We start from the raw sequence: 111,777 nt of genomic DNA, 5'->3' as shown, positions 1-111,777 counted from the left end.
GAGCTGCTCGAACGTCTGCTCGCCAGCGGGCAGGGCGCGGAGGAGCTGGCGCGCCAGCTCGGCCGCCTGGACATCGAACTGGTGCTCACCGCCCACCCCACCGAGGTGGCGCGGCGCACCCTGATCCAGAAGTACGACGCCATCGCCGCGCAGCTGACGGCGCTGGATCACAGCGATCTGCTGCCGGCGGAGCGCCAGGCTATCGTCGAGCGCCTGCAGCGGCTGATCGCCGAGGCCTGGCATACCGAGGAGATTCGCCGCAGCCGCCCCAGCCCGGTGGATGAAGCCAAGTGGGGCTTCGCCGTGATCGAGCATTCGCTGTGGCAGGCGGTACCGCAGTTTCTGCGACGCGCCGACAACAGCCTGCGCGCCGCGACCGGCCTGCGCCTGCCGCTGGAGGCCGCGCCGGTTCGCTTCGCGTCCTGGATGGGCGGTGACCGCGACGGCAACCCCAATGTCACCGCGCGGGTAACGCGCGAGGTGCTGCTGCTGGCGCGCTGGATGGCCGCTGACCTGTACCTGCGCGATATCGACCAGCTGGCCGCCGAGTTGTCCATGCAGCAGGCCAGCGCCGAGCTGCGTGCTCAGGTCGGCGACAGCGCCGAGCCGTATCGCGCGTTGCTCAAGCAGTTGCGCGAGCGCCTGCGCGAGACACGCCGCTGGGCGCAGCAGGCGCTCGACGCCGACATCGCGCCGAACAGCGCAGTGCTGCGCGACAATCATGATCTGCTGGCGCCGCTGCAACTGTGCTACCAGTCGCTGCATGCCTGTGGCATGGGCGTGATCGCCGACGGACCGTTGCTCGATTGCCTGCGCCGGGCGGCGACCTTCGGCCTGTTCCTGGTGCGCCTGGACGTGCGCCAGGATGCCGCGCGCCACGCTGCGGCGCTATCGGAGATCACCGACTACCTGGGGCTGGGCAAGTACGCCGAATGGGACGAGGAGGCGCGCCTGGCGTTCCTCCAGCGCGAGCTGGAAAACCGCCGGCCGTTGCTGCCCGTCGACTATCGCCCGGCGGCGGACACCGCCGAGGTGCTCGCCACCTGCCGCGAGGTGGCGGCCGCACCGGCGGCATCGCTGGGCTCCTACGTGATCTCCATGGCCGGTGCGGCTTCCGATGTCCTCGCCGTGCAGTTGCTGCTCAAGGAGGCCGGGTTGCGCCGGCCGATGCGTGTGGTGCCACTTTTCGAAACCCTGGCCGACCTCGATCACGCCGGCCCGGCGATCGACCGCCTGCTGGGCCTGCCAGGCTACCGGGCGCGCCTGCACGGGCCGCAGGAGGTGATGATCGGCTATTCCGACTCGGCCAAGGATGCCGGTACTACCGCGGCGGCCTGGGCGCAGTACCGCGCCCAGGAAGAACTGGTGCGCCTGTGCCAGGCGCATCAGGTCGAGTTGCTGCTGTTCCATGGTCGCGGTGGCACCGTGGGTCGTGGCGGTGGCCCTGCGCATGCGGCGATCCTGTCGCAACCGCCGGGCTCGGTGGCCGGGCGTTTCCGCACCACCGAACAGGGCGAGATGATTCGTTTCAAGTTCGGCCTGCCGGACATCGCCGAGCAGAACCTCAACCTTTACCTGGCGGCGGTGCTGGAAGCCACGCTGCTGCCGCCGCCGGCGCCCGAGCCCAGCTGGCGGGCGATGATGGAGCGTCTCGCCAGTGCCGGTGTGCAGGCTTACCGTGGTGTGGTGCGCGAGCACCCGCAGTTCGTCGAGTACTTCCGCCAGGCCACGCCGGAGCAGGAGCTGGGCCGGTTGCCGCTGGGCAGCCGGCCGGCCAAGCGGCGCGCGGGCGGCGTGGAGAGCCTGCGGGCGATTCCGTGGATCTTCGCCTGGACCCAGACGCGCCTGATGCTGCCGGCCTGGCTGGGCTGGGAGCAGGCGCTGGGGCAGGCCCTGGCGGGGGGCGATGGCGAGCTGCTCAAGCACATGCGCGAGCACTGGCCGTTCTTCCGCACGCGCATCGACATGCTGGAGATGGTCCTGAGCAAGGCCGACGCCAGCATCGCGGCACTGTACGACGAGCGGCTGGTCGAGCCGGCCTTGCAGCCGCTGGGTGGGCAATTACGCGACCTATTGTCGCAGGCGTGCTCCGCCGTGCTGGAACTGACCGGCCAGTCTCGCCTGCTCGCGCACAGTCCCGAGACGCTGGAGTCGATCAGCGTGCGCAATACCTATCTCGATCCGCTGCACCTGTTGCAGGCCGAGTTGCTGGCCCGCTGCCGGCTCCGCGAGCAGGCGCCGGAGAGCCCTCTCGAGCAGGCGTTGCTGGTCAGCGTGGCGGGTATCGCGGCGGGTCTGCGCAACACCGGCTGAGGCCGTCGCAGGGGCATGAGGCGCGTGTCGCGCCGCCCCTGCCGGCTGTCGGCACTGCATCGGGCGGAGGGTTTTTATCCGACTTTAGGCGGCTTGTGCGCCTGGGGAGTGCTGTGTATCTTGAGCAGCCTTTTGGCCGCTACAGCTGCCGCACACCATTCAAGAGATTGGCCCCACGAGGCGAGTCCGACCGATTACTAGATAAATCTTGAGGAGCACATCGATGCGCGTGATTCTGCTGGGGGCGCCCGGTGCCGGCAAAGGTACCCAGGCTCGCTACATCACCGAGAAGTTCGGTATTCCGCAAATCTCCACTGGCGACATGCTGCGTGCTGCGGTCAAGGCCGGCACCGAGCTCGGCCTGAAGGCCAAGAGTGTGATGGACGCCGGCGGTCTGGTCTCCGACGACCTGATCATCAACCTGGTCAAGGAGCGCATCGCTCAGGCCGATTGCGCCAACGGCTTCCTGTTCGACGGCTTCCCGCGCACCATTCCGCAGGCCGAAGCCCTGCGTGATGCCGGCGTAGCGCTGGACCACGTGGTGGAAATCGCTGTGGACGACGAGGAAATCGTCAAGCGTCTGTCCGGTCGTCGCGTACACCCGGCTTCCGGCCGCGTCTACCACACCGAATACAACCCGCCGAAAGAGGCCGGCAAGGACGACCTCACCGGTGAGGAGCTGGTGCAGCGCGAAGACGACAAGGAAGAGACCGTGCGTCATCGCCTGTCCGTCTACCATTCGCAGACCAAGCCGCTGGTGGACTTCTACCAGAACCTCTCTGCCGAGACCGGCACGCCGAAGTACACCCACATTCCGGGTGTCGGCAGCGTCGAGCAGATCACCGCGAAGACCCTGGCCGCGCTGGACTGAGTCCACCCCGCCAGTCGTCCTCCTGCCAAGGCCCCGAAAGGGGCCTTGGTCGTTTCTGCAACATGGTATGTTCGGGTCGCTCTCAAGCATGGCCCGCACTACAGGGCCGACTAGTATCGACCGTGCAAGCCTCGGGCGGGCGCCTGGGGCGTGTCGACAGGTGAACCAATAAGGAAGAGGGTATTCAATGACCGATAAACGTATCTGGCTGGGCCTTGCCGCATCGCTGCTGGCCGCTCCGCTGGCATTCGCCGATTCCGCAGCACCGAGCAAGACCGAATGTTCCGTTGCCGAGTTCCGCATGGGCCTGCGCTTCCAGCAGCAGTCGGCGGAAATCCAGGCGCTGCAGTTGCAGGCCTACAACATCGCCACGGAGAAACTCGACAAGGCCGTGGCTGCTGCGAAAGACCCCGCCAAGCTGGCCATCGTCACCGACCTCGACGAAACGGTGATCGACAACAGCGCGCTGCTGGCGCGGGACCTGGCCAACTGTCATCAGTACGACGCCTGGGACACCTGGCTGCCCTGGGAGCGTGACGGCACACCGGCGCTGATCCCTGGCGCGAAGAAATTCCTCGAACACGCCGACAAGCTCGGGGTGACCATTCGCTACGTGTCCGACCGCTCCGAGGAGCAGAAGAAGTACACCCTGGCCACCCTGAGCAAGCTGGGGCTGCCGCAGGTCTCGGCGGACAGCGTGCTGCTGCTGGGGCCGCCCAAGGTCGAGCGTCGCGCCATCGTCAGCGCCGATCACCAGATCGTGCTGCTGCTCGGCGATACCCTGCATGACTTCGATGCCCGTTTCCGCAAGACCCCGCTCGATGCGCAACGCAAGACCGTCGCCGAAGAGGCGGGCAAGTGGGGCACCGAGTGGATCGTCTTCCCCAACGCCGGTTACGGCACCTGGTCCAAGGCGCCGCTCCAGGGGTGGGACGCCGAGACAGTCATCGAGCCCTGGTAAGGCTCCCGTCGGTCGCCCGGCGCAGGCCGGGCACCGTCATGAAACTGGAAAAAAAATCCTCGAGCCGGTCTAATGCCGGCTCTTTTTCTTCAGCCGTCCGAACCCAATGACCACTCTCCTGGCCCTGGATACCGCCACCGAAGCCTGTTCCGTCGCGCTGCTGCACGACGGTCGCGTGCTCAGCCACTACGAAGTCGCTCCGCGCCTGCATGCCCAGCGCCTGCTGCCGATGATCCAGCAACTGCTGGGAGACGCCGGCATCAGCGCCGCGGCACTGGATGCCATTGCCTTCGGTCGTGGCCCCGGCGCCTTCACCGGCGTGCGTATCGCCATCGGCGTGGTGCAGGGGCTGGCCTTCGCGCTCGAGCGCCCGGTCGTACCGGTGTCCAACCTGGCCGTGCTGGCTCAGCGCGCCCTGCGTGAGCGTGGGGTGACACAGGTCGCGGCGGCCATCGATGCGCGGATGGACGAGGTCTACTGGGGCTGCTACCAGGCGCAGGAAGGCGAGATGCGTCTGCTTGGCCAGGAAGCCGTGCTACCGCCGGAGCAGGCCGAGGCGCCGCGTGGCAGCGCTGGCGAGTGGTTCGGCGCCGGCACCGGCTGGGGCACCTTCGCCGCGCGCATCGCGCTGCAACCGAGTGGCATGGATGGCAGCCTGTTGCCGCATGCCGAGGACCTGCTCGCGCTGGCCCGCTTTGCCTGGAGTCGTGGCGAGGCGCTGCCTGCCGATCAGGCGCAGCCGGTGTACCTGCGCGACCAGGTCGCCACACCCAAGGCGCCGCCGGCGTGACAGCCGGTCGGATGCGCGGCGTCGACGGGCGGATGGTATTTGCCAAGGTCGATACACGCCGCTACATTGCCAACACAATGCCTTGTTCAGCCGAGCCTACCGAGCAGTCCTAGATGCGGATCGACGGTTACCTACCTTCCTACTCGCCAGATCGCGGCCCCCGTTCGGGGACTGCGGTCACGCCCTATCGCGAGGCGCAGCGGGAAGTCGAGGCTCAGCGCGAGCAGCCGGCTGCTCCGGCCAGCAGCCAGGGGCTGGAGCAGACCCCGCAGATTCGCCGGGTCCAGGCCAGCAGCAGCAACGGCGACAGCTTGCCCGTGCGCTCCCAGGACCTGGGTTATCAACAACCTGCGCTGAGTGGTCGTGCCGCTCAGGCGCTGGCCAGCTACAGCACCACCGCCGCCTACGCGAGCGAGTCCGATGCGCAGGAAGTACTCGGTCTCGACCTCTACGCGTAACTCCGTTTCACCGCGTTTCCGCGCCTCTGCCAGGTGGCTTGCATCGACTGATGACTGCTGCGCTTCCTTACTACCTCGGTTGCCCGTCCTGGAGCGAAGCGTCCTGGCGCGCCACGCTCTATCCTGACGACACGCGGCCGGCCGAGTTTCTCGCGCGCTATGTCCAGGTGTTCAATGCGGTGGAGGGCAATACCACCTTCTATGCCCGGCCCAGTGAGCAGACGGTGGCGCGTTGGGCGCAGCAGATGCCGGAGCATTTCCGCTTCTGTGCCAAGCTGCCGCGAGAGATCAGCCACAGCGACGACCTCTGCCAGCAGCTGGATGAGGTGGCGCAGTTTCGCCAATTGCTGGCGCCGCTCGGCGCACGGGTGCAGCCCTACTGGCTGCAGCTGCCAGCCAGCTTTGCTCCTTCGCGACTGGCGGAGCTGGCGTCGTTCATCGAGCACTGGGGGGACCTGCCGCTGGCGATCGAGGTGCGTCACCCGGAGTTCTTCGCCAAGGGCGATGCCGAACGGCTGCTCAATCGCCTGCTGCACGAGCGTGGCATCGAGCGCGTCTGCCTGGATTCGCGTGCGCTGTTCAGCTGTGAGTCGCAGGCGCCTGCGGTGTTGCATGCCCAGGCCAAGAAGCCGCGCCTGCCCACTCGACCGACGGCCTTCAGCCAGAGCCCGCAGCTGCGTTTCATCGGCCACCCCGAGCTGCTGGCCAATGATCCTTTCATGACTCCCTGGCTGGACAAGGTCGCCGGCTGGATCGAACAGGGGCTGCGCCCCTACGTGTTCGCGCATACGTCGGACAACCGCCTGGCCCCCGAACTGGCCCGGCGTTTCCACCAGCAGTTGATGCAGCGCCTGCCCGGGTTGCCCGAACTGCCGGTGTTGCAGGTGGAGCCGGAGCTGGAACAGCTCGGCCTGCTCTGACGGAGAATGTCGATGCTGATACGCAAGGTTGGCTGGCTGTCGCTCGTGTTCGTGCTGCTGGGCGCGGCGCTGCTGCTTGCCCTGTGGCGCGGCTGGCTGGATGTCGCGCCGCGTTTCAACCCCTGGGCACCGCTGGATGTGCGGGACGCGCCGAACCTGCTGACCGCTTTCAAGGTCTGGCGTCTGAGTGAGGATCGCGCGCTGTGCGATCTGGCCCTGGCGACCGCCGACCTGCGTTTCACCCGCCTGCCTGACAGCACGCCGCAACCCGGTTGTCCGCTACGCAATGCCGTGCGCGTCCAGGGCGGCCGCGTCGGCCTGAGCAGCAGCTTCATGGCCACCTGTCCGCTGGCGGTGAGCTTCGCGCTGTTCGAGCGCCATGGTCTGCAGCCAGCGGCGCAACGCGTGTTCGGCCAGCCGGTAAGCCGTGTCGAGCATGTCGGCAGCTTCGCCTGTCGCAGCATCGCCGGCAGCCAGCGACCGAGCCAGCATTCCTATGCCAATGCCCTGGACCTGGTCGGTTTTCGTCTGCGCGATGGCCGGCGCATCAGTGTGCTGCACGACTGGTCGGGGGAGGGCGACAACGCGCGTTTCCTGCGCCTGGTACAGGACGCCGCCTGCGAGCGCTTCAACATCACCCTGGGGCCGGACTACAACGCGGCGCACCGTGACCACTTCCACCTGGACATGGGCATGTGGCGGATGTGCCGCTAGGGCGTCGCGTCTGGCTGCTGCAGGGCTGGGTCTACACCGTTAGCGCTTGGCCAGCAGCAGGTCGGCCGCCTGCCCGTTGCGTCCGTCGCTGAACTCGAACCGTCCCAGCTGGGCGATCTGGTCGTAGGCACCCAGGGCGATGCTGACGTCGCGCGCCTGCAGGTCGATGGCGCTGACGCCCGCTTCGTCGAGTGTCTGCAGGTGCTGGCGGCCCTGGGCGTCGAAGCGCAGCAGGCGCAACTGGTCGAACACGGCATCGGCCGCGTCGATACGGCCATCGCCGTTATCGTCGAAGCGCGCCAGCTCGGCGAAACCGTTGGCGGCGCCATGCTGGTCGCCGAACAGTTCGCGGCCGTCGTCGATGCGGCCATTGCCGTTGCGATCCAGCGCCAGCAGCGCATCGTCGCCGCTGGGCATGCTGACCGAGTCCGTGCGGCCATCGGCATCCAGGTCGAAGCGTGTCGGGCGGAGCAGGCCACTGGTGGAGAAGCCGTTGCCGGCCAGGTCCAGCACCAGGGGATCGACCTGCTGAGGCGTCTGTTCGAGCGTGACGTCGAGTTCCAGCGAGCGCTGGTCGACCACCGCCTGGCTGACGGAGGCGGCGCTGGCGGATACCGCCGGCGGCTCGACGGTGTCGTTCAGCTCGCGGGCGATCTCGCCGGGCTTCTGTTTGTCCTCGATGCCCAGGGTACGGCGCAGAATCTGGTAATCGAGGGATTCGCGCGCCGCCTTGTCCAGGTCATCGTCGTGCGGGCGTGGGCTCGCCGGACTGCTGAGCGGGCGTGGAGCGGATAGAGCGTCGAACATGATCACACTCGATGCGGCTGTCGGCGGCCGGGTCTGGCAGAATGCCGCTTCTTCGCTATCGGCCTGCGGGTCGAAGACTTGAGTGATTTCTGAGCAGACAGAACCAATGACCGACGAGCGGCACAACGCCAGTATCCACATGCAAGCCTTGCATCCCCAGTACGCCGAAGCGGCCGCCCGGTGGGCCGCGCGCCTTGGCCTGGCGCAGCAGGGGGACACCGAGTTCGCCCTGCAGCTTGGCGATGACGGGCTGCAGCTGGTCGAGCTGGGCGACAAGGCGCCCGGGCCGGTGCGGGTGGACTTCGTCGAGGGGGCGGCGGCGCATCGGCGCCAGTTCGGGGGTGGCAGCGGGCAGATGATCGCCAAGGCGGTGGGCGTGCAGTCGGGAATTCGCCCGCGAATCCTCGATGCAACCGCTGGCCTGGGGCGCGACGCCTTCGTGCTGGCCAGCCTGGGCTGCGAGATGACGCTGATCGAGCGTCAGCCGCTGGTCGCCGCGTTGCTGGAAGACGGCCTGCAGCGCGCCGCGCTGAATCTGGATGTCGCCCCTATCGCCGCGCGGATGCGCCTGCTCAACGGCAATGCCATCGAGCTGATGCAGCACTGGCAGGGCGAGGCCCCGCAGGTGATCTACCTCGACCCGATGTTCCCGCATCGCGACAAGAGCGCGCTGGTGAAGAAGGAGATGCGGCTGTTCCGCCCCTTCGTCGGCGACGACCTGGACGCACCGGCGTTGCTGCAGGCGGCGCTGGCGCTGGCCAGTCACCGGGTGGTGGTCAAGCGACCGCGCAAGGCGCCAGCGATCGAGGGCAGCAAGCCCGGCTACGTGCTCGAGGGCAAGTCCAGCCGCTACGACATCTACCCGAAGAAGAAGCTGGAAGCCTGAGCCCCGGACCTGTCTAGCGGTCGGCGCGATAGGCGCGCAGGAACAGCTGAACCGAGTCCTGCACGTGGTGCTCTGCCGCTGCCCCCTGCAGCGGGTCGCCACAGCCGATAAGCAGACGGAAGTGCGCGCCGCCCTTGAGCAGGCTGAAGAAGTGATCGGCGGCCCGGTGCGGGTCGTCCAGCTGCAGCAGGCCGCGCTCGGAGGCCTTGCGCAGCAGCAGCTCCATCTCCTCCTGGACCCGCTGCGGTCCGGCTTCGTAGAACATCCGCGACAGCTTCGAGCCCTGGCTGGCCAGGCTGACCATCATGCGGTGCATCTCGACGGACTCGCTGCTGTTGATCAGGGCCAGGAAGCCACGGGCGATGCCCAGCAACTGGCTTTCCAGCGGCACGTCATCCGGGAGTTCGAACAGCAGCTCGGGCAACTGCTCCTCGCACTTGGCCTTGATCGCGGCAGAGAACAGCGTCTCCTTGTCGGTGAAGTGGCTGTACACCGTGAGCTTGGACACGCCGGCCTCGGCGGCGATGGTGTCCATGCTGCTGCCATCGTAGCCGTTGCGCAGGAACAGGTTCTTCGCCGCGTCGAGAATGGCGCGGCGTTTGGCGGGATCCTTGGGTCGACCGGGACCGGAAGGTTGTAACAACTTGTCAGGCATTGGCTGATTTTAATACTGGACCGGCGAGTTTGCTATTTTTACTATACCCGGCAGTACAAATATTCCAAAGGACTCCTCCTGGCGCGTCGACGAGGCGATCAGGGCGGGGCGAGGGCAGATGACGCCGCGGCGCTGAACGCGCTTCCAGTCTGCCACCGCGTCGCACTGGCGCTGCTGGCCACTCCAGGGGGGCAGCCCTCAAACCTTCTCCGAAAGGTCTTGCACATGTCCCGCCACGTCGTTCCTCTCGTTTCGTCTCTGGGTCTGGTCTTGCTGTTGTCTGCCTGTGGCAATGGTCAGCAGGTCGAACAGCCCATTCGTCCTGCCATGGTCGTTCAGCCGCAGCCAGCGACTGCCCTGGTCGACAGCTACCCGGGCGAGGTGCGGGCGCGCTACGAACCGGAACTGGCCTTCCGCATCGCCGGCAAGGTGGCCAAGCGCATGGTCGACGTCGGCGACCGGGTGAAGAAGGACCAGCCCCTGGCCGAGCTCGACCCACAGGACGTCCGCCTGCAGCTGGAGGCCACGCGCGCCCAGGTGGCGGCGGCCGAGGCCAACCTGCAGACCGTGCGTGCCGAGCGCGAGCGCTACAAGGCGTTGCTCGAGCGCAACCTGGTCAGCCGTTCGCAGTTCGACAGCGTCGAGAACCAGTACCGCGCCGGTGCCGCGCGGCTGAATCAGGTCAAGGCCGAATATGACGTGGCCCGCAACCAGACCGACTACGCCGTGCTGCGTGCCTCGCAGGACGGCGTGATCGCGCGTCGTTCGGTCGAGGTCGGGCAGGTGGTCGCAGCCGGCCAGACGGTCTTCACCCTGGCTGCCGACGGTGAACGCGAGGTGTCGATCAGCCTGCCGGAACAGAGCTTCGGCCGTTTCGCGATCGGCCAGGCGGTGGAAGTGGAGCTGTGGTCGCAGCCCGATCAGCGTTTCCCGGGGCGTATCCGTGAGATGGCGCCGGCCGCCGATCCGCAGTCGCGGACCTTCGCCGCGCGCGTCGCCTTCGTCGAGGGCAAGGTGCCGGCCGAGCTGGGCCAGAGTGCGCGGGTGTTCATCGCCAGCAACGGCGTAGTGCCGCTGTCGGTGCCGCTGTCGGCGCTCAGTGCCGAGCAGGACCAGCCCTTCGTCTGGGTCGTCGATCCCAAGGAGCACAAGCTGCAGCGTCGCCCGGTGCGGATCGGCGCCTATGGCGACGAGCGCGTGCCGGTGCTGGAGGGGCTGAACGCTTCCGATTGGATCGTGGCCGCCGGTGTTCAGGTTCTGCGCGAGGGGCTCAGGGTGCGCCCGGTGGACCGTGACAATCGCAACGTCGAACTGGCCGCCAAGGAGTAAGCCGCATGAGCTTCAACCTGTCGGCCTGGGCGCTGCGTCATCGTCAGATCGTCCTCTACATCATGTTGCTGTTCGCCATCGTCGGGGCGATTTCCTACACCAAGCTGGGGCAGAGCGAGGACCCGCCGTTCACCTTCAAGGCCATGGTGATCCGCACCATCTGGCCGGGTGCCACGGCGGAAGAGGTTTCCCGTCAGGTCACCGAACGCATCGAAAAGAAGCTGATGGAGACCGGCGAGTACGAGCGCATCACCAGCTTCTCCCGTCCGGGGGAGTCCCAGGTCACCTTCATGGCGCGTGACTCCATGCACAGCGCGGAGATTCCGGACCTCTGGTACCAGGTGCGCAAGAAGGTCAGCGATATCCGCCACACGCTGCCGCCAGGCATCCAGGGGCCGTTCTTCAACGATGAGTTCGGTACCACCTTCGGCAATATCTATGCCCTGACCGGCAGCGGGTTCGACTACGCCGTGCTCAAGGACTATGCCGACCGCATCCAGCTGCAACTGCAGCGGGTCAAGGATGTCGGCAAGGTCGAACTGGTCGGCCTGCAGGACGAGAAGATCTGGATCGAGCTGTCCAACACCAAGCTGGCGACGCTGGGCCTGCCGCTGTCCGCCGTGCAGCAGGCCCTCGAGGCGCAGAACGCGGTGACGGCCGCCGGTTTCTTCGAAACCGCCAGCGAGCGCATCCAGCTGCGCGTGACCGGGCGCTTCGAGTCGGTGCAGGAGATCCGCGACTTCCCCATTCGCGTCGCTGACCGTACCTTCCGCATCTCCGATGTGGCCGAGGTCAAGCGCGGTTTCAACGACCCACCCGCACCGCGCATGCGTTTCATGGGCGAGGACGCCATCGGCATCGCCGTGTCGATGAAGGACGGCGGCGACATCCTGGTCCTCGGCAAGGCGCTGGAAACCGAGTTCGCCCGCCTGCAGCAGACCCTGCCGCTGGGCATGGAGCTGAGCAAGGTGTCGGACCAGCCGGCCGCGGTGAAGACCGGCGTGGGCGAGTTCGTCAAGGTGCTGGTGGAAGCGCTGGTGATCGTGCTGGCGGTCAGCTTCTTCTCGCTGGGCCTGCGCACCGGTCTGGTGGTGGCGCTGGTGATTCCGCTGGTGCTGGCGATGACCTTCGCCGCCATGTACTACCTGGGCATCGGCCTGCACAAGATTTCCCTGGGGGCGCTGGTGCTGGGCCTCGGTCTGCTGGTGGACGATGCGATCATCGCCGTGGAGATGATGGCGATCAAGATGGAGCAGGGCTTCGACCGGCTCAAGGCGGCCAGTTTCGCCTGGACCAGCACGGCGTTCCCGATGCTGACCGGCACTCTGATCACCGCTGCCGGCTTCCTGCCCATCGCCACTGCCCAGTCCGGCACCGGCGAGTACACCCGCTCGATCTTCCAGGTGGTGGCCATCTCGCTGATCGCCTCGTGGATCGCCGCCGTGATGTTCGTGCCCTACCTGGGTGACAAGCTGCTGCCCGACCTGGCCAAGCTGCATGCGGCGAAGCATGGCGGCAGCGCTGCCGGCCACGATCCCTACGCGACGCCGTTCTATCGTCGCGTACGGGCCACGGTGCAGTGGTGCGTGCGTCACCGCATCACGGTGATCATGCTGACCATCGCCCTGTTCGTCGGCTCGGTGGTGATATTCCGCTTCGTGCCGCAGCAGTTCTTCCCGGCGTCCGGTCGCCTGGAGCTGATGGTCGACATCAAGCTGGAGGAGGGGGCGTCTCTCAGCGCCACCGAGGCCGAGGTGCACCGCCTGGAGAAACTGCTCAAGCAGCAGACCGGCATCGACAACTACGTCGCCTATGTCGGCACCGGTTCCCCGCGCTTCTACCTGCCGCTGGACCAGCAGTTGCCGGCCGCCAGCTTCGCCCAGTTCGTGGTGCTGGCATCGAGCATCGAGGAGCGCGAGCGCCTGCGCACCTGGCTGATCCAGGTGATGAACGACGAGTTCCCGACCCTGCGCAGCCGGGTCAGCCGCCTGGAGAACGGCCCGCCGGTCGGCTATCCGATCCAGTTCCGCGTCAGTGGCGAGCACATCGACGAGGTACGCGCCCTGGCCCGTCAGGTCGCGGACAAGGTGCGCGAGAACCCGCATGTGGTCAACGTGCACCTGGATTGGGAAGAGCCGAGCAAGGTGGTGATCCTCAACATCGACCAGGACCGCGCTCGGGCGCTGGGGGTCAACACTGCCGAGCTGTCGCGTTTCCTGCAGGGCTCGCTGTCGGGTACCAGCGTCAGCCAGTACCGTGAGGACAATGAGCTGATCGAGATTCTCCAGCGTGGCACGCCGCAGGAGCGCAAGGCCCTGAGCCTGCTGCCGAGCCTGGCGGTTCCCACCGACAGTGGCCGCAGCGTGGCCCTGTCGCAGGTCGCCACCCTGGAGTATGGCTTCGAGGAAGGCATCATCTGGCACCGCAACCGCCTGCCCAACGTCACCGTGCGCGCCGACATCTATGGCAAGCAGCAACCGGCGACCCTGACCCAGCAGATTCTGCCGACCCTGGAGCCGATCCGCGCCGAGCTGCCCGACGGCTACCTGCTGGAGGTCGGCGGAACGGTGGAGGATTCGCAGCGTGGGCAGAAGTCGGTGAACGCCGGCGTGCCGCTGTTCATCGTGGTGGTGCTGACCCTGCTGATGCTGCAGCTGAAGAGCTTCTCGCGCTCGGCGATGGTGTTCCTCACTGCGCCGCTGGGGCTGATCGGGGTGACCCTGTTCCTGCTGATCTTCCAGCAGCCGTTCGGCTTCGTCGCCATGCTCGGCACCATTGCCCTGGCCGGGATGATCATGCGCAACTCGGTGATTCTGGTGGATCAGATCGAGCAGGACGTCGAGCATGGCCTGGATCGCTGGCACGCCATCATCGAGGCGACGGTGAGGCGCTTCCGCCCCATCGTGCTGACGGCCCTGGCGGCGGTGTTGGCGATGATCCCGCTGTCGCGCAGCGTGTTCTTCGGGCCGATGGCCGTGGCCATCATGGGCGGTCTGGTGGTGGCCACCGCGCTGACCCTGCTGTTTCTGCCGGCACTCTACGCGGCCTGGTTCCGGGTCAAGGAAAGCGAGGCGCGCTGATCTTCGGGCAGCGCTGCCGCGCCCCCTGCGAGACCGTTCTATCACGGGCGAGCGGCCACAAAAAACGGGAGCCTTGGCTCCCGTTTCTGTCTTGCCGATGAGGCTTATTCGTCCATCTGCGATTGCAGGTAGTTCTGCAGACCGACTGCGTCGATCAGGCTGAGCTGGGTTTCCAGCCAGTCGATGTGATCTTCCTCGGAGCAGAGAATCTCTTCCAGCAGTTCACGGCTGGCGTAGTCGCCGATGCTCTCGCAGTAGGCGATGGCGGCCTTGAGGTCACCGTGCGCCTTGTGCTCGATCTTCAGGTCGCATTCGAGCATTTCCTTGGTGTTCTCGCCGATCAGGATCTTACCCAGGTCCTGCAGGTTGGGAATGCCCTCGAGGAACAGGATGCGCTTGATCAGCTTGTCGGCGTGCTTCATCTCGTCGATGGACTCGTGATACTCGTGCTCGCCGAGCTTCTTCAAGCCCCAATCCTCATACATGCGGGCATGCAGGAAGTACTGGTTGATGGCGACCAGTTCGTTACCGAGAATCTTGTTCAGGTGTTGAATGACCTTCTTGTCGCCTTTCATGTTCGCTCCTGCTGTTTCAATGACCGTGACAGCCTCGAATTTTCTGCCGCGTTTCCATGTCTGTCAAACCTAAGTTCTTGAAACATAAGTAAAAATAAAACTGAATACGAATGTTTTCATTCCGCATCATGGCGCCAAGTTATTGAATTAACGCAATAAAAAAGTTGCGCCAAGTTGTCGCGTTGTTAGTACACCGGGTAACGAGCGGAAGATATTTTTTCTCGCCCAATAAAAAGCCCCGCGGAGCGGGGCATGAGGCACGCAGAATCTCAGGCGGCGTTGGCCGAATGCGGGTCGTGGCTGTGCAGGTACTCCTGCAGGCGGGTCTGTTGCGCCGGGGTCATGAACAGGCCGAGCTTGCTGCGGCGCCAGAGAATGTCGGCACTGCTGCGTGCCCACTCTTCGCGGCGCAGGTAATCCACTTCGCGGGTGTAGAGCCCGGCGCCGAGGTGGTCACCGAGATCGGTCAGGTTGTGCACGCCGTCGAGCAGGCGCCAGGTGCGGCTGCCGTAGCTGCAGGCCCAGCGTCGCGCCAGGCTGGTGGGGAGCCAGCCATAGCGGGCGCATAGCGCGTCGACCAGGGCCTCGAGGTTGTCCATGTCTTCACCACCGGGCAGTGGCGCGTTCGCGGTCCAGGCGCTGCCGAGGTTGGCGAAGAAGGGGGCCAGTTGCTGCATGGCGGATTCCGCCAGTTTGCGATAGGTGGTCAGCTTGCCGCCGAACACCGAGAGCAGCGGCGCCTCGCCTGGCGCGCCGGACAACGACAGGGTGTAGTCGCGGGTGATCGCCGACGGCTCGTCGGATTCGTCATCGCACAGCGGGCGCACGCCCGCGAAGCTGTGCAGCACGTCGCTGCGGCTCAGCGGCTGCTTGAAGTGATCGTTGACCACCTTGAGCAGGTAATCGGTTTCCTCGGCGCTGATCGCGACCTGGGCGGGGTCGCCCTGGTATTCGCGGTCGGTGGTGCCGATCAGGGTGAAACGCTCCAGGTAGGGGATGGCGAAGACGATGCGGCGGTCTTCGTTCTGCAGGATATAGGCCTGCTCGCCGTCATAGAGCCTTGGCACGACGATATGGCTGCCCTGGATCAGGCGGATGCCATAGGGCGACTGCTGCTTGAGGTCCTCGCGGATGAAGCGCGCGACCCAGGGGCCGGCGGCGTTGACCAGGCCACGGGCGCGAATCGAGAACAGGCTGCCATCGGCCCGTTCCAGGTGGATGTGCCACAGTCCCTTGCTGCGCCGGGCGCTGACGCAGCGGGTGCGCGGATGAACGTGCGCGCCGTTCTCCCGTGCAGCCATGGCGTTGAGCACCACCAGGCGGGCATCGTCCACCCAGCAGTCGGAGTATTCGAAACCGCGGGTGATTTCCTGTTTGAGCGGGCTGCCGGCGCCGAAGCGCAGGCCACGCGACGCCGGCAGGCGCTCGCGCTTGCCCAGGTGGTCATAGAGGAACAGGCCGGCACGGATCATCCAGGCCGGGCGCAGGTGCGGGCGATGCGGCAGGACGAAGCGCATCGGTTTGACGATGTGCGGGGCCTTGGCCAGCAGCACTTCGCGCTCGGCCAGGGCTTCGCGCACCAGGCGAAATTCGTAGTGCTCCAGGTAGCGCAGGCCGCCGTGGATGAGCTTGCTGCTGGCCGAGGAGGTGTGGCTGGCCAGGTCGTCCTTTTCGCAAAGGAACACGGACAGGCCTCGACCGGCGGCATCGGCGGCGATGCCTACACCATTGATACCACCGCCAACGATGGCGAGGTCATAGACTTCCGCTACGGGGCTGGCGAACTGGTCGTGGGGCATCTGGCACGCTCGGCTACTGGATTCGAATGTGTGAATGTTCACTTTCGAAAATATGCTAGACGAAGATGTGCAGTTCCGCTACCCCGGCGCGCGATCACGCGCCGAGTGGTCATGCAGGATCCACCAGGTGGCCGGGCGGGCAGGTCAACGCCGGGGCGTGGCCATCAGACCAGGTCGAGCTGGACCTTGTGGCTGTGCAGCAGGCGGGTGATGGCGGCCGAGGGCGCGCTGTCGGTGAAGACGCGGTCGACCAGGGCGATCGAGCCCAGGCGCACCACGGCGTTACGCCCGAACTTGCTGGAGTCGACGGCGAGCAGGACCTGCCGCGCGTTGTCGATGATGGCCTGGGAGACGCGGACTTCCTGGTAGTCGAAGTCGAGCAGGCTGCCGTCGTCGTCGATGCCGCTGATGCCGACGATGGCGTAGTCGACCTTGAACTGCTGGATGAAATCCACCGCCGCCTGGCCGACGATGCCGCCGTCGCTGCGTACCGTGCCGCCGGTCACCAGCACCTCGAAGTCGGCCTTGGCGCTGAGCAGGGTGGCGACATGCAGGTTGTTGGTGATGATCTTCAGGCCCTTGTGGTTCTGCAGTTCACGGGCGATGGCTTCGGTGGTGGTGCCGATGTTGATGAACAGCGAGGCGTGGTCCGGGATCTGCGCTGCCACGGCTTCGGCGATGCGTTGCTTCTCGTCGCGCATCTGCCCGGCGCGCATGCCGTAGGCGGTGTTCTGGATGCTCGAGGACTCGCAGGCCGCGCCGCCATGCGTGCGACGCAACAGGCCATGCTCGGCCAGCTGGTTGATATCGCGGCGAATGGTCTGCGGGGTGACGGCGAACGCCTGGGCCAGTTCGTCGATGCTGACGTAGCCGCGTTCGCGGGCGAGGTTGAGGATGTCGTGCTGGCGGGGAGCGAGATTCATGAGCGCTTCCTTTGAGGGTCACTCATTATAGGCTGTAGCTATGGGGGTTTTGGGCCTGTTAATGTAGGGCATCTTCACATTGCGTTTTCACATTCGAACATGACTCCAGCAATCGACCTGTTGAAAAAAGCCAAGGCCGAGCACCAGGTGCACAGCTATCAGCATGATCCCAAGGCGCCGTCCTACGGCCTGGAGGCGGCAGAGAAGCTTGGCCTGGCCCCGGCGCGGGTGTTCAAGACGCTGCTCGCCGCCACCGAGAAGGGTGAGTTGCTGGTCGCCGTGGTGCCAGTGGCTGGCAGCCTGGATCTCAAGGCGCTGGCCGCTGCGGCGGGGGCGAAGAAGGCCGACATGGCCGACCCGGCTGCCGCGCAGCGCGCCACGGGCTACCTGGTGGGCGGGATCAGCCCGCTGGGACAGAAGAAGCGCCTGCGCACCTTCATCGACGAGTCGGCCCGGCAGCACGCCACCGTTCACGTCAGCGCCGGTCGGCGCGGGCTGGAGCTGGAGCTATCGGCTGATACCCTGGCACAGCACACGCAAGGGCAGTTCGCGGTCATCGGCAAGGCTTGAGCGCGCCGGACGCCCCCGCTGTGGTCAACAGCGACACCATTCACGATAACAACAAGGAATCTTGCATGCCCCAGTACCTGCTAGCCATCGACCAGGGTACCACCAGCTCTCGCGCCATCATCTTCCGTGCCGAGGGGTTGCCGGTTGCGCGTGCCCAGCAGGAGTTCAGGCAGTACTTTCCGCAGGACGGCTGGGTCGAGCATGACGGCGAGGAAATCTGGTCGTCCACCCTCGACGTCTGCCGCAAGGCCATCGCCGAAAGTGGTCTGGACAGTGCGGAGATCGCCGCCATCGGCATCACCAACCAGCGCGAGACCACCCTGGTGTGGGAGGCCGAGACCGGCAAGCCGATCCATCCGGCCATCGTCTGGCAGGACCGGCGCACCGCCGACTACTGTGCGGGGCTCAAGGGCGAGGGGCATGAGGCGATGGTCGCGGCCAAGACCGGCCTGTTGATCGATCCGTATTTCTCGGCCACCAAGTTGCGCTGGATTCTGCACAACGTGCCCGGCGCCCGTGAGCGGGCACAGCGCGGCGAACTGCGCTTCGGCACCGTCGACAGCTACCTGCTGTGGCACCTGACTGGCGGCAAGGTGCACCGTACCGACGCCAGCAACGCCTCGCGCACGCTGATGTTCAACATTCACCAGCAGTGCTGGGACGAGGAACTGCTCGCGCTGTTCGATATCCCCGCCAGCCTGCTGCCGGAAGTGCTCGACTGCGCCGCTGACTTTGGCCACACCGACAGCCAGCTGCTCGGTGCCAGCATTCCGGTACTGGGCATGGCCGGCGACCAGCAGGCGGCGTTGATCGGCCAGGCCTGCTTCGAGCCCGGTATGGTCAAGAGCACCTATGGCACCGGCTGCTTCATGATCCAGAACACCGGCGAGCAGCCGGTCAGCTCGAAGAATCGCCTGCTCACCACGGTGGGCTACCGCCTCGATGGCAAGGTGACCTACGCGGTGGAGGGCAGCATCTTCGTCGCGGGGGCCGCCGTGCAGTGGCTGCGCGATGGCATCAAGCTGATCAGCCATGCGCGCGACAGCGAGGCTCTCGCCGAGGCCACCGGCGATGCCTGCGGCGTCTATCTGGTGCCGGCGTTCACCGGCCTGGGCGCGCCTTACTGGGACCCGAAGGCGCGTGGTGCCATCTTCGGCCTGACCCGCGATACCGGGATCAAGGAGATCGTCACCGCCGGCCTGCAGTCGGTGTGCTATCAAACCTGCGACCTGCTCGAAGCCATGCGCCAGGACGGTGCTGCGGCGCCCAGTGCGCTGCGCGTCGACGGGGGCATGGTGGAGAACAACTGGGTCATGCAGTTCCTTGCCGACATCCTCGGGGTCAGCGTCGAGCGTCCCGAAGTGACCGAGACCACGGCGCTGGGGGTGGCCTACCTGGCCGGCCTGAAACTGGGTATCTACAGCGACCTGCAGGCCATCGCCAGTCACTGGCACCGTCAGCAGCGCTTCGAGCCGCGCATGAGCGAGGAGCAGCGTGCACGCCTCTATGCCGGCTGGCTGGATGCGGTGAAGCGGGTGCGCAGCGAGGGCTGAACGTCGAGCCAGATTGGTAGGGGCGGCTTCAGCCGCAACTCACTCAGGCTTCGCGGCTGAAGCCGCTCCTGCCGGCAGGGAATGAGCATCTGGAAAACGCCAACTGTACCTGTTGCGCAGCGTGGCATGCAGGCATGCTGGCCGCTCCCGTACGGTCAGGAAGATCCTCATGCCCCTCGCGTTTCATCAGGTCGACGCCTTTACCGACCAACCCTTCGCCGGCAATCCGGCCATGGTCTATCGCCTCGATGCCTGGCTCGACGACGGCCTGATGCAGCGCATCGCCGCCGAGCACAACCTGGCGGAAACCGCCTTCATGGTGAGGCAGGGGAGTGCCTGGCACATCCGCTGGTTCACGCCTGCCAGCGAGGTGCCGCTTTGTGGCCACGCCACGCTGGCCGCCGCCAAGGTGCTGTTCGATATCTACCAGGAACCCGCCGAGGTGTTGCACTTCACCTGCCTGTCCGGCGACCTGCAGGTGGCGAGGCGGGGCGGGCGCCTGGAGCTGGATTTCCCGGTGCGTCGTGCCGAGTCCGTCATGCCGGTGCTGCGCGACGAGGCTGCGCGGGCCCTGGGGCTCGAGGTGGAGCAGGTGCTGGCCTTGTTCAACGCCGACGGCAGTGTGCAGGAGCTGATGGTGGTGCTGGCCTCGGAGGCCGATGTGCGTGCGTTGCAGCCGGATCTGCGGGCCCTGGCCACGCTGCCGGGGCTTGGCGTGCTGGTCACCGCCGGTGGGCAGCAGCATGATTTCGTCTCGCGCTACTTCGCGCCGAGCATCGGTATCGACGAGGACCCGGTGACCGGTTCGACGCACTGCATCCTCATGCCCTACTGGGTCGAACGCCTGGGGCGCACGACGCTGAACGCCTTCCAGTGTTCGGCGCGGGGCGGAGAGCTGCTCTGTCGCCTGGACGGCGAGCGGGTGAAGATCGCCGGCCACGCCCGGCACATCGCCAGCGGTCAGCTGCTGCTCTGACTCAGTCGCTGCTGACCCGGCGCACGCCCGGCGAGTCGCTCAGCTGCAACTGCGCCGCGACACTGCCCAGAGCGGGGAAGGCCACCAGGTGGTCGGCGGCGATGCGGATACCCACCTCGTCGCCCTGCTGGTGATCGGCGTGGCTGGGGAATATCGACTCCAGCTGGCTGCCGGTCGGCAGTTGCAGGCGATACAGGGTGGCGGCGCCGAGGAAGGTCTTGCCGACGATGCGCGCCTTCAGCTCGCTGCCCTCGTCCGGCACGATGTCGTCGGGACGCAGCAGCACATCCACCGCGCTGCCCTTGGCCCAGGTATAGGCACGATTGCCACGGATCAGGCCCAGTTCGGTCTGCACCGCCTCGGGGCTGAGCAACTGGCCACGGATGAAGTAACCCTGACCGATGAAGCTGGCCACGAAGGGGGTCAGCGGCTCGTGGTAGAGGTTGAAGGGCGTATCCCACTGTTCCAGGCGGCCATCCTTGAACACGCCGACGTGGTCGCTGACGGCGAAGGCTTCCTCCTGATCGTGGGTCACCAGAATCGCGCTGGTACCACGGGCCTTGAGAATCTCGCGGACCTCATGGCTGAGGCGCCGGCGCAGTTCACCGTCGAGGTTGGAGAAGGGTTCGTCGAGTAGCAGCAGCTGCGGCTCCGGCGCCAGGGCGCGGGCCAGTGCGACGCGTTGCTGCTGGCCGCCGGACAGCTCGTGCGGGTAGCGCCTGGCCAGGTGGCCGAGCTTGACCAGTTCCAGCAGCTCGTGCGTCACGCGCTCGGCGTCGGGTTGCTTGCGGATGCCGAAGGCGATGTTCTCCGCGACGCTCAGGTGCGGGAACAAGGCGTAGTCCTGGAACACCATGCCGATGCGGCGTTTTTCCGGTGCCAGGGTAAAGCCGGCGCGCGAGATCACGGTGCCGGCCAGCTCGATCTCACCTTCGAGCACCGGTTCGAATCCGGCGATGGCGCGCAGGGTGGTGGTCTTGCCGCAGCCGGAGGGGCCTAGCAGGCAGCCGATGTCACCGGCATTGAGATGCAGGTCGAGGTCCTGCACCACCTTGTGGGCGTGGTAGCCGCAGTTCAGCCCGCGCAGCTGCAGCAGAGGCTGGCTCATGCGTGGTGATAGGCCGGTTCGACCAGCATTTCCAGCAGCGCCTTCTGCGCATGCAGGCGGTTCTCGGCCTGGTCCCAGGCGACCGAACGCTTGTCGTCGAGCATGTCGATGCTGATTTCCTCGCCGCGGTGCGCCGGCAGGCAGTGCATGAACAGCACGTTGTCGGCCGCGCCGTCGAGCAGGGCAGGGGTGACCTGGAAGGGGCGGAACAGCGCCATGCGCTGCTCGGCCTCGTCTTCCTGGCCCATCGAGGCCCACACGTCGGTGCTGACCAGGTGAGCGCCGGCCACGGCTTCATGCGGGTCACGCACGACCTGCACGCGGTCGCCGGCCAGGGCGAGGAAGCGGGCCTCCGGTTCGTAGCCCTGCGGGCAGGCGACCCGCAACTGGAAGTCGAACTGGATCGCCGCCTCGATATAGGAGTTGCACATGTTGTTGCCGTCGCCGATCCAGGCCACCGTCTTGCCGGCGATGCTGCCGCGATGCTCGAGGTAGGTCTGCATGTCGGCGAGCAGCTGGCAGGGGTGCAGGTCATCGGACAGGCCGTTGATCACCGGCACCTTCGACTTGGCGGCGAATTCGATCAGGTTGCTGTGGGCGAAGGTGCGGATCATCACCGCGTCGAGCATGCTCGACATGACGATGGCGGCATCGCCGATCGGCTCGCCACGGCCCAGCTGGGTGTCGCGCGGGGAGAGGAAGATGGCCTGGCCGCCGAGCTGGATCATGCCGGCTTCGAACGAGAGGCGGGTACGGGTCGAGGCCTTCTCGAAGATCATGCCCAGTACGCGATTCTTCAGCGGCTCGAAGAGTACGCCGCGATTGCGCAGGTCCTTCAGCTCGATGCCTCGGCGGACCAGCCCCACCAGTTCGTCCGGTGTGTAATCCATCATCGAGATAAAGTGTCTGACGCTCATCGTTAACTACCTTTTCACTACAGTTCGCAAGCCCGCTGCCGGTACTGATTCCGGCAAAAACAGCAGTGCTTGCGGCAGGAGGCCGCAGGGTGCGACGAAACAGGGGGAAGGCGCGATCTTATAAGGAAATGACGAGCAGGCGCAAATTGCGCCCGGATAACTGACAAATTCATGTTTTGTAAGCCTTTTCCCAAAGCTACGTGCGAGATGTCACAAAACTGACATCGGCGCTTGCGCCGCTCTAGATCGGGGACCTAGGATGCCGCCGCCTTTCCAAGGCAATGCATTGCCCCCGTAATTGGGGTACCCATGGAAAATTGTGCAAAGGAGTTTTGCATGAAACACGTAGCCTACGCCGCAGCCTTCTCCGCTCTCGCCCTGCTGACTGGCTGTGCCAGCCAGAACGTTAGCCAACCGACTCTGCCACTGGGTGGTGGTGTCGAGACTAACCTGAAGGCAGACGTCAAGGTCGGCGAGTCCATCTCGGGTCAATCTTCGGTGAACATCCTGTTCGGTGTTCTGAAGCTGGGTGGTGACACTCAGTTCGCCGACGGCGTGACCTACGGTGGTGGCGAAGGTGGTTTCGCACTGGGCCTGGACCCGGTCGCTTCCGCCAAGTCCGCAGCTGCTTACAAAGCAGTCAAGGCCTCGGGTGCTGACGTGATCGTCGCCCCGCGTTACGAAGTGAACGTTCAGGATTACTTCGTATTCAAGACCGTTAACGTCAGCGTTACCGGCAAGAAAGGCACCGTTACCTCCATCCGTTAATCGGATCGGTACGCGCCTGAATCGGCAGGCTTGATGCCTGCCGATTCATGAGACGAACGCTGCTGGCGTCGTCCTCCCTCCCGGCCCATAGTTCCCTCCTGCGACCTGACCGGTCGTCTCGGATCAGAACAAGAGGCCAGGCCATGACCAAGTCCCTCCATTACCGTGCATGCCACCTGTGCGAAGCCATCTGTGGTCTCGCCATCGAAACCGAAACCCAGCCCGACGGCAGCACGCAGATTCGCTCGATCAAGGGCGACGCCCAGGACAGCTTCAGCCGTGGCCATATCTGCCCCAAGGCCGTGGCGCTGCAGGACATCCAGAACGACCCCGACCGCATTCGTCAGCCCATGCGCCGTATCGGCGAGCAGTGGCAGGCCATTGCCTGGGACGAAGCGTTCGAGCTGGTGGCCGAACGCCTGAGCGCGATCCAGGCTGCCCACGGGCAGAATGCCGTGGCCGTGTACCAGGGCAATCCCAGCGTGCACAACTACGGGTTGATGACGCACAGCAATTACTTCCTCGGTCTGCTGAAGACCCGCAACCGCTTCTCCGCCACCTCGGTGGACCAGTTGCCGCATCACCTGACCAGCCACCTGATGTACGGCCATGGTCTGCTGATCCCGATTCCCGATATCGATCACACCGACTTCATGCTGATTCTCGGCGGCAACCCGCTGGCGTCCAACGGCAGCATCATGACCGTGCCGGATGTGGAGAAGCGCCTCAAGGCCATCCAGGCGCGTGGCGGCAGGCTGGTGGTAGTCGACCCACGGCGCAGTGAAACCGCGGCGATTGCCGACCAGCACCTGTTCGTGCGTCCGGGCAGTGACGCGGCGCTGCTGCTGGCACTGCTCAACACCCTGTTCGAGGAGGGCCTGACCCGCACCAGCCACCTGGCGGTCGAGGGGCTGGAGCCGGTGCGTGCCGCCATTGCCGGTTTCGATGCCGAGCGCATGAGCGCCCGCTGCGGTGTGCCGGCGCCGACCATTCGCCAGCTGGCGCGGGACTTCGCCGCAGCCGACACGGCGGTGTGCTACGGCCGCATGGGCGTGTCCACCCAGGCATTCGGCACCCTGTGTCAGTGGCTGGTGCAGCTGATCAATCTGGTTACCGGCAATCTCGATCGCAGCGGTGGCGTGCTCTGCACCACGCCTGCGGTGGACCTGGTGGCGAGCACCTCGGGCGGCCATTTCGACCGCTGGCAGAGTCGGGTGTCCGGGCTGCCGGAGTACGGCGGCGAGCTGCCGGTCTCGGCCCTGGCGGAGGAGATGCTTACTCCGGGCGAAGGCCAGGTGCGTGCGCTGGTGACCGTGGCCGGCAACCCGGTGTTGTCCACGCCCAATGGCCGGCAGCTGGAGCAGGCGCTGGAAGGCCTGGACTTCATGCTCGCGGTGGATTTCTACATCAACGAGACCACCCGTTACGCTGACCTCATCCTGCCGCCCACGGCGCCGCTGGAGCACGATCACTACGACACCACCTTCAACGTCTTCGCCGTGCGCAACGTCACGCGCTTCAACGAGGCGATCCTGGCCAAGCCGGAAGGCGCGCTGCACGACTGGGAAATCTTCGTTGGCCTGGCCAAGGCGTTCGCGGCGCGCAACGGCCTGGAGCTGAAGCCGAGCATGGCGCCGGAGCAGATGATCGACATGGGCCTGCGCTTCGGCCCCTACGGCGATCGCAGCGAGCGCAAGCTCAGCCTGGCGGCGCTGCGCGACCAGCCGCACGGTATCGACCTGGGGCCGCTGCAGCCGAACCTGGCGGCGCGCCTGAAGACCCCGGACAAGACAGTGCAGGCCGCACCTGCGCAACTGCTGGCGGATCTGACGCGCTTCGCCGAGCAGGCGCAACCGGCGGACCAGTTGCTGCTGATCGGCCGGCGCCATGTGCGCAGCAACAATTCCTGGATGCACAACTACCACCGCCTGGTGAAGGGCAAGCCGCGTCACCAGCTGCTGATGAACCCGCAGGACCTGGCCAGTCGTGGCCTGGCCGACGGTCAGCGGGTGCAGGTACGCTCGCGCGTCGGCAGCATCGAAGTGGAGGTGGCGGCCAGCGACGAGGTCATGGCCGGCGTGGTCAGCCTGCCGCACGGCTGGGGGCATGCTCGCCCCGGTGTGCAGATGGACATTGCCCGTGCCCAGCCCGGGGCCAGTGCCAACGACCTGACCGACGAGCGCCAGCTCGATGCGCTGTCAGGCAATGCCGTGCTCAATGGTGTGCCGGTGGAGGTGGTGGCCGCGTAGCGCGGATGCGACGCGGGGTCGTACCGAATGCGCCGCCGAATGGCCTGCTGGCCAGGCGGTGATGGCAAGGCCGAGCATTGTGCTCGGCTTTTCGCTACAATCGCGCCACCGTGGCGACCGTCGGGTCGCGAAGTCTATGCTGAGGTGCCCCATGGATATCATCGAAACCATCAAAGAGCAGATCGCCAACAACACCGTTCTGCTGTACATGAAAGGCTCGCCCAACGCCCCGCAGTGTGGCTTCTCCGCCCGTGCTGCCCAGGTCGTGATGGGCTGCGGCGAGAAGTTCGCCTACGTCGACATCCTGCAGAATCCGGAAATCCGCGCGAACCTGCCGAAGTACGCCAACTGGCCGACTTTCCCGCAGCTGTGGGTCGGTGGCGAGCTGGTCGGCGGCAGCGACATCCTCACCGAGATGTTCGAGAAGGGCGAGCTGCAGACCCTGATCAAGGATGCCGTGGGCAAAGCCGACGCCTGATCGCTGCTCCGGCAGACAAAAAAGAACCCGCCTCGGCGGGTTCTTTGCTTTTCGGCGTGCGGCAGGCGCCTCTACTTCTTCACCCACTGTCCGCCAAGCTGGATGAACTGGCCTGCGGGCGTGCGATCGATGGCCTTCTTGCCGGCGATCGCTTCCACGTCGCTCAGGCTGATGCCGTTGTCCTGCGCCACCTTCTGGTATTCGGCGCGGCGCGCCTGGTTGATCAGGCGGGCGATCTCGTCGGCCTGGCCGCCGGGTTGGACCACGCCCAGGTAGCCGTTGGGTTGCTCGCCCAGCTGGCCGCTGGCCTTGGCGTCACCCAGGGCGCTCATCGCCTGGTTCAGGGTCAGGGCATAGGCCGGCAGGCTCAGGGTCAACGCCAGCAGCAGGGTCGAAAGGTATCGGATCATCATGTTTCTCCTTGAGGAAACGCTGCGCTATCGGGTTTCCGTCATTTCCGCTCGGGCGGCTATCCCGGTGTCTCGGGTACGCGTGGACAGCCTCAGAACAGGCCGCTGTCTTCGTTGAAGACGTTGTCCAGTGCCTTGTCCACCTTGATATAGATTTCGTGCTCGACCTTGACGTTCAGGTTGATGTTGATCGGCTCGTTGGGCATGGCCAGCTGCACCGTCGGCGTGCAGGCCTGGCACAACAGCCCCAGGCTCAGGACTGCGAGGAGGCGGTATAGGGGCATGGCGCTACTCCTTGGGCTCTTGAGGGACACGCTGGCGCATCCATCGCTGAATTCGTTGCTGGATGATGTCGTTGACCTTGTCGGTCAGCTGCAAGCTGGCCAGCAGGCTGGGAACGTCTTCCTGCAGGTTGATGTTGAAATTGATCGGCCGGCCCTGCTCGATGGCCGGGTTCTGCCCGTGCAGACGCAGACCCAGCTGCAGTGTGCCGGAGGTCGTGTAGTCGACGCTACCGTCGAGCAGATCGTAGTGGAAGTCTTCCAGCGCGTCGGTGACCAGCTTCATGCCCGGGTTGGCCTGCCCCATGGCGCGGATGCGCGGCGAGTGAAAGCGTAGCTGCCCGCCCGGCGCGCGCGCCTCGATCCTGCCTTGCTCCACGCTGATGCCCTGGCCAATGCGCAACGGCAGGCTGCCGTCGATCAGGCCGTTGCCCTCCAGGCCCTCCGCCGGGTACACGCGAAACAGCGCCTGCAGGTCCAGGCCTTCGAGGCGCAGCGGCAGCAGCTGGCTTGGCTTGTCCAGCGCCCAGCTCGCCGGCGCCAGGCTCAGGCTGCCGCCAAGAATGCCCAGTTCGGCGCGGCGATGTTCCAGGGTGCCGGCCAGCGGCTGGCGGAGGCTGGCCTGGTAGCTGGCTTGCAGGTGCAGCGGGCCGAGAGGGATGCCAGGGTCGATCTGTTTGGCGCTGAGGTTGGCCAGCTCCAGCCTCAGGCGGTCGCCGTTCACGCGCAGCTGCACCTGTGCATCGACGCCGCCGAACGTGCTGCGGTCATAGATGCCGGCCAGGTTGCGGCCGTTCAGATTGGCCAGCAGCGCCAGCGGCTTGCCCTTGGCCAGGCGCAGTGTGGCGTCGCCCTGGATACGACCGTTGTCGAGCGTCAGCAGGCCCGGCCAGTTGGCCAGGGTCTGGGCCAGCGGATTGCCGGCGCGCAGGAAGAGTTCATCGAGTTTGGCCGCGAGGCTCAGTTCATCGGCCAGGTTGCGCAGGTTCAGCGCCATGCTCAGGCCCGAGTCCGCCAGCAGCGCACCGTCGAGCGCCTGGCTCGCCTCGCTGGCGTCGAGGCGGCCTTGCCACTGCCAACCCTGCGCCTGCAGTGGCGGGTATTGCAGGCGTCGTGCGCGCAGTGCCAGCGGCCCGGACAGGCGTGTGGAGCCTGGCGTGCCACTCAGGTCGATGCCGTCGAGCGTGGCCTGGACGTGCTGCAGGTCGAGTTCGTCCACGCGCAGGCGCTGGATAGCCAGCCCCGTGTTCCTGCCGAGGGTGAACTGCCATTGCTGCGCCGTGGCATGGCCGCTCAGGTTCAGCTGCAGGTGCAGGTCATCGAGGCGGCTGCCGGTCAGCGTCAGGCGCTTGCTGCGCGCATCGAGCTGCAGCTGGCCGACGTCGAGCGCCCAGTCCTCTGCGGCCTGGCGCAGGCCGAGCGTGGCGTCGGCCTGCAGTTCGAGGGGCCCCTGGGCGGCGAGCGTCAGACGCAGCGCCAGTTCATCGTCCGTGGCGCTGTTCATGGGCGCTATCCCCAGCTGTAGCTGCTCGGGGCGCAGGCCGGCCGGGACGTTCTGCAGCCAGGCCGCGTCGCGGCTGTCCAGCTGCAGCTCGCCGTGCGCCTGATACGCCTGCCAGCGGCCGCCGGTATTGCGCAGGTCGAGCGCCAGCGTACCGCTGATCAGGCCCACGCCGGGGAGCGGCCAGGGCTGCGGCAGGCGCGCATCGATCCGCAGCCAGCCGGGGGCTGTCAGCAGTGCGTCGAGCTGCCGGGCCTCGTCAGGCAACTGCAGTTGCCATTGCGCGCTGACGCCGGCCTGCTGTGGCGTGCTCGGCAGCTGCGGGCTGGCGGCTGGCAGCCACTCGCTCAGCCAGGTGCTGACCCAGGCCAGGTCGGGCAGGGGCGCGACCTCCAGGTCGCCGCTCCAGCGCATGGCGGCATCGGCCTGGGGCCTGAGGTCGCTGCGCAGATCCAGTTGCGGCTGATCGTCCAGGCGCATGCTCATCTGCAGTTGGCGGCTGCTGTCCGGCGCGCTGCCCAGCCCCTGCAACTGTGCCAGCAGCGTGGCGCTGTGGCCTGCCCGCAGCAGTTGCAGTTGCACCTGTAGCGCATCGTCCAGCCGTTGCAGGGTGAGATGCCCGTTCAGGGTGCAGCGACCGCTTGCGCAGGGCAGCTGCGCCGTCATCTCGCGCACGCTGATCTGGCGCGGTAGCCAGGGCAGGGCGTCGAGCAGGTCGCGCAGCGGGCGGGCGGGGTCGTCAGTGTCCGGGCTGTCCTGCTGCGCCTGTGGCGCCTGCCAGTCGGCCTGCAGCCCCTGCACCAGCAGGCGGTAGCGCGGCGCCTCGCTGGCCAGCCAGTCGAGCTGCACCTGATCGGCCAGCAGCTGGAGTTCGCTGTCCTGGCGCCGGGTCAGGCTGACGTCGCTGAAGCGTACCCCGCGCCAGGACAGGCTCAGGCGCTGCCAGTCGAGCTCGACGTGCTGCTCCGCGAGCAGTTGCTGCACGCGGTAGCCGGCGTAGCAGGCCAGTAGCGACAGCAGCGCCAGTATCGCTGCGCAGGTGCTCGCCCAGAAACGCCGGCGGCTCATGAGTTCTCCTTGCTCGATGCACTGTCGCCGACGTTACCCGATGCTCCCCTGGGTGCCAAGCCGCTTTCCGTGCTATGGTGTGTTCATGGCTTTTCACATATGTTTTGTTGAAAACAAGCTGAAGGGAGGATGTGATGAGTGCATTGATTCGCAGCCAGCCTGATGCCGATGCGGTGCTGGCCAAGGCGTTGCTCAATACCCGTGAGCAGCTGGGCCTGACCCAGCAGGAGCTGGCCGATATCGTCGGTGTGCACCGCAGCGCCATCAGTCGCTGGGGGGAGCAGGGCGGCTTGCGTCCGCAGAGCAAGACCGGTGAGCTGGCGTTGTTGCTGATCCGCGCCTACCGTGCGTTGTTCGCCCTGTTTGGCGGCAACCTGCAGGACATGCGGCACTTCCTGCGTACCGAGAACCGTCACCTGGCTGGCGTGCCACTGCAGCAGATGGGGCAGGTACAGGGCCTGGTGCGTGTCGTCGAGTACCTGGACGCCATTCGCGGCAAGGTCTGAGCCGCCACTCGCAGCCTGCTGCGCGCCGGCCGTGCCGCGTCGAGTACAGGCTCTACTCTCGGGAGTGATCGCCATGGACATCTGGCAACAATGCGCGGGCGAACGGCAGGTTCGCCCGCTACGCGGCAAGCTGCTGCGCATGGTGGAAAGCCAGGCGCAGGTGGCCACCTCGCAACTGGTGGACAACCTGGCGGAGCAGGCGCTGCTCGAAGACCTGTTGGAGAACAGCAAGCCGCCGCTGCCCGAGGCTGCCGAGCCGCTGCACTATCTGCTCAAGACGCCGTTCCGTTATCCGCCGCTGCGCTGGGGCTCGCGCTTCGGCACGGTGCACGAGCCGAGTCTGTTCTACGCCGCGCAGCACCTGCAGACGGCGATGGCCGAGGCGGCGTACTACCGTTTCGTGTTGTGGAACGGCATGCTCAGCCCGCCGCCCAGTGGGCGCATCCTCTCCGAGCACTCGACCTTCGAGGCGCGTTATCGCGTCGAGCGCGGTATCCAGTTGCAGTTGCCGCCCTTCGATGCGCATGCCGCGCAGCTCGCACATCCCAGCGACTACAGCGTCGCCCAGCGGCTGGGCGCGGCGATGCGCGCGGCGGATATCCAGGCGTTCGAGTACCGCTCGGCGCGTTGCCCCGCAGGTGGCAGCAATGTCGCGCTCTATGTGCCGCAGGCGTTCGCCGAGAAACGGCCACGCAACCTCACGGCCTGGTTGTGCGAAACCACGGGTGATTACGTGGCGTTCAAGCCCGCTCAGGTTCCCGGACAGCCGCGACTGTTTCGCTGGGAGCAGTTTCTGGTGCAAGGGCAGTTGCCACACCCCGCATGAATGCTGCCGCAGCGCTGGCGATGCCCCGAAACAGAGCGCTGCGCGGATATGTCGCACGGAGTTGTGCACAATGCTGAGGCAGCCTGTCATCTCACTGTCAGAACCGCCGCTAAACGTTTGATTTTTCGTAGTTGATTTTTAAGTCAATGAAAAATATGCATTTTTTTCATTGGTGAAAAAATCGTCAGTTTGACCGGAGCGCCCATGGCATCGGGCCTGACGGCGCTTTCTCCCAAGTTGTGCACGGAGTTATCCACAGGTTCTGTGGATTGTGTGGCGGGGCTGGCAGAGTCGCCCGAAACAATCGCCTGGCGGGACTTTACCTTGGCAAAAAAAGGAGTAGAGTGGCGCGCCCCGGCAGTTACCCCCGTTTTTCTTATGCCTCGCGCTTTACCGTCGTCATCCTCCGCAGCCCGTCCAAGCTCTTCTCGTCTGCCCATGCGCGTCGCGCTGTGGCTGCTCGACAATCCGCGTCTGGGCAAGACGCCCAGCGTCAAGCGCATCGCCGGCAACCTGCTCAAGCAGCCTGCTCGCAAAGGCTGCGTGCAGGCGCAGAGTCGCCTGGGTCAGCTGCTCTGCCGTGACTGCGGCAACACCCGTGACCGCCGCATCGGCTACGAGCTGCTGCGCCAGGCCGCCCGCGCGGGTGATCGCGGTGCCCAGCAGGAACTGCAGCGTCTGTCGCGCTGACCGCGTACTGGCCCCGTGTGAATCGTCCGCTGGGTATACTGCTCGGCGGTCAAACATGGAGCGTCTATGCCAATCGATCCCCTCTCTCTTGCCATCGGTGCCGTCGCGGCGCTGGTGCCGCTCCTGGCCGGCATCTGGTCACTGCAACGCCGGCTGGCCCGCGAACAGAGTGAACAGGCGCTGTTGCAGGAGCGCCTGGAACACGCACAACTCGGCCAGGCCGGTGTGCTCGCGCAGCTCGATGCCTGCCGGGCCGAGCTGGCCGAGGTCAGTGAGATCAAGGTCGACCAGCAGACCGAACTGGCTGGCCTGCGTCGCGAGAACGAGTTGCTGCAGCAGGAGCGGCAGATCTCGCGCGAGGCCGCACAATCCTGGAACCAGCAACGTGAGCGCAACGAAGCCGAACTGCGCCGGCTGACCGCCGAGTGCGCGGCGCTGGCCGCCGAGCTGCAGGAGAATCGCGACAACCAGCAGCAGCGGCTCGATGACCTGCAGGGCGCACGCAACGAGCTGCGCGCGCAGTTCGCCGAGCTGGCCACGGCGATCTTCGACGAGCGTGAGCAGCGCTTTGCCGAGACTAGCCAGCAACGCCTCGGGCAGTTGCTCGATCCGCTCAAGGAGCGCATCCAGGCGTTCGAGAAGCGTGTCGACGAGAGCTATCAGCAGGAGGCGCGCGAGCGCTTCTCCCTGGGCAAGGAGCTGGAGCGCCTGCAGCAGCTCAACCAGCGCCTGGGCGACGAGGCGACCAACCTGACGCGAGCGCTGAAAGGGCAGAAGACCCAGGGCAACTGGGGCGAGCTGGTGCTCGAACGTGTGCTGGAGCATGCCGGCCTGGAGAAGGGCCGCGAGTACCAGACCCAGGTCAGCCTCAAGGGCGCCGGTGGCGAGCGTTTCCAGCCCGATGTGCTGATTCGCCTGCCGGGCGACAGGCAGGTGGTGGTCGATGCCAAGGTCAGCCTCAGCGCCTACCAGCACTATGTCGCAGCCGCTGACGAGGCGGTACGCCAGCAGGCGCTCAAGCAGCATCTCGTCTCTTTGCGCAGTCACCTGAAGGGCCTTTCCGGCAAGGACTACCAGCGTCTCGAAGGCCTGCACAGCCTGGACTTCGTCCTGCTCTTCGTGCCGATCGAGGCGGCCTTCGCGGCTGCCTTGCAGGCCGAGCCGGACCTGTTTCAGGAGGCGTTCGAGCAACAGGTGGTGATCGTCAGCCCGACCACCCTGCTGGCCACCCTGCGGGTCATCGACAGCCTCTGGCGCCAGGAGCGCCAGGGCCAGAACGCCCGCGAGATCGCCGAGCGCGCCGGCCAGCTGTACGACAAGTTCGTGGCCTTCGTCGCCGATCTGGACGAGATGGGCAGTCGCCTCCAGCAGTTGGACAAGGCCTACGCCAGCGCCCGCAACAAGCTGGTCGAAGGGCGTGGCAACCTGGTTGGCCGGGTGGAGAACCTCAAGCTGCTGGGCGCACGCGCCAGCAAGAGCCTGCCGGGCGAACTGCTCGAGCGTTCCGCCGATCTGCCGGCGCTGGATGAGCTGGGCGAGTGAGCGGCGTTCGGCGCTGATCCAGGCCGCCGCACCGTTGCACTCGCACTGCCCAGGCGTTCACGCGGCGTCTTTCTCCGCAGCTGCGCGCAGGGCCGCCGGCGAGCTGGCCAGATAGTCCAGCGCGGCCTGCAGGTCGCCCTCGATGCGCGGGTGAAAGCGCGGATCGAAGTAGCGCAGCACGGAACGTCCGACGCTGGCGGTGCTCGGCAGCAGGCCGCGCTTGCCCAGGTCGTGCCACATGCGCAGGAACCCCGGGCGATAACGCGTGGCCGGGTCCTGGCGCATCATCACCTTCATCGCATCGCTGAACAGGTAGAGCAGCGCCGGAGAGGCGATCAGCATGAACAGCCAGCGCATCGCCAGGCTGCCGCCCAGGTGGACGTGCAGGTCGTGGGCGACGCAGCGGTGCTCCACTTCCTCGGCGCCGTGCCAGCGCAGCAGGTCGAGCATCACCGGGTCGGCATGATCGAGCCCACGGCTGTTGACCACCCAGTCTCCCAGCACGCAGGTGAAGTGTTCCACCGCCGCGATCAGGCCGACGCGCTGGCGCAACCACCAGGTTTGCAGGCGCCGGCTCAGGCGGTTTTCTCCCAGGGGGTAGTCGCACAGCAGCTTGTCGAACAGCCAGTCGACCTTGCGTGTGAAGGGGCGCGGATCGATGCCGTGGCGGCGCAGGTAAGGGGTCAGCGCGCTGCCGTGGGCACGGGCGTGCTGCGCCTCCTGCAGCACGAACCCGCGCACGTCCTCGCGCAGCCCGGGGTCGCTGACCTGCGGCAGCGCCTTGTTGTACACCTTGCAGAACCAGAACTCGCCGGCCGGCAGCAACAGGTGCAGGCCGTTCATGATGTGCGAGGCCTCCGGCTCGTTCGGCACCCAGTGCAGGGGCGTGTCGCTGAAATCGAAGCGCACCTTGCGCTGTTGCAGGGCAGGTTGCTTGCCTGGGCTCATGGTTGCGCTCGTTCCAGTTCGTTGACGTAATCGCGCAGCCAGCCGGCTAGCCTGGCCGGTTTGGCCAGCAGCTGCCAGTGGCCGGCGCGCACTTCGCGGCGCGTCAGCAACGGCGCCCAGTGCTGCAGGTCGTCGAACAGCTGCGGGCGCACGAAGCGGTCGTTCAGCGCCACGATCAGCTGCAGGGGCACCCGGGTACTGCGCGTACGCGGATGCAGCAGGCTGCGGATGAAGTTGGCGCGATACAGCTGCACGCCGCGCATGCCGTCGGCGCGTTGCGTGCTGCTGGGGGGCAGCTCGCTGACGCCCTCCAGGCGGCTCAGCAACCAGGGCCAGGCGCGATCCAGACCCAGGCGCCAGCACAGCTCCGGCAGCAGCGGGGTGTGGAAGAAGGCGATGTACCAGGAGCTGAGCAGCTGACCCAGCGCCTGCAGCAGTGCCCTGGGGCGGCGCAGGCTCAGGCGTTCGCGCAGCCAGTGGCCGACATGGTCGAGGCACGGTCCGGAGAGGCTGGTGTAGGACGTCAGCAGCGGCTGGATGCGCGGTTCGGTCACCGCTTCCCAGCTCTGGATCGAGCCCCAGTCGTGGGCGACCAGGTGCACCCGGCGACCTGCGCTGGTGGCGTGGATGACCGCTTCGAGGTCGCGCGCCAGCTGTGGCAGGCGGTAGTCCTGCACGCGTCGCGGCACCTGCGACGCGCCGCAGCCACGCACGTCGTAGGCGACGATGCGGTAGTCGTTGGCCAGCTCGTGGATCAGCGGCAGCCAGACCTCGTGGTTGTCCGGATAGCCATGCACCAGCAGCAGGGTCGGGGCATCGGCCTTGTCCCAGATGTAACTGCGCAGGCGCAGGCCGTCGCTGTGAACGTCCAGTTGCTGCGGCGGCAGGTCGTGGCGTTGCAGGGGCGCGTTCATCGGCTAGGACCGACGAGCAGGGTGAGCGGGAACATGGCAGGCTCCGGGCAATGACAATTACATTGTTTGATGTAACTGTCATTGTTGAGCGCCAGGTGGCCTTTGCCTAGTCGTTGCGCCAGCGTTCGAGCGCAAGCGTTACGGCGTTACCGGCGTGTGTCGAAGCGCTCTGCAACGGGGGACAGCGCCAGCAACGGCGGTTTTCGGCCGGGGCAATGGTGAGCAAGTCCAGCCCTTGGTTGGGGCGCCGGCAACGGTTGGCGACGGCCTCGGCGCCAGACTATGATCGGCGCATGACTGAGGTTTCCCTGTTCTTTCAGCGCCTGCTCGGCAGCGCCGCGCCTGCGTCGGCGGCGGTCGTCGCCGAATACACGGTCGACGAGCTGGCCCAGGCCGCGCAGACCACCGTGCGCAACGTGCGCGCCTATCAGGATCGCGGGCTGCTGTCGCCGCCGGAGCGGCGTGGGCGTGTCGGCATCTACAGTGGCGAGCACCTGGCGCGGCTGCGCCTGATCGGCCAGTTGCTGGAGCGCGGCTACAGCATCGCCAGCATTCGCGAGCTGTTCGACGCCTGGTCCCAGGGGCGCGATCTGGCCCACGTGCTGGGGCTCGAGCAGGCCATCCGTGGCCCAGGGGAACCGGAGCAGCCGGGGCGGCTGGAGTTCGCCGAGTTGCAGGCGATCTTCGCTGACGACCTGGATGACGCGCTGATCGAGCGGGCGCAGGCCATGGGCCTGCTGCAGTTCGCCGGCGATCACCTCAGCGTGCCGAGCCCGCGATTGTTCTCGGCCGGGGTGCAGCTGTATCGCGCCGGCATTCCCCTGCCGGCGCTGCTCGATGAGCTGGAGTCGATCCGGCGGCATGTCGAGCAGGTCTCCACCGGCATCGTGCAGATGATCGCCGGTCATCTGGTCAACCCGCTGTTGCAGACCTCGCTGCCGCATGCCGACCAGCTCGAGGGCCTCAGCGCCCAGCTGCTGCAGCTGCGTCCGCTCGTCGAGCAGGTGGTCGAGGCCGAGCTGGCGCGTGGTCTGCCGGTGGCCGCCAACCGCGAACTCAGCGAGCGCGTGCATCAGCTGCTGCAGGGCTTCCTGCAGCGCAGCTAGTCGTCCGCCGCCCGCCCGATCAGCCGCGCAGGACCAGATGACGGCTGAGCAGGGCGCGCAGGGCGGCGGGCTTGACCGGCTTGGGCAGGTAGTCGAGGCCCGCGGCATGCACGGCGGCGACCAGCTCGGCGCGGCCGTCGGCACTGATCACCACGCCGGGCACCGGCTCGCCCAGGCGGGTGCGCAGCCAGGCCATCAGTTCGGTGCCGGTCTCTCCCTCGTCCAGGTGGTAGTCGACCAGGGCCAGCTGCGGATGCACTTCCTCGCTGAGCAGGTGCTCGCACTCCAGGCGGTTGCGCGCCGTCCACACCTGGCAGCCCCAGCGCGACAGCAGGCTGTACATGCCGGTGAGGATGCTGTCCTCGTTGTCGATGCAGATCACCTGGATGCCCTGCAGCGGCTGGCCGTCCGTCGCGGACACGGCGGGGCCCTGGGGCTTCGCTGCGGGTTTTCTGGCCAGTGGCACGCTGACGCTGAACACGCTGCCCTTGCCCGGCCAGGAGCGCACTTCGAGGCGGTGTGATAGCACCCGGCAGAGCCCGTCGGCAATCGCCAGGCCCAGGCCCAGGCCTTTCTCGGCGCGCGTCTGGTGGCTGTCCAGGCGCTTGAACTCCTCGAAGATCACCTTGCGCTTGTCCTCGGGAATCCCCGCGCCCCGGTCCCAGACCTCCAGGCGCAGCTGCCCACCCTCGCGGCGCACGCCGAGCACGACACGGCCCTTGGCGTAGCGGAAAGCGTTGGTGAGGAAGTTCTGCAGTACCCGGCGCAGCAGCTTGATGTCGCTGTCGACCCATTCGCGACTACCGTGCACGCGCAGGTCGATGCCCTGTTCCGCGGCCAGTACGCCGAATTCGGCGGCGAGGGTATCGAACAGGTTGGAGAGGGCGAACGGATGGCGATCCGGGGTGATGCGGCCGTTCTCCAGGCGCGAGATGTCCAGCAGGTCGGTGATCAGGTCCTCGGCCGAGCGCAGCGAGCTGTCCAGGTGCCTGACCAGCTCCTGGGCCTCGCCGGGCAGTGCATCGTCCTGGTGGGCCAGCGCCGCGGAGAACAGGCGCGCGGCATTCAGCGGCTGCATCAGGTCATGGCTGACCGCCGCGAGGAAGCGCGTCTTCGACTGGTTGGCGGCCTCGGCGTGCGCCTTGGCCTCGGTCAGCGCCTGGTTCAGTTTCGACAGCTCGTGGGTACGTTCGGCGACACGCCGCTCCAGGCTCTCGTTGGCATCCTTGAGGGCGCGCTCGGCTTCGCGGAATTCGGTGATGTCGGTGAAGCTCATGACGAAGCCGCCGCCGGGCATGGGGTTGCCGATCAGCTCGATCACCCGGCCGTTGGGGAACACCCGTTCGTAGCTGTGCGCGGTGCCCTGGCGCATCCAGTACAGGCGCTTGGCCACGTTCTCCTCGACATCGCCGCCGCCGAGCATGCCGCGCTGGGCGTTGAAGCGGATGATCTCGGCAATCGGTCGGCCGACGTAGATCAGCCCTTCGGGGTACTCGAACAGTTCCAGGTAGCGATGGTTCCAGGCCACCAGGCGCAGGTTCTGGTCGACCACGCTGATGCCCTGGGTGATGTTCTCGATCGCCCCCTGCAGCAGGGCGCGGTTGAACTGCAGCACCTCGCTGGCCTCGTCGACGATGCGCACCACGTCCTCGACCTGCATTTCCCGGCCTTCGATCGCGGCCTTGACCACGGCGCGGGTCGAGGAGGCCCCCAGGACCCCGGCGAGCAGGCGCTCGGTATGCGCGATCCATTCGCTGTTGGCCGGCTGGTTGGGATCGAAGTCCTTGCCTTTGCCCTGGCGCAGGGCGAAGCGGGTGAAGCTCTGCCGCGCCCGCTCTTCGCCGACGAAGCGGCTGGACAGCATCAGCAGGTCCGCTACCTGCACGGCCAGCAGGCTGCGCCCGCTCGGCTTGGTGCCCAGGTCATGGCCGATGAAGCGACCGGCTTGCCAGTGCTCGGAAACGCGCGTGCGGGAGAACCAGGAGACCCAGGCGAACAGCAGCATGTTGCCGGCCAGCGACAGCACCACGCCACGGGTCAGCGGGTCGACGTGCAGGCCGATGGGGGCGTACAGCAGGGTGGTCAGCCCGGGGAAACCGTGCAGCGACCAGCCCATGCCACGGGCGGCCAACGGCAGCACCAGGGTGTAGAACCACAGCAGCGCGCCGACGATCAGGCCGGCGAAGACGCCGCGACGGTTGGCCTGTTTCCACACCAGGGCGCCGAACATGGCCGGGGCCAGCTGGCCGATGGCGGCGAAGGACACCTGGCCGATGGTGGCCAGGCTGGTGCCTTCACCGAGCAGGCGATAGCAGACGTAGGCCAGCAGCAGGATCAGCACGATGCTGACCCGGCGGGCAGTGAGCATCCAGTGGCGGAAGGCCTCGAACGGGCGCTCGGTGCTCTGCCGGCGCAGCAGCCAGGGCAGCAGCATGTCGTTGGAGATCATGGTCGACAGCGCCACCGAGGCGACGATCACCATGCCGGTGGCGGCCGAGGCCCCACCAATGAAGGCCAGCACCGCCAGGCCCGGATGCGCTTCGGCCAGGGGCAGGCTGATGACGAAGGAGTCGGGGGTGACGCCGGCCGGCAGCAGCATCTGCCCGGCCAGGGCGATGGGCACGACGAACAGCACGGCCAGCACCAGGTAGGCCGGAAACACCCAGCGTGCCAGGCGCAGGTCCTTGGGCTCGATGTTCTCGACCACGGTGACGTGGAACTGCCGTGGCAGGCAGACGATGGCGATCATCGCCATGCCGGTCTGTACCAGCATGGCTGGCCAGTTCACCGCCTCGTTCCAGAAGCTGTCCAGCTCGGGGGTGCTGTGGGCCTGGGCGAGCAGGTCGTTGAAGCCGTTGTACAGGCCGAAGGTGACGAAGGCGCCCACGGCGAGGAAGGCCAGCAGCTTGACCAGCGACTCGAAGGCAATCGCCAGCACCATGCCCCGGTGGTGTTCGGTGACGTCGAGGTTGCGCGTGCCGAACAGGATGGTGAACAGGGCCAGTACCAGGGACACGATCAGCGCGGTGTCCTGCGCGCTGGTGCCGGTGTCCAGCGCATGCTCGCCGATCAGCAGGTTGACCCCGAGCACGATGCCCTTGAGCTGCAGGGCGATGTAGGGCAGCACGCCGACCAGGCAGATCAGCGCCACGACGATGGCCAGCGACTGCGACTTGCCGTAGCGCGCGGCGATGAAGTCGGCGATGGAGGTGATGTTCTCCTGCTTGCTGATCATCACCATCTTCTGCAGCACCCAGGGCATGCTCAGCATGAGGATGATCGGCCCGAGGTAGATGGGCAGGAACGACCACAGCTGCTCGGCGGCCTGGCCCACGGCGCCGAAGAAGGTCCAGCTGGTGCAGTACACGGCCAGCGACAGCGAGTAGACCCAGGCGCGAATCTTCGGCGGCATGGGCGTGCTGCGGCGGTCTCCATAGAAGGCGATGGAGAACAGGATGGCCATGTAGAGGAGGGCGACCGCGGCGATCAGCCCGGGGGACAGCGACATGCAGGCTCCGGAACGCAGGGTGGAATGAGGTGAGCCTGGCACCCGAGGCGAGGCTGATGATGATCAGTGTTGCACAAAGCGGCAGTTCGTCGGCTGCGACCAAGGTCGCAGGCTGCCCGGCGCACTTTGCGACAGGACTTGATTGTGCCGCAGGCATTGGCCTGATAGCGTGCCGGGTTTGCGACTCTGTCCGAGGAAGGACCCTATGTTCAAGCCGCAACTGGTGACGTTGCAACGGGGCGCCCTGCGCCTGGAACCGCTGTCCGATGCCGACATCCCGGCGCTGGTGGCGCTGGCCGAAAGCAATCGCGACGAACTGCTGTACATGAGCGGCACTCAGCGCCTGGACTGGTACCGCAGTGCGCTGGCCGATCTGCGTGAGCAGCGCGCGTTGCCGTTCGTCGTGCGTCTCGGTGACGAACTGGTCGGCACCACGCGCTTCGCCGAATTCATGAACACCCTGCCGGCCTGCGAGATCGGCTGGACCTGGCTCGACCGCAGCCAGCACGGCACCGGCCTGAACGGCACGATCAAGTACCTGATGCTCAGGCATGCCTTCGACAACTGGGGCATGGTGCGCGTGCAGTTGAAGACCGCCGGCAGCAACCTGCGCTCGCAACGCGCCATCGAGAAGCTCGGCGCCGTGCGTGAAGGGCTGCTGCGCAACCACCGCCGGCTGGCCGATGGCCGCCTCGACGATACCGTTCTCTACAGCATGACCGACCTGGAATGGCCGGCCGTGCGGGAAGCCCTGGAGGCACGCTTCGGCGCCTGAGCCCTGATGGAGAGTCGCGAGCAGACCCGTTTCTGGCAGGCCTCGGCGCTGTGTGGCGTCGAGCTGCTACAGGCGCGCTATCTCCAGCAACGCTTCGCCCCGCACGTGCACGAGGGGTTCGTCTTCACCGTGATCGAGCACGGCGCCCAGCGTTTCCGCCACCGTGGCAGCGACCACCTGGCGCCGCAGGGCAGCATGGTGCTGATCAACCCGGACGAGGTGCACACCGGCTCCAAGGCGCACGACGACGGTTGGCGCTACCGTGGCTTCTATCCCGACAACGCCCAGGTGCTGGGGGCGTTGCAGGAGCTCGGGCTGGCCAGGTCCGGCATGCCCTCGTTCGCCGTCAGCGTGCTGGATGACCCGCGTCTGCACACGGCCTTCCTGCAGCTGCATCGCCTGCTGGAGGACGGCGCCGAGGCCCTGCAGCAGCAACTGGCCTGGCGCGAGGCGATTCTGCTGTTGTTCCAGCACCACGGGCGGGTCGGCGAGGCGGCCGCGCCGGGGCGCGAACCCTGGGCGGTGTCCTGCGCCAAGCAGATGCTCGCCGAGCAGTTGCTTGAGCCGCCATCGCTGGAAGAACTCGCCGCCGCGGTCAATCTGTCCCCCTTCCACTTCGCCCGGGTGTTCCGCCGTGCGACGGGCTTGCCCCCCCATGCCTGGCTCAAGCAGCGGCGTCTCGAACAGGCGCGGGCGCTGCTCAGGAGCGGTTGCTCCGCGATCGGCGTGGCCACGCAGCTGGGCTTCGCCGACCAGAGCCACCTGTCGCGGCAGTTCAAGCAGGTCTATGGCGTCAGCCCCGGTGAGTACCGCAAGGCCTGTCTGAGCTGAACCCTGGTCAGCCTGCAGAGCCGTTGTGTTACCGGCATCCAGACATAAAAAAACCGGCGCCCCTCACGGGTACGCCGGTTTTTTCACGGGCAGGGTCGATCAGAATTCGTGATCGGCGGTGTCCGGGTTCAGGTCGCTGATGCCCAGCTTGCCGGCTGCCTGCTCGATGGCGCCGGTCTGCTTGACCAGGGCGGCGATGGCGTCGCGTACCAGTTGCTGGCCTTCGGCGTTGTCGGCGGCGATCAGCTGATCGAAGTGCACGTTGTTCTTCTCGGCACTGTCGACCAGGGCCTGCAGCTTGGCTTCGGTGTCCTGCAGGTCGGCCTTGAGCGTGGTGTCGGCCTGGGCGTCGGCCTTGGCCACCAGGTCGGCCAGGCTCGGGCCGGTCAGGGTGCTGCCGTCGACCTTCTTGTACTCGCCCAGGTAAACGTTGCGAATGCCCTTGCCGTTGTAGAAGTGCGAGTTGTGCGTGTTGTCGCTGAAGCAGTCGTGCTCGTCTTCGGTGGAGTTGGCTTCCAGCGCGACCTTCATGCGCTCGCCGGCCAGCTCGCCCAGCGACAGGCTGCCCATGCCGAACAGCATCTTGCGCAGGCCGTTCTCGCCCGAGTCGGCGACCAGCTCGCTGCGGTAGTTGCCTTCGACGCCGTCCTTCCACTGCTCGACCATGTCATTCAGGTCGCTGACCAGCAGATCGGTCGCGGCCTTGAGGAAGGCACGGCGACGCTCGTTGTGGCCACCGGTGGCACCATCGCCAACCAGGTAGTCGGTGTACGGACGCTCGCCGGCACCCGGGTTGGTGCCGTTCAGGTCCTGGCCCCAGAGCAGGAATTCGATGGCGTGGTAACCGGTGGCGACGTTGGCCTCGGAACCGCCCAGCTCGTTCAGGCTGGCCAGCAGCTCACCGTTGATCTCGGTGACGTCGAGCTTGTCTTCGCCGACCTGGATCTCGGTGTTGGCGATGATGTTGGCTTGCGCGCCCGGGTTGCCCAGTGCGTGCTGGTAGTCGTCGGCCACGTAGTCGATCAGGCCTTCGTCCAGCGGCCAGGCGTTGAGCTGACCTTCCCACTCGTCCACCACCGGGTTTCCGAAGCGGAACACTTCGCTCTGCATGTAAGGCACACGGGCCGCCAGCCAGGCTTCACGCGCGGCTTTCAGGTTGGCTTCGCTGGGCTCGGCGAGCAGGGCGTCGACCGCGCTCTGCAGCGCCTTGCCGGTGCTGGCGGCGTCGCTGAAGACCGCGAAGGCCAGGTCGGCGTAATGATTGACCACAGCCTTCGCAGCAGCCTCGTCGACCTTCGCGGCAGGCGCAGGGGCCGCGCTCTCGGTGGCGGCAGCAGGTGCGGCGGCCTGGGGAGCGGGGGCTTTGTCTTCGCCGCAGCCAGCGAGGGAAATGGCGATGGCCAGCAGGCTGGCGGAGGCCAGGGGCATACGAATCATGGCGGGGTCCTTTGCGTTAACGAAATGGGCCTGATACTCGGTGGTACCTGAAAAACTGCGACATAATGCAAATGTTTCGCATTATGTGTAAAGGCCATTATGCGTCGCTGTGCAGGATATCGCTGTCGAGAGGCGCGGCTGCCGCTAGAATGCCAGCACCTGATTCGCAGTTCTGCATGGAGAAAACTGCATGAGCCTGACCACCGTGATCGTGATCGTTGTCCTCGTTCTGCTGGGCGCCTACGCGGTGTCGTTGTACAACGGCCTGGTGCGCCTCAAGCATGGCGTCAGCAAGGCCTGGTCGAACATCGACGTGCTGCTCAAGCAGCGCCATGACGAGCTGCCCAAGCTGGTCGAGACCTGCAAGCAGTACATGCAGTACGAAAGCGCCACGCTGGAGCGCGTCATCGCTGCGCGCAGTGCCGTGGCCAGCGCGCGCGAGCAGCACGATGTCAGCGCCCTGGGCAAGGCCGAGAGCGGCTTGCGCGCCGGCCTCGGCCAGTTGTTCGCCCTGGCCGAGAACTACCCCGAGCTCAAGGCCAACGACAGCTTCCAGCACCTGCAGCAGCGCATCAGCGGCCTGGAGAACGGTATCGCCGACCGCCGCGAGCTGTACAACGAAGCGGTCAACCTCAACAACGTGCGCATCGAGCAGTTCCCGGACGTGATCGTCGCGCGCATGTTCAACTTCCGCGAGGCCGAGCTGCTGGTGTTCAGCGATGCCGAGAAGGCCGACGTCGACATGAAATCGCTGTTCGGTTGAGCATCCGCCGGTGATGCAGGGTGATCCTTTCGGTTTCTTCCTAACGCTGGCCTTCGCCCTCGGTGCTTTTCTGGGTGGGGCCTGGTGGTGCCTGCGGCGCTGGTCGCAGGCGCGTCATCTGCTCGATACGCCGACCTCGAAGATTCGTTCGGCGGCGCAGGGCTACGTCGAACTCTACGGTGTGCTCGAGGCGCTGCCGGACATGCAGCTGAGCGGGCCGCTGACCGGCAAACCGTGCCTGTGGTGGCGCTTTCGTATCGAGGAGTACCGCTCCAGTGGCAGCAAGCGCAGCTGGCGGGTCGTCGAGAGCGGGGCCAGCGATGCCTGGCTGCGCCTGGTCGATGGCACCGGCGAGTGCCTGATCGACCCGCGCGGTGCGGAGATCCGCGCGGTGGTACGCGAGGTCTGGGAGGGCAACCTGCGCCATCCGCTGGGGCCGGCCAAGACCGGCCTGCTCGGTTTCCTCAGCAGCGGCCAGCGTTACCGCTACAGCGAGGAGCGCTTCCACGTCGGCCAGCCGCTGTACGCCATCGGCGACTTCAGTACGCATGGCGCCGCGCAGCAGGGCTTCGACATGCAGTCGGCGCAGGGCGAGGTGATCCGCGAGTGGAAGGGCGACTACGTCGGCCTGCTGCGGCGTTTCGACAGCGACGGCAATGGCCAGCTCGATGAGCAGGAGTGGAACCGCGTGCGCCTGGCCGCGCAGCTGGAGGCCGAGGACCGCCATCGACTCAAGGCGGCGGAACCGGCGCAGAACCAGATGGCCAAGCCCGGAGAGCGCCAGCCCTTCATCCTTTCCAACAGCGGCGAGGACGAGCTGGCCCGTGGCTTCTACTGGCAGGCAGCGGCTGGCGCCGTGCTGTGCCTGGTCGGCGCGCTGGCGACGGCCTGGCTGTTCGGCGTGCAGAGCTGGTAGCGCCTGGCATACCGACTGGCGCACATGAAAACGCCGCGTCCCTGCAGAGGGGCGCGGCGTTTTCGTTTGCGGGTCTGTACGCGCTCAGAGCGTGGCGGCGGAGCTCAGGCGTCTGGCCTGCTTGAGGAAGAGGGTCAGGTCGCGTGCTGGCAGCGGCTTGCTGTACAGGTAGCCCTGACCTTCGTGGCAACCCTGGGCGATGATGTAGGCCTCCTGCTCGGCGGTTTCCACGCCCTCGGCGATGACCTGCATGCCCAGGCTCTTGCCGAGCTGGATGATGGCGCGAACGATGGTGGCGTCATCCTCGTCTTCCAGCAGGTCCTGCACGAAGCTCTTGTCGATCTTGATCTTGTCCAGCGGCAGGCTCTTCAGGTAGCTCAGCGAGGAGTAGCCGGTACCGAAGTCGTCGATGGCGATCAGCGCGCCGGAGCGGCGCAGGCTCAGCAGGTGCTGGGCGGCGGTGCTGATGTCTTCCATCAGACCGGTCTCGGTCACCTCCAGCTCCAGGCTCTTCGGCGGCAGGCGATAGACCTGCATCAGGTTGTTCACCACCCGGGGCAGCTCGGCATGGTGCAGCTGCACCGTGGACAGGTTGACCGCCATGCGCAGATCGCTGAAACCCTGGTCGTGCCATTCACGCAGCTGGCGGCAGGTCTGATCGAGAATCCACTCGCCGATGGGGATGATGGTGCCGTTCTGCTCCGCCAGCGGGATGAACAGGTCGGGCGGGACGAACCCGTGCTGCGGATGCTGCCAGCGCAGCAGGGCTTCGACGCCGACGACGCGATGGTCACGGTAGTCCACCTGCGGCTGGTAGACCAGGTGCAGCTGGTTCTGCGCCAGTGCGTCGCGCAGGTCCTTCTCCAGCTCGCGACGGCGACGCATCTCGCTGTCCACGCTGGCGATGTAGAACTGGTAGCGGTTGCGCGAGCGGCTCTTGGCCAGGGTCATGGTCTGTTCGGCTTTCTGCAGCAGCTTCTCGGTGCTGTCGCCGTCTTCGGGGAACAGGGTGATGCCGATGGTGGCGCGCAGGCGCACTTCGTGCTGGTCGAGCAGGAAGGGCAGCTCTAGGTCGTCGAGCACGCTCTGCGCCAGCTCGGCGGCCTCGTAGGGTTGCTCGATGTCGGCCTGAACCAGGGCGAACTGGTCACCGCCGAGGCGCGCCAGTGCGCCGAGGCGCCCGCTGTGGCTGCGCAGGCGGTCGGAGAGGGCGAGCAGCAGCTGGTCACCGCTCTGGTAGCTGAATTGCTCGTTGATGCCCTTGAAGTCGTCCAGGCCGACGCAGAGCACGGCGACGCGGCGTTGCAGACGGCCGGCGTCTTCGAGGATCTGGTCGAGTTGCTGCTGCAGTTGCTGGCGATTGGGCAGGCCGGTGAGGAAGTCGTACTGGGCCATGCGCAACAGGCTGTTCTCGGCCTCGCGGCGCAGGTGGGTATTGCGCTCGATGGAGGCCAGCAACTGGTTGGCGGTATTGATCCACAGCCCCAGCTCGTTCTGCTCGTTGCCCTTGAGCATGGGCAGCTTGTGTTCGCTGGGGCGGTCGGGGTTGATGTTGGTCAGGTGCTCGATGATCTTCGACAGCGGCTTGGTCAGCAGCCAGTGATAGACCAGATAGAGCACCAGGCCCATGGCCATGGCCCGCAACACGCCGGAGACGAAGATGATCACCGAGTTTGTGACGAAGCTCTCGCCATAGGCGGCGGTGTCGAGGGTGATGTTGAGGTCGCCGTAGTACTCGCTATAGGGACCGCGCCCCACCAGCTTGGTGGAGAACTGCTGTTCCTGGCCGAGGATCGGGTCGGTCAGCCAGCGTGTCGGTATCTGCGCCAGATCCCGGCTGCGCTCGGCGAGCATGGGTTCGTTGGGATGGCCGATGGCGGCGTAGCGCACCGACTCGTGCTGGAACAGCCCCTCGATGACCTGCATGCCCATTTCCCGGTCCAGGCTGTACACCGCCTGGGTCGAGGGGTCCCGGAACATGCCGAGGATGCGCTGGGCGTCGTTGGATACTGCCTGGCGCGTCTTGTAGGCATCGAACACGATCTGCGCGCAGCTCAATACCACCCCGACCACCAGTGCCGAAAGCAGCACTACGCGGAGCAACTTGAGCGACAAGCTGTTTTTCAATTCCAGCTTCAAAGGCAATTCCTTATGTCGATGCTTACAGCGTCAGTCAGACGAGAGTATTGGCAATCTCGTTCTAGCCGTCAAAGGGCCATCATGCCTGGTGGCACTTTTTATTCCATAAGGAACGGTCCTGGTGCGAATCGATGCCATCGGCATCACTCCCTGCTTTATGTCGGTGCGATTCTGCCGGACTTGAGGCCCTTGGTCGCCTTGGCCGTTCGTCGGCCCCGTGCCGGCTGAAGCGCGACATCCCTTGGCACCGGATGCTGGCACAAGAGTTGCGAAGTCCGGGCATCGATCGGAAGGGGGTTCGTGATGAAAACACTCGTGCTGTTGCTCGTCGCCGTCGGCTTCGCCCCTCAGGCCCATGCCGCCTCGGAGGAGGCGGCCAATACGGCCTGGCTGGTGCTGGCCAGCGTGCTGGTGTTCTTCATGCAGGCGGGCTTCGCGTTGCTGGAGAGCGGCATGTCGCGGGCCAAGAACGCAGTCAACGTGATGATGAAGAACTACATGGACTGCTGCGTCGGCGGCATCGTGTTCTGGCTGCTGGGCTTCGGCCTGATGTTCGGCGCCAACCTCACCGGCTGGTTCGGCATGAGTCACTTCGCGCTGAACCAGGCCGAACCCTGGGATTACACCTTCCTGCTGTTCCAGATGATGTTCGCCGCGACCGCCGCCACCATCGCCAGCGGTGCGATGGCCGAGCGTACGCGCTATGGCGCCTACCTGGTCGGTGCGTTGCTGATCAGTGGCGTCATCTACCCGATATTCGGCAGCTGGGTATGGGGCGGGATGTACGGTGGCCAGGGCTGGCTGGCCAAGCTGGGGTTCGTCGACTTCGCCGGGTCCACCGTGGTGCACAGCATTGGCGCCTGGTGCGCGCTGGCCGGAGCCCTGGTGCTCGGGCCGCGCCTGGGGCGTTTCGCCGCCGATGGCACGCCGCGCATGATTCCCGGGCATAACCTCGGGCTGGTGGCGCTGGGTGGCTTCATTCTCTGGGTGGGCTGGTTCGGCTTCAATGCCGGCAGCAACCTGGCGGTCAGCAGCAGCCTGGGGCTGATCGCCCTGAACACCCATCTCGCCGCCGCCGCCGGGGCGCTCGGTGCGTTGCTGGCACAACGCAGCACCGCCAGCCCGATACTGCTGACCACGACGGTCAACGGCTCCATCGGGGGGCTGGTCGGCATCACGGCGGGGTGTGCCAGCATGGCTCCGGGGTTCGCGCTGCTCAGTGGCCTGGTCGCCGGCTTCGTGGTGGTCTACGGCATGCGCCTGCTCGACCGCCTGCAACTCGACGATGTGGTCGGCGCGGTGCCGGTGCACGGCTTTGCCGGTATCTGGGGCACGCTGGCCGCCGGTTTGTTCTACCAGGGCGACCTGTTCAACTGGGCGCGGGTCGGCGTGCAGGCTCTGGGGATCGTGGCGGCCTTTCTCTGGGCGTTCCCGCTGTCCCTGCTGGTCTACCTGCTGTTGGCCAAGACCATCGGCCTGCGTGTCTCCACGCAGCACGAACAGCGTGGGCTGGATTTCGCCGAGCATGCCGAGGTCGGCTACCCGGAATTCAACCAGACGCAGACCTTCGATAGCGAGCAGTGGTCGAGGAGGGGCTGAGGATGAGACTGAGTCTGCGGCGTCGGGCGATCTACACCGGGCTGGTCGGGCACTTCTCGGAGGAAGAGGTATGGCCGTTGCTGGCGCTCTGGGAAAACAAGTACGCGGAGCAACCACCTTTCGCCCTGAACGAGTTCCTCGCCGAGGTGGTGCTGCGCACCGAGCGCAAGCTGGAGCGCGCCCGCCTGTACCGGGAGCTGGTGGGGGCGTTGACCGGTCCACCTTCACAGCTGCTGCCGGACCCGGAGGAGCAGCTGGCCGCATGGCGCCAGGGGCGCAACGAGGCGGTGAGGCGGGTGGCAACACCCGATGCGGCGGCGCAGGCGACCTTCCTGGCCCTGGGCCAGGCCTTGCTGGAGCAGCTCGATGCGGCGCAGCAGGCGGCCTTGCGCGGGTTCGCCGCCGGCAACCTGGCTGGCATGGAAGTGGGGCCGGAACTGACCACGCAGCTACGCACCTGGTTCGAGCAGGGCAGTGCCGATGGCATCGCCGCACTGGGCCTGGAGCAACTGCGCAAGCTGCTCAATCTGCTCTATATCGGCTTGTGCGAGTTTCTCGGGCCGGTGCGCGCCGACCGTGTGCTGAGCCAGGCGGTCAGTCGCGTGGAGGAGCGCGGGGCGGCGTTCTCGCCGAGGCGCCTGCTGTGAATGCAGGCGGCAGATACGAAAAACCCGGCCATCGAGGCCGGGTTCTTCGGATTACGGGGCTTGAACTCAGGCCGCGTAGTTCTGGGCGACGAAGTCCCAGTTGACCAGGTTCCAGAACGCCTCGACGTACTTCGGGCGCAGGTTGCGGTAGTCGATGTAGTAGGCGTGTTCCCAGACGTCGCAGGTCAGCAGCGGGGTGTCGCCGCTGGTCAGCGGGCAGCCGGCGCCGATGGTGCTGGCCAGGGCCAGGGAGCCGTCGGCCTTCTTCACCAGCCAGCCCCAGCCGGAGCCGAAGGTGCCGATGGAGACCTTGCTGAATTCTTCCTTGAACTTGTCGAAGGAACCGAAGGCGGCGTTGATGGCATCAGCCAGGGCGCCGGTCGGCTGACCACCGCCGTTCGGCGACAGGCAGTTCCAGTAGAAGGTGTGGTTCCAGATCTGCGCGGCGTTGTTGAAGATGCCGCCCGAGGAGGTCTTGACGATTTCTTCCAGGCTCTTGCCTTCGAACTCGGTGCCCGGCACCAGGTTGTTCAGGTTTACCACGTAGGTGTTGTGGTGCTTGCCGTGGTGGAATTCCAGGGTCTCGGCGGAAATGTGCGGCTCGAGAGCATTCTTTTCGTAAGGCAGCGGCGGCAATTCAAAAGCCATGGTCTATCTCCTACTCAGGTCGTGTGCGGTATGCGCAAGGCCGATCACGGGCGGCCCGTAAGCGGCGTGGAGTCTGTACTCCTTGCGCCGCAGACTCGCGATGATAGCACCCGGTCTCGGCCATAACCACGCAACATCTGTGTGGGAAAGCCGATGCCAGGGCCTTTGCGTCAGCGCGTTGGACTGTCCCGGGCGACTAAAGTGCGCCGGCTTTCTTCCAGGCCAGGTAGCTGCTGACCAGCTCCGGACCCAGTTCTCCCGGACGGGCGTCGAGCACCGGCACGTCGTGCGCGGCGAGGCGCTCGTGCAGGTCGGCGCGGGCGTTGAGGTAGTCCAGCGTGCCGCAGTAGGCGATGGCCTGGTCGAACTGCTCCACCGGCGTCTGGCGCAGGCGGTCCAGCGCTTCCTCGCGCAGGCTGGCGATCAGCACCCGGTGCTGGCGCGACAGGCGACGCACGGCGGCGAGCAGTTCGTGGTCGTCTTCGTCGCGCAGGTTGGTCACCACCACCACCAGCGAGCGACGACGCTGGCGGGCCAGCAGCAGGTCGGCCGCCGCGCTGAAGTCGGCCGGCAACTGGCTGGTTTCCAGGTCGTAGACGGCGTTGAGCAGCACGTTCAGCTGCGCCGGTCCCTTGACCGGGGCCAGGTAGCGCGGCTGCTGGCTGGCGAAGGTCGCCAGGCCGACGGCGTCACCCTGGCGCAGGGCCACGTAGCTCAGCAGCAGGCAGGCATTGAGGGCATGGTCGAAGTGCGACAGCTCGTCGTCCTGGCTGCGCATGCGGCGGCCGCAGTCGAGCAGGAAGACGATCTGCTGATCACGTTCGTCCTGATACTCGCGGGCGATGGGGGTGCGCTTGCGTGCGGTGGCCTTCCAGTCGATCTGGCGCAGGGTGTCGCCGTCGCGAAACTCGCGCAGCTGATGGAACTCCAGGCCCAGGCCGCGACGGGGACGCTGGCGCACGCCGAGCTGGCTGAGCCAGTCGTCCACCGCCTTGAGTTGCGCGCCGTAGAGGCGGGCGAAGTCGGGGTAGACGCGGCTTTCACCCTCGAGTTGCAGCACGCGCCTGGCCTGCCACAGGCGCAGCGGGCTGGGCAGCAGCAGCTCGCAGCGGGCGAAGTGGAAGTGACCGCGTACCAGCGGCTTGAGACGGTAGCTGACGCGCGTCTGCTGGCCGGGATGCAGGCTGATGCGCTGCGGCAGGTGCTCGAATGCCATGCCCTCGGGGACGTGATCGAACACCTCGATCTCCAGCGCCTGGGTGAAGTCGTGGTGAGCGGTCAGCTGCACCTCGCTCCAGCGGCCGAGCGGCAGGTTGCCCGGCAGTTCGCGCTGCAGTCGCGGCGAGGGGCGCTGACGCAGCCAGAAGCCGTCGATGATCGCGATCGCCGACAGCGCCAGCGCCAGGCCCCAGGCCATGGGGAGCAGGCTCTGCGCGAGGTCGACGCCGAGCAGGGGCAAGGCGCCGAGGAGTACCGCGGCGGCGAACAGGCCGGCGAGTAGCCCGAGGAGCAGGCGCGAAGGTTTCATAGGCGAGGAGCCGGCACCTGATCGAGCAGTTGTTGTAGCACCTGGTCCACCGACAGCCCCTCGATGTCCAGCTCCGGGGCCAGGCGCACGCGATGGCGCAGCACGGCCAGCGCACAGCCCTTGATGTCATCGGGCAGGACGAAGTCGCCGCCACGCAGCAGGGCACGGGCGCGGGCGCCGCGTACCAGGGCGATCGACGCGCGTGGCCCGGCGCCCATGGCCAGGCCGGGCCAGCTGCGGGTGGCCCGCGCCAGGCGCACGGCGTAGTCGAGGACCTGATCGTCGAGTGGCAGGTCGCTGGCGATCTTCTGCAGGGCCTGCACGTCCTTGGCCTGCAGCAGCGTACGCAGCGGGCTGACCTCGAGCATGTCGGCCTTGGCCGAGCGGGTCACCTGGCGCACCATGTTCAGCTCTTCGTCCTGCTCCGGATAGTCCATGCGCAGCTTGAGCATGAAGCGGTCGAGCTCGGCTTCCGGCAGCGGGTAGGTGCCTTCCTGCTCGATCGGGTTCATGGTCGCCAGCACCATGAACGGCAGCTGCACGGGCAGGGCGCGCCCTTCGAGGGTCACCTGGCGCTCCTGCATCACTTCGAGCAGGGCGGCCTGGGTCTTGGCCGGTGCCCGGTTGATCTCGTCGGCCAGCAGCAGGTTGGTGAACACCGGGCCCTTGCGCAGCTTGAACTGCTCGCTCTGCATGTCATACACGGCGTGGCCGGTGACGTCGCTGGGCATCAGGTCCGGGGTGAACTGGATGCGCGCGAACTCGCCACCGAAGCAGCGGGCCAGGGCCCGCACCAGCAGGGTCTTGCCCAGGCCGGGGACGCCTTCGACCAGCACGTGACCGCCCGCGATCAGCGCCGTGAGCACATCGTCGATCACCGCGCTCTGGCCGATCACCGCCTTGCGCAACTCGGCGCGCAGGGCCTGGGCCAGCTGGCTGGCACGCTGGCGCTGCTGCACCTGCGGGTTGCCTGGGGCGGCGGCCGGCGCGGCGGGAGCGGCGGCCTGCGGCGGAAGGTTGTCGGTATCGGGCGTCTGTTCACTCATAGGGCATTCCTGAGGGTTTGCAGGTGGGCGACCTGGCGGGTGAAGTCGCTGGCGGAAAGGCGTTGTGGTGGCAGCGGGCGCATGGCCTGGCTGATTTCCCTGGCGGGCAGCCGGGTCAGGCGACCGAGCACCTGCCACTGTTCGGCGACGGCGAGTTTCTCGAAGCCGGGGTAGCGGCGTCGGGCTCGGCGATTGATGTCCTGTTGCAGGTGCTTGAGCAGGCTCTGCTGGCCGCCGTGGCGCAGGAGGAAGTCGGCGCTGCCGCGCAGGTGCTCTTCGAGCTGGCGCCGCGCGCGGCTGGCAGGTGCCTGCAGCGGCCCGTGGCGCATGCCCACGTGCCAGAGCCCGGCTGCGATCAGCAGGGTGAGCAGGACCAGGGCCAGGGGGAAGTGGCGCAGCAGGAGCCTGGCCAGGCCATCGCTGTCGGCGTGGTAGACCAGGGTCACCGCGCTGTCCTGGCTGAGGTACCAGAGCAGCCAGGCGTGGTCGTATTCGTCGATGTTGCGGTTCTGCCAGATCCACGGATCACTGAGCACGGTGATCAGGCCGTCGCCGTGATACAGCTGCAGCAGGTGCGTGGCCGCGTCGCTGTTGGCCCAGGCGTGGGCGCGGTTCTGTGCGTCGTACAGGTGGTAGTCGGTGTCGAAGGCGATGTAGGCCGGCGCCTCTTCGTTCTCCAGGTAGAGCTTGGTCAGCTCGGGATAGGCATCGCTGTCGTCGTGTTCCTCGTCCGCATCGCCGGCTTCTTCCTCTTCCTCATCCAGCTCGTCGCTCATGTATTGCTGGATACCGAGCAGGTCGAGCAGCAGGTCGCCGCTCTTGCCTTCCTCTTCGTCCCACAGGCGTTCGGCGATGAACAGCAGGTGACCGCCGTTGGCCGTCCACTGCAGCAGATGCTCGACCTGGCGTGGCGTCATGTCGTTGCGGTCGGTCAGCAGCATCAGGGTCTGGCCTTCGCTGGGCAGTCCGTTGAGCACGTCCAGGCCGTCGGCGCGCACGACCGCGATGCCCCGTCGGCGCAGGAAGTGCTCGGCGGCGAGGTAGGGGCTGCTGGCCACTTCCGGCGCTGGCCCGTGCTCGACCACTTCCTCGTAGGATTCCAGCTTGCCCAGCAGGTAGATGGCCAGCAGGCCGACCACCAGCAGCAGGCTCGCGCCGAGGGCGAAACCGACGCGCCGGCTCATGCGGGTTGCTCCGTGCCGAACAGGTCGCGCCAGCCCTGGCAGAGGTTCGGTCGCAGCGCCTCGGCAGGCGTGCGATGGCCGTAGGCCAGCGCCTGCCAGTGCAGGGTCAGCAGGCGGCTGTAGGCTTCCAGTTCCTGCTGCTGGAGCGCGACGACCAGTTGCAGCACTTCACCCTCGGTATGCGACTGCTTCAAGGGCAGGCGGTGTTGATGCAGCAGGCGGCTGAGCAGGGCGCGGTAGAGCAGGCCGAGGGCAGCTCGTGGCTGCTCGGCCCAGAGGCGTTCGGCCTCGCTGGCGACGTCGTCGGGCAGGCTCTCCGGGGCCAGTTCCAGGCCGAACAGCTGCCTCGGCACCTCCACCTTGCGACGGCTGGGCAGGCCCAGGCGTTCACCGAAGGCCTGCAGCCATTCGCGGTAACGCCACAGGATGTAGGCCAGCAGGCCCGCCAGGGCCGCCCACAGCAGCACTTCGAATACCTGCGCGACGATATCCAGGCTCTTCCACCATTCGCTCAGCTTGAACAGGTTCTCGATCATCTGCAGTAGGGCTTTCGCGTCTTCCGGGTCGGCCTCCTCGGCGGACTTTTCCTCACCCAGGCGCCAGCGGGTGACGGTCTCGCGATGCTGGAACGGCGGTTCGTCGAGCAGCGCTTCGATGTCGTCGCGAGCCGCCTGGCTGGTCAGCGGCTGGTGCAGCAGGCGTGGCGCGTCGGGGCCCTGGGCATCGACCGTTTCGCTGGCGGCGGGCGGCGTGTCGGCCCAGGCGTTGCCCGGCAGTTGCGTCAGCAGCAGCGCGCAACCCAGCAGCACGGCATAGGCGCTGCCGGTCAGGCGCTGGCGCAGGCGGCGGAAGGTCAGTTCGATGTCCCAGGCTTCCAGTGCCGTGCGGCGATTGAGGTAGAGGGTGAAACCACAGGCCACGTACACCGGCTCCCAGACGATCAGCAGCAGGACATAGAGCAGGTTGGAGAGGTGCTCGAGCCACAGCCACTCACCGCTGCTGGCGGCGATGACGCTTTCCCAGCTCCAGTTCAGCTCCACCTGCTGCGGCAGCATCATGTAGAACAGCACGATCAGCCCCATCCACAGGGCAAGCTCCAGGTGCATGCCGACCAGGGTCAGCCAGGTGGCCGCGGCGCTGTCGCGCTGGCCAAGGACCACCAGACGCTGGCCGCGCGCCTTGCCGGACAGCCCTTCGAGTTGCAGCACCGGCAGGTCGAAGCTGCGCGTCGGGCTCAGCCGGCGCCAGGTCAGGCTGGCCAGCAGTTGCGGGCGCAGCAGTCCGGGCAGGGCGCGCAGGGCCTGTTTCAGCGAGGGGGTATTACCGAACAGGGCGTGCGAGAGGATGTACAGCGGCAGGCGCTCATAGGCGGGCTTGAGCCACCAGAACAGGAATACCGCCCAGCCCGGGTACTGCCACAGCACGGCGCAGAGCAGGGCGAACAGGGGCAGGGTGACCAGCGCCCAGCTGGCCATCAGCAGGCCGGCGTGGCGGCGCGCGAGCAGCACGCCGAGGTCCATGGCCTCCCAGGCGCTGCGTGGGCGGATGGCGACGCTGGCTTCAGTCAGGCGCATGCTGTCTCCGTCCGCCCAGCAGCAGGTAACTCAGCACCAGCAGCCACAGGCCGCTGCCGACGGCGTACTTGATGTCGGGGCTGGCGAAGGTGGTGGACGACCAGAAGGCCTCGATGAAGGCGGCCACCAGGAGAAACAGGATCACCCCGCAGACCAGCTGTATCGCCTTGCCGGCCGCCAGGCGAAGTGCCTCGCCACGGGGCAGGCGCCCGGGGGCCAGCAGGGCCCAGCCGAGCTTGAGGCCGGCGGCTCCGGCCAGGGCGATGGCGGTCAGCTCGAACGCGCCATGGCCGATGACGAACGACCAGAACGGCTCGCCGTAGCCGATACGGGTCAGGTGGCCGGCCACGCCGCCGATCATCAGGCCGTTGAAGAGCAGGAAGAACAGGCTGCCCAGGCCAAGCAGCAGGCCGCTGGCGAAGGTCTGAAAGGCGATGCCGATGTTGTTCATGATGTAGAAGCCGAACATCATCCAGTCGTCGCCGGAGCCACGCTCGCTGAAGCGGCCGAGGCGACGTGCATCGGGGTCGTACATGTGTTCCATGTTGCTGACCTGATCGGGGCTGACCAGGCTGTAGATCAGCTCCGGGTAGAGGTAGGTCAGCAGCCCCATCAGCCCCAGGCTGCCGAAGAACAGCAGGCTGGCCACGCACACGCTGCGCCATTCGCTGCGTACCAGGCGCGGAAAGCCGCCGAACAGGAAGCGGATGATCTGCGCGCCCAGGTGGCTGCGGTGGCGATAGAACTGCTGGTGGCCGCGCATGGCCAGTTGCTGCAACTGATCGATCAGGTGGCTGCTGTAGCCACGCGCCTGGGCCAGGGCCAGGTGCTGGCAGAGCTGCCGGTAGTCGGCGGCGAAGCGGGTGCAGGCCTGAGCCTCGGCCTTGCCACGCTCGAGCGCGTCGAGCTGGCCGGCGAAAGCCTCCCAGTCGCTCTGGTGGCGGTTCTCGAACAGGCTCTGTTTCATGGCGCGCTCCCCAGCAAACCACGGGCGATGCCATTCAGCTGCGGCTCCGCCTGCTCGGCGGGCACCTGCAACGGCTCGGCCAGCAGCGTCGCGAGTTCGGCCCGGCGCGCCGCGGACAACTGCTCACCACGCTCGGCGAAGCCGAGCAGTGCACGTTGCTCGTTGAGCGTCAGCGGGAACGGTGCCGGCAGCGGCTCCACCTCGGGCAGCTGCGGCTTGCTCAGCGGCGCGTCACGGTAGACCACCAGGGTGCCGGCGGCGATGTCGCCGAGACGCTTGAAGGCCGGGTGATTCAGGCAGCTGAGAATGCCCAGGGTGTAGCCGAACGGCAGCAGGTCGACGAAGCGCAGCAGGTTGCGGGTCAGTGAGGCGGCCCAGCCGATCGGCGTGCCGTCATCGTGTACCACGCGCAGACCGAACATCTGCTTGCCGGGCGAGCGGCCCTGGTTGAGCACCTCGAACAGCACCATGTACCACCAGGTGACCAGGAACAGCAGGATGGTGCCCAGGCCCATGCCGAACTGGCCGAGCAGCCCCAGCACGATGAACGTCACGCCCAGGATCAGGCCGCGGATGGCCAGGTCGATGGCGAATGCCAGGGCGCGAGGCACCAGCCCGGCCGGACGCAGATGCAGATCGATGCCTTCCGGCGTTTCGACCTGATAGCGGGTGTCCAGGGGAGGCTGGTCAGTCGGAAGGCTTGCGCTTGAGCGTAAGGGCATCGGCGGAGGGTATCAGGGAAAGCCCGATGCTAGCGAGCAGCGGGCCACGAACGCAACCGGACCCGCGTGGCGGGTCCGGGGCATCGATTTACTGGGCGGCAGGCAGCACGCCGAAAATGGTGCGGTACAGCACGCCCATGGCGACCACCATCAGCGGGATGCTCCAGATCAGGCCGATGCCCAGCGGGATGGCGCTGACCATGACGATCAGGCCGAGCACGATGAACAGGCCGAAGACCTTGAACCAGTGTTGCGTGATGGCCTTGCGCGAGGTTTCCAGCGCTTGCCACGGGGACAGGCCACGCTCGACCACCAGCGGGATCGCCAGCAGGTAGGCCACCGCCAGGTAGATGCCCGGGATCAGCAGCAGGAACATGCCGAGGTAGACCATCAGCATCATCACCACGGCGGTGATGATCAGCGGCACGGTGCGGCCGAAGTGGCTGAAGATTTCGTTGAAGCTCAGCGGCTGGTCGGCGGCGCGGCGGATGCCGACCATGTTGATGCCGGCCATGAACGGATAGGCCAGCGCCGAGGCCAGCAGCGAGATGAGGATTTCGCCGACGATCATCACCAGCATGTTCTCGCTCAGGGCGGTGAAGATGCCGACCACGCCACCGAGGATGAAGGTCGCTGCCAGCAGGACCACGTAGAACACCACGAAGCCGCCGATGATGATGCCCTTGGTGCCTTTGACCCGGTTCCAGGATTCGCTCAGCAGGTCGCCGATGCTGAAGTCGTAACCGCGCGCCAGCGCCTCTTCGATGCTTGGCGTACCACCCTGGGTGGATGGCTGCAGGTCACTGGCCGGAGCGGCATAGGGATTGGGGGTGGTTGCTTCACTCATGTCAGCATCCTTGTCGTTGAGTGGGAAGGGGGCGGTAATCCTAGTGGCAAGGGCGCGCGCCTTACAAGAGGTAGGCGCACGCGGATGCGATGGCTGTGCGCTGGTTCATGCTTCGCCCGGCTCGGTGCGCCCGGACGCGAATGGTAGACTCCCGGCACATTTGCCTCGGAGGGAAGCCGCCCATGACTGCCAGCATCTTCTGGTACGACTACGAAACCACCGGGATCAATCCGCGTTGCGACCGCCCGTTGCAGGTGGCGGGCATTCGTACCGATGAAGCGCTCAACGAGATCGGCGAACCGCTGAACATCTACTGTCGGCCCAGCGATGACATCCTGCCGCATCCGGCGGCCTGCCTGGTCACCGGCATCGATCCGCAACGCCTGCAGCAGCTGGGGCTCGACGAAGGCGAGTTCATGACGCGGGTGCATGCCGCGCTCGCGGCGCCGGGCACCTGTGGCGCCGGCTACAACAGCCTGCGCTTCGACGACGAGGTGACGCGCTACAGTCTCTACCGCAACTTCTTCGACCCCTATGCGCGGGAGTGGCAGGGCGGCAACAGCCGCTGGGACCTGATCGATCTGGTGCGCACCGCCTATGCGTTGCGTCCCGAGGGGATCGAGTGGCCGGAGGAGGCCGGGCGCGTGTCGCTCAAGCTGGAGAGGCTGACCCAGGCCAACGGTATCGACCATGGCCAGGCCCACGACGCGCTCTCCGACGTGCGCGCGACCATCGGCCTGGCGCGCCTGCTGCGCGAGCGCCAGCCACGCCTGTATGACTTCCTGTACCAGTTGCGCAGCAAGCAGCGGGTGCTGGATCAGGTGCGCCTGTTGCAGCCGCTGGTGCATGTCTCCGGGCGTTTTTCCGCCGCGCGTCACTACCTGGCGCCGGTGCTGCCGCTGGCCTGGCACCCGCGCAACCGCAACGCGCTGATCGTCTGCGACCTGCAGACCGACCCTGCACCCTTGCTCGAGCTGGACGCCGATACGCTGCGCGAGCGCCTGTATACGCGCCGTGAGGACCTGGCAGAGGGTGAGGCGCCGGTGCCCTTGAAGTTGTTGCACATCAACCGCTGTCCGGTGGTGGCGCCGCTGTCGGTACTGCGTGAGTCGGACCGGCAGCGGCTGCAGCTGGACTGGTCCGCCTGCGAGCGTAACGTGCAGACATTGAAGGACGCACAGGCTTCATGGCAGGCGAAACTTGCCCATGTCTATCGCGAAGAAGCCTTTGCCGGCAGTTCCGATCCTGAACAACAGCTGTACGATGGCTTCATTGGCGACCGTGATCGTCGTTTGTGCGAACAGGTGCGTAATGCATCGCCCGAGGCACTGGCCAGCGATAAATGGCCATTCGACGATATACGCCTGCCGGAACTGCTGTTTCGTTATCGCGCGCGCAACTTCCCCGGTAGCCTGAGTTCCGCCGAACAGCAGCGTTGGCTGGAGTTCTGCAGGCAGCGTCTGACCGATCCACAATTCGGTGCCCCCAATACCCTGGCGCAGTTTCACGCCGCGCTCGAACAGCTGAGTCAAGATTGCAATGCGCAGCAACTGCAACTTTTGCAGCAGTGGCAGGCTCATGCGCAGGCGGTGCAGGCGCGCCTGGCGTGAGGCCATGCAAGTGCCTGGGAGCTGTTGAACCGGGGCGCCAGTTATCGGCTGGCAGCGGGCGGTTTATTACGCGGAGGTATACGCGGTGGCTGTGCCGGCGCTCATGTTGCGGGAACTTTTCGCCGGCCGGCGATAATTGCCTAAAGCTGTTTGCCCGGTCAGTTTCTACAAACAGGTGGCAATAAAAAACGCCAGCATGGCTGGCGTTTTGCGCTGCGGGAAAGCATCAACCCAGCAGGGTGGCCCAACCTTCCACGACGTCAGCGCCCCACTTGGCTTTCCACTCTTTCAGGGTCTTGTGGTTGCCGCCTTTGGTTTCGATCACTTCGCCGCTGTGCGGGTTCTTGTACTGCTTGACCTTGCGCGCACGCTTGGTGGCTACAGGTTTGGCCGCACGCGTGCTCTTGCCAACTTTGGCTTCCGGGTCGAGCAGAGCAATGATGTCGCGCAGCGACTTCTGGTATTCGCCCATCAGGGTGCGCAGCTTGCCTTCGAACTCCAGCTCTTTCTTCAGCTTGTCGTCTTGCGACATGTTCTTCAGGCGTTCTTGCAGCTCTTTGATGTTTTCTTCGATGTTGCGGTATTCGTTGATCAGCGACATGGGCATTACCTTGGCGTGAATTATCTGTAAGGGTCAACAGTGAGTGAATAATAGGCGTGCACTTATAGCAAGTAAACAGCGGGGGGTGAAATAACCGAGTTGTGCTGAAACTCCCCGTGTCGTCGCGCTTAGTTCAGTTTGCCTATTTCCGGAGTTTTCCAAGTTTCCCGCTTGGCAGTGCGCCGATTCTTGCGCGCTTGCAGCGCCTGTATTCAATGCGCCGTCAGCCGCGCTGCTACTGCAGTTTTTCAGGCTTGCCGTTAGAATGGCCGCCTTTTGCGCCGTCCTTGGGGTTTTAGTTATGCGTACCTTCAGATTGATCATTTCCTGCCCTGACCGCGTCGGCATCGTTGCCAAAGTCAGTAATTTCCTCGCGACCTACAACGGCTGGATTACCGAAGCGAGCCATCACTCCGATACGCAGAGTGGCTGGTTCTTCATGCGCCACGAGATTCGTGCCGACTCCCTGCCGTTCGACCTGGAGGGTTTCAAGCAGGCCTTCGCGCCCATCGCACGCGAGTTCTCCATGGAGTGGCGTGTCACCGATTCGGCGCAGAAGAAGCGCGTGGTGCTGATGGCCAGCCGCGAATCGCATTGCCTGGCCGACCTGCTGCACCGTTGGCACAGCAACGAACTGGATTGCGACATCCCCTGCGTGATCGCCAACCATGACGACCTGCGCAGCATGGTCGAGTGGCACGGCATTCCCTATTTCCATGTGCCGGTCGATGCCAAGGACAAGGCGCCGGCCTTCGCCGAGGTGGAGCGTCTGGTCAAGGAGCATCAGGCCGACGTCATCGTCCTGGCGCGCTACATGCAGATCCTGCCGCCGGCACTGTGCACCGAGTACGCGCAGCGCGTGATCAACATCCACCACAGCTTCCTGCCGTCCTTCGTCGGCGCCAAGCCCTACCACCAGGCCTCGCTGCGTGGCGTGAAGCTGATCGGCGCGACGTCCCACTACGTGACCGAAGAACTGGATGCCGGGCCGATCATCGAGCAGGACGTCGTGCGCGTCAGCCACCGCGACGATATCGAGGAAATGGTGCGTCTGGGCAAGGACGTGGAGAAGATGGTGCTGTCGCGTGGGCTACGCTATCACTTGGAAGACCGAGTGCTGGTTCACGACAACAAGACGGTGGTTTTCGACTGATCTTGTCGCATGGGCCGGCCCGGTGCATGTCAGAGGAGAACGGCCATGCTCAAGTCCATCAAGGTTCGTGACTATATGACTCGGCGGCTGGTGACCTTCAGGTCGGATACCGATCTGTTCACCGCCATCAACCGGCTGCTGGAGCACCGTATTTCCGGGGCGCCGGTGGTCGATTCGCAAGGGCACCTGATCGGGCTGTTGTCGGAGAGCGACTGCCTGCGTGGCATCCTCTCCGGCGCCTACTACGAAGCCATCGGCGGCACCGTCAGCTCGTACATGACCACCCAGGTCGAGACGGTGACCCCCGAAGCGGACATCATCGAGTTGTCGGAGCGTTTCCTGCGCGGGCGGCGTCGGCGCATGCCGGTGATCGAGGACGGTCGCCTGGTCGGACAGATCAGCCGGCACGACGTGCTCAGGGCGGTCAAGGAATTCGCCCAACATGAACGCGGTGCCGGCGAGGGGAGTGGCAATGAGCGATCCGTTGGATAAGGCCACGTCCAAGGCGCCGCCGACGCTCGGTGAAGGCTGCGTGCGGCGCTACGACCCGGATGCACTCGGCGACGAGGATGGCACCGATTTCCCCGACGCTGCGGAGCTCTGGCGGCAGCTGCAGGAGCGGCAGGAACGAACCCCCGAGCAGGAATGAAGAAAGGGCGCCACGGCGCCCTTTCTCATGAGCCGGATGTGCCTCAGATGCGGAAGCTGTCGACCAGGTGCTTGAGGCGCACAGCCTGCTGCTCCAGGTCGCCGCAGGCACGCAGGGTGGCCTGGAGGTTCTCCACGCCCTCCTGGTTGAGGGTGTTGATTTCGATGATGTCCATGTTCAGCGACTCGATCACCGAGGTCTGTTCTTCCGTGGCGGTAGCCACCGACTGGTTCATGCCATCGATCTCGCCGATGCGTGCGGTGACCGTGCCCAGCCGTTCGCCGGCCTGGTTGGCGATTTCCACGCTGTCTTCGCTGTAGCGCTGGCTCTCGGTCATGGTGGTGACCGATTCGCGTGAGCCGACCTGCAGCTCTTCGATCATCTTCTCGATCTCCTGCGCCGACTCCTGGGTGCGGTGCGCCAGGTTGCGCACCTCGTCCGCCACCACCGCGAAGCCGCGACCGGCCTCGCCTGCGCGAGCGGCCTCGATCGCCGCGTTGAGGGCGAGCAGGTTGGTCTGCTGGGAAATGCTCTTGATCACCTCGAGAATCTGGCCAATGTCCACGGTCTTGCTGTTGAGCATCTCGATCTTGGCGCAGGCGTCGCTGATCTTGTCCGACAGCTCGCTCATCGAGCGGATCGCCTGTTGCACCACCTTGCCGCCGTCCTCGGCCTGGTGACGGGCATCGGACGCCTGGTTGGAGGCGTCCGCGGCGTTGCGCGCGATCTCCTGGGCAGCGGCGCCGAGCTGGTTGATCGCCGCCGCGACGCTGTTGGTGCGGCTGGCCTGTTCATCGGAGTTGGCCATCGACGAGTTGGAGGCATTGACCACCAGCTTGGCCACTTCGTTGACCTGCACGGTGGCCGACGACACCTCGCGGATCGACGAATGGATACGTTCGACGAAGCGGTTGAAGGAGCTGGCCAGGGCACCGAATTCATCACCGGACTCGATGTCGAGGCGCTTGGTCAGGTCACCCTCGCCCTGGGCGATGTCCTCCATGGCCTTGCCCATGGTGATCAGCGGTCGCATCAGCACGCGAATGAGCAGGCCCAGCAGGCCGATGATCAGCACCACGGCGATGACCGTGACGATGATCGCCGAGGCACGGAATTCGGTGAGCATCGAGTAGGCCTTGGCCTTGTCCACGGACAGGCCGATGTGCCAGCTGACCGAGGGCAATCCCTTGACCGGCGTGAAGGTCAGGATGCGCTCGCTGCCGTCCAGCGTGGCTTCGCTGAAGGCGTTGCTGATCACGGGGGTGTTCTGTGGATAGACGTCCTTGAGGTTCTTCATCACCAGGCTCTTGTCCGGGTGCACGAGAATCTTGCCGTCGGAGCTGACCAGGAAGGCATACCCGATGCCGTCGAAGTCCAGCGCGTTGATGATGTCGACCAGGGTCTGCAGGCTCAGGTCGCCGCCTACCACGCCTGCCGACTGCGCTGGCGTGGCGATCGTGATGATCAGCTCGCCGGTCGCGGCATCGACGTAGGGTTCGGTCAGGGTGGTGCCGCCAGCGGCCTTGGCGTCCTTGTACCAGGGGCGCACGCGAGGGTCGTAGTCGGCGGGCATTTCCTCGTCGGGGCGCATGGTGAACTCGCCGTTCTCGGTGCCGAGGTAGGTGAAGGCGAAGGACGAGGTCAGGGCCTTCTGCTCCAGCAGCTTGGTCACGCGCTCGGGCGAGCTGTCGTTGCTGATCGATTGCGCGGCACTTTCCACCAGCAGGATGCGCCCGGACAGCCAGTTCTGGATGTTGCTGGCCGTGACGTCGCCCATCTCATGCAGGTAGTTTTCCAGGTCGTCGCGAATGGCGTTGCGCTGCAGGTAGTCGTTGTAGAGGGTGAACAGGGAAAAGGCGACGATCACCACCAACGACGCGGCGAGCAGGATCTTGTGGCTGAACTGCAGGTTTTTAGTCATATCGTCTTGCTTCCGGAGGCCTCTGGAACCAGTCTTGTATTCCACTGCGGCACAATGCGCTGCGCCGCGTAGCTGCCGTGGCACGTGCGCGCCGCTGTTGCTTTCAAGCCTGTATCGTCATAGTTGCAGTAAAGCTTTAACCCAGGGGATGGCAAGATGCCTGTGAATTCGCAGTTCGTATTGGGGGCGGGTAGCGACGGTCAGGCCGTCGGCCAGCCGTTGCGTCTGGCCAACCGTCACGGCCTGATTGCCGGGGCGACCGGTACCGGCAAGACCGTGACCTTGCAACGCTTGATCGAGACCTTCAGTGATGCCGGGGTGGCGGTGTTCGCCGCGGACGTCAAGGGTGACCTCTGCGGTCTCGGCGCCGCTGGCACGCCGCAGGGCAAGGTCGCCGAACGCATCGCCAGCATACCGTGGCTGAATCACCAGCCGCAGGCGTACCCCGTGACCCTGTGGGATGTGCATGGTCGCAGCGGTCACCCGTTGCGCACCACGCTCAGCGAGATGGGCCCGCTGTTGCTGGGCGCCCTGCTGGAGCTGACCGACAGTCAGCAGGCCGCCCTGTATGCGGCGTTCAAGGTGGCGGATCGCGAAGGCCTGCTGCTGCTCGACATGAAGGACCTGAAGGCGCTGCTCGGCCATCTCAAGGACAACCCTGCGGTACTCGGCGAGGATGCCGCGCTGTTCACCAGCACCTCGGCGCAGGCGCTGTTGCGTCGCCTGGCGGGCCTGGAACAGCAGGGCGCCGAAGCCCTGTTCGGCGAGCCGGCGCTGCAACTGGAGGATCTCCTGCATCCGGATCGTGACGGCCGTGGCCGCATCCATCTGCTCGATGCCAGTCGCCTGGTGCACGAGGCGCCGAAGGTCTACGCGACCTTCCTGCTCTGGCTGCTGGCCGAGCTGTTCGAGCAGTTGCCGGAACGGGGCGATGCCGACAAGCCGGTACTGGCGCTGTTCTTCGACGAAGCGCATCTGCTCTTCGAGGGCACGCCGAAGGCGTTGCAGGAGCGTCTGGAGCAGGTGGTGCGACTGATCCGTTCGAAAGGCGTCGGGGTGTATTTCGTCACCCAGTCGCCCAGCGACCTGCCCGATGACGTGCTGGCCCAGCTCGGCCTGCGTATCCAGCATGGCCTGCGGGCGTTCACCACCAAGGAACAGAAGGCGCTGCGCGCGGTTGCCGACGGCTTTCGCCCCAATCCGGCGTTCGACAGCCTGAGCGTGCTCACCGAACTGGGGATCGGCGAGGCGCTGGTCGGCACGCTGGAGGACAAGGGCACGCCGGCCATGGTGCAGCGCGTGGCAATCGCGCCGCCGCAGTCACGCATCGGGCCGCTGAGCGAGGCCGAGCGCGCGGCGCTGGTGCGCCAGTCGCCGTTGGCAGGGCGCTACGACAAGCCCATCGACCGCGAGTCGGCCTACGAGCTGCTGACCGCCCGTGCCGAAGCGCGCCAGGAGGCGCCGGCCAAGACCGCGCAGAAGCCGCAGAAGGCCGAGCCCGGGCTGGGCGACATGGCCGGCGAGCTGATTGGCAGTGCGATGAAGAGCGCGCTGCGCCAGGCCGCCAACCAGATTGGCCGGCAGCTGGTGCGTGGGCTCATGGGGTCGCTGCTCGGCAGCAAGAAGCGCTGAGCGGAAGGGCGCTAGCCGGCGGCTTCGTCGGCGGCGTCCTGCTTGTCCTGGCGTTCCTTCTCGATCTTCTCGATTTCTTTGTCGAAGGCCTGGTCGAGCAGGCTGGGTTTCTTGCGCCAGGGTTTGCGGTCGGGGTCCGGTTGAGCGGCGTAGGTGATGACCTCACCGCCGTATACATCCTTGTAACGCTGCGCCTGGCGCTCTAGTTCTGCGCGCAGTTCGTCTTTCGTCACGGGGTTTACCTGTAGGTTCCTGATCGATCCAGATGACACGCGCAATACCAGGTCGATCAGTTTCGGCCTGGCGTGCATGGAAAGTTCGCGTCGACTGGCGGGGGAGCGTGCAATGCGGCATGACATGCCGGCATCGTTCTCCTGTCTCGGTTGTTACGAGTATCTGTAACTATTCGTCGAGAAAAGTTGCGTGGTGCAACGGACAGGTATTATCGCCGACGTCCGATGAATGTCCAGTGATCAGTTGGCCAGCGCCTGGTAGTGCAGGGTGACAGTCAACTGGCAAGTTTGTCCGGGGTGCAGCAAGTGCAGCCCCGGACGCCCCGGCAGATGGTGGGCGTTGACCGGGTGGCTGACCGGCTCGAAACAGAAGAAGGGCTGGTCCTGCGGGCAGAACAATAGAAATACTTCCGTGCCCTGTGCTTCGCAGAGAAGTTGGTAGCCGCCATCGTGCTGAATGATTCGCGCATGACCGGGCCACCCGCTGAAGGCATGGTCGACAACTTGCGCCGGTAATGCAGCGGGGGCGTCGAAGTTCCAGACTTCGGGCAACTCGATCCAGCGACTGGACAACTTGTTTTCATCACTTAGCCAGACACCGCTGGCATGCACCTGCAACTGTGTGTGGGCGTTGCGTGGCAGGTAGGGATGCAGGCCGAGGCCATACCAGGTGGGCTGGCTCCCCCCATGGGTGGCTTGCAGGCTCAGCTGCAGGCGCCCCGCATCGAGCCGCACCTGCAGGTCCGCGTGGTAGGGGAAGGGGTGCTGGCTGTGCAGCTGCAGCCGGGCGCTGTCGGATGTCACGTTGACCACCTGCCAGGGCTGCAGCCAGGCACTGCCGTGTATGGGCAGTGCCTCATGCTCGGTATTGGCCACGAGCGCCTGCCAGCCAGCCGGGGTGTCGAAGCCGCCACCGCCGATGCGGTTGGACCATGGTAGCAACGGGTAGCAGGCCAGGCGTCTGGGATTGCCGGCGGCCAGGGCGAGGTCGTCGCTGTGGCGCAGCAGCGGGCGGCCATCGCTGCGCCGACTCCAGTTGACCAGGCTGGCGCCCAGCTCCGGGGCCAGGGTCAACTGGGTGAGATCGTCGCCTAACGTCAGCAAGGTCGTCGCCATGTGCCGCCCCTGAGCCTGGATTTGTCGGGAATTCATAGTGTCATCGTACAACCGCTGGGCTATCATTGCCGCACAGTATCAAGTCGAGAGCTCATCCATCATGGAAATGCACAACGCTCAACCTCGTGCTCGTCGCAAGCACCGCAGCCTGGCCCAGGAGCTGGTGGCGGAGCTGTCGCAGCGCATTCGTGACGGCCAGATCAAGCGTGGTGAGAAGTTGCCCACCGAGTCGGCCATCATGGAAGAACAGGGTGTCAGCCGTACCGTGGTACGCGAGGCCCTGTCGCGTCTGCAGGCCGCCGGGCTGGTGGAGACGCGCCACGGGATCGGCACCTTCGTGCTCGATACCCCCAGCGCCAGTGGTTTTCGTATCGACCCGGCGACCATCGTCACGCTGCGTGACGTGCTGGCCATTCTCGAGCTGCGCATCAGCCTCGAAGTGGAGTCCGCCGGGATGGCGGCGCAGCGGCGCAGCGATGCCCAGCTGAAAGCCATTCGCGAGGCGCTGGATGCCATCAACGAGAGCGTGGCGCATGCCAGTGACGCGGTCTCCTCGGATTTCCAGTTCCACCTGAGCATCGCCGAGGCCACGGGCAACCGTTACTTCACCGATATCCTCAGCCACCTGGGGACCAGCATCATCCCGCGTACCCGGGTCAATTCCGCCAGCCTGGCGCGTGACGATCAGACCCACTACATGGCGCGCCTGGAGCGTGAGCACGAGCAGATCTTCGAAGCCATCGCCCGCCAGGATGCCGAGGCCGCGCGGGCGGCGATGCGCCTGCACCTGACCAACAGCCGTGAGCGCCTGCGGCAGGCGCACGAGGCGGCCGAGGCCGAAGCGCTGCACGGCTGATTCGGCGGCGGTACGCGTGCTGTCCATGCGCGTCGCCTAGCGGCGGTAGGCCAGGGCGATGATGCCGCCGACCACGATCAGGCCACCGAGCACCTGCAGGGCGCCGAGCAGCTGGCCGAGGATCAGCCAGCCGAACAGCATGCCGGCGACCGGCTCCATGTTCATCACCGGTGCATTGCGCGCGATATCCAGGCGCGGCATGAGGATGAACAGCAGCGAGAACGCCGTTCCGTAGAGCGTCACCAGCACGCCCAGGGCGATCCAGCCGGCGAGCGCGTTGGGCAGGCCCACGCCACCGGGCAGGGCGCCGCTGGCGCCGACCATGGCCGAGAGGCTGAACACCACCGCCATGGTCAGCATGCTGCGGACCCGGCCGGGCATGGCCGAGAGGCGGTGCTCGGTGACCCACAGCGCCACGGCGAAGACGCCGGCGGCGGTCAGGCTGAACAGCACGCCCTCGACCCAGCGCTCGTCGATGGCGCCTTGGTTGGCCAGGCGTGCCGGTACATCCAGCACCAGCATCAGGCCGATCAGGATCACGCCCATGATCACCGCGGCCCGGCGGGTTGGTGCCGGGCCGCCGAGTATCCAGGTCAGCAGGGCGAGCAGGATCGGCGACAGGTTGACCACCAGCAGGGCCAGGCCGACCGGAATGCGCGCCACCGCCGAATAGATGCAGAAGCTCTGCACCGCGATCAGCGTGCCCAGCAGCAGTTGCCAGCCCCAGGTCTCGCGCTTCAGGCGTAGCGAGTCGCGCTGCCAGAGCACCAGCGCACTGAGCACCAGCAGGGTCACCCCGGAGCGGCAGAGGATCGCCAGCAGCAGGCCGGCTTCATGGTCGAAGGCGATGCGTGCGGCGATGTGGTTGCCGGCGAACGAGCAGGCCAGCGTCGCGAGAATCAGGGCGGCGATGTGCCGGGGGAAGAGGGCGGCAGACATGGCGGAGCGGAATGTCCTCATACAGCAGGGAGCCGCCGGAAGGCGGCTCGGGATGGATCGACGACCTGCGGCCGATGACTTACAGCACCACGCTGGGCAGCCAGAGGGAGATGGCAGGGATGTAGGTCACGGCCATCAGCACCGCGAACAGCGCGATGTAGAACGGCAGCAGGGCCTTCACGGTGTTCTCGATGCTGACCTTGCCGATGGCGGCACCGACGAAGAGTACCGCACCTACCGGTGGTGTGATCAGGCCGATCCCCAGATTGACCAGCATGATCATGCCGAAGTGCACCGGGTCGACGCCGAACGAGGTGACCACGGGCAGCAGGATCGGGGTGAGGATCAGGATCAGCGGGGCCATGTCCATCAGGGTGCCGAGCACCAGCAGCATGAAGTTCACGCACATCAGGATCACGTAGCGGTTGTCCGACAGGGTCAGGAACGCGGTGGTGATCTTCGACGGAATCTGCATCAGCGTCATGATGTAGCCGAAGCTGGCGGCGAAGGCGATGAGGATCATCACGATCGACAGCGTACGCACCGTGCGGTGCAGCATCTTCGGCAGCTCGCTCCACTTGTAGTCGCGGTAGATGAACATGGTCACGAAGAAGGCCCAGACCACCGCCACGGCTGCCGACTCGGTGGCGGTGAACACGCCGCTGAGAATGCCGCCGAGGATGATCACCATGGTCATCAGGCCCCACAGCGCTTCCACGCAGATCTGCAGCGCCTGGCGCAGTGGGATCACTTCGCCCTTGGGGTAGTTGCGCTTTCTGGCGAACAGCAGGCAGAGCGTGGCCATGGTGGCGCTGAGCAGCAGGCCGGGGCCGATGCCGGCGACGAACAGCGCGGCGATCGACACCGTGCCGCCGGCGGCCAGCGAGTAGATCACCGAGTTGTGGCTGGGCGGGGTCAGCAGCGCCTGCACCGAACCGGAGACGGTGACGGCGGTGGAGAACTCGCGCGGGTAGCCTTTCTTCTCCATTTCCGGGATCAGCACCGAGCCGACCGAGGCGGTATCGGCCAGCGACGAGCCGGAGATGGCGCCGAAGAAGGTCGAGGCGGTGATGTTGACCAGCGACAGGCCGCCACGGACGAAGCCCACCAGCACCCCGGCGAACGCCACCAGGCGCCGCGCCATGCCGCCTTCGGCCATGATCGCGCCGGCCAGGACGAAGAAGGGGATGGCCAGCAGGGAGAATTTGTTCACGCCGCCGGCGATCTGGATCATCACGGCGTGCAGCGGAATCTCGATCCACCAGGCGCCGATCAGGGTCGCCAGGCCAAGGGCGTAGGCGACCGGGACGCGCAGCAGGATCAGGGCAATGAAGCTGCCCAGCAGGATGGCGGCATCCATTACACGGACTCCTTGGAATCTTCGCAGTTCTCGTAATCGACGACACGGCGCTTGTGCTGGTCGCCGTAGAGCAGTTGTTCGATGACGAACAGCAGGGTGACGAAGCCGCCCAGCGGAATCGGCGCGTAGCTGATGCCGACGCGCATCCAAGTCAGCGTGCTGAGGTACTGATTCCAGGTGGCGACGCACAGCTTGTAGCCCCAGATCAGCATGAACAGGCTGATCGCTCCCATGGCCAGGCGCACGAACAGGGTGAGAAAGGGTTGCGCCATGTCCGGCAGGCGATCGCTCAGCACCTGCACCGCCATGTGCGCGCCGGCGCGGTAGCTGGCGGCGGCGCCGATGAAGGTGAACAGCACCATCAGCAGGATGGCGACAGGCTCGGGCCAGCCGAGGCCCTGGCCGAGTGCGTAGCGGCTGAACACGCCCCAGGGGATGATCAAAGCCATGATCACGATCGCCAGTCCGGCGGTCGCGATACAGGCGCGGTAGATGGCGTCGTTGACGCCCAGAACCAGGTTTTTCATGAGACTTCACCGGTGACGCGACGTGGCCGGGGCGCACGCCGCGTGCTGCGCGTGGATTACTGAACGGCTTCGATGCGCTTGATCAGGTCGGCGAACTGCGCGCCGTACTTCTCACGAACCGGGGCGGTGGCGTCGTAGAAGGGCTTGGTGTCGACCTCGATGTACTCGACGCCCTCGGCCTTGAGCTTCTCGTCGCTGGCCTTTTCCTTGGCGACCCACAGCTCGCGCTCTTCCAGCTGTGCTTCCTTGGCCAGCTTCTTGACCAGCGCCTGCTGCTCCGGCGTCAGCTTGTTCCAGGTGGTCTTGGACATCAGCAGCGGCTCGGGGAGGATCAGGTGGTGGGTCTGGGTGTAGTACTTGGCCGCGCGGAAGTGGTTGTGTTCGAGCAGAGTCGGCGAGTTGTTCTCGGCACCGTCGATCACGCCGCTCTGCAGGGCGCTGAAGATTTCTCCGGTGTCCATGGCGATGCCGTTGGCGCCCATGGCGTTGAGGGTGTCGATGAACAGCGGGTTGCCGATCACGCGGATCTTCATGCCCTTGAGGTCTTCCAGCTTGCGCACCGGCTTCTTGGTGTAGAGGCTGCGGCTGCCGGCTTCCATCCACGCCAGGCCGACCATGTTGAAGTCGGAGTTGGTGATGGCATCGAGGATTTCCTGGCCGATCTCGCCGTCGATCACCTTGCGCATGTGCTCGATGTCGCGGAACACGAAGGGCATGTTGAAGACGTTGGTGGCGGGGACGACCGGGCCGACCGAGCCGAGGCTGACGCGGGTCAGCTGCACGGCGCCGATCTGGGTCTGCTCGATCACTTCCTTCTCCGAGCCGAGTACGCCGCCAGCGAACATGCGCGACTTGATCTCGCCAGCGGTCGCTGCGTCCAGCTTCTTGCCGAGGTTGTCCATGGCCACCACGGTCGGGTAGCCGGCCGGGTGGATTTCAGCGATCTTCAGGGTCATCTCGGCCTGGGCGAAGGTGGACAGGCCGAGAGCCAGAGGAAGTGTGGCGAGTAGCAACTTGCGTTTGAGGTTCATGCGGAAAGCTCCGTCTTGTTGTTGTTGGTGAACAGCAGCGCGAGACCGGTACCACGAGGTGGCCCGGGGTGAATCGGGTCAGGGGCGCAAGGCCGGTTCGGCCATGCCGCGCACGCCAGGGCTCAGGGCGAACACACCGCCGGCCAGCGGCTGCTCGGAAACGTCGCCGGCGGGGCGGATCGAGGTGACGAACAGGGTGTCCAGCTGCGGCCCGCCGAAGGCGCACATGGCGGGTTTCTGCACCGGAACCGCGAGCGAGCGGTCCAGGCGGCCGTCGGGGGTGAAGCGATGGACCAGCCCGGCGTCGTTGCCGCAGATCCAGTAGCAACCGTCGACGTCCACCGCCGCGCCGTCCGGGCGGCCGGGGTGGCGCGTCATGTCGATGAACAGGCGGCGGTTGTGCGGCGTGCCGCTGTCCGTGTCGTAGTCGAAGGCCCAGACCGCCTGCACCGTCGGGTGCGAGTCGGACAGGTACATGATCCGGCCATCGGGGCTGAAGGCCAGGCCATTGGGCACGATGAGGTCGTCGAGCCGTTCCTGCAGTTGGCCGTCGTAGCGATACAGCGCGCCGACGCGGGCACCGGCGGCCATGTCCAGCAGCATCGTGCCGGCCCAGAAACGTCCCTGGCGGTCGCAGCGACCGTCGTTGAAGCGCATCTGCGGGCGAGGGTGTTCGACGCGTGCCAGGCACTCGCTGCGGATGCCGCCATCGTCCTGCGGGCGCAGGTGGAAGAGGCCGCTCTGCATGCCGGCGAGCCAGCCACCGGACGGGTGCATGGCCAGGCAGGCGAGCATTTCATCGGCCTGCCAGCTCTGCGTCTGGCCATCGGCCATGGACCAGCGATGCAGCCGGCCTGCGGGAATGTCGACCCAGTACAGTGCCTGTTCCGCGGCGTTCCATACCGGGCTTTCTCCGGTCGCGTTGCGTGCGTCGACAATCAGTTCTGCTGACATGGCCGTGGTGTGCTCTGGTTGTTGTCGGGGCAGGAGCGGGGCGTGCGGGCGTCAGTCGTCGCCGAACGGGCCGGCGGCCACGAAGGCGCCGCCCTGGTAGATGCGCGCGGGATCGTCGGCGGCTGGCAGCGGTTGCGCCTCGACCTTGTCGCGGAACACTTCGGAGCTGTCCCTGGCCTGGAAATCGAGGTGGGCGGCCAGGTGGTTGTCCCACCAGACGTCGCGATTGTCCGACATGCCGTAGACCACGGTATGGCCGACGTTGGCCGTGTACAGGCAGCGTTCGATCAGCTGGGTGAGGTCGTCATAGCTCAGCCAGGTGCTCATCATGCGGCGATTGGCCGGCTCGGGAAACGACGAGCCGATGCGGATGCTGACGGTCTCGATGCCGTAGCGGTCGAAGTAGAAGCTGGCCATGTCCTCGCCATAGGACTTGGAGAGGCCGTAGTAGCCGTCCGGGCGCCGCGCCGAGCGGGCGTCGAGCCGTTCGTCCTGCTGGTAGAAACCGATGACGTGGTTGGAGCTGGCGAACACCACGCGCTTCACGCCATGGCGGCGCGCCGCTTCGTAGATGTGGAACACGCCGCAGATGTTGGCGCCGAGAATTTCCTCGAAGGGGCGTTCGACCGAGACACCGCCGAAATGCAGGATGGCATCCACGCCTTCGACCAGGCGATGGACCTCGGCCTTGTCGGCCAGGTCGCAGTGCACCACTTCTTCGTGCGGGCCGGCGGCGGGGGCCATCTCGCCGATGTCGGACAGGCGCAGGATGTTGGCGTAGGGGCGCAGGCGTTCACGCAGTACCTTGCCCAGTCCGCCAGCGGCGCCGGTCAGGAGAATGCGGTCGAAGGGGCGTAGCTCTGGGGACGTGCTGCTCATGCTGGGGCCTGGACTCTTGTTGTTGTTTTGGTGTCATACGTTGTCGTATGACATGGATCGATTATCAGCAGCACCCGATGCGCTGTCAACGTGATAATCGAGGCTTTTCCTCAGGCTTTGCTCTGCGCACGGGTATGCCTCTATAGTCGGCCTGGAACGGATGAAGCCGCATGCCATCTGCATTGCTGCCGTGTTCTCCGCATTCCAGGCGATGGCGCGAGGCCTGTTCTAGGTGCCGAACGATGGCGTGGCGGATATCGGCCAGCGCTGGCCGTTCGACTAAAGTTGTATGATGACTGCGGCTCGAGGGAATGACGCGAGCCGGGGGTGAAACCGTGCATGATGGAGCCGTGAGATGAGCCGGAGACCTGCCGGGATACGCAGCAGCACAGCGCCCACGCTGATCGACGTGGCCAAGGTCGCGGGGGTATCGCCGATCACCGTGTCGCGCGCCCTGGGGCGGCCGGAGGTGGTTACCGATGCCACGCGCAAGCGGGTGCTGGAGGCGGTGCGGGCTACCGGCTACGTGCCCAACCTGGCGGCGGGCTCGCTGGCCTCCAGTCGCAGCCGGCTGGTGGCGATCTTCCTGCCGACCATCGCCAACTCGATCTTCGCCGACACCGTGCAGGCACTGACCGACCACCTGGCGGCGGCGGGCTACCAGACCCTGCTGGGGCTGACCGGCTACCGCCCGGAGCAGGAGGAGGCGCTGCTCGAGGCGGTGCTGGGGCGGCGCCCCGACGGCATCGTCCTGACCGGCACCGAGCACACCCAGGCCAGCCGCGAGCGCCTGGCGCGGGTCGGCATTCCGCTGGTCGAGGCATGGGACCTGTGCGAGCGGCCGCTGGACATGCTGGTCGGCTTCTCTCACGAGGCGGTTGGCCAGGCAGTGGCGACCTACCTGCTCGGCAAGGGCTACCGCCGTGTGTCGGTGGTGGGCATCGACGACCCGCGCGGCCTGCGCCGTTATCGCAGCCTGGTGGCGGCCCTGGAGGGACGTCTGGAGGCACCCGTCAGCGCGCAGCTGTTGCCGGCGCCGGCGACCCTGGCGGTCGGTCGCGAAGGCCTGGCGCGACTGCTGCAGGCCGGCGCGGCCGGAGAGGTGGTGGTGTGCAGTTCCGACACCCTGGCGCAGGGGGTGATGGCCGAGGCGGCCAGCCGTGGCTTGCGCGTGCCCGAGGACCTGGCGGTGATGGGCTTTGGCGACCTGTCCAGTGCGGCGCACACCCATCCGCCCCTGTCCACGGTGCGGGTGGACGGGGCGCGCATCGGCCGTGCCATCGCCGAGGCCCTGCTGGCGCGCATTGCCGAGCCGGCCAGCGGACGCCAGCCGCTGCGCCTGGACGTGGGCTTCGAACTCATCGAGCGCAGCAGTGCCTGAGCCTGCTGCGCATTGCCGACCGCTTGCTGCAGCGCCTAGCCCAGGCGCAGGTGGTTGTCCCAGAGCCCGGCCGGCAGGTCCAGGGCCTTGGCCACGATGCGCTCGCCGCGGCAGTCGTACAGGCGGCAGCGGCCCTGGCCCGAGGTCACGACGAAACCGTCGGTGACGGCGCCCACCCCGGCACAGTCCGGCAGCGGCACGTCCAGGCGCACCTCGGCGCTGTCCAGGTCCCAGACGAAGAAGCGATTGCCGCGCGGTGCGGTCATCGCCAGCAGGCGCAGGTCGTCATGGATCGCCAGGCTGGCGGTGTACTGGGTCATCATCGCCCGTTGCGCCTCGCCCAGCGGGAACGCCTGGAAGGCCTGGCCGGGACGCTTGATGGCGAGCAGCGGCACGGCGTCATGCAGGTCGCCCATGTACTGCTGGCCGCTGACCACGGTGCCGTCGCGGGCCACGGCGAGGTGACGGACGCTGTTCTGCTGGTCGGCCAGCTTCTCCTGGCTGACCAGGCTGCCATCGCGGCGCATCAGCACCAGGCTGGAGTCCATGGCGTCGAGGTTCATCTCCACGCGGCTTTCCGCCTCGGTGCGGATGCCGCCGTTGGCGACCACCAGGGTCTCGCCGTCGGGCATCCACAGCAGCTGGTGAGGGCCCACGCCGTGGGTGCTGTGTTCGCCGCTGCGCTCGAGGCGTTCGCCGTTCAGGCGATAGACGCCCAGCACGCCGCGCCCTGGCTCCGTGGTGTCGTTCTCGGTGGCGTAGAGCCAGTCGCCGTCCTGGTGAAACACCGCGTGGCCGTTGTAGTGGCGGCCTTCGGCAGCGACCAGGGTCTGCAGCAGACGGCCGTCGCGGGTGTCGATCAGGTAGCTCTCGGTGCTCGGCCGGCGGCCGACGAACAGCGCCAGCGGCAGGCTCGGGTGCGGCACCACGTCGTGGCAGCGCTCGGTCACGGCGGTGGCGAAGGCCTGCTGCCCATCGAGGTGATAGCCCACGGCATAGTGCTTGCCGTCGGCATCGTCGCGGGCCGACAGCAGCAGAGGCTGGCCGGACGGGCCGAACAGGGTCCAGCTGCCGAAGGCGCCAGCGGCGGCCAGGCTCGCCGCGACGGCGCCCAGGCCGAGGAAGGTTCTGCGTTGCATGCTCAGTCTCCGTCGTGGGCGTTGAAGCCGATCTGCACGCCCAGGGCCTTGGCCAGGTCGCTTTCCTGCAGGCGGTGCAGGCGGTTGAGACTGTCGTACAGCTCGTTCAGGCTGGCGCGGCCGGCCTCGTCGGCGAGCAGTTCACCCAGCGGGCGCTCCAGCGCGGCGAGGCGCTGACGGGTCTCCTGGTAGGCCGCGTCGATACGTTGGGCCAGCTCGGCCTGGTCAGCGCCGAGCAGCGCCTGGATGCCGTCGCGATTGCCGCCATGCCACAGCAGTTCGGCGCTGGCCAGCGCCGCGCCGAGGTTGGCCAGGCTGGCGGTGCTGCGCCAGGCCTCGGCCTGGTACGGCTGGGGGATGCCCTTGGTCTGGCGGCCGAGCGGGGCGCCGAGCTTCTTCTTCAGGCCGTCGATGCCGCTGATCTGCACGCGCAGCAGTTCGGCGATGGCCTCGTTGGCATCGGCGTAGCGGTCGTTGGGGAAGGTCTTCAGCTGCTCGGCCATGCCCGACTTGCCCTGCCACTCGCCGACGATGTTGCCGGCCAGCTCCTGCTGGTGCACGCCGATCGCCTGCAGCAGCGCGCAGTAGCGGGTTTTCTGCTCGGGCTGGGACAGGTCCAGCTCGGGGTCGAAGAGGATGTACTCGTAGGCGGTCAGGCCCTGTACCACCACGCTGGCGTTCGCCAGGTCGTCCGGGGTCAGCTGCGGCTTGTTCTTCAGCAGGGCTTCGACCTGCCGCTGCACCAGGTTCTTCTTGTCCGGCCAGAACTGGATCTGCCAGGCGCGGTTGCCTTCGGCCAGCGGGCCGATCAGCAGCGGCTGCAGGCCGGCCCAGGCGCTCTGCGCGCCGAGAAAGGCCTGGCGGGCGGCCGTCAGGTCGGCACTGCCGGCGCAGAATGCGGCGGAGCTGGTGGCCAGCTGGCGATCGGCTTCCTGCCAGCTGGTGTAGGCCGGCAGCAGTACGCCGTCGGCCAGCGCGGCGCTGACCTTGGCTTTGGGGTCCTGCTGGCCGCAGCCGACCAGGGCCAGGCCGAGCAGGGAGGCGATCAGGGTTTTGGGCAACATCGCAGGCTCCTTAGAGGGTGTTCACACGATCGACGAGCGAAGACGGGACGAAGCGGTTTGAGGATGCGCAGTTTACTGCGCCGAACACGCAGTCCGGGGGCAATTTCAAGGCCGTGTGGTCGAATGCAGGCATGTTGGCGGCGTCCTCCTAGAGGGAGTTGAGGAAGGCGAGCAGCGCGGCCCGCTCATCGCTGTCGAACTGCAGCACGCGCTGCCGGGCCACCTCGGCCTCGCCGCCATGCCAGAGAATCGCCTCCAGCAGGTTGCGCGCGCGTCCGTCATGCAGGAACTGGGTATGGCCGTTGACCGCCTCGGTCAGGCCGATGCCCCACAGCGGCGGGGTACGCCACTCGCGACCGCTGGCGAGAAATTCCTCGCGGCCATCGGCCAGGCCTTCGCCCATGTCGTGCAGCAGCAGGTCGGTATAGGGGCGGATCACCTGGTTGGCCAGCTCCGGCTCGGCGGCTTCGGCCGAGGTGGTGAAGCTCGGGGTATGGCATTTCTGGCAGCCGGCCTGGTGGAACAGGCTCTTGCCCTTGAGCACTTCGGGCGCATCGACATCGCGCCGCGCCGGCACGCCGAGGTTGCGGCTGTAGAACAGGACGCTGGCGAGGATGGTGTCGCTGACCTCCGGCTCACCGCCGTGCGCTGCGGCGAGGCAGTCGGCTTGCGCGGAGGTGCAGTTGTCGTGGGGGATCAGCGAACTGGTCAGGCCCATGTCGTTGGCGAAGGCATCCGCGTTCTGCTGGTTGAGGCTGGGCTGGCCGGCCTTCCAGCCGAAACGGCCCAGTGCGCTGCGCTGCTGCTGGCGATCCCAGACGCGGTTGGCGCGTCCGGAGATGCCATCGCCATCGGCGTCGTCCGGGTCGGCGGCGGCGAGGATGTCGGCTTCGGCGATGGCTTCGAGCAGGCCCAGGCCGATCATCGGCGGGGCGATGCGCACCGAGAACAGGGTATCCGGGTGCATGGCACCGTAGCCCAGCTGGCTGATTTCCAGGCGCGGCTTGCGCAGTTCCACCTCGGTGCCGTCGGCGAAACTCACCGGCACGCTGCTGTAACTGACGCGCACCTTGCCCTCGGGCGCCACCCCAGGGTTGGCCATGTCCTGCAGCTGGGTGCCATAGGTCGGCTCGGCGATCACCCCCTGTTGTAGCAGGCGCTCGGCATCCTCCGGGCGCGCCGGCAGGGACAGGCGCACCAGCATCGACGCGGCGCTCAGCGCATCCGCCGCCGGGGGATGGCCGCGGCCGTCCTTGATGTGGCAGTTCTGGCAGGCGTTGGTGTTGAACAGCGGGCCCAGGCCGTCACGCGCGGTGGTGGTGGCGGGGGCCGTGACCCAGGGGTTGCGGAAGAAGCTGTTGCCCACCGAGAAGTCCAGGCGCCGGCTCGGCGCCAGGTTCGCCGATGGCAGGGAGAAGGCGTTGTGGTCGAACTTGCGCACGGTGGCCGCACCGGCGGACAGCGCTTCACCGGGCTCCGCTGCGGTGAAGTTCGCGTGCTGTTCGCAAGCGATCAGGGGCAGGACCAGAAGAGGCAGCAAACAGCGCTGGAGCGGCGACATCGGGAGAGCTATCCGGGCGGGCAGGGGAACGGGGCGCCAAGATTAGCAGGCTAACGGAATTTAAATAAGATCAATTAGCGTTATCTGCCGGGGCAAAAGGTCGCGCGTCAGCGGCATGTGCCCGTTGCAGCGCGAGTGGCGCGCAAGCGGGCAGGACGCCAACGCCGTGCCTGGCGGGCTCAGCTGACCCGGAAGCGATTGATCTGTTGCTGCAGGTCGCTGCCCAGGCGCGCCAGGTCGACGCTGGCGGTGGAGGTCTCCTCGGTCGCGGCGGCCGATTGCTCGGCGATATCGCGGATATTGGCGATGCTCCGGTTGATCTCCTCGGCGACCGAACTCTGCTCCTCGGAGGCCGTGGCGATCTGCTGGTTCATCTGCTGGATGCGCGACACCGCTTCGTCGATCCGCGTCAGGGCGGTACCGGCGTGGCGCGCCGCCTCCACGGTCTCGCCAGCCATGCTGCGGCTCTGCGCCATGACGCTCACTGCGCTCTCGGCGCCGTTCTGCAGCGCGGCGACCAGCTGTTCGATCTGCTGGGTGGACTCCTGCGTGCGGCGCGCCAGGGCGCGCACCTCGTCGGCGACCACGGCGAAGCCACGGCCGGCTTCGCCAGCGCGCGCGGCCTCGATGGCGGCGTTGAGTGCCAGCAGGTTGGTCTGCTCGGCGATGCTCTTGATCACGTCCAGCACCGTGCCGATGTTGGCGCTGTCGCCCTTGAGCCGGCCGATGGCCTCGGCGGAGGCTTCCACGGTGCTGGCCAGCTGTTCGATGCGGGTGATGGCCTGCTGCACCACCTTGTCGCCCTCGCGGGTCTGGTCTTCCGCGTCGCTGGCCGAGCTGGCGGCGTTCTCGGCATTGTGCGCGACATCCTGCACGGTGGCCGCCATCTGGTTCATGGCGGTGGCGACCTGGTCGGTCTCCATGCGCTGCTGGGTGACGCCGGCGCTGGTCTGCTCGGTCACCGCCGAGAGCTCTTCCGCCGCCGTGGCGAGCTGGGTGATGCCCGCGCCGAGCTGGCCGATCAGGTCCCGCAGGCTCAGGGTCATGGCCTGCATGGCCTGCATCAGCTGGCCCAGTTCGTCGCGGCGGTCGCTCTCGATGTTGGTGGTCAGGTCGCCGCCGGCGACCTGCCGGGCGATGCCGACCACGCGCTGCAGCGGGGTGACGATGGCCTGGGTGATGAACAGTGCACAGAGCACGCCGAGCACGAAGGCGATCGCGGCGGCGATCAGCAGGGTCTGCTTGGCGTGGCTGGAGTCGCTCGCCAGCAGCTCGCGCTGCAGCTTGAGCGACTGGCTCGACGCGGCCGTGACCTCGCGCGCGCGGGAGGTCATGTCTTCTTCGCTCTGGTCCAGCTCGCCCAGGTTGTTCTTCAACTGGGCGAAGTGGCTGCGGTAGGCAGCCAGTTGCTGCAACGCAGCTTCCATCTCGGCGCGCGCGGCGTCGTCCTGCAGCGTATTGAGCAGTTGCCGGCTCTTGTCGTCGAGCGACTGGAAGTGGCCATCGAGGAGCTGCGCGTACTGGTCGTCGCGGCGCAGCAGGAAGTCCTTCTCGCGGCGCCGCGCTTCCAGCAGCTCGCGTGCCAGTTGGCTGGCCTGGTTGGCGCGGTCCAGGGTGTCGATGCTGCTCTGCGCGCCGCTCAGGCGGATCTGTTCGACGGCCAGCTGGCGCAGCTTGGCCTCCAGGTCGGTGAAGCGCTTGAGCGCTGCACGGGCAGACTCTTCCATGGCTTGCTGCGCCTCGCTGCTGGCCTTGCCGGCGGCCTGCAACTGCGCCAGCTCGTCGCGGTAGCCGCTGGCGTCTTCCTGGATCTGGCGCATCAGCGCCTTGTTCTCAGGGCGCGCCAGCTCCGCTTCCTTCGCGGCGGCCTGCTCCTGTATCTGCTGCGACAGGCTCAGGGCCTGCTGCATGGCGGTTTGATCGTCGCGCAGCAGGTAGTTCTTTTCCTGCTGGCGCGCGCGCATCAGGTTGGCGTCGATCTCGCTGACGCCCAGCAGGCTGTCGATGCGATCGAGGGTGCTGTCCAGGCTGGTGTTGCCGATCCAGGCCGTGGCCAGGGTGATGAACAGGATCAGGCCGAAGCCGCCGAGCAGTTTTTTACGAACACTAAGGTCAAGAAGCATGCGAGTGACAGTTTTCATGACGATTCCCTGTGCTGTGTGGCGGCTGACAACCTCGAACTGGCCTGATGGATCGGCTGTGGCGAACGGGTCGTTGCCGCCGAGGGACGCCGGCAGGGTATGGCGTGCCCCGGCGTCCATGCGGCTTGCTGCGTGTTCCTGCCAGGAAAGCAGCGCTGCCCTGTTCACAAGGCAGAATAGCAGGCGAAAGGGTGATGACAATTTGATGTCAGTTGCGCGAGACGGGGCCGCGCGGCGTTGCAGGCGGCTGCCTGAACGCCGGGGTCAGCGCCGGGGCGAGGCCCCCAGTTCGGCGGCGATCTCGTCGGCGCACTGCTGCAGGCTCTCGCGGTAGCGTTCGCGCGCCACCGGGCTGTCCATCACCGCCTCCGGGCCGGACAGGTTGATCGCCGCGACCACCTCGCCCCGGTGGTTGCGCACGGCGCAGGCGATGGCGGTGGAGTAGTCGGAGCGGTGCATGACCCAGCCACGCTCGCGGTCACGCTCGATCAGCTGCTGCAGCTCGGGCAGGGTCTTCGGCGCAGGCGGCGGATAGTCGTCGAGGCGCACGTGCTGGTAGAGCTTGTCCAGCTCCATGGGCGTCAGCGCACACAGCAGCATGCGCCCCATGGCCGTGCAGTGGCAGGGGATGCGGGTGCCGATGGGGATATTCACCGACAGCCGCTGGGCGGCGAAGGCGCGGCCGACGTAGAGACTGTCGGTGTGCTCGCGGATGGACAGGTGGCAGGACAGCGAGGTGCGATCGCGCAGCGCATTGAGGTGCGGCATGGCGATGTCCACCAGGTCGCGGCTGGCCAGGTAGGCGAAGCCGTCGCAGAGCACCTGCGGGCCCAGCTCGTAGCTGTTCTTGCCGAGCTTGCGCAGGTAGCCCATGTCGGTGAGCGTGATGAGGATGCGGTAGATGGCCGAGACGCTGACGCCCAGGCGCTCGGCGATGGCGTTGCTGCTCAGGCTGCGCACCTCGGCGTTGAACATCTGCAGGATGCTCAGGCCGCGTTGCAGCGCCGGCACGCGGTAGTCCAGCTCGTCTTCGTGGATGCCCATGGCGTTGGCCTCCTGGAGGATGAAGCGCCATCCACCCTGCGCTCGGTCGTGGCCGCGCAGGGTGGATCACGTGGTGTCAGGGCAGGGCGTCGATGCCCACGGGGTGTCCATCGAATTCCTGCATGGCATCGAGCAGCGCGCCCCAGAAGTAATGCGCCGAGGCGCGGTCGCAGAGAATGTGCAGGCCAGGCAGTTCGCCCTGGGGCAGGTTGGCGACGATGACGTTGACCCGTGCCGCCGAGGTCTGCGCCACGCTGCCGGGCGGGAAGGCCTCGGCGCGCAGGTCGACGCCGCACAGCTTGGCCATCACCTCGCTGCCGTGGCGCCCGCTCAGCAGCAACCAGGCATGGCTGTCCTGGCGCGGCAGCAGATAGTTGGGGCTGCCGTCGAACTGCCAGTCCTGCTCCTGCTGACGTACGCGCGCGCCGGCGTCGAGCAGGCTGCCCAGCAGCAGGTATTCGTTCTGCGACAAGCGCAGCACGGCACTCCCGTCGGCCTGGGCGAGCGCCTGGTTGGGCGCGCCCGGCAGGACGAAGCCCTGCGCCTGCAGGCAGGCCGCGCTGGCGACGCCGCGAAACCCGACCCGTGGCAGATTGCTCAGGTCCAGCAGCGCGCAGCGGGCGGCGCTGGCGCGCTCGTCCTGGTCGCCATGCGCGGTGGCGATGCAGCTGTCGCCAATCCGGCCCAGGCGGGCCTCGGCGTGCAACCGGTACAGCGGGCTGCGCTCGCTGAAGTGTTCGGCTCCGATGCTCATGCTCATGCTCACAGCTCCTGGCGTTGGTTTTCGGGGTCGTAGAAGGGCAGCTGCACCACCGTGGCCTGGACCATCTCGCCGCCTTCGACGCGGATCGGCAACAGCTGGCCGGGTGTGGCCTGCTCGGGGGCGCAGTAGGCCAGGCCGATGATCTGGCCGAGGGTCTGCGAGTATTCGCAGGAGGTGACGTTGCCGCTGATATCCGCGCCCTTGAGCACCAGATGGCCTTCCAGCGGCTGGCTGCTGCCCCGGGGCAGGGTGAAACCGACCAGTTTGCGGATCGGCGCCTGCGCCTCGAGGATCTCCACGGCGCGCTTGCCGACGAAGAACGGCTTGCTGCGGGCGATGGCCCAGTGCATGTCGATCTCGGCCGGGCTGGTCATGCCGTCGGTGTCCTGGCCGATGATCACGTGGCCCTTTTCCAGGCGCAGCAGGCGCTGGGTCTCGACCCCGAACGGACGAATGTCATGCGCCTTGCCGGCCTCCATCAGCGCGTCCCACAACGCCTCGCCGTAGCGCGCCGGTGCGTGGATCTCGTACCCCAGTTCGCCGACGAAACCCACCCGTAGCAGGCGCACCGGAATACGTGTGCCGCAGAGGGTGAGCAGGCTGCCCTGGCGCACTGCCAGGTAGGGAAAACCCTCGGCGGACAGGTCGACGTCGTGGCACAGCCGGGCCAGCACCTGGCGTGACTCCGGCCCGGCCAGGTTGACGGCGGCCAGGGCGGCGCTGACGTTGGTGATGTCGACGTTCAGGCGCCACTGCGCATTCCACTTGAGCATCTGCTGGTAGACACGGTCGACGCCGCTGGTGGTGGCGCTGACATAGAAGTGCTGCTCTTTGAGGCGCGCGCAGACGCCATCGTCGATCACCACGCCCTGTTCGTTGGTCATCAGCGCGTAGCGCGAACGGCCCACCGGCTGCTTGGCGAAGGCGAAGGTGTAGAGGCGGTTGAGCAGTTCGGCGGCGTCCGGGCCACGCACGTCCAGGCCGCCGAGGGTGGACACGTCGATCAGCCCGACCTTCTCGCGCACGTGGCGCGCCTCGGCCTGCATGCAGGCCTCGCGTTGCTCGGGCGCGCCGTAGTAGGCCGGGCGCTGCCAGATGCCGGCGGGCATCATCTTCGCCCCCAGCTCCAGGTGGCGGGCGTGCATGGCGGTCTGCCGATACGGGTCGAAGCCACGTCCGGCGACCTGTGCCAGGGTTTCCGGGCAGAACGGCGGGCGCGCCGTGGTCACCCCGGTTTCACTGACGCTGCGCCCGGTGGCCTGGGCCACCAGGCGCGCGGTGGGCAGCGCCGAGTGGCGCCCCTGCGAAGGGCCCATGCCGACGGTGGAGAAGCGCTTGACCAGTTGCACGTCGCGGTAGCCGTGGCGGGTGGCGTTGACGATATCGCGCACCTGCAGGTCTTCGTCGAAGTCGACGAACTCCTTGCCCTTGGGGTGGGGGAAAATCGGCCAGGGGAAGTTGACCCGCGCCTCGCCCGCCAGCTCGCGCAGGGGCTGGCCGCTGTCCAGGCCCAGCGCCTGCAGGGCACGCAGGGCGCCATTACCGGCGTCGGCCAGCAGCGTGTCGAGGGCATTGCGCCCGTTCACCGAGCCGACCACCTGCAGCCCGGCAGGCAGGCCGGACAGACTGAAGGCGGCGCTGGCGTCGTCGTAGGCCAGCTTGCCGCCGGCCTGGCACGGCAACTGGTATGCCGGCATGTAACCGGCGGACATGCACAGCAGGTCGCAGTCGATGCGCAGGCCGCTGCTCGCGACCTCGCCCTGGGCGGTGATGCGGCGCACGTCGACGGCGTTCAGGTGGTTGTCGCCGAGTGCCTCGTACACGGTGCTGCCGACATGGCAGGCAACGCCCCGGGTCTGCAGGGCGGTGACCAGGCTGCCGTCGCTGGCGCGCTCGCGCAGGTCCACCAGAGCGGCGACCTCGACCCCGGCATCGAGCAGGTCGAGGGCGGCCAGGTAGCCGTCGTCGTTGCCGGTCAGCAGCACGGCACGGGTGCCCGGCTTGACCGCATAGAGGCGGATCAGGCGCTGGGCGGCGCTGGTCAGCATCACCCCGGGCAGGTCGTTGTTGCGGAACACCACCGGCTGCTCGAACGCGCCGGCGGCGACGATGCACTGGCGGGCGCGCACCTTGTACAGGCGATTGCCCTGGATCACCGGCAGGTAGTGGTCGGTGAACCAGGCGTTGCAGGTGGCCTGCCTGAGCACGCGGATATTGGCGTGGCCCTCGACGGCGGCCAGCAGTTCGCTGCGCAGCTCGCCCGCGCGCTTGCCCTCGACGTCGAAACGGGCCCAGGCCAGTGCGCCGCCGAGGTAGCTGTGCTGCTCGATCAGCAGTACCTTGGCGCCGGCATTGGCAGCGGTCAGCGCGGCGCTCAGGCCGGCAGGGCCGGCGCCGATCACCGCGAGGTCGGTGAACAGGAAGGCCTTGTCGTGGTACTGCGGCTGCAACGCCAGGTTCAGCACGCCGAGGCCGGCTTTCTTGCGCACCAGTGGCTCCCAGACCTTCCACATGCCTTTCGGCTTGTAGAAGGCGCGGTAGTAGAAACCCACCGGCATGAACCTGGAGAAATGCCCGAGCAGGGCGTCGCGGTCCCTGTCCAGGCTGCCGCTGTAGTTCTGCGCGCTGACCTGGAGGTCGGCGGCCAGCGGCTGCAGGTCGGCCAGCACATTGGGTTCGTCCGGCAGCTGCACCAGGGTATTGGCGTCCTGCCCGGCCATCGACAGCGGGCCGCGTGGGCGGTGGTACTTGAACGAACGCGACAGCAGCCAGCGCCGGTTGGCCAGCAGCGCGCTGGCGATGCTGTCGCCAGCCAGGCCCTGGTAGGTGCGGCCCTCGAAGTCGAAGCTGAGTGGCTGGTTGCGGTCGATCAGCAGGCCCAGCGGGGCCGGCAGGCGGACGTCGGCGCTCATGCGCTCACCTCTTCAGGCTGCTTGGCGGGGAGGGTGAAGTCGACGCGCTGGTCGAACAGCTCCTTCGGGTCGAAGGTGCGCAGGATCTCGTCGCTGACGGTGTGGCGCTCGGCGAGGAACCAGTAGCTGGAGGCGTTGTGCAGCCACCACTCGGTGACGACCCCGGCGCGGTTGTCGCAGTTGAACACGTAGTCGGCCCATTCGGCGTCCGAGCAGGTGCCTGGATCGGGCATGTGCCTGAGTTCGCCGCCGTAGGTGAATTCGTTGATGTTGCGGGGCCCGTTGAGCGGGCAGGGCATGATCTTCATTGCGCGTGACTCCTTGGCGAGCAAGGTTGAGCTGATCGTTGGAGGAACCGCGGGGGGCGCCTGGCCTTGCCGGCGATCATCACGGTCTGCCGAATGGGTCGCCCGCAAGCGGGCTCCTGCGGCACATGTCGTGCGTGTCTTCAGTGGCTCGCCGCCGTGGCGCCCATCTCGTTGACCTGGCGGAAGCTGGCGAAGCGCTCCAGGGCGAAGGGCTGGATCAGCGCGGGCGTCCTGCCGCCGCTGGCGACCAGCTCGGCCATGGTCCAGCCGCAGATCGGCGTGGCCTTGAAGCCCCAGGTGCCCCAGCCGGCGTCCAGGTAGTAGTTGTCCAGCGGCGAGCGACCCATGATCGGGCTGTAGTCCGGGGTCATGTCGGTGCTGCCGGTCCACTGGCGCATCAGCTTGGCGCCGGCCATGAAGGGGAACATCTCGATGGCATGGGCCAGCAGGCTTTCCTTCAGGTCCAGGGTCGAGCGCGTGTTGTACAGCGGGTACGGGTCGGAGCCGCCGCCGAAGACGATCTCGCCACGGCTGGTCTGCTGCACGTAGCAGTGCAGCGCGCTGGAGCTCACCAGCGGGTCGAGGAACGGCTTGAACGGCTGGGTGACCATGGCCTGCAGCGGGTAGGTGTGGATCGGCGCCCTGATCCCCAGCTTGTTCATCAGCAGCGAGCTGGCACCGGCCACCGCCTGCACCACGCAGCCGCAGCGCACGTCGCCGCGATTGGTGCGCAGGGTGGTGACCTTGCCGTTCTCGACGATGAAGTCCTGCACCTCGGTGAGCTGGTGGATCTCCACGCCGCGCTTGGCCGCCTGCTTGGCGTAGCCCCAGGCCACGGCATCGTGGCGCGCCGTGGCGCCGTCGATGTGCCAGAGCCCGGCGAGCACGGGGAGGTGGCCGGGGTCGAGGTTGAGCATCGGCACCAGCTCGCGGATCTGCTGACGGTCGATCATCTCGGTGCGGCCACCGAAGTGCTTGTTCACTTCGGCGCGCTGGCGGAAGGCGCGTACCGTGGCGTCGGTGTGGGCCAGGGTGAGCTGGCCGCGCTCGGAATACATGATGTTGAAGTCGAACTCGTTGGACAGCGCCTTGAACATCCGCACCGACTCGGCGTAGAAGCGCACGCCCTCGCTGGTCAGGTAGTTGGAGCGGATCACCGCCGTGTTGCGCGCGGTGTTGCCGCTCCCCAGGTAGGACTTCTCCAGCACCGCGACGTTGGTCACGCCGTGGTACTTGGCCAGGTAGTAGGCGGTGGCCAGTCCATGGCCGCCACCGCCGATGATGACCACGTCATAGGCCGGCTTGAGGTCCTTTGGCGCAGGCAGGTCGACCTCCACGGGGTACTCCGAGGACAGGCCGTACTTGAGCAGGGCAAGGGGCATGGCGGTTACTCCTGGGCGCTCGGCGCATGTTGCTGGCGGGCAGCGGTGACGGTGTTGTGCATCAGCATGGCGATGGTCATCGGGCCGACTCCGCCGGGCACCGGGGTGATGGCCGAGGCCACCGGCTGCACGGCGTCGAAGTCGACGTCGCCGACCAGGCGCGAGCGGCCGTCGTCCTCGATGCGGTTGATGCCGACGTCGATCACCACCGCGCCCGGCTTGATCCAGTCGGCGTCGATCATGCGCGGGCGGCCGACGGCGGCGACCACGATGTCGGCCTGACCGCAGAGGCGTTGCGGCTTGACGCTGCGCGAGTGCAGCACGGTGACGCTGCAGTCGGCGGCCAGCAGCAGCGCCGCCATCGGCTTGCCGACGATGTTCGAGCGCCCGACCACCACGGCGTGCTTGCCGGCCAGGTCGCCCAGGGTGTCGCGCAGCAGGCGCATGCAACCCGCTGGTGTGCAGGGCGTGAGCACCGGGCGCCCCTGGCTGAGGCCGCCGACGTTCTCGCTGTGAAAGCCATCGACATCCTTGGCCGGGTCGATGGCCTGCAGCACCTGTGTCTCGCTGATGTGCGCCGGCAGCGGCAGCTGCACCAGGATGCCGTGCACCGAGGCATCGGCATTGAGCCCTTCGACCACCTCCAGCACCTCCGCTGCGCTGGCTTCGGCGCCCAGGCGGTATTCCAGCGAGCGGATGCCCACCTCACCGGCGCGTAGCACCTTGTTGCGCACGTAGACCTGGCTGGCCGGGTCACTGCCGACCAGCACCACCGCCAGCGCCGGCTCGATGCCGCGCGCCTTGAGCGCGGCCACGTCGCCGGCGACTTCGGCGAGCACGCGGGCGGCGGTCGCCTTGCCGTCGATCAGTCGTGCGCTCATCGGAAGATCACCGTCTTGTCGTGGTTGAGGAACACGCGGTGTTCGAGGTGGTACTTGACCGCCTTGGACAGCGCCACCGTCTCGGTATCGCGGCCCACCGCCACCAGGGCATCGGGGGTGTAGTTGTGGTCCACGCGCTGCACTTCCTGCTCGATGATCGGGCCTTCATCGAGGTCCGAGGTGACGTAGTGCGCGGTGGCGCCGATCAGCTTCACGCCACGGTCGAAGGCCTGGTGGTAGGGCTTGGCCCCCTTGAAACCGGGCAGGAACGAGTGGTGGATGTTGATGGCGCGGCCGGACAGCTGCTGGCACAGGTCATCGGAGAGGATCTGCATGTAGCGCGCCAGCACCACCAGTTCGGTCTGGGTCTCCTCGACGATCCTCAGCAGCTCGGCCTCCTGCTGGGCCTTGGTCTCGCGGGTCACCGGCAGGTAGATGAAGCGGATGCCTTCGCGCTCGGCCATCGGCCGCAGGTCGAGGTGGTTGGAGACGATGGCGGTGATCTTCATCTGCAGCTCGCCCTTCTGGTGGCGATAGAGCAGGTCGGCCAGGCAGTGGTCGTACTTGCTGACCATCAGCAGCACGCGCATCGGCTCGGTGCTGTCGTGCAGCTCCCAGGTCATCTCGAAGCGTTCGGCGACATCGACGAAACCGTCGTGGATCTGCCGGATATCGCCGGCGAAATCACTGTTGAAACGAAACACCGCACGCATGAAGAACGCGCCGCTGATCTCGTCGTCGAACTGCGCCATCTCGCTGATGTAGCAACCATGGTCGGCGAGGTAGGAAGTCACGGCGGCGACGATGCCGGACGTGGCCGGGCAACTGATCTTGATCACGTACGGGTGCTTGGCGGGCTGCATGGCGAATCCTCTGCTGGGGGCGGCGGCAGGAAAATCTTCATGAGTGAAAGCGCTGTTCGTCTATGAATAAAATTTACTGTGACGAATCTATTTTTCGTGCTGGTGATTTTTATAAGTGAATGAACGTGCGCTGTCCATGCCTCTTGGGAATTTTTTTATCCCCAGGGGAAACATTGCGACAGGAGGCATTCAGCCGTGAAGGGGCGGCATCGGGGGGCAGGGGAGCAGGCTGACACGGCCCGTCGTGAGGCAACTGCGCGCGTCAGCCTGACGGGCCTCACTGGCGGGTGGTGGGCAGCGATTGCCGGTAGGCGCGTGGCGTTTGCGCGAAGGCGCGCTTGAAGCAACGGCCAAACACGGTGGCCGAGGCGAAGCCCGCCTGCTCGGCGACCTGCTGTATCTGCAGGTCGGTGGACTGCAGCAGGCGCCGGGCGATCTTGTGTTGCTCTCGGCGGTGCTGCGCGCGAAGTGGCCCGCGCGAAGGGTTGTCCATTTGCGTCGAGAATACGTCCGCAGAGGTCGAATTTGGTCGATTTTGCCTTGCTAGAGTGAACGCCATCGGCCCGACCCGGTGCCGCGAGTCATCCACAAAGGCCGCCCAGAGAGGACCGAGCATGGACAGAGCCACCGAGATTCGCCTGATCGCGCAACTGCTGGAACTCCACGCACGCGGCGAAACCCAGTACCACGAGACGACCCGGAGCCACGCCACCGAGCGCTACACCAGCGCGCAGTGGTTTGCCCGCGAGAAAGAGCGGATCTTTCGCAACCAGCCGTTGGCCGTCGGTGCCGCCAACGAGGTGCCCAACCCGGGCGACTACCTGGCTCTGGACTGGCTCGACGGCGTGTCGCTGCTGATGGTGCGTGGCGCGGACGGTCAGGTGCGCGTGTTCGCCAATACCTGCCGGCACCGCAATGCACGGTTGGTGGCCAATGGCGAAAGCGGCTGCAGGAACAGGTTCGTCTGCCCCTACCACGCCTGGACCTACGACAGCCAAGGCCAGCTGGCTGGCGCGCCGGATTTCGAGCGTGGTTTCGTCGGGTTGGATAAGGGCCGGCTGGGTCTGATCGAGTTCCCCAGCCGGGTCATCGGTGGCATCGTCTTCGTCCATCCGGACCGCAACCGGCAGGTACCTGAAGACCTGCTCGGCGCAGAGATGCTGTCCGGCATGCGCTACCTGGATATCGAGAACCAGCAGGTCTACAAGCGCCGCAGCTATGTGATCAAGGCCAACTGGAAGGTCCTGCTCGAGGGAGGGATCGAGGCCTACCACTTCAACGTGGCGCACAAGCACACCCTGGCGCCGTTCTTCCTGGGCAACCTGTCCACCTGGGAGAGCTGGGGCGGCCTGTACATGCGCATGATCCTGCCGAAGAAGCCGCTGCTCGAGGCGCCCGACCTGCCCGAGACGCAATGGGACATGCGCCGGATGGCCAACATCATCTACACCCTGTCGCCCACCGTGCTGCTGCTCGCCCAGCCGGACAACATCTCGCTGATCCGCATGGTGCCGCTGGCGGTCGGGGAAACCCGCATCGAAGAAGTGCTGCTGGTCGATCGCCCGCAAGACGGCGGCAGCGAATGGTCGGCTGACGAACTGCGCAGGCACGAGACCAACCACAACCTGGTGAACAAGATCCTCATGGAAGACTGGGTGCTTGGCGAAACCATCCAGGCCAACATGCAGAGCGGGGTGGTCGATGAAGTCCACTTCGGCCGCTTCGAATCGGCCCTGACCTGGCTGCACGACGAATACGAACGCGCGATGGATGTCGAGCAGATGGTCGTCGCCAGGCAGGTCTGAGTAGCGAGGGATACAGTACGGAATGAGCGGTGTTCCCTGGACTTGTGTGCCCGGACGGTGGCTGGGCTACGCTCAGTACCCGAGCGCTCGCTTCTTGGGACCAGGCATTTATCTGCAGTCATCTGGCCTCCTACGATGTTGTAAAAGTGCGCAATACGATTAGCTATCGGCCTGGACCAGCCTTTTATAGCCGGTCGTTTGCAGCGAGAAGTGCGCAGTCATCCCGATAAATGAACCTGTCTCCCTGTTCGCTCAGCTACCCAAAAAACCAGGAGGGTTTTCATGAGCAATGATCATCTCAAGTTCTATGACAAGGAAGATCGCGCTTCTGCGTTGCCGAGATTGTTTGCTGGGGCCATTGTTGGCCACACCACGACCAACACTGCTCGTATCTGGGTGCGCGCCCATACACCGGGAGATTACTACCTGATTGTCTCCACCAATCCATTGCCAGAAAGCGGCCAACCCTACGACATACATGGCCAGCAATTACGCGTGGAGGACAGTACAGGTTTGACGACTGTGATTGGTGAGTTGCATGAGATCTCACTGAAATACAGTACCGATGTAACCGGTGTGATAGACCTCGACAACTTGAAGGCCGGGACACGCTATTACTACGGGCTTTTCAGTCTGCTCAAAAAACGCTCTGAGCGTTGGGAGGTTGGCCGGGACGCACAACTATCCTTCTGCACGCAGCCTGCCGACGTCGAGCGCTGTGTTTTTGGCTTCTACAGTTGTCACATGCCCTTTAAGGGTGGCAATGCTTACAACATGGACATGTGGTCCATGTTTGCGGATGTCCTAGAGGACAACGACTCGGACTTTCTGATTGGCGGCGGAGACCAAGTCTATACCGATGGAGACAAGAGCATTGACATCTGGCGCTGGCTCGTCAAGCACCTCAAAGAGGTAGCTCAACTGAGTGATAGCAAACAGCGAGATGTCATGCTCTCCTGGTACCGTGACATCTATCGCTCATATTGGGGCGCTAACTCGACCAAGCAGGTGTATCGCTCCTACCCCAACTACATGATTTGGGATGATCACGAGATCATGGATGGATGGGGCTCTTACACTGATGCTGAATTAGCAGACAAGCTGGACACGATATTTCAGTGGCAGAACACAGCCACCAATCTGACCCTGGCCCGTAACATGTTCTATTGCGCGCGGCAGGTCTATTACGAGTACCAGCATTCCCACAATCCACACACGCCATTCGGTCCCAAGGCAGAAGACTGCCAATGGGACTACACGTTTCGTTGGGGGCCGCTGTCTTTCTTTGTCATGGACATGCGCGGGCATCGTCGATACGACCCGGCACAGAAAGCCAATCCTGCCTATAACCCTGTTCTTGGTGATGACCAGTGGGCACGTCTCACGAGTTGGTTAAGCGCACCTGACAATAACGAGGATGCCTTCTTCCTAGTATCACCGGTACCTGTCATTCATGCCAACGACTATATCGTCAATGTCGCTGATATCAACGCCTTGGGCCTGGCTGACGACCTTCGGGACGAGTGGGATCACTACAGCAACCAGCATGAGCGGAACCGCTTGCTGAAAGAGTGCTTCACATTGTCACAGAACACCGGAAAACCAGTGGTCTTTCTCAGTGGTGATGTCCATGTCGGCGCATCGTTCTCGCTGTTCTGTCGACAGTATCCGGGCGCGCGTCTCTATCAAATTACATCGAGTGCCATAACTTATGCCAAGACACCTGGGGGGTTACTGAAGCTTATCGTCAAGAATCGCGGAAAACTTTCCAATTCGGATATGGATATTGACTATGAGCGGCTCGGCGACGTATTTCCGGGGCGTAATTTCAGTTTGATGAAATATCAAAAGGTCAACGGAAAATCGCAGTTATTCTGGGACCTCTATGGTAAATCTGGCGAAATTGATAATGCGGTGATCAAGCTGAAGCGAGTGCACATCCTGTATCCGTGAGAGACGGTGGCCGCCGGACCGGAAAAGGGGACAAATTTATTTACTGTGTGGCTGTTCGCTTGTGGCCGAAAGCGGCCTGTCACCAGCGACTGCTATCGGCCAAAAGCGGACAGTCTTAAGTGCCGGTTCAGGTGTTGAATAACGTCTGTATTGGTCACAAGGAAGGGGCGACGGCATGCGTGTGCTCTTCAGCGGTGAGAGGATGCATCAAAAGCTCCTCTCTCTGTCACTGAATACGCTATGAACTTCCACATGTTCAGTTTAGGCGTTTACCGCCTCGCCTAGATCGAGATCTCCCTGCTCCTGCACCGACAGCACCTTGGCGAGAAGCGCGTCGGTTTGGAGGTTGTCGTAGCGATTCTCCAAAGTCTTACGCAATCGCATCAGTCTGAGATTGGCGGTGCTTACCAACGCTCCGTATGTTGTAGCTCTGACTTGGCCATAACGGCGATTCTCGTCGCCGACTGTTTTGTCCGTCCCCACACCAGGCGCAATGGATTGACCCACCACCCAAGCGGTCACATACGGCGCGCCGTGTACAAAGCCTGAGTTCGCAATGTCTTGAACGTATTCGTCAGCCTGATTCACCTCCTTACGATTGATTTTGAAACCGCCCTTTTTGAGCTCAATCAGCAATATATTTTGCATCTGAGCGACAGTTGGATCTTGAGTTTGAAACCCCTCAATGCCGACCAGTTGGAGGGTGCTTTGATCTGGAAGAACAACGACATCAGGCCGCTTCTTCTCATTGATAAATGAAGCGCCTGTGTTACCCCAAAGTTGCTTAGCTACGCTCCGCAGGGTCATGTTCGAGCAGTATTCCATCGACTCGAATTCTGGGCCGAAGAGCCATCGAGATCTCAGGATCAGCGGGTGAAGGGTATGGAGCTCATCGGTATCGGGGTCATCAGCGAGCCTTGCAATGACCTCAATGACGCTGAGCCTGCCATCAATTTCATCCAGGACACGCAGAGCGTCTTTGACCGACCAATCGGCCAGCAGGGAATCAAGTCCCTCCACGTCTGTCGCTGATAGCTTGGCAAGCTTTTGAAGGAGCGACGCACCGCTTTTGGATTTCTCCAGATTGATCACGGCTTTGACCGCCGTCGCCAGGAAATCAGGGGAAATCAACGGGTGGGCTTGGGCAACCGCCTTCGTGAATTCGGTCACCTCAAGTTGCGCACCTTGCCCGAGGGTTTTAAGTTCAGAGCGATTCTGAACAAGGGCGTCTTCCGATGTTGCTTCAACCACCTCTGCGGCGAGCTCATCGGCGACCTGAGTGATGTGTAGTGAGGCGGCCTTGAAAAGCTCTTCCACAGCTGGTGTCGTCTTAAACCCTGTCCAATCCGCATGGACATGGTCATCAAAGCCATGGGTGTCCACGATGACCTTGTACCGCTTAGCAAATCGAGTGCGGCCATCGAAGTTCGCTACTTGGCCAATCGCCCAAGATGGATTTCCTACAAGACGGTGGTCTACCCAAAACGCTACACCTTGATGGATAGACGAGTGGTTCTGCTGTGTTGAGTCAATGACAATCACCCGCGCAGATCGACCCTCACTCAAAGAAATGGTCTGTTCCTTCGCGTATTTTTCAAGCTTGGCAAGTGTCAGCGGGGTGCCGTTCACGAGAATCTGGAAGCTGGGGTCATGGATGAAGCGTGCTGCTAGGACAGTCGAGATCTCCGCTGCATCAGGAAGCTTGCGAACGACTGTCACGCGGAGCCTAGTACCAGAGCCCTCCTGCTTATTGAACTCCTCTGATCGAACGACAAACGGGCTTGGGCCAGATTCAGTGCCTACGACGAATTTGCTCAGTGTTCCGTCGCGCCAGGTTTCGACAAGATACTCATCACCGAAGCAAAGAAGACCATGGCGCCCTACACCATTGCGGCCATAGGCTTTCCGAAGCTTTGCACTCCTGCCTTTCGGGAATTCTACTTTCCAGCTTTGATGCTTCAGCCTGTTGTATCGGAGCATCATCCAGCGATTGCTGAACTGCTCCGGCGTCATGCCATGGCCGTCATCAAGAATAGTGAGCGTGCCGCCGAGCTCGGAGGGGAGGAATAGCTCGACCTTACTCGCTCCCGCGTCCCAAGCATTTGCGACCAATTCGGTAAGAGCGACTTGAGGTACATGGGCAACTGGCCCAAGTTCCCGTAAGAGGTAGTCCTCCTCGAACAGCGATAGATGACGCGTTTGTTCGGGCATGGTTCCCTCCTTGGGGCGGTGCTTATCGTTGAGCGTTTGCGAGTGTTTGCGGACAATCCTACCTCAGTGAGTATCAATGCCGTCGTTTGATCTCACCGAATAGACTACGCGAGACGCTTCAGCAGCTGAGCTAGGGTTCCGGGGGTATCTGATCCTCCAACTGACAAGGCTTGACCATGCACCAATTGCGCAAAGACAACCACTACGTACCCAAGCTGTACCTGAAGCAGTGGTCGCATGAAGGGCTGATTCCCACCTACCGCCTGTTGGTTCCAAACGAGAAGGTCCCCCTGTGGAAAAGGCAATCCTTGAAGGGAATCGCTTACCGCCAGCACCTCTATACCTACCTTGTTGGGCAAGAGGAGACGGATAAGTTTGAGCGCTGGCTCGACAGTGAGTTTGAGAACCCTGCGGAAGAGGCGATCCGGCGAGTTGTTCACGAGGAGCGATTGGAGCCAGAGCACTGGAGGAGGTTGGTGCGTTTCGCAGGAGCATTGGATGTTCGTACACCAGCCCAACTCAGGCGGTTCATTATCCGTCAGAAAGTAACGCTACAGGAGTTAATTGATACGACCCTGCAGCGCTCCATACAGGAACTGGAGAACACAGTCGCGCGAGGGGAGTCGATACCGCGCCTAGCTGATGATGCCCACGATGACGCGCCTTCGATCTTCAAAGTATCCATCGAGGAGCTGCCAGAGGGAGGTGGGCAAATAAGGGCAGAGACTGTTGTTGGGAGGCAGCTCTGGATTTGGCAGATGAAGCACTCCCTTTCGACAACTCTAAGCCGTTTGCCGATTGAGAACTGGACGATCTTGGATGCCCCTGTAGGTGTGTCTTGGCCCACATCTGATGATCCACTCATCCGCCTAAATCTCCATGACTCAGGGAGATACGACTTCAATGGGGGATGGGGCAATAGGGGTGGGATCATTTTGCTCCCTCTGAGCCCGAAGCACCTCCTTTATACCTGCATCGGCAGCCGGCCCGTATTGCGGGGTAGCAAGGTGGACGTAGCGACAGCTCATCTGATGAGGAAGATCATCATCGAGCACGCGGATCGCTATGTGTTCTCCAATGAACTTAGTGATATCCACTTGATACGACCTAGGCGGGTCTGCGCGGCCACTCATAAGAACGAGCAGGCATTCTGGCAGCGCTGGCACCACGAGCAGTCCCAAGCTGAGAGAGAGCTGCAAAGCTGATCTCTCCCAGAGACCAGAAGGTATCAGCGATCTGAAACGAACCGGGTTTTGTAGGCATCAAAAGGTTTCAATTGATGCAGGCTAAGTCCTGAGCGATCGTCCGCTTTTGGCCGAAAGCAGCCAACCTCCTAACCACTGCAACTACCTGAAATCCCGGCTCCGTATATCCAGCCCGGTCAGCAGCTGGGTCAGGTCGATCAGGCGGCCGGCGATGAGGTGGCGTACGCCGTCCACCGTTTCCAGGTGGCCGTCGATGCGCAGCAGTTGTGACTGCACGAGTACGCGGCGTTGGCGTTCGGCGAGGTCGTGCCAGACGACCACGTTGATCATGCCGAACTCGTCTTCGAGGGTGACGAAGATGACGCCGCTGGCGGTTTGCGGTCGTTGCCGGCCGATCACCAGGCCGGCGACGCTGACGGCGCGGCCGTGTTCGACCGCCTGCAGGTCGTGCGAGCTTTTGCAGCGCTCGGCGCGCAGCGTTTCGCGCAGCAGAGCCAGGGGATGGGGGCCGAGGGTGGTGCCGAGGGTGTCGTAGTCGGTGAGCAGGTTCTCGCCCACCGTGGGTTCGGGCAGGCTCAGCGCGCTTTCCTGGGGGGCGGCGATGCGGGCGAACAGCGGTAGTTGTTCCTCGACGCCGGCGACGGCCCAGCGGGCCTGGTAGCGGTGCCCGACCAGGCCGCTCAGGGCGCCGGCATCGGCCAGGCGTTCGCTGGCGCTGGCATCCAGGCGGGCGCGGCGGCAGAGGTCTTCCACGCCGCTGAACGCGGCGGCCTGGCGGGCCGTCTCGATCCGTCGGGCTTCCTCTTCACGCATGCCGCGAATCATCCGCAGCCCCAGGCGGATGGCCGGCTGCGTGCCGTCGCTGGCTTCGAGGCTGCAGTCCCAGTCGCTGTGGCGGACGTCGACCGGGCGTACCTGAATACCGTGGCGCCGAGCATCCTGCAGTATCTGGTCGGGGCTGTAGAAGCCCATGGGCCAGCTGTTGACCAGAGCGCAGGCGTAGGCGGCGGGTTCGTGGCATTTCAGCCAGCAGCTGGCGTAGGCGAGGAGGGCGAAGCTGGCGGCGTGGGATTCGGGAAAACCATAGCTGCCGAAGCCTTCGATCTGCCTGAAGATGCGCTCGGTGAATGCCACCGTGTAGCCCTTTTCCAGCATGCGCGAGGTCAGGCGCTGGCGGTGTGGTTCGAGCCCGCCATGGCGCTTCCAGGCGGCCATGCTGCGGCGCAGTTCGTCGGCCTCGCCGGGCGTGTAGTCGGCGGCGACGATGGCCAGTTCCATCACCTGTTCCTGGAACAGCGGCACGCCCAGGGTGCGCTCGAACACCGGCTTCAATTCCGCCGAGGGGAAGTCGACGGGCTCTTCGCCATTCCGGCGGCGCAGGTAGGGATGCACCATGTCGCCCTGGATCGGCCCGGGGCGGACGATGGCGACCTGGATCACCAGGTCGTAGAAGGTCTGCGGGCGCAGGCGCGGGAGCATGGCCATCTGCGCGCGGGATTCGATCTGGAAGGCACCGATGGTGTCTGCACGGCTGATCATGGCGTAGGTGGCCGGGTCGTTGGCGGGCAGGGTGGCCAGGGTCCAGAGCGTGCCACGGTAGTGCTCGATCAGGGCGAAGCAGCGGCGCAGGGCGCTGAGCATGCCGAGGGCGAGCACGTCGACCTTGAGCAGGCCGACCAGGTCCAGGTCGTCCTTGTCCCACTGGATGACGGTGCGCTCGGCCATGCTGGCGTTCTCCACCGGTACCAGGGTGTCGAGGGCGTGTTCGGAGACCACGAAACCGCCGGGGTGCTGTGACAGGTGGCGAGGAAAGCCGATCAGCTCACCGGTCAGCACCAGCACCCGGCGCAGCAGCGGGTTGTGCGGGTCGAATCCGGCCTCCTGCAGGCGCTCGGCCGAGGGTGGTTCGTTGCTCCAGCGACCGCAGCAGTCGGCCAGCGCGTTGACCTGGTCGGGTGGCAGGCCGAGCGCCTTGGCGACGTCGCGCACCGCGCCGGCGCCGTGATAGGTGTTGACCACGGCGGTCAGTGCCGCGCGGGTGCGGCCGTAGCGGCGGAACACGTACTGGATGACTTCCTCGCGGCGCTCGTGCTCGAAGTCCACGTCGATGTCCGGCGGCTCGTTGCGCTCGCGTGAGAGAAAGCGCTCGAACAGCAGCCGGTTGCAGGTGGGGTCGAGTTCGGTGATGCCGAGCACGAAGCACACTGCCGAGTTGGCCGCCGAGCCGCGTCCCTGGCAGAGGATGCTGTGCTCGCGGGCGAACTGGACGATGTCGTGGACGGTGAGGAAGTAGCTCTCGTACTGCAGCTCGGCGATCAGGCTCAGTTCGTGTTCCAGCTGGGCGCGCGCCCGTTCGGGCACGGCCTTTGGCCAGCGCCAGCAGGCACCGCGTTCGACCAGATGGCGCAGCCAGGAGGTGGCGTCATGGCCCGCAGGCACCAGTTCGCGGGGGTAGCGATACTGCAGTTGGCCGAGCTCGAAGCGGCAGCGTTCGGCGATGCGCAGGGTCTCGTCGAGCAGGGCGCCCGGGTACAGCTCGGCCAGTTCCTCGTACCGGCGCAGGTGGCGTTCTCCGTTGGCGAACAGGTAGGCGCCCGCGTCGGCCACGGGCAGGTGCTGGCGGATGGCGCTCATGCAGTCCTGCAGGGCACGGCGGCCACGGGCGTGCATGTGCACGTCGCCGCAGGCCACGGCAGGCAGGGAGCAGGTACGGGCCAGGTCGAGCAGTCGCTGCAGGCGAGCGTTGTCGTCCGCGCCCCGGTGCAGTTCGACGCCGAGCCACAGGCGCTCGCGGAAGCAGCTGCGCAGCCAGGGCAGGGGCTGGGCATCCTGGGCTTCCAGCCAGATCGCCAGCAGCCCATCGAGCGGGGCCTCGAAGTCTTCGCGCAACAGGCGGTAGGTGCCTTTCGCGGCCCGCCGTCGGGCACGGGTGATCAAGCCGCAGAGGGCCTGGTAGCCCGCCAGGTTCTCGGCCAGCAGCACCAGCTTGGGGCCGCCCTCGATCAGCACTTCACTGCCGACGATCAAGGCCACGTCCTGTTTCTTGGCCGCCTGCCAGGCGCGCACGATGCCGGCCAGGGTGCATTCGTCGGTGATCGCCAGGGCTCGGTAGCCGAGGCGGGCAGCACGCTCGAACAGCTCCTGGGCGCTGGAGGCGCCGCGCTGGAAACTGAAGTTCGACAGGCAATGCAGTTCGGCGTAGCCGTTCATGCGAACCAGCCGTGCAACTGCAGGGGGCCACTGCTGCCGACCGGGCGGAAGGCCCAGCCGCGCTGGCCGCTGCGGGTCTCCACGACGTAGTAGTCGCGGCGTATGTCGTCGCCGTCCCACCAGCCGGATTCGATGCGCTCCGGGCCGCAGAGGATGCGCAGCGATGCCTCCTGCAGCGCCTGTGGTTCGGCGAGCAGCCAGCCGGGGCGCGGCGCACTGGCGGGCAGCGCTGCAGCGGTTGGTTCCTGCGTCCAGGCGCGTTCGGGGCGGTGATCGGCACGCGCGCCGAGGCCATGTACGGCCTCGTCACCGAGGCGGGCACGCAGGCGTTCGCGCAGCTGTTCCCAGGGTTGGTTCTGCTGCGGGCGTTCAGTGAACAGCTGATGATGTTGCGGGGCGAAGGCGGGCAGTTCGCGCGCGACCAGGCGCACCGCCAGGACCGGCGCGGGCAGTTGCTGGTGTTCCAGCCGGCCACGGGTCAGTTCGAAGAGCATGCCGGCGTCGCGCTCGGCGCTGAGCAGGCCGATCTGCACCCGGGTTTCGTTGCCGGTGCGGTGTTCCAGGTGCAGGGCGAAGCGTTGCACGCCACTGTCGCGGCCCGCCAGGTAGGCGGCGAGGTCAGCGGTCAGGCGGCGTAACGGGAAGAGCAGGGCCTGGTGCGATGCCACTTCGAAGTTCAGTTCGATGCGGGTGTCGAAGACATCCGGCGGTGTGTAGAACTCCAGGGCCAGGGGGCGCTGTCCGAGCAGGGTGTCGAGCTGCGCCAGCACTTCGGCCGGGAAGCGCCTGGCCACGCTGGCGCGCGGCAGTTCCCAGAGTTGCCGCAGCTGTCTCAGGCCCATGCGGTTGAAGGCGCTGCTCGCGGTGGCGCTCAGGCCGAGGCGATCCACCGGCAGCGGGGCAAGCAGCTGCTGCAGGCCATGCGCATCACTGGCCAGCAGGCCGTCGCCGACGTTGACCAGCACGCGTGCCGCCGCCGGGTTGGGAGCGGCGGCGATGCGGTGCTGAAAACCCAGGGCGGCGAGCTCCGTGCGCAGGCGCGCCTCGAAGGATGGCCAGGGGCCGAACAGACCCAGGCTGGATTGCACCTCCAGCAGCAGGCAGCGTGGGTAGTGCAGGCTGACCTGGGCGCTGAAACCATAGGCCCAGGCCGCCAGGAAGCGGTGCCAGCGTTCGATCTGCCCGGCGTCGTATTCGCAGGTGGCGAAGTCGTGCGTCAGGGCCTGCGCGGCGGTCAGCGACAGGCCCGGTTTCAGGCCGAGCGCACGTGCGGCCGGGTTGACGGCCTGCAGCACGCGGCGCTGAGGCGAACCGCTGAGCAGCGCCAGTGGCGTCTCGCTGTCGCTGCGCTGGCGCAGCACGCCGTCCATGGCCAGTTGCGGCAGCAGGATGCAGGCCCAGAGCATGTGCGCCTCAGTGCCAGGGGGCGGCGATGGGGCGTGCAGGGGCGAGGCCGCCACGGCACTTGAGCACGCGAATGCGCGCCGGCTGGCTCTCCACGGCCAGGCGCAGCGCCGCTGGCGAAGGGTTTGCGGCTTCCTCGAGCGGGCGATAGGCAAAGGCCAGGGTCTGCCCGGTCGCGGCGGCCACCTGCAGGCGGCGCAGCGCGCGGTCGTCGGCCTGACGCAGCCAGCACAGCACGGCGCCGCAACTGCCCGAGCGCAGGCACTGCTCGGCGGCCCAGAGGGCATCGCGTGCCTGGGCGCGGATGATGCTCAGGTGGCGCAGGTCGATGCCGGCATCCTGCCAGGCCTGGGGATAGGGCAGGTGGGGCGGAGCCACCAGCACCACGCGCTCATTCGCCTGGGTGAGGCGCGCCAGGGTCGGCCACAGCAGGCGCAGTTCGCCGATGCCGGTGGCGGCCGTCAGCACTTCGCTGAGCGCCGCAGCCGGCCAGCCGCCACCCGGGAGTGCGGCATCCAGCACGGCATGACCCGTCGACGGATTGGACGGTGAAGGGGCGGAGACGACCTGCCCGCGCCAGACACGGCGGGCATCGAGCAGGCGATCGAGAGCGACCACGGATGACATGCGGGTAATGCACCAAGAATACTGTATGTATGAACAGTATTTGCTTCCGGCTGGCCAGGGTCAAGTCGCGGGCGATGAAGCGTGCAGCTCGCTGCCCGGGGGCGCCGCTCGCGGACTCAGGAGGGCGCCCGCTCGACCCGGTTACGTCCGGCCGATTTGCCTTCGTAGAGCGCGGCATCCGCGCGGGCGATGCTGTGGCTGAGCGATTGTCCGGCGTGGTGCTGGCTGATGCCGATCGACAGGGTCACGCCGATGTGGCTGCCGTTGCCGTCGATCCGCAGCGCCTGGACGGCCTCGCGAATGCGCTCGGCGCTGGCCGCTGCCTGGTCCAGGTCGGTGTGCGGCAGCAGCGCGAGGAATTCCTCGCCTCCCCAGCGACCGATGAAGTCCTGCTCGCGCATCGAGTCCTTGAGCACGCGGCTCACGGCTTTGAGTACCTGGTCGCCCATGTCGTGCCCGTAGGCGTCGTTGATCGCCTTGAAGTGGTCGATGTCCATCAGCATCAGGGTCATCTCGGCCGGCTGCTGCACCTTCTCGGCCAGGCTGATCAGGTGGCGGCGGTTGAACAGCCCGGTCAGCGGGTCGGTGGTGGCCATGCGTGCCAGCTTCTTGTGCGCGCGGGTCACGGTGACCACGTAGAACAGCGCCAGGTAGCTGAACATGCAGAACACCACCGTCAGGTTGAAGACATGCACGGCCAGCAGGGCGTTCGACGAGATCGGCTGCAGCGGTGGCAGGTACCACATCAGGACGTCCAGCCCGACGTAGTAGGCCCACAGGCAGATGGCGAGTATCCAGGCGCTGCGTGCCCGCATGCTGACGAACAGCGCCGGGATGAACATCAGCAGGTAGTAGTGAAAGCCACTCTCCCAGCCGACCATCAGCGTGCCCAGCCCCGCGTGCACCAGCACTTCGATGCGGATCAGCATCACCGCCAGGCGATTGCGCCGCTGCTTGAAGGCGCGATAGGCGTAGACGTACATGGCCACGCTGATCACGTTCACCCAGCCGAGGATCGGGGAGCCGAGGCCGAGGAAGATGAACAGGAAGGCGACGTCCACGCAGGCGGCCAACTGGCAGCAGCGCATGGACAGTTGCCAGAACTCGGGGCGGGCCTCGCGTTTATGAGGGTTGTCTGAGGGCATCGCTGAAGGCTTCCTGGCCGTTGCTGGAGCGCCCGGCGCACAGGCGTCGGGTCAGCGCGGCGACGCCGTCGCCGTGCCGGGCCACATTACGAGGCCGCTCGTCGTACGTCCAGTGGCATTCGGCCATGTGCGCGATGTGGCGTTCAGGCACTGACCCAGCGCTGGCGTGCCCAGCCGCTCAGCGCATCGACCGCCAGCACCAGCAGCAGCATGGCGAGAATCACCGTGGCCGCCTGGGCCTCCTGGAACAGGCTGAGGGACATGTAGAGCATCTGCCCCAGGCCACCGGCGCCGACGAAGCCGAGCACGCTGGCCATGCGGATGTTGTTCTCCCAGCGGTACAGGCTGTAGGCCACCAGTTGCGGCCAGACCCCCGGCAGGGTGCCGTAGCAGAAGGCGAGCAGGCGGCCGCCGCCGTTCTCGCGGATGGCGTCGGCGGGCTCGCGCGGGGTGTTTTCCAGCGCTTCGGCGAACAGCCGGCCAAGCACGCCGGCGGTGTGCAGGGCCAGGGCCAGGGTGCCGGCATTGGGGCCGAGGCCGGCGGCCAGCACCATCAGCGCCGCCCACACCAGCTCGGGAATGGCACGCAGGGCGTTGAGCAGCAGGCGCGTGGCGTGCAGGGCAAGGCCACCGAAGCGGCCGGCAGCCGGTAGGGCCAGGGCCAGGCCGAGCAGGGCGGCGAGCAGGGTGCCGATGGCGGACATGGCCAGGGTTTCCAGCGCGCCACGGCCAATGGCCTGCAGGTGCGCGGCGGAGAAGTCCGGATGCAGGAAGCCACTGGCGTACTGGCCCATCTGCGCCAGGCTGTCGCCGGCCACCAGCGCGCCGAGGTCGATGCCCAGGTAGATGAATGAGGCAACCACCGCGCCGAGAAGAGCGAGGAGCAGGATCAGGTTGCCGCTTCTCATGTCAGCCTCGCGCGCAGCAGGCGGCTGAGCTGGTCGGCGAGCAGCACCAGCAGCAGGAAGGTGAGCAGCATGCTGGCTACTTCGCCGCCCGCGAACATGCGCAGCGACAGGTCGATCTGCTGGCCCAGGCCGCCGGCGCCGACGAAGCCCATCACCACCGAGGCGCGAATCGCGCACTCCCAGCGGTACACGGTGTAGGAGAGCATCTCGCCAGCGGCATTGGGCAGCACGCCATAGGCGAAGGCTGCCAGGCGGCTGCTGCCGGCGCCGAGCAGGGCGCGGGCGGGGCGGGCATCGACCGACTCGAAGATTTCCGCGTAGACCTTGCCGAGCATGCCGGCGTAGGTGATGGCGATGGCCAGCACCCCGGCGGTGGGGCCGAGGCCGACGGCGCGCACGAACAGCAGCGCCCAGACGATCTCCGGCACGCTGCGCAGGAAGATCAGCAAACCGCGCACCGGCCAGCGCGCCAGGCGGGCCCACCAGGCCGGGCGGCCGCCTCGGTGCAGCGCCGACAGCGACAGCGCGCGGCTGGCCAGCAGCGAGGCGGGAATGGCGATCAGCAGCGCCAGGCTCATGCCGGCGGTGGCGATGGCCAGGGTTTCCAGGGTGGCGCGGCCGAGCAGGGCGAGGAACTCGGCATCATGCGCGGGCGGCCAGAAGCCGGCGAGGAAGTTGCCCATGGCGCGGGTGTTGTCGCCCTCCACCAGCACGGCCAGGTTCAGCTCGCTGAGGTCGATGCCCGGCCACAGCAGGAGCAGCGCCAGTAGCGTGATCAGCAGCCGTGGCAGGGCGGCAGGGTCGCGTGGGGCGGTTGTCAGCATCGCGGGATGTGCACCGGCTGCGCCTGCACGGGCAGGCTGGGCGAGGCCTGCAGCTGCTCGTTGGCGTACAGCGCCTGCAGCTGTGCGGGCTGCACGTCGGCGGCCGGCAGGTCGAAGGCGATGCGTCCGTCGCGAATGCCGATCACCCGTGGGAAGTGCGCCAGGGCCAGGTCGACGGCATGCAGGCTGGCGAGCAGGGTCATGCCGCGCTCGGCGGCCTCGCGGTTGAGCACGGCCAGGGTGTGCCCGGCCAGCACCGGGTCCATGGCCGAGACGGGCTCGTCGGCGAGGATCAGCTCCGGCGCCTGGTACAGCACGCGGGCGATGCCGACGCGCTGCAGCTGGCCACCGGAGAGCTGGTCGCAGCGCTGGTAGAGCTTGTCGGCGATGTCCAGGCGCGCCAGGGCCGCCTGGGCGCCGGAGGCATCCAGCGGGTAGAGCAGGTTGAGCAGGCCCTTGGCCAGGGGCCACTGGCCGAGCTTGCCGGCCAGTACGGCGGTGACCACGCGCTGGCGCGGTGGCAACGGCGGCGCCTGGTGGATCAGACCGATGCGCGCGCGCAGGCGCTGGCGCTGGCCGGCAGCCAGGCGCCAGGGATCGTGTTGCAGCAGGTCGAGCGTGCCGCGCGTGGGTTGCAGGCTGGTGGCCAGCAGGCGCAGCAGAGTGGTCTTGCCGGCCCCGGAGGGACCGATGATGGCCACCCGCTCGCCGGGGGCGATGTGCAGATCGATGGCCTCGAGCGCGACCTTGCCGTTGGCGTGGGCCAGGCCCACGCCACGCAGCGTGACACTCACTTCAACAGGCCGGCGGCGCGAGCGGCCTCTTCGATGCCTTCGTAGTTGGCGGGCTGGGTCTCGATGAAGCGGCTGGCGGCCTGCAGGTCGAGAATCGCCTTCTGCTCCGGCTTGGCCGGGTCGAGGGCGAGGAAGGCGGCCTTGATCTTCGCCTGCAGGTCGGCGTCGAGGTTGCCGCGCACGGTCCAGTTGTAGTCGTAGTAGGTCGGGGTGGTGGCGAAGACCTTGACCTTGTCGGTGTCGACCTTGCCGGCGTCGACCAGCTTCTGCCACACCGAGGCGTTGAGCACGCCCGCGTCGGCCTTGCCGGCCTGGACCCAGGCAGCGGTGGCGTCGTGGGCGCCGGAGTAGGCCACGCGGCTGAAGAAGTCTTCCGGCTTGATGCCGTCCTGCAGCATGAAGTAGCGCGGCATCAGGCTGCCGGAGGTGGAGGACACGGAACCGAAGGCGAAGGTCTTGCCCTTGAGGTCCTGCAGCGACTTCACCGCCGGGTCGGAGGTGATGAACTTGCTGGTGAACTCGGCATCCTGTTCACGCTGTACCAGCGGCACAGCGTTCCCGGTTTTCAGGCGCGCCTGGACGAAGGTGAAGCCACCCAGCCAGGCCATGTCGATGCGGTCGGCCGCCAGCGCTTCGACCACGGCGGCGTAGTCGGCCACCGGCACGAACTCCACCTTCATGCCCAGTTCCTGCTCCAGGTAGGCACCCAGCGGCTTGAACTTGCGCAGCAGCTCGGTGGGGGCTTCGTCGGGGATGGCCGAGACCTTGAGGACGTCGGCGGCGTGCGCGAATACTGCAGATACGGACAGGGCGATGCCGGCGGCGAGCGCCAGGGTTTGCTTGAACATGACGGATTCTCCGGTTCAATAGCGGGGAAGGCGTGCGCAGTATAGTGGCCGAACGACGCGCTTGCAGCACGCGCGCGCTGACTGCGGGGTTAAGATGCGCGCTGGATACGAACTGCCTGGAGTTGATCGATGACTGCAACGCTGCCCGCCCTGGCTTTTGCCGGCATTGGCCTGATGGGCCTGCCGATGACCCGCCGCCTGCTCGCTGCCGGCTACCCGCTGACCCTGTGGAACCGCTCGCCGGACAAATGCGCGCCGCTGCTGGAGCTGGGGGCGCATCGGGTGGAGAACCCGGCGGAGCTGTGCCGCGATGCCAGCGTGGTGATGCTCTGCCTGGCCAATACCGAGGTGGTGCGCGAGGTGGTGTTCGGCCCCGGCGGGATAGTCGAGGGCGCGCGCCCGGGCCAGCTGCTGGTGGACTTCTCCAGCCTGGACCCGGCCGCCACGCGGGAGATGGCCGCCGAGCTGGAAGCGCGCAGCGGCATGCGTTGGGTCGACGCGCCGGTGTCCGGCGGCACGCCTGGCGCCGAGGCCGGTAGCCTGGCGATCATGGCCGGCGGTCGCGACGAGGACGTGGAGCGGGTGCGGCCGATCCTGGCGCACCTGGGCCAGCGCCTGACGCGCATGGGCGACGTCGGTGCCGGGCAGGTGACCAAGGTGTGCAACCAGATGATCGTGGCCTGCAACGCGCTGGTGATCGCCGAGGTGGTGGCGCTGGCCGAACGCTCCGGGGTCGATGCCAGCCAGATCGCGCCGGCCCTGGCGGGCGGTTTCGCCGATTCCAAGCCGCTGCAGATCCTGGCGCCGCAGATGGCGGCCAGCCAGTTCGAACCGATCAAGTGGCACGTGCGCACGCTGCTCAAGGATCTCGACACGGCGGTGAAGCTGTCGCGCGAGCAGGGCGGCGCCACGCCCATGAGCGGCCTGGCGGCGCAACTGATGCGCCTGCACGGCAGCCAGGGCTTTCTCGAGCGCGACCCGGCCACGCTGGTGGAGCTGCTGCGGGAGCAATGCCCATGAAGATCGCCGCCAACCTGTCCATGCTGTTCACCGAGTTGCCGCTGCGCGAGCGTGTGCTGGCGGCGATGCGTGAAGGGTTCGACGGCGTGGAAATCCAGTTCCCCTACGAACTGCCGGCCATCGCCCTGAAAGAGGTGCTGGCGCTCAGCGGCTTGCCGCTGCTGCTGATCAACGTTCCGGCAGGCGACCTGATGAGCGGCGGCCCGGGCCTGGCCGGCGTGCCTGCGCGCCAGGCCGAGTTCGACGCCGCCCTGCAGGAGGCGCTGAGCTACGCGGCCATGGTCCGCCCGGCGTGCGTCAACGTGCTGCCGGGGCGCCTGGCCGAGGGCGTGAGCCGCGAGCAGGCGCTGGACTGCCTGGCCGCCAACCTGCGCAAGAGTGCCGAGGCATTCGCCGTGCTGGGCATCCGGGTGCTGGTGGAGGCGATCAACCCCATCGACATGCCGGGCTTCCTGATCAACACGCCGGAGCACCTGGACGAGCTGCTGCGCGCGGTGGATCACCCCAATCTGGCGGCGCAGTACGACCTTTACCACATGGCCCGGCAGGGGCTGGACGTCGCCGCCGGCGTGCGCCTGCTGGCCGGGCGTATCGGCCATGTGCAGTTCGCCGATGTGCCGGGGCGGGGGGCGCCGGGTAGCGGGGAACTGGCCTTCCCGCCGTTGCTGAGCGCGCTGCGTGACAGCGGCTATGACGGCTGGCTGGGCGCCGAGTACAAGCCGGGAGAAGCGGGTACGCAGGCCAGCCTGGGTTGGTTGCCGGCGTTCAGGGCTTGAGGGCGAGGTGGCTGGATCGCGGCTGAAGCCGCTCCTACGACCCGCCCCGTAGCCCAGATGAAATCCGGGAATGTAGGGTGGACGTCGCTTTTCACGTCCACCGCAACGGTGGATCGGTGAAGCGTGATCCACCCTACGTTCGCTGGCGTGAGGTGTACGTTTCGCGGCTGAAGCCGCTCCTACGGGGGGCACAGCTGCTTGTGGGAGGCGCTGCAGCGGCGAGCGTTGGCCGATGCGAGGCCGGTATGAGCGGGTTGCAGGTGTTCAGGGCTTGAGGGCGAGGTGGCCGGATCGCGGCTGAAGCCGCTCCTACGGGTTTGCATGGCTGCTTGTGGGAGGCGCTTCAGCGGCGAGCGTTGGCCCTGGGCGTGAGGGCTCAGGAGCCGCTCGCTACCCGCTCCAGCGGCCGATAGTGCGGCGGGAACAGCGAGATGATCTCGGCCAGGGGCACCGGTTTGCTGAACAGGTAGCCCTGCACCTGATCGCAGCCGCGTTCCTGCAGGAAGGCCAGTTGTTCGACGGTTTCCACGCCTTCGGCGACCACCTTCAGGTGCAGGGCGTGGGCCATGGCGATGATGGCGTGGACTATCTCGCGGTCCGGACTGGAGTTGACCACGTCCTGGATGAACGAGCGATCGATCTTCAGCGTGTCCAGCGGCAGGCGGCGCAGGTAGGCAAGGGATGAATAGCCGGTGCCGAAGTCGTCGATGGACAGGCTCAAGCCCAGCGCCCGGATGCTTTCCAGCAGGCCGATGGCCCGGTTGATGTTGCTCAGCAGCGCGCTCTCGGTGACCTCCAGTTCCAGGCAATGGGCCGGGCAGTGAGTCGAACGCAGCAGCTGTTCGATGCGGCCAGGCAACTGGTCGGTGCCCAGGTTGAGTGCCGAGCAGTTGACCGCGATCTTCAGGCCGGAATACCCCATGTGCTCGAGGTTGTTGAGGTCCAGGCAGGCGCTGCGCAGCACCCAGTGGTCGAGCAGGTCGATGAAGCCATTGGCTTCGGCGATGGCGATGAAGCGGTCCGGCGTGAGCAGGCCGTGCTGCGGGTGGTGCCAGCGCACCAGCGCTTCCAGCTTGCTCAGCGCGCCACTGCGCAGGTCGATGATCGGCTGGTAGTAGAGCAGCAGGCCGCTGTCCTGCTGCAGGGCCAGGCGCAGGTCTTCCTCCAGTTGCAGCTCGAAGGAGGCCTTCTGCTTGAGGTGCGGGTTGAAGAAGTGCACCACGTTGCGGCCGCTGCCCTTGGACTGGTACAGCGCCAGGTCGGCATGCTTGAGCAGCTCGTCGGCATTGCTGCCGTCCTGCGGGAACAGGCTGATGCCGACGCTGGTGGTCATCACGATCTTGCGCCCGGCCAGGCTGATCGGCTCTTTCATCTGCTCCAGCATGCGATTGGCCAGGGCACGCGGGTCGGCATTGCTGTCGAGGCTGGCGACCACGCAGAACTCGTCGCCACCGAAGCGGGCGATGATGTCACGCTCGCGCAGCGCCAGGCGGATGCGCTGCGCGACCATGCGCAGCAGCTCGTCACCGGCATCGTGGCCGAGGCTGTCGTTGATGCGCTTGAAGTGATCGACGTCGAGGAACATCACCGCCAGGCTGCGGTTGGTCACCGCATGCTCCTCGAGGGCGGCGGCGAAGACCCGGTTGAAGCCTCGGCGGTTGAGCAGCTCGGTCAGGGGGTCGTAGTGCGCCACCTGTTCCAGCGAAGCCTTGGCCTGGTCGAGCTGCACCAGCAGGCTGTTCACCCGTTGCAGGTCGCGGTCCTTGTCATCCAGCTTGTGCCCGATCCACGCGGCCGCCAGGCTCAGGCCCAGGATCAGCAGGGTGATCGAGGCGACGATCAGCCCCAGCTGCAGGCTGTTGTCGGCACTGCGCAACTGCAGGGGCGTGCCATCCGGCACCACGAGGTTGAGCGCCGCCATGCCGGTGTAGTGCATGGCGGCGATGGCCGCGCCCATCACCAGGGCTGCACAGCAGCGCATCCAGCGCTGTTGTCTGGGCGAGCCGACACGCACGTAGCGGTCGATCAGCAGCGCCGCGAAGCTGGCGCTGATGGCGATGAGGATGGACAGGCTGAACAGGCCGCCATGGTAGTAGGCGTGCGCCGGCGAGCGGATGGCGGCCATGCCGCTGTAGTGCATGGCAGTGATGCCCAGGCCGATGATCAGGGCCGCCAGCAACTGCCGGCCCAGGCCGGCCTGCGCCATGCTCATGCAGTAGAGCGCGAGCAGGGCGGCGGCCAGCGCCACCAGCAGCGACAGTGCGGTGGTGGCCAGGTGGTAGTGGATGACCACCGGGGCCTGGAACGCCAGCATGCCGATGAAATGCATGGACCAGATGCCGCCCGCCAGGCACAGCCCGCCGACCAGGCCCCAGATCAGGCGCATGCTGCGCCTGTGAACCTGCTCCAGGTGCTTGGTGATGGTCAGCGTGCTGAGGCTGCCGATGGTGGCGATGACGTACGACAGCAGCACCAGCCAGGGGTCATGGCTGCAGTCCAGCAGGAGCTGCCCCTGAACGGGCAGGTCACTGAGGAACCTGATCGAGAGTCCTTCCATTACCACCCCCGCTTGCCTGCGGTATGCGTGCCCGGTTCAGTGAAGCACAGGCTCGCCGTTACGGCCTACTTGCCGTAGTCGTTGAGCGAGATCACCCGGGTCTTGCCGATGCGATGGCGGTAGATCTCGCGCAGGTACTTGATCGCCTGCTTGACGCTCTCGCGCGACAGGCGGATGTCGTTGATCGAGACGAACTTCTCGGCATCGTGGATCAGCTCGCGGTACTTCTTCTCGTACATCGGCTTGATCGCGTACCAGTTGGTGTCGAGGATCTTCGCCGGGTCCTCGTGTTCGTTGAGCATGGCGTCGAGCTGCGCCTCGTTGAAGCGCTCGGCGACGATGAAGTCGAGCATGGCGTCGTCCAGGCTGTCGTCGAAGCGGTACTGGTCGCGGGCGAAGCAGCGCTTGATGTAGGCGACGATCAGGGTCAGGAAATCGTCCGACAGGCAGGGGCTCTTGACGATCAGGGTGGTCAGCGAGAGGTTGGCCGAGGCGCCGATCACCAGCGCATAGCGCTTGAGCGTGGTGTTGGGGAAGAGGTTGTTGAGGTGGGTCTTGAGCCGGTTCAGGTCCATGTAGGACAGCTTGTAGTCCTTGGGCAGGGAGACGATGGACACCACCGACGAGCAGTTCTTGAAGAAGTGCAGGTCACTCAGTTGCGCCGCGTCGTAGCCGCTGGCCTTGTACTGCTCGAGGGCCTGGCGGTAGCGCTTGGATTCGATCGGCAGCAGGCTGATGCCCTCGATGGCCTGGGTGACCTTGTTGAAATGCGGCAGGTCGATGGAGCGGAAGAACAGGTCGTCGATGTTCAGCCGGGGTGGGTGCTGCTCCTTGTCCAGCACGCGGAATTTCTCCGATAGCTGGGCGTGCTGCTCGGGCACCACGGATTCTGCGTAGGCCACGGCCACCGGGCCTGCCAGGCTCATGAACAGGTCGTTGGCATCGAGGCGGATGGTCTCGCCGATGTCGATGCCGGCGCGGCGGAAGTAGTTCTGGTCGTAGTCGCTGGTCACCGCCTGGGCGGTGAGGATGTTGAAGATCTGCTGCGAGATGTACTGGTTGGCGTGGCGCTCCATGGCGGTCACGTCGATGTTGTGGATGCTGCCGTCACCGCTTTCCTCGGCGTAGCGCATGATGTCGTTGGAAATCAGCATCATGGCGTTCCACGGACGGATGCGGCGCATCACGCTCTCGGCGCTGTTCTGCTCGTTGTCGAAGTTGTAGGAGAAGTCCCACTCCTCGGCCAGGTACTTGCAGAGCAGGCGCCCGGCGTTGATGTGCAGGGCCTCGGACATCTCGCTGCGCTGGTCGGAGATGTTCGGCAGGATGCAGATGCCGCTGGTGAAGATCGGCTCGAAGACGAAGCCACGATCGCGCTCCGTCTCGGCGTCCTCCGGTGCCTTGCTGTCGAAGGTCTTGCTCATGTAGGCGAACTGCTGCGCCAGGCCGAACTCCGAGGCCATGCCGGAGCCGGTACCGCCGCCGGCGCTGAAGATATAGAAGTACAGCCGCGACTGGTTGGCCTTGATGCCGCAGGAGTCGATCAGGTAGCTGTGGATGAACTTCCAGTCTTCGTTGGAGAAACGCTGGGTGTCCTTGTTGAGGATGATCTTGGCCAGGTACTGGCCGAGGATCGGCGCGTTGCCGGCCCCACCGGCATGCACCTCGGACAGGTCCATGATCTTCATCTTGCTGTAGTCGTCGAGAAAGCCGCTCATCTCGCCCTTGCGCGAGAAACGGATGCGCCCGGCGATGTCCTTGTCCAGGTCGCCGAGCATCACCAGCGGCTCGATCAGGAACACCGGCTTGCTGCTCTTGCTCGGCGCGCGCAGCAGGTTGCTGCGAATCCAGCGGCTGGGACGGGAGGCCTGCTCGATGGCCGCCGTGGCTTCGCTGTGAAACTCCTCCAGGTAGAACTGGCGGGCGTTGTAGACCAGCGAGGCGACGTCCAGGGCGATGTTCGAGCCGCAGCGCCCCAGGCCGATCAGGCACACCGAGGGGAACTGCTGGATGCGACTCGACTCGCTGTCGTCCAGTGGCTCGCCCAAGGGGAACACCATGTTGCGCAGGCCATCGAGGTTGTCGAGGATGCGCTCGATGTCGCGTTCGGTGAAGTACAGGTACTGCTCGCCAGTGTCGCTTTGCACCGCCAGCGCGGATGGCGCCAGCAGGGTGTCGGCGAGATCGGCCAGGGTGGCTTCCTTGGCGGGGGCTACGGCGTCTTTTTTAGTTTTCATCAGCGACAGTCCGGCGAGTCAGTGGGATGTTGGCCATTGGCCATGAAATGACCAGTCCCATTGGTTCTAGCACGGAAAAAAACACTTTGCGTTGTTCGGCCGGATATTGGCGCTGGTTGGCCGTCGCCCCCATCGATCTGCATAAATCAAGCGAATGGTCGCAGACAAAGCCAGGCAAAGCCTCTAGATTGCGCATCACTCAGCGTTCGGTCGGTGCTGCCAAGGTAGGCGCCACCGCAGTAGGCCGCACGCGGACAACAACATGGAGACCTTGCCGTGCAGCCCAATCCGCAAGCCGCGAATGCCTGGCGCATTCTGTTCCTGCTCTTCCTGGCCAACCTGTTCAACTTCTTCGATCGCACCATTCCCGCCATCATCATCGAGCCGATCCGCCTGGAGTGGGGCCTGAGCGACCTGCAGCTCGGCCTGATCGGTACCGCCTTCACCATCGTCTACGCGCTGGCCGGCGTCCCGCTCGGACGCATGGCCGACACCGGCGCCCGGCGCAAGATCATGGGCTGGGGCCTGGCGGCCTGGAGCGGCCTGACGGCGCTCAACGGCATGGCCTGGAATTTCTGGAGCTTCCTGCTGATCCGCATGGGCGTCGGCATCGGCGAGGCCAGCTACGCCCCGGCGGCCAACTCGCTGATCGGCGATCTGTTCCCCGCGCACAAGCGCGCACGGGCCATGGGCATCTTCATGCTCGGCCTGCCACTGGGCCTGCTGCTGG

97 protein-coding genes and 1 pseudogene (2 of these 98 running past the window's edge) are annotated in these 111,777 nt (G+C 66.0%); 40 read left to right on the top strand and 58 right to left on the bottom strand.

Going from position 1 to position 111,777, the window contains the following annotated elements; genetic code table 11:
* The 7 genes from ppc to FIV02_RS17870 all read left to right on the top strand — a co-directional run.
* Positions 1-2,313: the 3' portion of a phosphoenolpyruvate carboxylase gene (gene ppc / locus FIV02_RS17900; RefSeq protein WP_152489387.1), read on the top strand. 324 nt of this gene lie to the left of the window's left edge; only the last 2,313 of its 2,637 coding nucleotides appear in the window; the start codon falls outside the window, past its left edge; the stop codon is at positions 2,311-2,313.
* 223 nt (positions 2,314-2,536) lie between these two features.
* Positions 2,537-3,184, top strand: a complete 648-nt coding sequence (gene adk, locus FIV02_RS17895; protein WP_047588432.1) for an adenylate kinase — start codon at positions 2,537-2,539, stop codon at positions 3,182-3,184.
* 187 nt (positions 3,185-3,371) lie between these two features.
* The gene (locus FIV02_RS17890) at positions 3,372-4,145 is read left to right on the top strand and encodes a 5'-nucleotidase, lipoprotein e(P4) family (RefSeq protein ID WP_152489386.1); all 774 of its coding nucleotides are present in this window, start codon (positions 3,372-3,374) and stop codon (positions 4,143-4,145) included.
* A 106-nt stretch (positions 4,146-4,251) separates the two neighbouring features.
* A complete protein-coding gene (tsaB, locus tag FIV02_RS17885) occupies positions 4,252-4,935 on the top strand; it encodes a tRNA (adenosine(37)-N6)-threonylcarbamoyltransferase complex dimerization subunit type 1 TsaB (RefSeq protein WP_037049346.1) in 684 nt (227 codons plus the stop codon).
* 113 nt (positions 4,936-5,048) lie between these two features.
* A complete protein-coding gene (locus FIV02_RS17880) occupies positions 5,049-5,393 on the top strand; it encodes a hypothetical protein (RefSeq protein ID WP_152489385.1) in 345 nt (114 codons plus the stop codon).
* A 50-nt stretch (positions 5,394-5,443) separates the two neighbouring features.
* Complete coding sequence (locus tag FIV02_RS17875; RefSeq protein WP_152489384.1) at positions 5,444-6,313, top strand: DUF72 domain-containing protein; 870 nt, start codon at positions 5,444-5,446, stop codon at positions 6,311-6,313.
* A 12-nt stretch (positions 6,314-6,325) separates the two neighbouring features.
* The gene (locus tag FIV02_RS17870; RefSeq protein WP_152489383.1) at positions 6,326-7,027 is read left to right on the top strand and encodes an extensin family protein; all 702 of its coding nucleotides are present in this window, start codon (positions 6,326-6,328) and stop codon (positions 7,025-7,027) included.
* A gap of 39 nt (positions 7,028-7,066) precedes the next feature.
* Here FIV02_RS17870 and FIV02_RS17865 read toward each other — a convergent pair whose 3' ends face one another.
* Positions 7,067-7,834, bottom strand: coding sequence for a hypothetical protein (locus tag FIV02_RS17865; RefSeq protein WP_244229981.1), 768 nt, complete (start codon positions 7,832-7,834; stop codon positions 7,067-7,069).
* A gap of 106 nt (positions 7,835-7,940) precedes the next feature.
* On the opposite strand from FIV02_RS17865, the gene FIV02_RS17860 reads away from it, so the two are divergent.
* Positions 7,941-8,720 (top strand): class I SAM-dependent methyltransferase, encoded by a 780-nt coding sequence (locus FIV02_RS17860; protein WP_047588464.1) that lies wholly within the window; start codon positions 7,941-7,943, stop codon positions 8,718-8,720.
* 13 nt (positions 8,721-8,733) lie between these two features.
* On the opposite strand, the gene FIV02_RS17855 is transcribed toward FIV02_RS17860, so the two are convergent.
* A complete protein-coding gene (locus FIV02_RS17855) occupies positions 8,734-9,375 on the bottom strand; it encodes a TetR/AcrR family transcriptional regulator (RefSeq protein ID WP_152489382.1) in 642 nt (213 codons plus the stop codon).
* 225 nt (positions 9,376-9,600) lie between these two features.
* Between FIV02_RS17855 and FIV02_RS17850 the strand changes: the two genes are divergently transcribed.
* Both FIV02_RS17850 and FIV02_RS17845 read left to right on the top strand, forming a co-directional pair.
* Positions 9,601-10,704, top strand: coding sequence for an efflux RND transporter periplasmic adaptor subunit (locus FIV02_RS17850; RefSeq protein WP_152489381.1), 1,104 nt, complete (start codon positions 9,601-9,603; stop codon positions 10,702-10,704).
* A 5-nt stretch (positions 10,705-10,709) separates the two neighbouring features.
* On the top strand, positions 10,710-13,784 hold the full coding sequence (locus tag FIV02_RS17845; protein WP_047588442.1) for an efflux RND transporter permease subunit: 3,075 nt from the start codon (positions 10,710-10,712) through the stop codon (positions 13,782-13,784).
* A gap of 104 nt (positions 13,785-13,888) precedes the next feature.
* On the opposite strand, the gene bfr is transcribed toward FIV02_RS17845, so the two are convergent.
* From bfr to FIV02_RS17830, 3 genes are all read right to left on the bottom strand, one after another.
* Positions 13,889-14,359: a bacterioferritin gene (gene bfr, locus FIV02_RS17840; protein ID WP_037049325.1), complete on the bottom strand. Its 471-nt coding sequence runs from the start codon at positions 14,357-14,359 to the stop codon at positions 13,889-13,891.
* Positions 14,360-14,628: 269 nt separating this feature from the next.
* Entirely contained in the window at positions 14,629-16,158 is a 1,530-nt protein-coding gene (glpD, locus tag FIV02_RS17835) for a glycerol-3-phosphate dehydrogenase (RefSeq protein WP_152489380.1), read from the bottom strand.
* Between the two features lie 164 nt (positions 16,159-16,322).
* Positions 16,323-17,081: a DeoR family transcriptional regulator gene (locus FIV02_RS17830; protein ID WP_037049320.1), complete on the bottom strand. Its 759-nt coding sequence runs from the start codon at positions 17,079-17,081 to the stop codon at positions 16,323-16,325.
* 99 nt (positions 17,082-17,180) lie between these two features.
* Between FIV02_RS17830 and ybaK the strand changes: the two genes are divergently transcribed.
* From ybaK to FIV02_RS17815, 3 genes are all read left to right on the top strand, one after another.
* Positions 17,181-17,651: a Cys-tRNA(Pro) deacylase gene (ybaK, locus tag FIV02_RS17825; RefSeq protein WP_152489379.1), complete on the top strand. Its 471-nt coding sequence runs from the start codon at positions 17,181-17,183 to the stop codon at positions 17,649-17,651.
* Positions 17,652-17,716: 65 nt separating this feature from the next.
* On the top strand, positions 17,717-19,204 hold the full coding sequence (glpK, locus tag FIV02_RS17820; protein ID WP_152489378.1) for a glycerol kinase GlpK: 1,488 nt from the start codon (positions 17,717-17,719) through the stop codon (positions 19,202-19,204).
* 169 nt (positions 19,205-19,373) lie between these two features.
* The gene (locus FIV02_RS17815) at positions 19,374-20,180 is read left to right on the top strand and encodes a PhzF family phenazine biosynthesis protein (RefSeq protein ID WP_152489377.1); all 807 of its coding nucleotides are present in this window, start codon (positions 19,374-19,376) and stop codon (positions 20,178-20,180) included.
* Between the two features lies 1 nt (position 20,181).
* On the opposite strand, the gene FIV02_RS17810 is transcribed toward FIV02_RS17815, so the two are convergent.
* Together FIV02_RS17810 and argF are read right to left on the bottom strand one after the other, a co-directional pair.
* A complete protein-coding gene (locus tag FIV02_RS17810) occupies positions 20,182-21,288 on the bottom strand; it encodes an ABC transporter ATP-binding protein (protein ID WP_037049312.1) in 1,107 nt (368 codons plus the stop codon).
* Entirely contained in the window at positions 21,285-22,205 is a 921-nt protein-coding gene (gene argF, locus FIV02_RS17805; protein WP_152489376.1) for an ornithine carbamoyltransferase, read from the bottom strand. Before argF ends, FIV02_RS17810 begins: the two co-directional genes overlap by 4 nt.
* Before the next feature lie 336 nt (positions 22,206-22,541).
* Between argF and FIV02_RS17800 the strand changes: the two genes are divergently transcribed.
* From FIV02_RS17800 to grxD, 3 genes are all read left to right on the top strand, one after another.
* Positions 22,542-22,973: a hypothetical protein gene (locus FIV02_RS17800; RefSeq protein WP_047588458.1), complete on the top strand. Its 432-nt coding sequence runs from the start codon at positions 22,542-22,544 to the stop codon at positions 22,971-22,973.
* Positions 22,974-23,116: 143 nt separating this feature from the next.
* Entirely contained in the window at positions 23,117-25,222 is a 2,106-nt protein-coding gene (locus tag FIV02_RS17795; RefSeq protein ID WP_152489375.1) for a molybdopterin oxidoreductase family protein, read from the top strand.
* A 151-nt stretch (positions 25,223-25,373) separates the two neighbouring features.
* The gene (grxD, locus tag FIV02_RS17790; RefSeq protein WP_037049304.1) at positions 25,374-25,700 is read left to right on the top strand and encodes a Grx4 family monothiol glutaredoxin; all 327 of its coding nucleotides are present in this window, start codon (positions 25,374-25,376) and stop codon (positions 25,698-25,700) included.
* 71 nt (positions 25,701-25,771) lie between these two features.
* On the opposite strand, the gene FIV02_RS17785 is transcribed toward grxD, so the two are convergent.
* The 3 genes from FIV02_RS17785 to FIV02_RS17775 all read right to left on the bottom strand — a co-directional run bounded on the left by FIV02_RS17785 (position 25,772) and on the right by FIV02_RS17775 (position 28,960).
* Positions 25,772-26,110 carry a YdbL family protein gene (locus FIV02_RS17785; protein ID WP_037049301.1) on the bottom strand — a complete coding sequence of 113 codons (339 nt, stop codon included), beginning with the start codon at positions 26,108-26,110 and terminating at the stop codon, positions 25,772-25,774.
* 92 nt (positions 26,111-26,202) lie between these two features.
* Positions 26,203-26,394: a YnbE family lipoprotein gene (locus FIV02_RS17780; RefSeq protein ID WP_037049298.1), complete on the bottom strand. Its 192-nt coding sequence runs from the start codon at positions 26,392-26,394 to the stop codon at positions 26,203-26,205.
* 4 nt (positions 26,395-26,398) lie between these two features.
* Positions 26,399-28,960: a YdbH domain-containing protein gene (locus FIV02_RS17775; protein WP_152489374.1), complete on the bottom strand. Its 2,562-nt coding sequence runs from the start codon at positions 28,958-28,960 to the stop codon at positions 26,399-26,401.
* Positions 28,961-29,094: 134 nt separating this feature from the next.
* Here FIV02_RS17775 and FIV02_RS17770 point away from each other — a divergent pair, with 134 nt between their 5' ends.
* A complete protein-coding gene (locus FIV02_RS17770) occupies positions 29,095-29,466 on the top strand; it encodes an XRE family transcriptional regulator (protein WP_037049292.1) in 372 nt (123 codons plus the stop codon).
* Positions 29,467-29,539: 73 nt separating this feature from the next.
* Positions 29,540-30,292, top strand: coding sequence for an RES family NAD+ phosphorylase (locus FIV02_RS17765; protein WP_152489373.1), 753 nt, complete (start codon positions 29,540-29,542; stop codon positions 30,290-30,292).
* Between the two features lie 143 nt (positions 30,293-30,435).
* Here FIV02_RS17765 and FIV02_RS17760 read toward each other — a convergent pair whose 3' ends face one another.
* A complete protein-coding gene (locus tag FIV02_RS17760; RefSeq protein ID WP_152489372.1) occupies positions 30,436-30,732 on the bottom strand; it encodes a hypothetical protein in 297 nt (98 codons plus the stop codon).
* Here FIV02_RS17760 and FIV02_RS17755 point away from each other — a divergent pair.
* Together FIV02_RS17755 and rmuC are read left to right on the top strand one after the other, a co-directional pair.
* The gene (locus FIV02_RS17755; protein ID WP_037049286.1) at positions 30,731-30,982 is read left to right on the top strand and encodes a hypothetical protein; all 252 of its coding nucleotides are present in this window, start codon (positions 30,731-30,733) and stop codon (positions 30,980-30,982) included. The genes FIV02_RS17760 and FIV02_RS17755 overlap by 2 nt on opposite strands.
* 180 nt (positions 30,983-31,162) lie before the next feature.
* Positions 31,163-32,524, top strand: coding sequence for a DNA recombination protein RmuC (gene rmuC, locus FIV02_RS17750; RefSeq protein WP_167494366.1), 1,362 nt, complete (start codon positions 31,163-31,165; stop codon positions 32,522-32,524).
* A gap of 57 nt (positions 32,525-32,581) precedes the next feature.
* Here the strand turns inward: rmuC and FIV02_RS17745 are convergent, their stop codons facing one another.
* On the bottom strand, positions 32,582-33,472 hold the full coding sequence (locus tag FIV02_RS17745) for a metal-dependent hydrolase (RefSeq protein ID WP_152489371.1): 891 nt from the start codon (positions 33,470-33,472) through the stop codon (positions 32,582-32,584).
* Positions 33,469-34,386 (bottom strand): alpha/beta fold hydrolase, encoded by a 918-nt coding sequence (locus FIV02_RS17740; protein ID WP_152489370.1) that lies wholly within the window; start codon positions 34,384-34,386, stop codon positions 33,469-33,471. Before FIV02_RS17740 ends, FIV02_RS17745 begins: the two co-directional genes overlap by 4 nt.
* 293 nt (positions 34,387-34,679) lie before the next feature.
* Here FIV02_RS17740 and FIV02_RS17735 point away from each other — a divergent pair, with 293 nt between their 5' ends.
* The gene (locus FIV02_RS17735) at positions 34,680-35,492 is read left to right on the top strand and encodes a MerR family transcriptional regulator (protein WP_037049265.1); all 813 of its coding nucleotides are present in this window, start codon (positions 34,680-34,682) and stop codon (positions 35,490-35,492) included.
* Positions 35,493-35,511: 19 nt separating this feature from the next.
* Here FIV02_RS17735 and FIV02_RS17730 read toward each other — a convergent pair whose 3' ends face one another.
* Positions 35,512-39,000 (bottom strand): PAS domain-containing hybrid sensor histidine kinase/response regulator, encoded by a 3,489-nt coding sequence (locus tag FIV02_RS17730; RefSeq protein ID WP_152489369.1) that lies wholly within the window; start codon positions 38,998-39,000, stop codon positions 35,512-35,514.
* Between the two features lie 205 nt (positions 39,001-39,205).
* Here FIV02_RS17730 and FIV02_RS17725 point away from each other — a divergent pair, with 205 nt between their 5' ends.
* Together FIV02_RS17725 and FIV02_RS17720 are read left to right on the top strand one after the other, a co-directional pair.
* Positions 39,206-39,775, top strand: coding sequence for a GNAT family N-acetyltransferase (locus tag FIV02_RS17725; protein WP_152489368.1), 570 nt, complete (start codon positions 39,206-39,208; stop codon positions 39,773-39,775).
* A 6-nt stretch (positions 39,776-39,781) separates the two neighbouring features.
* A complete protein-coding gene (locus FIV02_RS17720) occupies positions 39,782-40,606 on the top strand; it encodes an AraC family transcriptional regulator (RefSeq protein ID WP_150606047.1) in 825 nt (274 codons plus the stop codon).
* Positions 40,607-40,705: 99 nt separating this feature from the next.
* On the opposite strand, the gene FIV02_RS17715 is transcribed toward FIV02_RS17720, so the two are convergent.
* Positions 40,706-42,043, bottom strand: a complete 1,338-nt coding sequence (locus FIV02_RS17715) for an imelysin family protein (RefSeq protein WP_037049254.1) — start codon at positions 42,041-42,043, stop codon at positions 40,706-40,708.
* 190 nt (positions 42,044-42,233) lie between these two features.
* On the opposite strand from FIV02_RS17715, the gene FIV02_RS17710 reads away from it, so the two are divergent.
* Entirely contained in the window at positions 42,234-42,806 is a 573-nt protein-coding gene (locus tag FIV02_RS17710) for a LemA family protein (RefSeq protein ID WP_037049251.1), read from the top strand.
* 10 nt (positions 42,807-42,816) lie between these two features.
* Entirely contained in the window at positions 42,817-43,722 is a 906-nt protein-coding gene (locus FIV02_RS17705) for a GIDE domain-containing protein (protein ID WP_152489367.1), read from the top strand.
* Between the two features lie 84 nt (positions 43,723-43,806).
* On the opposite strand, the gene FIV02_RS17700 is transcribed toward FIV02_RS17705, so the two are convergent.
* Positions 43,807-45,861, bottom strand: a complete 2,055-nt coding sequence (locus tag FIV02_RS17700) for a bifunctional diguanylate cyclase/phosphodiesterase (RefSeq protein WP_037049246.1) — start codon at positions 45,859-45,861, stop codon at positions 43,807-43,809.
* Positions 45,862-46,164: 303 nt separating this feature from the next.
* Between FIV02_RS17700 and FIV02_RS17695 the strand changes: the two genes are divergently transcribed.
* Both FIV02_RS17695 and FIV02_RS17690 read left to right on the top strand, forming a co-directional pair.
* A complete protein-coding gene (locus tag FIV02_RS17695) occupies positions 46,165-47,460 on the top strand; it encodes an ammonium transporter (protein WP_152489366.1) in 1,296 nt (431 codons plus the stop codon).
* 2 nt (positions 47,461-47,462) lie between these two features.
* Positions 47,463-48,107 (top strand): hypothetical protein, encoded by a 645-nt coding sequence (locus FIV02_RS17690; RefSeq protein WP_037049242.1) that lies wholly within the window; start codon positions 47,463-47,465, stop codon positions 48,105-48,107.
* Positions 48,108-48,173: 66 nt separating this feature from the next.
* On the opposite strand, the gene sodB is transcribed toward FIV02_RS17690, so the two are convergent.
* The 8 genes from sodB to FIV02_RS17650 all read right to left on the bottom strand — a co-directional run bounded on the left by sodB (position 48,174) and on the right by FIV02_RS17650 (position 56,623).
* Entirely contained in the window at positions 48,174-48,755 is a 582-nt protein-coding gene (gene sodB / locus FIV02_RS17685) for a superoxide dismutase [Fe] (RefSeq protein ID WP_037049239.1), read from the bottom strand.
* A 196-nt stretch (positions 48,756-48,951) separates the two neighbouring features.
* On the bottom strand, positions 48,952-50,283 hold the full coding sequence (locus tag FIV02_RS17680; protein WP_037049237.1) for a DUF58 domain-containing protein: 1,332 nt from the start codon (positions 50,281-50,283) through the stop codon (positions 48,952-48,954).
* On the bottom strand, positions 50,280-51,329 hold the full coding sequence (locus FIV02_RS17675) for a MoxR family ATPase (RefSeq protein ID WP_037049236.1): 1,050 nt from the start codon (positions 51,327-51,329) through the stop codon (positions 50,280-50,282). Before FIV02_RS17675 ends, FIV02_RS17680 begins: the two co-directional genes overlap by 4 nt.
* The gene (locus FIV02_RS17670; protein WP_152489365.1) at positions 51,326-52,513 is read right to left on the bottom strand and encodes a DUF4350 domain-containing protein; all 1,188 of its coding nucleotides are present in this window, start codon (positions 52,511-52,513) and stop codon (positions 51,326-51,328) included. The genes FIV02_RS17675 and FIV02_RS17670 overlap by 4 nt, the downstream gene beginning before the upstream one ends.
* A complete protein-coding gene (locus FIV02_RS17665; protein WP_152489364.1) occupies positions 52,510-54,087 on the bottom strand; it encodes a DUF4129 domain-containing protein in 1,578 nt (525 codons plus the stop codon). The genes FIV02_RS17670 and FIV02_RS17665 overlap by 4 nt, the downstream gene beginning before the upstream one ends.
* Positions 54,074-55,054: a stage II sporulation protein M gene (locus FIV02_RS17660; protein ID WP_037049695.1), complete on the bottom strand. Its 981-nt coding sequence runs from the start codon at positions 55,052-55,054 to the stop codon at positions 54,074-54,076. Before FIV02_RS17660 ends, FIV02_RS17665 begins: the two co-directional genes overlap by 14 nt.
* On the bottom strand, positions 55,051-55,776 hold the full coding sequence (locus FIV02_RS17655) for an RDD family protein (protein ID WP_152489363.1): 726 nt from the start codon (positions 55,774-55,776) through the stop codon (positions 55,051-55,053). Before FIV02_RS17655 ends, FIV02_RS17660 begins: the two co-directional genes overlap by 4 nt.
* 88 nt (positions 55,777-55,864) lie before the next feature.
* On the bottom strand, positions 55,865-56,623 hold the full coding sequence (locus FIV02_RS17650) for a hypothetical protein (RefSeq protein ID WP_152489362.1): 759 nt from the start codon (positions 56,621-56,623) through the stop codon (positions 55,865-55,867).
* A 182-nt stretch (positions 56,624-56,805) separates the two neighbouring features.
* On the opposite strand from FIV02_RS17650, the gene sbcB reads away from it, so the two are divergent.
* Positions 56,806-58,233: an exodeoxyribonuclease I gene (gene sbcB, locus FIV02_RS17645; protein ID WP_152489361.1), complete on the top strand. Its 1,428-nt coding sequence runs from the start codon at positions 56,806-56,808 to the stop codon at positions 58,231-58,233.
* 226 nt (positions 58,234-58,459) lie between these two features.
* Here sbcB and mvaT read toward each other — a convergent pair whose 3' ends face one another.
* On the bottom strand, positions 58,460-58,834 hold the full coding sequence (mvaT, locus tag FIV02_RS17640) for a histone-like nucleoid-structuring protein MvaT (protein WP_037049221.1): 375 nt from the start codon (positions 58,832-58,834) through the stop codon (positions 58,460-58,462).
* Positions 58,835-59,135: 301 nt separating this feature from the next.
* Here mvaT and purU (FIV02_RS17635) point away from each other — a divergent pair, with 301 nt between their 5' ends.
* The 3 genes from purU (FIV02_RS17635) to FIV02_RS24845 are packed head-to-tail and all read left to right on the top strand — an operon-like array spanning position 59,136 to position 60,636.
* A complete protein-coding gene (purU, locus tag FIV02_RS17635) occupies positions 59,136-59,987 on the top strand; it encodes a formyltetrahydrofolate deformylase (protein ID WP_037049214.1) in 852 nt (283 codons plus the stop codon).
* A gap of 45 nt (positions 59,988-60,032) precedes the next feature.
* Positions 60,033-60,479: a CBS domain-containing protein gene (locus FIV02_RS17630; protein ID WP_037049210.1), complete on the top strand. Its 447-nt coding sequence runs from the start codon at positions 60,033-60,035 to the stop codon at positions 60,477-60,479.
* Positions 60,460-60,636 (top strand): hypothetical protein, encoded by a 177-nt coding sequence (locus FIV02_RS24845; RefSeq protein ID WP_172979173.1) that lies wholly within the window; start codon positions 60,460-60,462, stop codon positions 60,634-60,636. Before FIV02_RS17630 ends, FIV02_RS24845 begins: the two co-directional genes overlap by 20 nt.
* Before the next feature lie 43 nt (positions 60,637-60,679).
* On the opposite strand, the gene FIV02_RS17625 is transcribed toward FIV02_RS24845, so the two are convergent.
* Complete coding sequence (locus FIV02_RS17625) at positions 60,680-62,557, bottom strand: methyl-accepting chemotaxis protein (protein ID WP_152489360.1); 1,878 nt, start codon at positions 62,555-62,557, stop codon at positions 60,680-60,682.
* Between the two features lie 156 nt (positions 62,558-62,713).
* Between FIV02_RS17625 and FIV02_RS17620 the strand changes: the two genes are divergently transcribed.
* A complete protein-coding gene (locus FIV02_RS17620) occupies positions 62,714-64,189 on the top strand; it encodes a helicase HerA-like domain-containing protein (protein WP_152489359.1) in 1,476 nt (491 codons plus the stop codon).
* Between the two features lie 11 nt (positions 64,190-64,200).
* On the opposite strand, the gene FIV02_RS17615 is transcribed toward FIV02_RS17620, so the two are convergent.
* On the bottom strand, positions 64,201-64,422 hold the full coding sequence (locus FIV02_RS17615; protein WP_037049204.1) for a hypothetical protein: 222 nt from the start codon (positions 64,420-64,422) through the stop codon (positions 64,201-64,203).
* A 240-nt stretch (positions 64,423-64,662) separates the two neighbouring features.
* A complete protein-coding gene (locus FIV02_RS17610) occupies positions 64,663-65,538 on the bottom strand; it encodes an aldose 1-epimerase (protein WP_152489358.1) in 876 nt (291 codons plus the stop codon).
* Between the two features lie 100 nt (positions 65,539-65,638).
* Between FIV02_RS17610 and FIV02_RS17605 the strand changes: the two genes are divergently transcribed.
* Positions 65,639-66,394 (top strand): FadR/GntR family transcriptional regulator, encoded by a 756-nt coding sequence (locus tag FIV02_RS17605; RefSeq protein ID WP_047585788.1) that lies wholly within the window; start codon positions 65,639-65,641, stop codon positions 66,392-66,394.
* A gap of 36 nt (positions 66,395-66,430) precedes the next feature.
* Here FIV02_RS17605 and FIV02_RS17600 read toward each other — a convergent pair whose 3' ends face one another.
* From FIV02_RS17600 to FIV02_RS17575, 6 genes are all read right to left on the bottom strand, one after another.
* Positions 66,431-67,333, bottom strand: coding sequence for a DMT family transporter (locus FIV02_RS17600; RefSeq protein WP_152489357.1), 903 nt, complete (start codon positions 67,331-67,333; stop codon positions 66,431-66,433).
* A 79-nt stretch (positions 67,334-67,412) separates the two neighbouring features.
* A complete protein-coding gene (locus FIV02_RS17595; protein ID WP_037049195.1) occupies positions 67,413-68,693 on the bottom strand; it encodes a TRAP transporter large permease in 1,281 nt (426 codons plus the stop codon).
* Positions 68,693-69,220, bottom strand: coding sequence for a TRAP transporter small permease (locus FIV02_RS17590; protein WP_037049193.1), 528 nt, complete (start codon positions 69,218-69,220; stop codon positions 68,693-68,695). Before FIV02_RS17590 ends, FIV02_RS17595 begins: the two co-directional genes overlap by 1 nt.
* 56 nt (positions 69,221-69,276) lie before the next feature.
* Positions 69,277-70,251: a TRAP transporter substrate-binding protein gene (locus FIV02_RS17585; RefSeq protein WP_152489356.1), complete on the bottom strand. Its 975-nt coding sequence runs from the start codon at positions 70,249-70,251 to the stop codon at positions 69,277-69,279.
* Between the two features lie 78 nt (positions 70,252-70,329).
* Positions 70,330-71,205, bottom strand: coding sequence for an SMP-30/gluconolactonase/LRE family protein (locus FIV02_RS17580; RefSeq protein ID WP_152489355.1), 876 nt, complete (start codon positions 71,203-71,205; stop codon positions 70,330-70,332).
* Between the two features lie 51 nt (positions 71,206-71,256).
* Positions 71,257-72,084 (bottom strand): NAD(P)-dependent oxidoreductase, encoded by an 828-nt coding sequence (locus tag FIV02_RS17575; RefSeq protein ID WP_152489354.1) that lies wholly within the window; start codon positions 72,082-72,084, stop codon positions 71,257-71,259.
* 355 nt (positions 72,085-72,439) lie between these two features.
* Here FIV02_RS17575 and FIV02_RS17570 point away from each other — a divergent pair, with 355 nt between their 5' ends.
* Positions 72,440-73,465, top strand: a complete 1,026-nt coding sequence (locus tag FIV02_RS17570) for a LacI family DNA-binding transcriptional regulator (protein ID WP_150606025.1) — start codon at positions 72,440-72,442, stop codon at positions 73,463-73,465.
* Positions 73,466-73,500: 35 nt separating this feature from the next.
* On the opposite strand, the gene FIV02_RS17565 is transcribed toward FIV02_RS17570, so the two are convergent.
* The 13 genes and pseudogenes from FIV02_RS17565 to FIV02_RS24840 all read right to left on the bottom strand — a co-directional run bounded on the left by FIV02_RS17565 (position 73,501) and on the right by FIV02_RS24840 (position 88,016).
* Entirely contained in the window at positions 73,501-74,604 is a 1,104-nt protein-coding gene (locus FIV02_RS17565; protein ID WP_152489353.1) for a DUF1513 domain-containing protein, read from the bottom strand.
* Between the two features lie 2 nt (positions 74,605-74,606).
* Positions 74,607-75,668 carry an imelysin family protein gene (locus FIV02_RS17560; RefSeq protein ID WP_152489352.1) on the bottom strand — a complete coding sequence of 354 codons (1,062 nt, stop codon included), beginning with the start codon at positions 75,666-75,668 and terminating at the stop codon, positions 74,607-74,609.
* Positions 75,669-75,816: 148 nt separating this feature from the next.
* Positions 75,817-77,229, bottom strand: coding sequence for a di-heme oxidoredictase family protein (locus tag FIV02_RS17555; RefSeq protein ID WP_152489351.1), 1,413 nt, complete (start codon positions 77,227-77,229; stop codon positions 75,817-75,819).
* Between the two features lie 179 nt (positions 77,230-77,408).
* Positions 77,409-78,116 carry a methyl-accepting chemotaxis protein gene (locus tag FIV02_RS25370; protein ID WP_371923287.1) on the bottom strand — a complete coding sequence of 236 codons (708 nt, stop codon included), beginning with the start codon at positions 78,114-78,116 and terminating at the stop codon, positions 77,409-77,411.
* 198 nt (positions 78,117-78,314) lie between these two features.
* Positions 78,315-79,352: pseudogene (locus FIV02_RS25365) on the bottom strand (methyl-accepting chemotaxis protein); the annotation flags it as partial.
* 282 nt (positions 79,353-79,634) lie between these two features.
* On the bottom strand, positions 79,635-80,414 hold the full coding sequence (locus FIV02_RS17545) for an IclR family transcriptional regulator (RefSeq protein WP_037049171.1): 780 nt from the start codon (positions 80,412-80,414) through the stop codon (positions 79,635-79,637).
* Between the two features lie 76 nt (positions 80,415-80,490).
* Positions 80,491-81,174 carry a sarcosine oxidase subunit gamma gene (locus FIV02_RS17540; protein WP_256662988.1) on the bottom strand — a complete coding sequence of 228 codons (684 nt, stop codon included), beginning with the start codon at positions 81,172-81,174 and terminating at the stop codon, positions 80,491-80,493.
* Between the two features lie 2 nt (positions 81,175-81,176).
* A complete protein-coding gene (locus tag FIV02_RS17535) occupies positions 81,177-84,089 on the bottom strand; it encodes a 2Fe-2S iron-sulfur cluster-binding protein (RefSeq protein ID WP_152489349.1) in 2,913 nt (970 codons plus the stop codon).
* Positions 84,086-84,397: a sarcosine oxidase subunit delta gene (locus tag FIV02_RS17530; protein ID WP_152489348.1), complete on the bottom strand. Its 312-nt coding sequence runs from the start codon at positions 84,395-84,397 to the stop codon at positions 84,086-84,088. Before FIV02_RS17530 ends, FIV02_RS17535 begins: the two co-directional genes overlap by 4 nt.
* Positions 84,398-84,537: 140 nt before the next feature.
* Positions 84,538-85,779, bottom strand: coding sequence for an FAD-dependent oxidoreductase (locus FIV02_RS17525; RefSeq protein ID WP_134677112.1), 1,242 nt, complete (start codon positions 85,777-85,779; stop codon positions 84,538-84,540).
* 5 nt (positions 85,780-85,784) lie between these two features.
* A complete protein-coding gene (gene folD, locus FIV02_RS17520; protein ID WP_037049163.1) occupies positions 85,785-86,660 on the bottom strand; it encodes a bifunctional methylenetetrahydrofolate dehydrogenase/methenyltetrahydrofolate cyclohydrolase FolD in 876 nt (291 codons plus the stop codon).
* Positions 86,657-87,523, bottom strand: coding sequence for a formyltetrahydrofolate deformylase (gene purU / locus FIV02_RS17515; RefSeq protein WP_037049161.1), 867 nt, complete (start codon positions 87,521-87,523; stop codon positions 86,657-86,659). The genes folD and purU (FIV02_RS17515) overlap by 4 nt, the downstream gene beginning before the upstream one ends.
* A gap of 277 nt (positions 87,524-87,800) precedes the next feature.
* Entirely contained in the window at positions 87,801-88,016 is a 216-nt protein-coding gene (locus FIV02_RS24840) for a helix-turn-helix domain-containing protein (protein WP_172979172.1), read from the bottom strand.
* A 121-nt stretch (positions 88,017-88,137) separates the two neighbouring features.
* Between FIV02_RS24840 and FIV02_RS17505 the strand changes: the two genes are divergently transcribed.
* Positions 88,138-89,328, top strand: coding sequence for an SRPBCC family protein (locus FIV02_RS17505; RefSeq protein WP_152489346.1), 1,191 nt, complete (start codon positions 88,138-88,140; stop codon positions 89,326-89,328).
* 282 nt (positions 89,329-89,610) lie between these two features.
* Entirely contained in the window at positions 89,611-91,281 is a 1,671-nt protein-coding gene (locus tag FIV02_RS17500; RefSeq protein ID WP_152489345.1) for an alkaline phosphatase D family protein, read from the top strand.
* A 261-nt stretch (positions 91,282-91,542) separates the two neighbouring features.
* On the opposite strand, the gene FIV02_RS17495 is transcribed toward FIV02_RS17500, so the two are convergent.
* Positions 91,543-93,492, bottom strand: a complete 1,950-nt coding sequence (locus FIV02_RS17495) for an ATP-binding protein (protein ID WP_152489344.1) — start codon at positions 93,490-93,492, stop codon at positions 91,543-91,545.
* Positions 93,493-93,668: 176 nt separating this feature from the next.
* On the opposite strand from FIV02_RS17495, the gene FIV02_RS17490 reads away from it, so the two are divergent.
* Positions 93,669-94,697, top strand: coding sequence for a DUF4238 domain-containing protein (locus FIV02_RS17490; RefSeq protein WP_152489343.1), 1,029 nt, complete (start codon positions 93,669-93,671; stop codon positions 94,695-94,697).
* A gap of 141 nt (positions 94,698-94,838) precedes the next feature.
* On the opposite strand, the gene FIV02_RS17485 is transcribed toward FIV02_RS17490, so the two are convergent.
* From FIV02_RS17485 to FIV02_RS17450, 8 genes are all read right to left on the bottom strand, one after another.
* Complete coding sequence (locus FIV02_RS17485) at positions 94,839-97,907, bottom strand: error-prone DNA polymerase (protein WP_152489342.1); 3,069 nt, start codon at positions 97,905-97,907, stop codon at positions 94,839-94,841.
* Positions 97,904-99,313 carry a DNA polymerase Y family protein gene (locus FIV02_RS17480; protein ID WP_152489341.1) on the bottom strand — a complete coding sequence of 470 codons (1,410 nt, stop codon included), beginning with the start codon at positions 99,311-99,313 and terminating at the stop codon, positions 97,904-97,906. The genes FIV02_RS17485 and FIV02_RS17480 overlap by 4 nt, the downstream gene beginning before the upstream one ends.
* Positions 99,314-99,320: 7 nt before the next feature.
* On the bottom strand, positions 99,321-99,938 hold the full coding sequence (imuA, locus tag FIV02_RS17475; RefSeq protein ID WP_134677123.1) for a translesion DNA synthesis-associated protein ImuA: 618 nt from the start codon (positions 99,936-99,938) through the stop codon (positions 99,321-99,323).
* Between the two features lie 116 nt (positions 99,939-100,054).
* Complete coding sequence (locus FIV02_RS17470) at positions 100,055-101,083, bottom strand: diguanylate cyclase (protein WP_152489340.1); 1,029 nt, start codon at positions 101,081-101,083, stop codon at positions 100,055-100,057.
* A gap of 143 nt (positions 101,084-101,226) precedes the next feature.
* Entirely contained in the window at positions 101,227-101,991 is a 765-nt protein-coding gene (phnE, locus tag FIV02_RS17465; RefSeq protein WP_152489339.1) for a phosphonate ABC transporter, permease protein PhnE, read from the bottom strand.
* Positions 101,988-102,815 (bottom strand): ABC transporter permease, encoded by an 828-nt coding sequence (locus FIV02_RS17460; protein ID WP_047586323.1) that lies wholly within the window; start codon positions 102,813-102,815, stop codon positions 101,988-101,990. Before FIV02_RS17460 ends, phnE begins: the two co-directional genes overlap by 4 nt.
* Positions 102,809-103,609: a phosphonate ABC transporter ATP-binding protein gene (locus FIV02_RS17455; RefSeq protein ID WP_037056115.1), complete on the bottom strand. Its 801-nt coding sequence runs from the start codon at positions 103,607-103,609 to the stop codon at positions 102,809-102,811. The genes FIV02_RS17460 and FIV02_RS17455 overlap by 7 nt, the downstream gene beginning before the upstream one ends.
* Positions 103,606-104,457: a putative selenate ABC transporter substrate-binding protein gene (locus FIV02_RS17450; RefSeq protein WP_047586185.1), complete on the bottom strand. Its 852-nt coding sequence runs from the start codon at positions 104,455-104,457 to the stop codon at positions 103,606-103,608. The genes FIV02_RS17455 and FIV02_RS17450 overlap by 4 nt, the downstream gene beginning before the upstream one ends.
* A 129-nt stretch (positions 104,458-104,586) precedes the next feature.
* On the opposite strand from FIV02_RS17450, the gene FIV02_RS17445 reads away from it, so the two are divergent.
* The gene (locus FIV02_RS17445) at positions 104,587-105,477 is read left to right on the top strand and encodes an NAD(P)-dependent oxidoreductase (protein WP_047586187.1); all 891 of its coding nucleotides are present in this window, start codon (positions 104,587-104,589) and stop codon (positions 105,475-105,477) included.
* Positions 105,474-106,253 carry a hydroxypyruvate isomerase family protein gene (locus FIV02_RS17440; protein WP_152489338.1) on the top strand — a complete coding sequence of 260 codons (780 nt, stop codon included), beginning with the start codon at positions 105,474-105,476 and terminating at the stop codon, positions 106,251-106,253. The genes FIV02_RS17445 and FIV02_RS17440 overlap by 4 nt, the downstream gene beginning before the upstream one ends.
* Before the next feature lie 376 nt (positions 106,254-106,629).
* Here the strand turns inward: FIV02_RS17440 and FIV02_RS17435 are convergent, their stop codons facing one another.
* Together FIV02_RS17435 and FIV02_RS17430 are read right to left on the bottom strand one after the other, a co-directional pair.
* Positions 106,630-108,810, bottom strand: coding sequence for a bifunctional diguanylate cyclase/phosphodiesterase (locus tag FIV02_RS17435; RefSeq protein WP_150605984.1), 2,181 nt, complete (start codon positions 108,808-108,810; stop codon positions 106,630-106,632).
* Between the two features lie 65 nt (positions 108,811-108,875).
* Positions 108,876-111,047, bottom strand: coding sequence for a hypothetical protein (locus FIV02_RS17430; RefSeq protein WP_134677130.1), 2,172 nt, complete (start codon positions 111,045-111,047; stop codon positions 108,876-108,878).
* 276 nt (positions 111,048-111,323) lie between these two features.
* Between FIV02_RS17430 and FIV02_RS17425 the strand changes: the two genes are divergently transcribed.
* A protein-coding gene (locus FIV02_RS17425; protein WP_152489337.1) for an MFS transporter crosses the window boundary here: on the top strand, positions 111,324-111,777 show its beginning. 875 nt of this gene lie beyond the right edge of the window; the window shows 454 of its 1,329 coding nt (coding positions 1-454); its start codon is at positions 111,324-111,326; the stop codon falls past the right edge of the window.

The organism is Pseudomonas sp. THAF187a (assembly GCF_009363395.1).
In the GTDB taxonomy this organism is placed as follows: Bacteria; Pseudomonadota; Gammaproteobacteria; order Pseudomonadales; family Pseudomonadaceae; genus Aquipseudomonas; species Aquipseudomonas khazarica.
Note: the sequence above shows the minus strand (reverse complement) of the source record. Positions and strands in the feature narration are given on the sequence as shown.

What these genes read in the sequence shown, in the direction of transcription:
- FIV02_RS17760 (WP_152489372.1), bottom strand. Translation starts at nt 30,732, where the DNA reads ATGGGCAGACGAGAAGAGCTTGGACGGGCTGCGGAGGATGACGACGGT.
- FIV02_RS17765 (WP_152489373.1), top strand. Translation starts at nt 29,540, where the DNA reads ATGGACATCTGGCAACAATGCGCGGGCGAACGGCAGGTTCGCCCGCTA.
- FIV02_RS17535 (WP_152489349.1), bottom strand. Translation starts at nt 84,089, where the DNA reads ATGAGCGCCGACGTCCGCCTGCCGGCCCCGCTGGGCCTGCTGATCGAC.
- FIV02_RS17725 (WP_152489368.1), top strand. Translation starts at nt 39,206, where the DNA reads ATGTTCAAGCCGCAACTGGTGACGTTGCAACGGGGCGCCCTGCGCCTG.
- FIV02_RS17730 (WP_152489369.1), bottom strand. Translation starts at nt 39,000, where the DNA reads ATGTCGCTGTCCCCCGGGCTGATCGCCGCGGTCGCCCTCCTCTACATG.
- FIV02_RS17740 (WP_152489370.1), bottom strand. Translation starts at nt 34,386, where the DNA reads ATGAACGCGCCCCTGCAACGCCACGACCTGCCGCCGCAGCAACTGGAC.
- FIV02_RS17625 (WP_152489360.1), bottom strand. Translation starts at nt 62,557, where the DNA reads ATGACTAAAAACCTGCAGTTCAGCCACAAGATCCTGCTCGCCGCGTCG.
- FIV02_RS17570 (WP_150606025.1), top strand. Translation starts at nt 72,440, where the DNA reads ATGAGCCGGAGACCTGCCGGGATACGCAGCAGCACAGCGCCCACGCTG.
- FIV02_RS17460 (WP_047586323.1), bottom strand. Translation starts at nt 102,815, where the DNA reads ATGCTGACAACCGCCCCACGCGACCCTGCCGCCCTGCCACGGCTGCTG.
- FIV02_RS17770 (WP_037049292.1), top strand. Translation starts at nt 29,095, where the DNA reads ATGAGTGCATTGATTCGCAGCCAGCCTGATGCCGATGCGGTGCTGGCC.
- purU (WP_037049214.1), top strand. Translation starts at nt 59,136, where the DNA reads ATGCGTACCTTCAGATTGATCATTTCCTGCCCTGACCGCGTCGGCATC.
- FIV02_RS17655 (WP_152489363.1), bottom strand. Translation starts at nt 55,776, where the DNA reads ATGCCCTTACGCTCAAGCGCAAGCCTTCCGACTGACCAGCCTCCCCTG.
- FIV02_RS17430 (WP_134677130.1), bottom strand. Translation starts at nt 111,047, where the DNA reads ATGAAAACTAAAAAAGACGCCGTAGCCCCCGCCAAGGAAGCCACCCTG.
- FIV02_RS17445 (WP_047586187.1), top strand. Translation starts at nt 104,587, where the DNA reads ATGACTGCAACGCTGCCCGCCCTGGCTTTTGCCGGCATTGGCCTGATG.
- FIV02_RS17560 (WP_152489352.1), bottom strand. Translation starts at nt 75,668, where the DNA reads ATGTTGCCCAAAACCCTGATCGCCTCCCTGCTCGGCCTGGCCCTGGTC.
- FIV02_RS17555 (WP_152489351.1), bottom strand. Translation starts at nt 77,229, where the DNA reads ATGTCGCCGCTCCAGCGCTGTTTGCTGCCTCTTCTGGTCCTGCCCCTG.
- sbcB (WP_152489361.1), top strand. Translation starts at nt 56,806, where the DNA reads ATGACTGCCAGCATCTTCTGGTACGACTACGAAACCACCGGGATCAAT.
- FIV02_RS17875 (WP_152489384.1), top strand. Translation starts at nt 5,444, where the DNA reads ATGACTGCTGCGCTTCCTTACTACCTCGGTTGCCCGTCCTGGAGCGAA.
- FIV02_RS17845 (WP_047588442.1), top strand. Translation starts at nt 10,710, where the DNA reads ATGAGCTTCAACCTGTCGGCCTGGGCGCTGCGTCATCGTCAGATCGTC.
- FIV02_RS17485 (WP_152489342.1), bottom strand. Translation starts at nt 97,907, where the DNA reads ATGAACGGCTACGCCGAACTGCATTGCCTGTCGAACTTCAGTTTCCAG.
- FIV02_RS17830 (WP_037049320.1), bottom strand. Translation starts at nt 17,081, where the DNA reads ATGAATCTCGCTCCCCGCCAGCACGACATCCTCAACCTCGCCCGCGAA.
- FIV02_RS17870 (WP_152489383.1), top strand. Translation starts at nt 6,326, where the DNA reads ATGCTGATACGCAAGGTTGGCTGGCTGTCGCTCGTGTTCGTGCTGCTG.
- FIV02_RS17690 (WP_037049242.1), top strand. Translation starts at nt 47,463, where the DNA reads ATGAGACTGAGTCTGCGGCGTCGGGCGATCTACACCGGGCTGGTCGGG.
- FIV02_RS17580 (WP_152489355.1), bottom strand. Translation starts at nt 71,205, where the DNA reads ATGTCAGCAGAACTGATTGTCGACGCACGCAACGCGACCGGAGAAAGC.
- mvaT (WP_037049221.1), bottom strand. Translation starts at nt 58,834, where the DNA reads ATGTCGCTGATCAACGAATACCGCAACATCGAAGAAAACATCAAAGAG.
- FIV02_RS17480 (WP_152489341.1), bottom strand. Translation starts at nt 99,313, where the DNA reads ATGCTCTGGGCCTGCATCCTGCTGCCGCAACTGGCCATGGACGGCGTG.
- phnE (WP_152489339.1), bottom strand. Translation starts at nt 101,991, where the DNA reads ATGAGAAGCGGCAACCTGATCCTGCTCCTCGCTCTTCTCGGCGCGGTG.
- bfr (WP_037049325.1), bottom strand. Translation starts at nt 14,359, where the DNA reads ATGAAAGGCGACAAGAAGGTCATTCAACACCTGAACAAGATTCTCGGT.
- FIV02_RS17710 (WP_037049251.1), top strand. Translation starts at nt 42,234, where the DNA reads ATGAGCCTGACCACCGTGATCGTGATCGTTGTCCTCGTTCTGCTGGGC.
- FIV02_RS17780 (WP_037049298.1), bottom strand. Translation starts at nt 26,394, where the DNA reads ATGCCCCTATACCGCCTCCTCGCAGTCCTGAGCCTGGGGCTGTTGTGC.
- grxD (WP_037049304.1), top strand. Translation starts at nt 25,374, where the DNA reads ATGGATATCATCGAAACCATCAAAGAGCAGATCGCCAACAACACCGTT.
- FIV02_RS17620 (WP_152489359.1), top strand. Translation starts at nt 62,714, where the DNA reads ATGCCTGTGAATTCGCAGTTCGTATTGGGGGCGGGTAGCGACGGTCAG.
- FIV02_RS17470 (WP_152489340.1), bottom strand. Translation starts at nt 101,083, where the DNA reads ATGCCCTCAGACAACCCTCATAAACGCGAGGCCCGCCCCGAGTTCTGG.
- purU (WP_037049161.1), bottom strand. Translation starts at nt 87,523, where the DNA reads ATGCAGCCCGCCAAGCACCCGTACGTGATCAAGATCAGTTGCCCGGCC.
- ybaK (WP_152489379.1), top strand. Translation starts at nt 17,181, where the DNA reads ATGACTCCAGCAATCGACCTGTTGAAAAAAGCCAAGGCCGAGCACCAG.
- FIV02_RS17595 (WP_037049195.1), bottom strand. Translation starts at nt 68,693, where the DNA reads ATGGATGCCGCCATCCTGCTGGGCAGCTTCATTGCCCTGATCCTGCTG.
- FIV02_RS25370 (WP_371923287.1), bottom strand. Translation starts at nt 78,116, where the DNA reads ATGGCGGCCACCGTGCAGGATGTCGCGCACAATGCCGAGAACGCCGCC.
- FIV02_RS17795 (WP_152489375.1), top strand. Translation starts at nt 23,117, where the DNA reads ATGACCAAGTCCCTCCATTACCGTGCATGCCACCTGTGCGAAGCCATC.
- FIV02_RS24840 (WP_172979172.1), bottom strand. Translation starts at nt 88,016, where the DNA reads ATGGACAACCCTTCGCGCGGGCCACTTCGCGCGCAGCACCGCCGAGAG.
- FIV02_RS17530 (WP_152489348.1), bottom strand. Translation starts at nt 84,397, where the DNA reads ATGAAGATCATGCCCTGCCCGCTCAACGGGCCCCGCAACATCAACGAA.
- FIV02_RS17540 (WP_256662988.1), bottom strand. Translation starts at nt 81,174, where the DNA reads ATGAGCATGAGCATCGGAGCCGAACACTTCAGCGAGCGCAGCCCGCTG.
- tsaB (WP_037049346.1), top strand. Translation starts at nt 4,252, where the DNA reads ATGACCACTCTCCTGGCCCTGGATACCGCCACCGAAGCCTGTTCCGTC.
- FIV02_RS17500 (WP_152489345.1), top strand. Translation starts at nt 89,611, where the DNA reads ATGAGCAATGATCATCTCAAGTTCTATGACAAGGAAGATCGCGCTTCT.
- FIV02_RS17715 (WP_037049254.1), bottom strand. Translation starts at nt 42,043, where the DNA reads ATGATTCGTATGCCCCTGGCCTCCGCCAGCCTGCTGGCCATCGCCATT.
- FIV02_RS17665 (WP_152489364.1), bottom strand. Translation starts at nt 54,087, where the DNA reads ATGCGCCTGACTGAAGCCAGCGTCGCCATCCGCCCACGCAGCGCCTGG.
- FIV02_RS17490 (WP_152489343.1), top strand. Translation starts at nt 93,669, where the DNA reads ATGCACCAATTGCGCAAAGACAACCACTACGTACCCAAGCTGTACCTG.
- FIV02_RS17605 (WP_047585788.1), top strand. Translation starts at nt 65,639, where the DNA reads ATGGAAATGCACAACGCTCAACCTCGTGCTCGTCGCAAGCACCGCAGC.
- FIV02_RS17880 (WP_152489385.1), top strand. Translation starts at nt 5,049, where the DNA reads ATGCGGATCGACGGTTACCTACCTTCCTACTCGCCAGATCGCGGCCCC.
- FIV02_RS17850 (WP_152489381.1), top strand. Translation starts at nt 9,601, where the DNA reads ATGTCCCGCCACGTCGTTCCTCTCGTTTCGTCTCTGGGTCTGGTCTTG.
- FIV02_RS17720 (WP_150606047.1), top strand. Translation starts at nt 39,782, where the DNA reads ATGGAGAGTCGCGAGCAGACCCGTTTCTGGCAGGCCTCGGCGCTGTGT.
- FIV02_RS17440 (WP_152489338.1), top strand. Translation starts at nt 105,474, where the DNA reads ATGAAGATCGCCGCCAACCTGTCCATGCTGTTCACCGAGTTGCCGCTG.
- imuA (WP_134677123.1), bottom strand. Translation starts at nt 99,938, where the DNA reads ATGTCATCCGTGGTCGCTCTCGATCGCCTGCTCGATGCCCGCCGTGTC.
- argF (WP_152489376.1), bottom strand. Translation starts at nt 22,205, where the DNA reads ATGAGCGTCAGACACTTTATCTCGATGATGGATTACACACCGGACGAA.
- FIV02_RS17590 (WP_037049193.1), bottom strand. Translation starts at nt 69,220, where the DNA reads ATGAAAAACCTGGTTCTGGGCGTCAACGACGCCATCTACCGCGCCTGT.
- FIV02_RS17670 (WP_152489365.1), bottom strand. Translation starts at nt 52,513, where the DNA reads ATGAGCCGGCGCGTCGGTTTCGCCCTCGGCGCGAGCCTGCTGCTGGTG.
- FIV02_RS17610 (WP_152489358.1), bottom strand. Translation starts at nt 65,538, where the DNA reads ATGGCGACGACCTTGCTGACGTTAGGCGACGATCTCACCCAGTTGACC.
- FIV02_RS17810 (WP_037049312.1), bottom strand. Translation starts at nt 21,288, where the DNA reads ATGAGCCAGCCTCTGCTGCAGCTGCGCGGGCTGAACTGCGGCTACCAC.
- glpK (WP_152489378.1), top strand. Translation starts at nt 17,717, where the DNA reads ATGCCCCAGTACCTGCTAGCCATCGACCAGGGTACCACCAGCTCTCGC.
- FIV02_RS17785 (WP_037049301.1), bottom strand. Translation starts at nt 26,110, where the DNA reads ATGATCCGATACCTTTCGACCCTGCTGCTGGCGTTGACCCTGAGCCTG.
- FIV02_RS17735 (WP_037049265.1), top strand. Translation starts at nt 34,680, where the DNA reads ATGACTGAGGTTTCCCTGTTCTTTCAGCGCCTGCTCGGCAGCGCCGCG.
- FIV02_RS17675 (WP_037049236.1), bottom strand. Translation starts at nt 51,329, where the DNA reads ATGAGTGAACAGACGCCCGATACCGACAACCTTCCGCCGCAGGCCGCC.
- FIV02_RS17435 (WP_150605984.1), bottom strand. Translation starts at nt 108,810, where the DNA reads ATGGAAGGACTCTCGATCAGGTTCCTCAGTGACCTGCCCGTTCAGGGG.
- FIV02_RS17450 (WP_047586185.1), bottom strand. Translation starts at nt 104,457, where the DNA reads ATGTTCAAGCAAACCCTGGCGCTCGCCGCCGGCATCGCCCTGTCCGTA.
- FIV02_RS17495 (WP_152489344.1), bottom strand. Translation starts at nt 93,492, where the DNA reads ATGCCCGAACAAACGCGTCATCTATCGCTGTTCGAGGAGGACTACCTC.
- FIV02_RS17865 (WP_244229981.1), bottom strand. Translation starts at nt 7,834, where the DNA reads ATGTTCGACGCTCTATCCGCTCCACGCCCGCTCAGCAGTCCGGCGAGC.
- FIV02_RS17525 (WP_134677112.1), bottom strand. Translation starts at nt 85,779, where the DNA reads ATGCCCCTTGCCCTGCTCAAGTACGGCCTGTCCTCGGAGTACCCCGTG.
- FIV02_RS17890 (WP_152489386.1), top strand. Translation starts at nt 3,372, where the DNA reads ATGACCGATAAACGTATCTGGCTGGGCCTTGCCGCATCGCTGCTGGCC.
- FIV02_RS17680 (WP_037049237.1), bottom strand. Translation starts at nt 50,283, where the DNA reads ATGAAACCTTCGCGCCTGCTCCTCGGGCTACTCGCCGGCCTGTTCGCC.
- FIV02_RS17800 (WP_047588458.1), top strand. Translation starts at nt 22,542, where the DNA reads ATGAAACACGTAGCCTACGCCGCAGCCTTCTCCGCTCTCGCCCTGCTG.
- FIV02_RS17775 (WP_152489374.1), bottom strand. Translation starts at nt 28,960, where the DNA reads ATGAGCCGCCGGCGTTTCTGGGCGAGCACCTGCGCAGCGATACTGGCG.
- FIV02_RS17505 (WP_152489346.1), top strand. Translation starts at nt 88,138, where the DNA reads ATGGACAGAGCCACCGAGATTCGCCTGATCGCGCAACTGCTGGAACTC.
- FIV02_RS17545 (WP_037049171.1), bottom strand. Translation starts at nt 80,414, where the DNA reads ATGGGCATCCACGAAGACGAGCTGGACTACCGCGTGCCGGCGCTGCAA.
- adk (WP_047588432.1), top strand. Translation starts at nt 2,537, where the DNA reads ATGCGCGTGATTCTGCTGGGGGCGCCCGGTGCCGGCAAAGGTACCCAG.
- FIV02_RS17695 (WP_152489366.1), top strand. Translation starts at nt 46,165, where the DNA reads ATGAAAACACTCGTGCTGTTGCTCGTCGCCGTCGGCTTCGCCCCTCAG.
- FIV02_RS17855 (WP_152489382.1), bottom strand. Translation starts at nt 9,375, where the DNA reads ATGCCTGACAAGTTGTTACAACCTTCCGGTCCCGGTCGACCCAAGGAT.
- FIV02_RS17565 (WP_152489353.1), bottom strand. Translation starts at nt 74,604, where the DNA reads ATGCAACGCAGAACCTTCCTCGGCCTGGGCGCCGTCGCGGCGAGCCTG.
- FIV02_RS17860 (WP_047588464.1), top strand. Translation starts at nt 7,941, where the DNA reads ATGACCGACGAGCGGCACAACGCCAGTATCCACATGCAAGCCTTGCAT.
- FIV02_RS17600 (WP_152489357.1), bottom strand. Translation starts at nt 67,333, where the DNA reads ATGTCTGCCGCCCTCTTCCCCCGGCACATCGCCGCCCTGATTCTCGCG.
- FIV02_RS17815 (WP_152489377.1), top strand. Translation starts at nt 19,374, where the DNA reads ATGCCCCTCGCGTTTCATCAGGTCGACGCCTTTACCGACCAACCCTTC.
- FIV02_RS17585 (WP_152489356.1), bottom strand. Translation starts at nt 70,251, where the DNA reads ATGAACCTCAAACGCAAGTTGCTACTCGCCACACTTCCTCTGGCTCTC.
- FIV02_RS17660 (WP_037049695.1), bottom strand. Translation starts at nt 55,054, where the DNA reads ATGAAACAGAGCCTGTTCGAGAACCGCCACCAGAGCGACTGGGAGGCT.
- FIV02_RS17630 (WP_037049210.1), top strand. Translation starts at nt 60,033, where the DNA reads ATGCTCAAGTCCATCAAGGTTCGTGACTATATGACTCGGCGGCTGGTG.
- sodB (WP_037049239.1), bottom strand. Translation starts at nt 48,755, where the DNA reads ATGGCTTTTGAATTGCCGCCGCTGCCTTACGAAAAGAATGCTCTCGAG.
- FIV02_RS17650 (WP_152489362.1), bottom strand. Translation starts at nt 56,623, where the DNA reads ATGAGTGAAGCAACCACCCCCAATCCCTATGCCGCTCCGGCCAGTGAC.
- FIV02_RS24845 (WP_172979173.1), top strand. Translation starts at nt 60,460, where the DNA reads ATGAGCGATCCGTTGGATAAGGCCACGTCCAAGGCGCCGCCGACGCTC.
- FIV02_RS17745 (WP_152489371.1), bottom strand. Translation starts at nt 33,472, where the DNA reads ATGAGCCCAGGCAAGCAACCTGCCCTGCAACAGCGCAAGGTGCGCTTC.
- folD (WP_037049163.1), bottom strand. Translation starts at nt 86,660, where the DNA reads ATGAGCGCACGACTGATCGACGGCAAGGCGACCGCCGCCCGCGTGCTC.
- FIV02_RS17755 (WP_037049286.1), top strand. Translation starts at nt 30,731, where the DNA reads ATGCGCGTCGCGCTGTGGCTGCTCGACAATCCGCGTCTGGGCAAGACG.
- glpD (WP_152489380.1), bottom strand. Translation starts at nt 16,158, where the DNA reads ATGCCCCACGACCAGTTCGCCAGCCCCGTAGCGGAAGTCTATGACCTC.
- FIV02_RS17575 (WP_152489354.1), bottom strand. Translation starts at nt 72,084, where the DNA reads ATGAGCAGCACGTCCCCAGAGCTACGCCCCTTCGACCGCATTCTCCTG.